The sequence below is a fragment of the Pseudoxanthomonas koreensis genome (genome assembly GCF_041890415.1).
GTDB lineage: Bacteria > Pseudomonadota > Gammaproteobacteria > Xanthomonadales > Xanthomonadaceae > Pseudoxanthomonas > Pseudoxanthomonas koreensis_A.
The window spans coordinates 506,730-617,273 of the sequence record NZ_CP169056.1; the positions used below are offsets into that span (position 1 = coordinate 506,730).

Genomic DNA, 110,544 nt, shown 5'->3' on the forward strand with positions numbered 1-110,544 from the left:
AGCGGTAGGTGTACAGCACCCCCGCCCAGGCCAGGGCCAGCACCGCCAGCAGCAGGCCCAGCACCGTGACCAGGTGGCCGGCCACCGCGGCCACCGCGTCATAGGCCTGGCCCAGGATCCAGCCAGGCATCAGGAACAGCACGCCCCAGGACAGGCAGGCCACGCCACTGGCCAGCATGTAGCGGCGCAGCGGCATGCCGGCCATGCCGGCGATGGCTGGCACGAACGGGCGGATCGCGCCCACGTAGCGGGCCACCAGGATGCTCTTGAAGGCGTTGCGCCGGAACATCAGCTCACCGCGCTCCAGCAGCCGCGGGAAGCGGCGGAACGGCCACACGCCCAGCAACTGCGTGCCCCAGCGCCGCCCGACCCAGAAGCTGGCCGCATCGCCGGCGAACGCGCCCAGCGTGGCGCAGGCCACCGCGTAGGGGCCGGAAATCTCGCCCAGCCCGATCAGCACGCCCACGGCAAACAGCAGTGGCAATGCCGGCACGATGGCCCCGACCACGATCAACGCATCGCAGAAGGCGATGGCGAAGATCACCCCGCCGGCCAGGATCGGGTTTTCGCCGATCCACGCCAGCGTGGTTTCCATCCAGGAGGAGTTCATCGGCCGATTATAGAAGGCGCCACCCTGCAGCCCTGCTTAAGCGCGGTATCGGCGGGGGGGGCATTCGCAGGGCCAGGGGTCAGATCTCGATCATCTCGAAATCGTCCTTGGTCACCCCGCAATCCGGGCAGGTCCAGGTTTCCGGGATGTCTTCCCAGCGCGTGCCCGCGGCGATGCCGTCTTCGGGCATGCCGTCGGCTTCGTGGTAGATGAAGCCGCAGACCACGCACATCCAGCTGCGGTGGGGGGCGGAAACCGGTTCATTCATCGGATAATGCGCGTGACGGTTGGGGGCACGCATTGTCCCACCGCCACGCCGCCCCGGACACCCGCATGATGCTTTCGCGCACGACTTGCCAACGCCGTTCACACTTCGCCGCCACATCCGGCGCGGGTGGTGCCGTCGCCGCAGCATGCGGAGTCTGGCGATGACGGCCAGCATCATCCCCGGATCCGGCGCGCCGTCGCATGTACCGGGTGGTGCGGGTGAATCAGCTTCACACGCAGCGCCACCGCGCGGGTTGTACCTGATCACGCCCGACGAGCCGGATACCGCGCGCCTGCTGGCGCGGGTGGTACCGCTGCTGGACCAGGGCGTGACCTGGCTGCAGTACCGCAACAAGGCCGCCGCTGCGCCGCTGCGCCGCGAACAGGCCGGTGCCCTGCAGGCGGTGTGTGCAAGGGCAGGCGTGCCGCTGCTGATCAACGACGACGTGGCGTTGGCGATGCAGGTCGGTGCTGCCGGCGTGCACCTGGGCGAGGATGACGGCGACATCGCCGCCGCACGCGCGCAGCTCGGGCCGGCGGCGTTGCTGGGGGCCTCCTGCTACGACAGCCTGGCGCTGGCCGAACGGGCGGTGCGCGCCGGTGCCAGTTACGTGGCGTTCGGCGCGTTCTTTGCCAGCACCAGCAAGACCACCACGCGCCGCGCCAGCCCGGCGTTGCTGCGCGCCGCGGCGGGGTTGGACGTGCCGCGGGTGGCCATCGGCGGCATCACCCCGGCCAACGCGGGGCCGCTGGTGGAGGCCGGCGCCGACCTGCTGGCGGTGATCGGCGGCGTGTTCGATGCGCCCGATCCGGTAGCCGCCGTGCACGCGTACCGGCGCTGCTTCCCCCTGTAGGAGCCGGCCTTGCCGGCGACCGCCATGGTGGGAATGCCAGCGTGAAGCCCGGTGTCCGTGATCGGTGCGCCTGCGCGGTCGCCGGCAAGGCCGGCTCCTGCAGGGCGCGGCGCGGATGCCCGGGTGCAAGTGGGCCTCCTACAATGGCTGCTTTCCGCACCGGTACCACGCCATGAACCACGACCGCTCCCATGCCCTGTTCGCCCGCGCACGGCAACTGCTGCCCGGCGGGGTCAATTCGCCGGTGCGCGCGTTCAAGTCGGTCGGTGGCGAGCCGTTCTTCGTGCAGCGCGCCGACGGCGCCTGCCTTTACGACGTCGATGGCAACCGTTACATCGACTACGTCGGTTCCTGGGGGCCGATGATCGTCGGCCACAACCACCCGGCCGTGCGCGAGGCGGTGCAGCAGGCGATCGGCGACGGCCTGTCCTTCGGCGCGCCGTGCGCGGCCGAGGTGGCCATGGCCGAGGCCATCACCGGCCTGGTGCCGTCGTGCGAGATGGTGCGCATGGTCAACTCCGGTACCGAAGCCACCCTGTCGGCGATCCGCCTGGCGCGCGGTGCCACCGGCCGCCAGCGCATCGTCAAGTTCGAGGGCTGCTACCACGGCCATGGCGACTCGTTCCTGGTCAAGGCCGGCAGCGGCATGCTGACCCTGGGCGTGCCGACATCGCCGGGCGTGCCGGCCGGGCTGAGCGAGCTGACCACCACGCTCAGCTACAACGATTTCGAAGGCGCGACCAGGCTGTTCGAGCAGATCGGCGGCGAGATCGCCGCGGTGATTATCGAGCCGGTGGTGGGCAACGCCAACTGCATCCCGCCGCGCGAAGGCTACCTGCAGCACCTGCGGCAACTGTGCACGCAGTACGGCGCCGTGCTGATCTTCGACGAGGTGATGACCGGCTTCCGCGTCGCCCTGGGCGGTGCACAGGCGCTCTACGGGATCACGCCGGACCTGACCACGTTCGGCAAGATTATCGGTGGCGGCATGCCGGTGGGTGCCTATGGCGGCCGCCGCGAACTGATGGAGCAGATCGCGCCTTCCGGGCCGATCTACCAGGCCGGCACGCTGTCCGGCAATCCGGTGGCGATGGCCGCCGGCCTGGCGATGCTGGCGCTGGTCCAGGCACCGGGCTTCCACCAGCGCCTGGCCGATGCCACCGCGCAGTTGTGCGACGGGCTGGAAGCGGCCGCGCGCAAGGCCGGCGTGGCGGTGACCACCAACCGCGTCGGTGCGATGTTCGGCCTGTTCTTCACCGACCAGAAGGTGGAGACCTACGCCCAGGCCACCGCCTGCGACATCCCGGCGTTCAACCGGTTCTTCCACGCCATGCTCGAACGCGGCGTGTTCCTGGCGCCGAGCGCCTACGAGGCCGGCTTCCTGTCCAGCGCGCACGACGCAGCGGTGATTGCCGCCACGCTGGAGGCGGCCGCCGAGGCATTCGAGGTGGTCGCCGCCGGATGAGGCCACGCGTCCGCCGCCTGCTGCTGGATTTCGATGGCGTGCTTGCGCATTACCGGCGCGAGCGGCGGGTGGCGCACCTGGCCGCGCACGCGGGCGCGACGTTCGCGCAGGTGTGGCAGGCGTTGTACGACTCGGGCCTGGAGGCGGGTTACGACGCCGGGCGGATCGACACGGCCGCCTACCTGCAGCAGCTTGGCGATGCCATCGGTGCGCGGGTCGATGCCGAAGCATGGCTGGCTGCACGGGTGGCCGCCAGCACGGCCGAGCCGCGTGCGCTGGCCCGCCTGCTCGCGCTGGACCCGGGCATCGCGATGGCCGTGCTGACCAACAACGGGCTGCTGATGGCGCAGGCGGTGGGGCGGATCGTCGCGCCGTTGTGCGCGCGGCTGGAAGGCCGGGTGCTGTGCAGTGGCCAGTTCGGCGGCCGCAAGCCGGAGCCGCAGGTGTTCGTCCACGCACTGGAGCACCTGGGCTGGAGCGCGGCCGACACGCTGTTCGTCGATGACCTGTTCGTCAACGTGCAGGGCGCGCGCCGCGCCGGGCTGCAAGCCGACAGCGTGCGTGATGCACGCGCGCTGGGGCGGGTCTTGCGCCGCCACGGGCTGGGTTGATCACGGCCGCCACTGCAGCCGGTGCGGCCTGCCCGGGCAGGCGCAGGCCTGGCCTTGCGGCAATGCCCCTGCATCCAGGGGCGCTCCCGGTGCCGATCAGGCGCGGCCGCGGAAATCGGCCACGGCCGCGCGCAGCCGCTTCAGGCCTTCGGCCACATCGGCATCGGTAATGTTCAGTGCCGGGACCAGGCGCAGGACATCGGGGCCGGCCTGCAGTGCCAGCAGGCCATGGGCCGCCGCGTGGTCGAGCAACTCGCCCGCGCGGGCCGCGTGTTCCGGCGCCAGCACCGCACCAAGCATCAGGCCGCGGCCGCGCACCTGGCGGAACACGCCCGATTCGGCGCCGATCATCTCCAGGCCCTGGCGCAACGCATGTGCCTGGCGGCTGACATTGGCGGCCAGTTCCGGCGCCGCCAGCTTGCGCAGGGCCACGCGCGCCACTGCCGCGGCCAGCGGGTTGCCGCCGAACGTGGTGCCGTGCGCGCCGAACTGCATGACCTCGGCCACCTTCGGCCCGGCCAGCATCGCGCCGATCGGGAAGCCGCCGCCCAGCGCCTTGGCCAGGGTGACGATGTCGGGCACCACCTCGTCCTGCCAGTGCGCGAACAGGGTGCCGGTACGGCCCATGCCGCACTGGATCTCGTCCAGCACCAGCAATGCGCCGTAGCGGTCGCAGAGCTGGCGCACGCCACGCAGGAAGCCGGGGGCGGCCGGCATTACCCCGCCTTCGCCCTGCACCGGCTCCAGCATCACCGCGGCCACGTCGCCGGCGGCCATCGCCGTTTCCAGCTGGACCAGGTCGTTGAAATCGATGTAACGGAAGCCGCCGGGCAGGGGCTCGTAGCCCGCCTGGTACTTGGGCTGCGCGGTGGCGGTGACGGCGGCAAGGGTGCGGCCGTGGAAGCTGCCGCGGAAGGTGACGATCACCCGCTCCTGCGGCGGCCGGCCCTGCGCGGTGGCCCACTTGCGCACCAGCTTGATCGTGACCTCGTTGGCTTCGCTGCCGGAGTTGCACAGGAACACGCGCTCGGCGAAGCGGCTGGCCTTGACCAGTTCCTCGGCCAGGCGCAGCGGGGGTTCGCTGTAGAAGATGTTGCTGGTGTGCCACAGCTTGCCCGCCTGCTCGACCAGCGCCGCGTGCAGGTCCGGGTCGTTGTGGCCCAGCCCGCACACCGCGATGCCTGCAGCAAGATCCACGTACTCGCGGCCGGTGCTGTCCCACAGGCGCGAGCCCTGGCCTCGCTCCAGCACCAGCTCGCGCGGGCGGTAGATGGGCAGGTAGTACTGGCGGCCGAGGTCGAGCAGCGCGGCGGTGTCGCCGGCGGGCAACGTGGTGGCGTTCATGGCGTGTGGTGGTATCCGTGGATGGCGCCGGCGAGCGCCGGCCGGCACATTATCGGCACATGCCGGTGCCGCCGCCACGCCGCGGCGGCCATGGCCGGTCGCGCGGCGATGGCCGGTACCGTCGTACGGAGCGAGCGGTCGCGTCGCACGCCGTCGTGCCCGTGCCACGTGCCCGTGCGCAGCGGGTGCGCGGCACGCGGGCGTAAGATCGGAAGCCCGCATCCTGCGCCGCCCGCCAGCAACCACCGGAGGCCACCACCCGCCATGCCCCACATCCACACCCTCGCTGCCCGTGCCGGCAGCACGCCCGATCCGGCCACCGGCGCACTGGCGCCGCCGCTGCAACTGGCCACCACCTTCGAGCACACCGCCGACGTGCAGTTGCCGCACGGCTTCCTGTACCAGCGCTACGGCAATCCCACCCAGCAGGAAACCGAGCGCGTGCTGGCCGCGCTGGATGGCGCGGCGCGCGCGCTGCTGTATCCCACCGGCATGGCCGCCGGCGCCACCGCGCTGCAGGCGCTGCCGGCCGGCAGCCACGTGCTGCTGTGCGATGACAGCTACTTCTCGTTCCGGGTGATCGCACGTGACTGGTTCCCGCGCTGGGGCCTGGAGTGCACCATCGTCGACTTCACCGACCTGGACGCGGTGCGCGCCGCGCTGCGGCCCGACACCCGCCTGCTGTGGGCCGAGACCCCCTCCAACCCGCTGCTCAAGGTCAGCGACATCGCCGCGCTGGCGGACATCGCCCACGCCGGCGGCGCGCGCCTGCTGGTGGACGGCACCTTCGCCCCGCCGACGCTGCAGCAGCCGCTGGCGCTGGGCGCGGACGTGGTGATGCATTCGGCCACCAAGTACCTGGGCGGCCACGGCGACGTGATGGGCGGCGTGCTGTCATTCGCCGAGGATGGCGAGCATGCCGCGGCCTGCCAGGGCCTGCGCGTGCTGGGCGGCGCGACCGCCTCGCCGTTCGCGGCATGGATGATCCTGCGTGGCGTGCGCTCGCTGCCGGCGCGGATGGACTGGCATTGCCGCAATGCGGGCCAGGTTGCGCAGTTCCTGCAGGCGCATGCGCGGGTGGACAAGGTGCATTACCCCGGCCTGGCATCCCATCCCCAGCATGCGGTGGCCGCGCGGCAGATGAGCGGCTTCGGCGGCATGCTCTCGTTCGAGGTGGCGGGCGGACGCGAGGCGGCGCTGGCCGTGGCCGCGCGCCTGCGCCTGTTCACCAATGCCACCTCGCTGGGCTCGACCGAGTCGCTGGTGGAGCACCGCGCCTCGATCGAAGGCCCGTTGTCGACCACGCCGCAGGGCCTGCTGCGCCTGTCGGTCGGGCTGGAATACGGCGACGACCTGGTTGCCGACCTGGAGCAGGCGCTGGCCGGCTGACCAGGAGCGTCGAGCGTGCGGTCGGCGTCTACCAGCTTCCGGTGTTGGGCATGGACACCCACGGTTCGGCTGGCGGCAGCGCACCGCCCTTCTGCAGCAGTTCGATCGAGATCAGGTCCGGGGTGCGCACGAAGGCCATGCGCCCATCGCGCGGTGGGCGGTTGATGGTCACGCCCAGCGACTGCAGGTGCGCACACAGCGCGTAGATATCATCGACCTCGAAGGCCAGGTGGCCGAAGTTGCGCGCGCTGCCGTAATCCTCCGCCGGCGCGCCATCCTGCGGCGGCCAGTTGAAGGTCAGCTCGATCTCGGCCTCGGGATTTTCCGGCGCGCCGAAATACACCAGGGTGAAGCGCCCGGCCTGGTTGTCCATGCGCCGGGTCTGCACCAGGCCCAGGCCCTCGGTGAAGAAACGGCTGGTCGCATCCAGGTCATGGACCCGGACCATCGCGTGCAGGTATTTCATGGCATGCCTCGTCGTGGGATCGCCCCATTGTGTGTCGCCACCGGCGTGGCCTTTCCGGCTGCCCCATTGTAGGAGCCGGCCTTGCCGGCGACCCGACCATCCGGATTGCTTGCCGCGATCCAGCCGCCATCGGGGTCGCCGGCAAGACAGCGCCCGCAGCCAGACGCGTCAATCCAGGAACAGGTCCGGCAGTGGCGCCCTTGCAGGATCCACCGCGTAGGCAGACAGGTCGGTCACGCCGGCTTCGGCCAGCACTTCGTCATCGATCAGGAACCTGCCGCTGAAGCCGGCCGCTGGCCGTACCAGCACCGCGTGCGCGGCGTCGGCCATGATCTCCGGGCGGCGGCCATGGGCCGGTTCGACCCCGGGGATCATGTTCAGCGCATCGGTGGCGATGATGGTGCGCGGCCACAACGCATTGACCGCCACGCCCTGCGGGCCGAACTCGGCGGCCAGGCCCAGGGTGACGAAGCTCATGCCCATCTTGGCCAGGGTGTAGCCGGTATGCGGACCCCACCACTTCGGGTCCAGCGATGGCGGCGGGGCCAAGGTGAGGATGTGCGGGTTGGCCGCCTGCAGCAGGTGCGGCAGGCAGGCCTGTGCGCACAGGAAGCTGCCGCGCGCGTTGACCTGCTGCATCAGGTCGAAACGCTTCATCGGCGTGTCCAGGGTACCGCGCAGCCAGATCGCGCTGGCATTGTTGACCAGGATGTCGATGCCGCCGAATGCGGCCACGGTGGCTTCCACGGCGGCGTGCACCTGCTCCTCCTCGCGGATGTCGCACTTCAGCGCCAAGCCCTGGCCGCCGGCGGCGTTCACCGCCTCGGCCGCGGAGTGGATGGTGCCGGGCAGCTTCGGGTTCGGCACTGCCGACTTGGCGGCGATGGCCACGTTGGCGCCGTCGCGCGCCGCGCGCAGGGCGATGGCCAGGCCGATGCCGCGCGAGGCACCGGTGATGAACAGGGTCTTGCCAGCCAGGGAGGTCATGTCGGGGGTTCCATGCGTGCGGGAAGCGCCGTACGCGACGGCATGGCGCATGGGGATTGTGGACCGGTTGCGCGGCCGGGGCCATCGGCCCGGCCGGATGCAGGCCTCAGTGCAGGACGGTGCGGCTGGCGCTGGCGTGGATCAGCCTTTCGCGGACCTGGTCGACATCACCGGCCTCGGGCGCCAGCTGCAGGTAGTGCGCCAGGTCCTGGCGCGCGCCGGGCAGGTAGCCCAGTTCCAGGTAGGCCATGCCGCGGTCGCGCACGGCATCGGGCTGCTCGGGGGTCAGCGTGAGCACCCGGTCGATGCTGCGTGCGGCGCGATCCCATTCACCCGCCTCGGCGTACAGGCCATGCAGGTTGCGCAGCACGCGCACCAGGATGGCGCGGTTCGGCGCAGGGCTGAGGATCTGCAGCAGGACCTTGTCGTCCGGCGGCTCGCCCAGGTGCGGGCGGGCGCGCTCGCGCAGTTCTTCCACGGCCAGCGGGCGGCCGCCATTGAACGGATCCATCACCAGCAGCCCGCCATCCACCGGCAGGCGCACCAGGAAATGGCCGGGGAAGGACACGCCATCCAGCGGGATGCCCAGCCGTCGCGCCACTTCCATCTGCACCAGCGCCAGCGAGATCGGGTTGCCCAGGCGCCGGTCCAGCACCTGGTTCAGGTAGCTGTTGCGCGGGTCGTAATACTCGTCGTGGTTGCCGCTGTAGCCCAGCTCCACGAACAGGTGGCGATTGATCGCGGCCATCTTCAGCGCGCTGGGCTCGATGGCGGCCACTTCGTCGCGCAGGGCATCGGCATGGGCCTGCACCTGCGCCGCGTACAGCTCGGTGTCCAGGTCGGGGTATTCGTCGCGCGCGATGAGCAGGGCGGCGTCCAGCAGTGGCAGTGCCTCGTCGTCGAGCGAAGCCAGGGCGTTCCAGTTGGTCAGGTACATGCTTCGATCCCCCATGCCAGTACTACTGGGGCCACGCGTCGCCAGGTTCAAGCCCCGCCTGATTCCTGTATCGGCCGCAGCAGGCGGGGGTTGAGCAGGAATTTCAGCCGCCCGGTGCGCGGATTCCCGGGCCGAAGTGCAGTGGCGCGCCGTCCTGCAGCCCCAGCCGGGCGGCCTGGCCGGCATTGAGTTCCAGCACGTAACGGGCCGGGCGCCGGCTGGGGTAGGACGGGCAGTGGCTGCCGGCCGAGCACGGCGGCACGTCGCGCTGCTGCGCCACCAGCCGGCGCTCATCGTCGAAATAGAGGATGTCCAGCGGAATCTTCGTGTTCTTCATCCAGTAGGCCTGCGGCTCCAGGCGGTCGTGGATGAACAGCATGCCGTGGCCTGGCTCGAGCCGGTCGCGGAACATCAGCCCGCGCGCGCGCGCTTCCGGCGTGTCGGCCACTTCGACCTGGAAGCGCTCGCCTCCCAGTTCCACCCATGGCGTGCGCGCGGACGCACAGGCGCAGAGCGCCAGCAGGGACAGCAGGGCCAGGAGTCGTGGCAAGGGAGACATGGCAAGCCGGATCGAAGGTGACGAGCGCACCTTCGGGGATCGGCCGGTGGTGGTCAAGGTGGGGCAGGCATGTGCGCCAGGTTTGCGCGTGGCGGTCGCCGGCAAGGCCGGCTCCTACAGGGGCGCCAACTTGTGGAGGCCCGCGGTGCGGGAAATTACAGCACCACCGGCGGTTCGCTGCCCACGATCACGATGTCGGCCGGGCGGCGGGCGAACAGGCCGACGCTGACCACGCCTGGGATCTGGTTCAGTTCGCTTTCCAGGCGCACCGGGTCGGTGATGGCCAGGTTGTGCACGTCCAGGATCCAGTTGCCGTTGTCGGTGACGGTGCCGTCGCGCCACACCGGCTGGCCGCCGGTGAGCGCCAGGATGCGGCGTGCGGCCAGGCTGCGCGCCATCGGGATCACTTCCACCGGCAACGGGAAGCGGCCCAGTACCGGCACCTGTTTGGCCGGGTCGATGATGCATACGAAGGTTTCGCTGGCCTCGGCGATGATCTTCTCGCGGGTCAGCGCTGCGCCGCCGCCCTTGATCAGGCGTTTGTGCGGGTCGCATTCGTCGGCGCCGTCCACGTACAGCTTGAGCGGGCCGGCGGCGTTGGCGTCCAGCACGTCGATCCCCAGTGCCTTGAGCCGTGCGCTGCTCTGTTCGGAGCTGGACACCGCACCGGCGACGCGGTCACGGATGCGGCCCAGCGCTTCGATGAAGTAGGCCACGGTCGAACCGGTTCCAACGCCGACGATCATGCCGTCCTGGACATACTCGATGGCCTTTTCGCCAGCCAGGCGCTTTGCTTCGGACATGATGGGATTCCGTGGCGGGATCATTCCAGCGACAGCAGCAGCTTCCACTGCGCCGCGGTCACCGGGAACACCGACAGGCGGCTGCCGCGTGCGGTAAGTGGAAAGCCTTCGCCCAGTGCGTCGGCGTGCTGCCTGATCTCCTCCAGCGGGATCGTGCGCGCGAGCTTGCGCTCGAACGCGACGTCCACCAGGTACCAGCGCGGCTGCTCGCGGGTGGCCTTGGGGTCGTGGTAATGGGATCGGGGCTCGAACTGGGTGTCGTCCGGATAGGCGTGGCTGGCCACGCGGGCGATGCCGACGATGCCTGGCACCTTGGTGTTGGAGTGGTAGAACAGCACGCCGTCGCCGACCCTCATCCCGTCGCGCATGAAGTTGCGCGCCTGGTAGTTGCGCACGCCGTTCCAGGGCTCGGTGCCGACCCGTTCCAGGTCATCGATGGAAAACGCATCCGGTTCGGACTTCATCAGCCAGTAGCGTTTGCGGGCGGTCATGCCGGATCGGTCTCGCGGTGTGGCGGGCTGGCGCCGGGGCGCAGCAGGGTCTGGGTTTCGGTGCAGATCGCGTCGGGAATCACGTCCCACTCGGCCCCGGCCAGCGCATCGACCTGCTGCACCGAGAAACCGGCACCCACCAGCCACGGCGGCGCGGCGTGGTCGCGACGGAACGCGAAGCTGCGATCATACCAGCCGCCTCCCATGCCCAGCCGCTGGCCGGCCGCGTCGAAGCCGACCATCGGCATCACCGCCAGCGCCAGTGCCTCGGCCGGCAGGGTGGACGACGGCGCCACGTCCGGCTCGGGGATGCCGAAGCGATTGGTGACCAGCGGGTCGCCGGCGCGCCACGGTGCAAACCGCAGCTGTTGCCCGTCCAGCACCGGCAGGCACCACACCAGCCCGGGAGGCAGCCGCATCTGCAGTACGTGCAGGCCGATCTCCCCGTCCATGGCCCAGTAGCCGGCCAGGTAGCCCTCGCGCGGCAGGAACGTCAGGGCCAGGATGCGCGCGGCCAGCGCCTGCGCCGCGTCGATGCGCGCGGCCGGGGCCAGGGCGCGGCGGCGTTCGCGCAGCGTCCTGCGCAGGGATGGGCGGTCCTGGGTCATGGGCATGGGGCCGGTGCGGGGGCTGCATGATGGCTCCCGCCACCTGCCGCGCCAAGCCTGCCCGCGGCGCGGCGCACAAAAACCGGGGTCTTCTCCCGGTGGCGTGCATCCCCCCTCGCTCGGGAGAAGGCCGAAAAAAACGACGCCTCCCGGAGGAGGCGTCGTCGGAAGAATGTTCTCCACCATGCCGATGCGGCGAAACGACCTTGAACCCGAGGTTCAAGTGGGAACGGTCGGAAACCTTCGGGCTTCCCGCTGCGTGGCGGACTTGCACCCCCGGCGTCGTCGCATCCCCGGTGTCGTTTTAAGGGACAAGGCGAATGTTTTGCCAGCTGTCGAACACGGCAGAGAACACGGGGAGAGTATAGCGCCCGGCGCACCCGTTCCGGGCCTGGTGGCGCCAATGGCGCGGCGGCGGCCATGAGGGATTCAGCCACGGGGTGGCGACGGCGTTTGCCGGCGCCGCATTCAGCCTGGCGCGGAGCCGAGCAGGCCGTCCAGGCGCCGATGCAGCGCGTCGAGCGTGCGTTCCAGTTCGCGCTCGCGCGCGTCGCGTTCATCGCGCGCCTGCTGCAGCTCGTGGGCCAGGTTGAGCGCGGTCAGCACCGCGATGCGGTCCAGCGAGGCGACCCGGTTGCTGCCGCGCAGTTCGCGCATGCGTGCATCCAGCAGGCGGGCGGCGGCCAGCAGGCTGTCGCGTTCGGCGGCGCTGACGCCGACGGTGTAGTCGCGGTCGAGGATCCGCACGTCGACCGGCTGGACATCGCTCACGTGTGCTGCTCCAGCGACTTCAACCGCGCAATCATCGCCTCCACCCGCGAGCGTGCCTGCTCGTTCTTGGTCAGCAACTGCGCCCGGTCGCCCACCAGTTGTTCCTGTTGCTGGCGCAGGCTGCGGTTTTCGTCGGTCAGCCGCTGGCAGCGCTCGGCCAGCGCTTCCACCCGCGCGGCCAGGGCACGGAGCTGGGTGATGGCGTCGGCGTCGGGTTTCATATCCGGCACGATAGGCAGCGTCTGGCGGAGCGGTCAAGCCGCCGCCATGGCCGGTCAGTCCGGCAGCAGGGCCGGCTGGCGCAGGAACGCCAGGCACGCATCCTGTTCCATTGCCGCGGCGATGTAGTGGCCCTGGATCTCGTCGCAGCCGTGTTCGCGCAGGAAGTGCAACTGCGCGGCGGTCTCCACGCCCTCGGCCACCACCAGCAGCGACAGCGAGTGGCCCATGGTGATCACCGTACTGGTGATGGCTTCGTCGTCCGGGTCATGGGCCAGGTCGCCGACGAATTCGTGGTCGATCTTCAACGTGGTCAGCGGCAGGCGCTTGAGGTAGGCCAGCGAGGAATAGCCGGTGCCGAAGTCATCCACCGCAAGGCCCACGCCCAGGGCACGGCAGGCGTGCAGGACCTCGGCGCTGCGGGTGACGTTGTCCATGATCGCGCTCTCGGTCAGTTCCAGCTCGAGCAGGTCGGCGTCCACGCCGGTCTCGGCCAGGATCCGCGCCACGGTGGCGACCAGGTCGCCGCGCAGCAGCTGGATCGCCGACACGTTGACCGACATGCGCAGCCCGTCCATGCCGGCGTCATGCCAGCGGCGCAGGACAGTGCAGGATTCCTTGAGCACCCATTCGCCGATTTCCAGGATCAGGCCGGTGTCCTCGGCCAGCGGGATGAACTGGTCCGGCGGCACCAGCCCGAACTCCGGGTTGCGCCAGCGCAGCAGCGCTTCCACCCCGACCACCCGGCGCTCGTGCAGCGAGTAGCGCGGCTGGTAGACCAGGGCCAACTCGTCGCGCTCGAGCACGCGGCGCAGCAGGCTGGACAGCGTCGCGCGGCGGCGTGCGGATTCATCCATGTGCGCCGAGTACACCTGCCAGGTGCGGCGCCCGGCCGACTTGGCCTGGTACATGGCGGTGTCGGCGTGCTTGATCAGGTCGGTCGGGGTGTTGGCATGCCCGGGGAACAGGCTGATGCCGATCGACGGCGAGATGGTGATCTCGCCGTGCTCGCCAACCACCAGTGGCTCGGCGAATGCCTCCAGTACCCGGCGCGCGCTTTCCTCGGCTTCCTCGGGCGAGGCCAGTGCTTCCAGCACCACGGTGAATTCGTCGCCACCGAGGCGGGCAACGGTGTGCTGGGCGCCTACCGAGCGCTGCACCCGCTCGGCCGCCGCGCGCAGGACCCGGTCGCCCACCGCGTGCCCGAGCGAGTCGTTGACGTGCTTGAACCTGTCCAGGTCCAGGAACAGCACCGCCACGTAGCCGCCCTCGCGGCGCGCACGCACGATCGCCCGGGCAAGGCGGTCGGACAGCAGCGAGCGGTTGGGCAGGCTGGTCAGGGCATCGTAGTTGGCCAGGTAGCGCAGCTCCTGTTCGGCGCGCTTCTGTTCGGTGATGTCGCTGAGCACCACCACGTGGAAGTTGAATTCGCCGGCCAGGTCGCCGATGCCGTTGTGGCGCACCTGGCACAGGATCTCGGCGCCGTCGCGGCGGGTCATCCACACGTTGCCCTGCCACTGCGGGCGGCGCAGCAGTTCCTCGCGCAGGGCGCCGGGGAGGCCGTCGTGGCGGCCGGAGTCGAGCATCGACAACGGCTGTCCCAGCGCCTCCACGTCGCTGTAGCCGGTGATCAGGGTGAAGGCGGGGTTGACCGCGACGAAATACATTTCGTGGTCCAGCACGGCCACCGCTTCGCTCATGCTGCGCAGCACCTCGCTGGCGATGCGGCGCTCGGCATCGGCATGGCGGCTGGCGGTGGTGTCGCGCGCGGTGCCGGCCAGGCGCCGCGGACGCCCGCGCGCGTCGCGCTCGACCGTGCGCCCGCGCACCCGGACCCAGATCCAGTGGGCGTCGCCGTGCAGGTCCACCCGGTGCTCCGAGGTGAACAGCGGCTCACGGCCTTGAAGGTGTGCGCGCAGGCGCCGGAGGACGTGGCGGCGGTCCTGTGGATGGACCGCGGGCAACGCCATCCTGCGGCTGGTCACCGACAGCCCGTCGCCGATGGTCGGGCGTTCGTCCTCGGCGCAATCGAGCACGTGCAGGCCGCGCCTGGCGAGGTCGAAATCCCAGAACCGCTCGCCCGAGCCCCACAGCGCCACCGTCAGGTGCTCTTCGCGTGCACGCAGCACGGCGGCCTGGGCCGCATGGCTGCGGCGCCAGTGCCACAGCAACAGCAGCACGGCCAGCAGCAGGCCGGCCGCCAGCGACATCAGGATCGCCGTCACGCCCGACCCCTCCGGCATGCGGACCCCCACAGTTGGTGAAGCGGGGCGAATCTGGCTTGCATGAATGACCGGCGTGACGGGGCGATCACGCCCAGTGTAGGCACGCGGCGACAAGGCCGACAAGCCGGATCCCCGGGCGATTGCTACACTTTGGCATCGCATCCGCCGCGGCGCACCCGGCCCGGCCATCCGGACCTGGGAGTTCGCCCCGCATGCAGCCACTGCCCACCGCCGACGAAGTTGCCGCCATCAGCCGCGAGTTGGGGCTGGCGGCCACGGCCGCCGAACTGCACGGTTCCCTGTGCGGCTGGCTGGCCGGTGGAGGCGATGACGTGGCCGATTGGCCGGCGCGGGTCATGGCCGACCCGGCACTGCCCACGCCGCTGCGGGGCTCGGCGCTGGACCTGCTGCGCCAGGCCACCGCCGCGCGCCTGGAGGACGGCGAATTCGCCTTCCAGTTGCTGCTGGAGGACGACGACGCGCCGCTGCGGCAACGTGCACAGGCCCTGTTCGACTGGTGCCACGGTTTCCTCGGTGGTTTCGGCCTGGCCGCAGGCGCCAGCCCGCCGCTGTCGGACGAGGGCAACGAGGTCCTGCAGGACCTGGCCAGGCTGGCGGGCGCGCAGGTGCAGGACATCGACGAGGACGACGAGGACGAATCGGCCTTGTCGGAGCTGGAGGAATTCGCGCGGGTGGCCGCCTTGCTGCTGCATGGCGACTGCGTGCTCGGCCCGCGCCACCGGCAACGCCTGAACTGACATGCCGCGCGCCGCGACCGGCATATCGGCTGCCGAATACCTGCGCCGCCGCCGCCAGCTCATGCGCCTTGCCGGCGAGGACGCCATCCTGGTGCTGCCTGCCGCACCGCTGCGCGTGCGCAGCCACGATACCCACTACCCGTACCGGCAGGATTCGGACTTCTGGTACCTGTGCGGATTCCCCGAGCCGGAGGCGGTGCTGGTGCTGGTGCCCGGCCGCCGCCACGGCGAGGCGCTGCTGTTCTGCCGCGAGCGCGACCCGGTGCGCGAAGGTTGGGATGGCCCGCGCGCCGGCCAGGAGGGCGCGGTGCAGGCCTACGCGATGGACGATGCCTATCCCATCGACGACCTCGACGAGATCCTGCCCGGCCTGCTGGAAGGCCGTTCGCGGGTGTACTACCACTTCGGCCGCGACGCCGAGTTCGACCTCAAGCTGATCGGCTGGGTCAACCGCGTGCGCGCGCAGGTGCGGCACGGCGCGCAGCCGCCGCACGAATTCCTGGAGCTGGGCCACCTGCTGCACGAGCAGCGCCTGTTCAAGTCACGCGACGAGCTGCGCCTGATGCGCAAGGCCGCGCAGATCAGCGTGCAGGCGCACCGCGCGGCCATGCACGCCGCGCGTCCGGGCGTGCACGAGTACGAGTTGCAGGCCGAGGTCGAGCGGGTATTCCGCGCCAGTGATGCATGGCCGGCGTATTCGAGCATCGTCGGTGCCGGCGCCAACGCATGCGTGCTGCACTACGTGGCCAACAGCGCCGCGGCCCGCGACGGCGAGCTGGTGCTGGTCGATGCCGGCGCCGAGTACCGCAACTACGCTGCCGACATCACCCGCACGTTTCCGGTCAACGGGCGTTTCTCGCGCGAGCAGCGTGCGCTGCACGACCTGGTCGGCGCTGCGCAGGCGGCGGCGCTGGCGACGGTGCGGCCGGGGGCGCCATGGACGGCGATCCACGACGCCGCCGTGGAAACCCTGACCGAGGGCCTGCTGCGGCTGGGCCTGCTCAAGGGGCGGCTGGAGGAGAACATCGCCGCACAGCGCCACGAGCGCTTCTATCCGCACAAGAGTGGCCACTGGCTGGGCCTGGACGTGCACGACGTGGGCGACTACCGCATCGATGGCGAGCCGCGCGTGCTGGAGCCGGGCATGGTGTTCACCATCGAGCCTGGCCTGTACGTGGGTCCGGGCGAGACTTCGGTGCCGGCGCGCTGGCGCGGCATCGGCATCCGCACCGAGGACAACGTGCTGGTCACCGCCGACGGCTGCCAGGTCCTGACCGACGGGCTGGCGCGCTCGGCCGAGGAGATCGAGGCGTTCATGGCGCAGCGGTAGCCACTGCTGCGGTCGCCGCACGCTGTCGGCGGAAATGCTGTTGGCGGAAACGCAAACGGGCGGCAGTTGTCTGCCGCCCGTGGGGTGCGTCAACGCATGCGCGTTCGCGCGTCGCCGGGCTCAGCCCAGCGAGGCCAGCCACTCGTCGTCGGAGCCTTCGTTCACGCCGTCGAACAGGGCGGTGGACAGGTAGCGCTCGCCGGTGTCGGGCAGCATCGCCAGCAGCACCGAGCCGGGCTTGGCATCGGCCGCGACCTTCAGCGCAACGGCCAGGGTGCCACCGGCGGAAATGCCGGCGAAGATGCCTTCTTCGGTGGCCAGGCGGCGGGAGGTGGTAAACGCCTCCTCATCGGCCACGGTGACGACCTGGTGGGCGACCTTGCGGTTGAGCACGCCCGGCAGGAAGTCGGGGGTCCAGCCCTGCACCTTGTGCGGCTTCCACTCGTTGCCGCCAAGCAGCGAGGCGTTGGCCGGCTCGGCCGCGGTGATCTGCACCTCCGGGCGTGCGGTGCGCAGCACCTCGCCCACGCCGGTGAGGGTGCCGCCGGTGCCCCAGCCGCTGATGAAGTGGTCCAGGCGGCGGCCGCCGAAGTCGCGCAGGATTTCCGCGGCGGTGGTCTGGCGGTGGTAGGCCGGGTTGGCCTGGTTCTCGAACTGGCTGGCCAGGAACCAGCCGTGCTTGCGCGACAGCTCCTCGGCCTTGCGCACCATGCCCACGCCGCGCTCGGCCGCCGTGGTCAGGATCACCTTGCCGCCGTAGGCGCGGATCAGCTTGCGGCGCTCGACCGAGAAGGTCTCGGTCATCACCGCCACGAACTTGTAGCCGCGTGCGGCCGCGACCATGGCCAGCGCCACGCCGGTATTGCCGGAGGTGGCCTCCACGATGGTGTCGCCCGGCTTGAGCACGCCGCGCGCCTCGGCATCGAGCACGATGGCGATGGCCAGGCGGTCCTTGACCGAGCCGCCGGGATTGAAGGACTCGACCTTCGCGTACAGCTCCACGTGGGCGGGAGCGATGCGGTGCAGGCGGACGATCGGGGTGAAGCCGATGGTGTCGAGGATGCTGTTATGGATGGCCATGGTGTCTTCCGTGGGTCGTGTGGATGCGTGGGCGCGGGCCGGCTCAGGCGGCCTGTGCCAGGTCGGATGCGGCCGCCGGCGGCGACAGCGGCGGGGCGCCGAACCAGTGCAGGTGCGCGGCCAGGCCGGCCACCTCCCCCAGGATCAGCAATGCCGGCGAGGCGACCGCATGCGCGCGCGCGGTCTGCGCCAGGTCGTCGAGGGTGCCGGTGATCACCCGTTGCTCGGGGCGCGAGCCGTTCTCGACCAGGGCGAACGGGGTCGATGGCGCGCGCCCGGCGGCGATCAGCCGCTCGCGCAGGCGCTCCAGCCCGGCCACGCCCATGTAGACGGCCAGGGTCTGCTGCTCCTGTGCCAGCGCTTCCCAGTCCAGGGTGTCCACCCCGTCGCGGCAGTGCGCGGTGAGCAGGCGCAGCGACTGGGCATGGTCGCGGTGGGTGAGGGGGATGCCGGCGTAGGCCGCGCAGGCCACGGCCGCGGTGATGCCCGGCACCACCCGGTAGGGAATGCCATGGGCGCGCAGGAACTCGAGCTCCTCGCCGCCGCGGCCGAACACGAACGGGTCACCGCCCTTGAGCCTGACCACGCGCAGGCCGCTGCGCGCATGGCGCAGCATCAGCGCGTGGATGTCTTCCTGCGGCATGCTGTGGTTGCCGGCCGACTTGCCCACTTCCACCATCAGCGCCTGCGGGTTGGCCAGGGCCAGCACGCCGGCACCGACCAGGCGGTCGTGCAGCACCACCTCGGCCGATTCCAGTGCGCGCAGGGCGTGCAGGGTGAGCAGGCCGGGGTCGCCGGGGCCGGCACCGACCAGGGTCACACTGCCGGGCAGCAGGGCGGAGGGCTCGGCAGTGGTCGACGGCTGGGTCACGGATATCAAGGGCGGCACGGGATATCGACCGTAGCGCCGGCCCATATCAAGCGGAAATAACTTGCCGCACAATGCACATGCATCCAGGTTATAAGATGGGGGCCGGAATGGGATTACAGTCGCTCCGCCTCTCGCCGCGTATTCAGGTTCCTGCCCGATGACGCTCACCCAGCTTCGCTATCTCGTGGCCATTGTCGACGCCGGGCTCAACATCACCGTGGCGGCGACCCGCGTGCACGCCACCCAGCCCGGGCTGTCCAAGCAGCTCAAGCAGCTGGAGGACGAGCTGGGGTTCCTGCTGTTCGTGCGCAAGGGCCGCAGCCTGGAGGCGATCACGCCGGGCGGCAACGAGGTCCTGGAGCGCGCCCGGGTGATCCTGGCCGAGACCGCCAACATCCGCGCCTATTCGGCCAACCAGCGCCGCGAGAGCCAGGGCCAGCTGACCATCACCACCACCCACACCCAGGCCCGCTTCGTCCTGCCGCCGACCATCGCCCAGATCAAGCGCAGCTTCCCCCAGGTGACGGTGCACCTGCAGCAGGCCACGGAGGGCGCCGCGCTCGACCTGCTCAGCCAGGGCGACGCCGACATGGCCGTGGTCAGCACCGCAGGCGGCGAGCCGCAGGGCGGGGTGGCCGTACCGCTGTACCGCTGGCGGCGGCTGGCCCTGGTGCCGCGCGGCCATCCGCTGGACCGCGCCGGGCGCGCGCCGGACATCGAAGAACTGGCCCAGCACCCGCTGATCAGCTACGAGTCCTCGGTACGTCCGGAATCCTCCCTGCAGCGCGCCTTCGCCGGCGCCGGCCTGTCGCCGGACCTGACCCTGACCGCGCTGGACGCCGATCTCATCAAGACCTACGTGCGCGCCGGGCTTGGCGTGGGCCTGCTGGCCGAGATGGCGGTCAGCCTGGGCGATACCGACCTGCGCGGCTGGCCGGCACCGAAGGAAATCAGCGAGTGCATCGCATGGGCCGTGCTGCCGCGCGAGCGCGTGCAGCGCGACTACGCCCTGGAACTGGTCCACGTCCTGGCACCGCAGATCGACAAGCGCGACCTGCGCCGGGTCCTGGACGGCAACCAGGAACCCGCCTGGCCCGAGCCGCCGACCTGGGAATCGCTGACCCAGACCATCAGCATGTGAGCCGGCCGGGCAGCGCGGAAAACGCGGGCTGCAGGTGGCACTGCGCAGGATGCGGCGGCGCCTACCGTTGCGGCCGCCGGCGCTGCGCACGCATAGTGCGCACTCCCAAGTTACCGGTCCCAGGAGCTGCAGCATGCAGGGCGAATGCCTCACTTCCGGCGGGGATGCTCCGCGCCACACCGATGTGGCGATCCTCGGTGGCGGGCTTGCCGGGCTGACCCTGGCCCTGCAACTACGGCAGCGCAATCCGCAGCTTTCGGTGACCGTGCTCGAGCGCCGCGCGCACCCGGTACGCGAGGCCGCGCACAAGGTCGGCGAATCGACCGTGGAGATCGGCGCGCACTATTTCGCCGATGTGCTGGGGCTGCGCGAGCACCTGGAAACAGAGCAGGTGCGCAAGTACGGCCTGCGCTACTTCTTCACCGACCGCCAGTACGACGTGCAGCAGTGCAGCGAGATGGGCGTGAGCCGGCTGCTGCCGACCCCGTCATGGCAGCTTGACCGCGGCCGCTTCGAGAACTTCCTCGGCGACCGGGTGCGCGAGGCCGGGGTGGAGTTCCTCGACCAGGCAGTGGTGCGCACGCTGGAATTGTCCGAGACCGACGCCCCGCATGCGGTCCAGTTCGACCATGCCGGCACCCGCCACAGCCTGCAGGCGCGTTTCGTCGTCGATGCCTCCGGGCGCGCCGGGCTGATCAAGCGCAAGCTCGACCTGGCCATGCCCAACGACCACGACGCCAACGCGGTGTGGTGGCGGATCGACGGCCAGACCGACCTGGACCTGTGGTCGGACGACCCGCACTGGCGGCAGCGCTTCGCGCCGGCGCGCCGGGTCGATTCCACCAACCACATGTGCGGTCCGGGCTACTGGTTCTGGCTGATCCCGCTGGCCTCGGGCTCGCATTCGCTGGGCATCGTGTGCGACGCGAAGATGCACCCGCTGGAGACCATGAACACCCACGACAAGGCCATGGAGTGGCTGCGCGTGCACCAGCCGCGCGTGCACGAGGCGCTGTCGCGGCCGGAGTATGCGCTGCAGGATTTCCTGTTCCTGCGCCACTTCTCCTACGGCTGCAAGCAGGTCTATTCCAGCCACCGCTGGGCCCTGACCGGCGAGGCCGGCCTGTTCCTGGATCCGTTCTATTCGCCGGGCAGCGACTTCATCGCCATCAGCAACACCTATGTGTGCGAGCTGGTGGAGAAGGACCAGGCCGGCACCCGCATTGGCCCCTATGCCGAGATCTTCCAGCAGCTGTATTTCTCGTTCTACGAGAGCACGCTGACGCTCTACCAGGACCAGTACCCGATCTTCGGCCACCCGCAGGTGATGCCGGTCAAGGTGTTGTGGGACTACGCCTTCTATTGGGCGCTGCTGGCGCCGCTGTTCTTCAGCAGGCGCCAGGCCGACCTGCCGATGCTGTCCAGGCTCAAGCCCGCCTTCGTCGAGGGTCGCGACCTGAACCTGGCGATGCAGCGGCTGATGCGCGAGTGGGGCACGCGCGACCGGTCCCCGGAGCTGCGCCAGGCGCGGGCCTACGACCAGTTCCAGGTCGACTGGTGCTACGAGATGAACAGGGCGCTGACCGACGAGCTCGATGACGCCGCCTACATCGCGCGCACCCAGCGCGGGGTGGCGGCGATGCGCCAGCTTGCCGCCGAGGTGCTGGCCACGGCGCGCGAGGCGGTGCCCGGCATCGGCGACCAAGGCCTGGATGCGCTGCTGGCTGGACACGACATCCACGCCCATCCGTCGATGCTGCCGGTGCAGTGGTTCGCGCCGGTGGGCGAGCCGGTCGCGGCAGCCTGAGCACCGGCGCGGCCGGCGCACGCGCGCTCAGCGGCGGAACCACCACGGCATGCGGCCGGTCAGCGCCCAGAAGATGCACACGACCCCGAGCACGATCGCGGCGGCGGGCCCGCGCGAGGAGTCGCTGGTCAGGGTTGCGGCGCCGTACAGGCACAGGCCGGCGCCACCAAGCAGTGCGGCCAGCCTGGCCCAGGCGCTCCCGGCCAGGGACGCGGGTGCACTCCTGGCGCTGGCGGGTGATGACGTGGCGGCATCGGCAGGCGGCCCCGCCGCGGCCTTGCGCTGGACCCGGATCACGCCCACGACCAGGCAGATGATCGCCGGCCAGCAGGTGAGGAAGAACAGCAGGCCGGGCCCGATCGGGTTCGGATTGGGGTCAGGCCACAGGCCGAGCGTGGCGAGCACGATGATGGCCAGCAGCGGGCCCCAGCCGAATACCACCAGCACCAGGCCTGCCCTGATCCACCAGTTGGCGAGGTATGCAGCCATGCGGTTCCCGTGCCGTGTGCCAGGGTAACGCCGGTGCGGCGGCAGCCGATCCAGATCCCCGATGCGACGGGCCGCCCGCACTTGCAATATACACCGGGGCTGTGCCGGCACGGCCGGCGCACCACGCGCCGCTGCGGGGACTCAGATGTCCTCGTGGATCCCGCACTCGCGCTTGAGGCCGAAGAAGCGGGTGTCCTCTTCCTTCATGCCCGGTTCCCAGCGGGTGGTGGTATGCACGTCGCCGATGGAGACATAGCCTTCGTGCCACAGCGGGTGGTAGGGCAGATCGTGCTGCTTGAGGTACTGCCACACATCGCGGTCGCTCCAGTCGGCGATCGGATTGACCTTCAGGTACTGGTCGCGGCGCTGCAGGATCGGCGTGTCGGCGCGGCTGGCGGACTGGCTGCGGCGCAGGCCGGTGAACCAGGTACCCACGGCCAGTTCATCCAGGGCGCGGCGCATCGGCTCGACCTTGTGCACCTGGTTGTAGGCGTTCAGGCCTTCCAGGCCCTGTTCCCAGAGCCGGCCGTGGCGGGCCTCGATCCAGGCGCGGCTGAACTGCGGGCGATAGACCTTCAGGTTCAGCCCGAGGCGCTCGGCCAGTTCGTCGGCGAAGCGGTAGGTCTCCGCAAACAGGTAGCCGGTATCGACCAGGATCACCGGGATGTCGGGCCGTTGCCGGGTGACCAGGTGCAGGGCCACCGCCGACTGCGCACCGAAGCTGGACGACAGCGCCGGGTTGCCATGGCCCTGCGCCAGCGCCCAGGCCACGCGGGCTTCGGCATCCATTGCCTCGAGCCTGGCGTTGAGCGCATCCAGGTCCGGCGCGGAGACGGGCTCGGTGCTGGTGGCGGCTTCGACGGTGGCGGTGACGGTCAGGCTCATCGGTGACTCCGGACGCAATGCACGGAAACGGGATTCAGGCGACGACCGTGATGGCCATGGCCTCGGCCGGGTCGACCCGGACGTGGGTGGGGTACGGCGGCAGTTCGACCAGGCCGGCGCGGTGCAGGAAATCGCCGAAGTGCTCGTCCGGCTCGCGCCCGGCGGCGTATTGCCCCAGCAGCGTGTCCAGCGTGGCCAGGATCTCCGGCTCGGTGATGTTTTCGCGGTACAGGGTGTTCATGCGCAGGCCGCGGTGGTCGCCACCCACGAACAGGTTGTAGCGGCCCAGCGCCTTGCCCACCAGGGCGATCTCGGCCAGGTACGGGCGCGAGCAGCCATTGGGGCAGCCGGACACGCGCAGCAGGATCGGCTGCTCGCGCAGGCCGTGCTTGTCCAGCAGCGGTTCCATGTTTGCCAGGAAGGACGGCAGGTAGCGTTCGGCTTCGGCCATGGCCAGGGCGCAGGTCGGCAGCGCCACGCACGAGATGGCGGTGCGGGCCATGGCGGTGGGCGCGTTGTTCTCCGCGTCCAGCCCGTGCGCGGCCACCAGCGCGTCGATGCGCGCGCGCTCGGCGGCCGGCACGCCGGCGATGATCACGTTCTGGTTGCAGGTCATGCGGAACTGGCCGCGGTGGATGCGGGCGATCTCGCGCATGCCGGTCAGCAGCGGGCGGCCGGGCTGGTCGACGATGCGGCCGGAGGGCAGCGACAGCGTGAGGTGCCAGTGGCCGTCCTCGCCCTCGACCCAGCCGAAGCGGTCGCCGTTGTGGTCGAAATGCCACGGGCGTGCCGGCTGCAGCTTGAAGCCGGCGCGCTCCTCCATCATCGCCACGATCTTGTCGCTGCCGTGGTCGTCGATGGTGTACTTGAAGCGCGCGTGCTTGCGGTCCTCGCGGTCGCCCAGGTCGCGCTGCACGGTCACCGCGGCCTCGGCAATGGCAAACACCTGGTCGGGGGTGACGAAGCCGATCACGTTGCCCACCCGCGGATAGTGGGTGGGGATGCCGTGGCTGGAGCCCATGCTGCCGCCAATGGCCACGTTGAACCCGGCCAGGCCGCCGGCTTCGTCGACGATGGCGATCAGGCCCAGGTCGTTGGCAAACACGTCCACGTCGTTGTGCGGCGGCACCGCCACGGCGATCTTGAACTTGCGCGGCAGGTAGGCCTGGCCGTAGATGGGCTCTTCCTCCACGCCGCTCTCGGCCACCTTCTCCTCGTCCAGCCACACCTCGTAGTAGGCGCGGGTGCGCGGCTTGAAGTGCAGCGACAGCCGCTGCGCCCAGTCATGCACCTGCGCGTGCAGGTGCGACTGCAGCGGGTTGCTGGCGCCCAGCACGTTGCGGTTGACGTCGCCGCAGGCGGAGATGGTGTCGAGCAGGCCGGCGTTGATCGCCTGCATGGTCGCCTTGAGGTCGCGCTTGACCACGCCATGGATCTGGAAGGTCTGGCGGGTGGTCACCCGCAGCGAATGATTGGCGTAGGTGGTGGCGATGGCGTCCAGCTTGAGCCACTGCTCGGGGGTGAACACGCCGCCCGGCGCCCGGATGCGGATCATGAACTGGTGCGCCGGCTCCAGCTTCTGCCGGCGGCGCTCGTCGCGCAGGTCGCGGTCGTCCTGCTGGTAGCTGCCGTGGAACTTGACCGTGCGCTGGTCCTCGAAGCTCAGCGAGCCGGTGACGGTGTCGGCCAGGCCATCCTCCATCGTGCCGCGCAGGCGGCGGCTGCTGATCTTGATGTCTTCGACGGAGGGGTGGCTCATGTGGCTTGCATTCCGATGTAGTAGGTCGACTGGGGCCTGTAGGGATGCCCGGGGCCCCGGGTTGCCACCGTCGCCGGGGCGGCGGTGCCTTGCGCTTGCGCTGCCGGACCGGCAGCCGGCGTGTTCAGTACACGTCGCGCCCGTAGCGGCCCTCGACCTGCAGCGCGGTCAGGTACTCGGCGGCGGCTTCGGCGTCGCCGCCGTTGTGCTCGGTCACGATGTCCAGCAGTGCGGCATGCACGTCCTTGCCCATGGCAATGGCGCCGCACACGTACAGGTGCGCACCGCCCTGCAGCCAGTCGTAGACGTCGCGGCCGCGCTCGCGCAGGCGCTGCTGCACGTAGATGCGCTGCTCCTGGTCGCGGGAGAACGCCAGGTCGATGCGGTGCAGCTCGCCGCGCTGCAGCGCGTCCTGCCACTCGGTCTGGTACAGGAAGCCGGTGTTGAAGTGCTGGGCACCGAAGAACAGCCAGTTGCGCCCCGACGCACCGGTCTCGGCGCGCTCCTGGACGAAGGCGCGGAACGGGGCGATGCCGGTGCCCGGGCCGATCATGATGATGTCGCGCGAGGGATCGGCCGGCACCCGGAAGCGCTCGTTGGGTTCGACATACACCGGCACCTGCGCACCTTCTTCCAGCGCGGCAAGGAAGGCGCTGGCGGCACCGAGGTGGTCGTGGCCATGGGCCTGGTAGCGCAGCACGTCCAGGGTCAGGTGCACTTCCTCGCCCACCCGCTTGCGGCTGGAGGCGATGGAATACAGGCGCGCGACCTGCGGGCGCAGCGCGGCCAGCAGGGTGTCCGGGCTCCACGCGGCCGGCCAGCGGCGCAGCACGTCGGCCACCTGGTGGTCGCCCAGCAGTGCGGCCAGGCCGGCGTTGCCCGGCTCGAGCAGCTGCTTCAGGTCGGCGGCACCGGCCAGATCGGCGTGCGCGACCAGGAACGGGCGCGACAGGCGGGTCAGTTCGCGCCCGGTGGCCAGGGCCTCGGCCAGCGGCAGCGCCTGGCCGTCCAGGGTGACGGCCGCATCGGCGTCCAGGCCGGTGGCCTGCAGCACCGCCTCGACCAGCGGCTCGGGATTGCGGTGGCGGATGCCCAGCGCGTCGCCGGGTTCGTAGGCCAGGCCCGAACCTTCCAGCGACAGCTCGATGTGGCGCACGTCCTTGTCGGAGGTGACGTAGGTCTGGAAGCCGGTGGCGCGGAACTCGCGGCCGGTGATGCGCTGGTTGGCCAGCACCTCGGCGGCAAACGGGCGCTCGTGGGTCCAGGCCGCGGCCGGGCGCAACGGGGTGACCGTGGCCACGTGGGCGGCGGCCGGGGCGGCGGCCTTGAGCAGTTCGCTGGCCTTGGCCAGCGCGGCCTCGCGCCAGGGCGTGGCGACGGTATCGATGTCCAGGTCGGCCAGGCCCGGGTCGGCCACGCGCTGGGCACCCAGCTCGGCCAGGCGCGCGTCCAGCTTGCTGGCGATGCCGCAGAAGTCCACATAACTGGAGTCGCCCAGGCCGAGCACGGCGAACTTCAGCTCCGGCAGCTTGGGGGCGCGGCGGCCCAGCAGGAACTCGGTGAAACCGATCGCATCATCCGGCGGGTCGCCCTCGCCCTGGGTGCTGATGACCAGATACAGCAGCCGCTCGCTGGCCAGCTCCCGGGTCTGGTAGGCATCGGTGCGGACCAGGCGCACGGCCAGGCCGGCGGCCTCGGCGGCCTGGGCCACCTTTTCGGCCTCGCGCCGGGCGTTGCCGGTCTGGCTGCCGTACAGCACGGTCAGGCGCTGGCCGGCCTGCGGCGCGGCCGCCGTGGCCGGAGCGCCACCGGGCAGCACGGCCAGGTGTGGCGCGGCGTGGCCCTGGGCCAGGCCGGCGGTATAGCCGGACAGCCACCACAGCGAGGGGCCGTCCAGGCCCTCGACCAGCCGGGCCAGCAGCACCTTGCGGTCCTCGTTGAGCGGGCTGGGGGGCAGGACGGGGGACGCAGCGGTCATTTCGGGCGGGCCTGGCACGGGTCGGCATCGACGGGCCACCGATGTTAGGAAAGTGCGAAGCGCGGCTGAAACGGCTTGTGGTTATTCGCTTATGCCCTGTGCTTATTTCATCGGCAGGGCTGGCGCACGAATACTCGCCATCCCCGATGGCCCGGTCCGGCAGAATGTTTTCCGGACCTGGCGCCTCCGTCCCGGAGGCCGCCGGCCGCCGCCCGCCGACCCGTTCCGAAGCCCCCCATGAGCCTGGACCACCGCCTGTCCCACCTCGACCGCCTGGAAGCGGAGAGCATCCACATCCTGCGCGAGGTCGCCGCCGAGTTCCGCAACCCGGTGATGATGTACTCGGTGGGCAAGGACAGCTCGGTGCTGCTGCATCTGCTGCTCAAGGCCTTTGCCCCGGCCGTGCCGCCGATCCCGCTGCTGCACGTGGATACCCGCTGGAAGTTCGGCGAGATGATCGCCTTCCGCGACCAGCGCGCCGCCGACACCGGCGTGGACCTGCGCGTGCACATCAATCCCGACGGCATCGCCCAGGACATCGGCCCGTTCAGCCACGGCGCCACCGTGCACACCGACGTGATGAAGACCCAGGGCCTGAAGCAGGCGCTGGAGAAGTGGCAGTTCGACGCGGCCATCGGCGGTGCCCGCCGCGACGAGGAGAAGTCGCGGGCCAAGGAGCGCGTGTTCTCGTTCCGCAACGAGCACCACCGCTGGGACCCCAAGCGCCAGCGCCCGGAACTGTGGAACCTGTACAACGCCCGCATCCGCAAGGGCGAGAGCGTGCGCGCGTTCCCGATCTCCAACTGGACCGAGCTGGACGTGTGGCTGTACATCTACCGCGAGAAGATCCCGGTGGTCCCGCTGTATTTCGCTGCGCCGCGGCCGGTGGTCGAGCGCGATGGCGCGCTGATCCTGGTCGATGACGAGCGCCTGCCGCTCAAGCCGGGTGAAACCCCGCAGTTGCGCAAGGTGCGCTTCCGCACCCTGGGCTGCTATCCGCTGACCGGCGCGATCGAATCGGACGCCGACTCGCTGGAAAAGATCATCGCCGAGATGCTGGTGGCCACCAGCTCCGAGCGCCAGGGCCGGGTCATCGACCAGGACCCGACGGCCTCGATGGAGAAGAAGAAGCTGGAAGGATATTTCTGATGGGAAGCCCTGATTCGGGTATCGCCGTGGATCCGGCGCTGGCCAGCCACGATGACATCTCCACCTACCTGCGCCAGCACGAGGACAAGCCGCTGCTGCGCTTCATCACCTGCGGCAGCGTGGACGACGGCAAGAGCACCCTGATCGGGCGCCTGCTGTACGAGAGCAAGCGCCTGTTCGACGACCAGCTTGCCGCGCTGGAGGCCGATTCGCGCCGCCACGGCACCCAGGGCGAGCGCATGGACTATGCGCTGCTGATGGACGGCCTGGCCGCCGAGCGCGAGCAGGGCATCACCATCGACGTGGCCTACCGCTACTTCGATACCGACAAGCGCAAGTTCATCGTCGCCGACTGCCCCGGGCACGAGCAGTACACCCGCAACATGGCCACCGGCGCGTCCACCGCGGACCTGGCGGTGGTGCTGGTGGATGCGCGCAAGGGCCTGCTGCCGCAGACCCGCCGGCATACCTACATCGTTTCGCTGCTGGGCATCTCGCACGTGGTGCTGGCGGTGAACAAGATGGACCTGGTGGGCTACGACCAGGCCACCTTCGACGCCATCGCCTCCGGCTACCGCGAGCTGGCCGCGCAACTGGGCATCGCCGACGTGCAGGTCATCCCGCTGTCGGCGCTGGAAGGCGACAACCTGCTGCAGGGTTCGCCCAACACCCCCTGGTACCAGGGCCCGGCATTGCTGGAGCACCTGGAGACGGTGCAGGTGGAAGGCGGTCAGGACGGCACCGGCCTGCGCCTGCCGGTGCAGTGGGTGAACCGGCCCAATTCCGAGTTCCGCGGGTTCGCCGGCACCATTGCCGCCGGCGCGGTCGCACCCGGCGATGCGGTGGTGGTGCTGCCCTCGGCGCGGCGCTCGACCGTGGCCCAGGTGCTGTCGCCCGACGGCCCGGTGGCGCGCGCCGTCGCCGGGCAGGCGGTGACCCTGACCCTGGCCGACGAGATCGACATCAGCCGGGGCGACGTGATCGCCGCCGCCGACGACCCGCCCGCGGTGGCCGACCAGTTCGCCGCCCACCTGCTGTGGATGAGCGACTCCCCGCTGCTGCCGGGCCGGCCGTACTGGCTGAAGATCGGCCCGCGCACGGTTGCCGCCAGCATCAGCGAGATCAAGCACCGGGTGGACGTGAACACCCAGGAGCACCTGGCCGGCAAGCGGCTGGAGCTCAACGAGGTCGGCTACTGCAACCTCAGCCTGGAAGAGCCGATCGCCTTCACCCCGTATGCGGAAAACCGCGAGCTGGGCGGCTTCATCCTGATCGACCGCCAGAGCAACGACACCGTCGCCGCCGGCACCCTGGACTTCGCCCTGCGCCGCGCCGACAACGTGCACTGGCAGCACATCGACGTGGACAAGGCCGCGCGTGCGCGGATCAAGGGCCAGTCGGCCAAGGTGGTGTGGTTCACCGGCCTGTCGGGTGCGGGCAAGTCCACCGTGGCCAACCTGGTGGACAAGCGCTTGCATGCGCTGGGTTACCACACCTTCGTGCTGGACGGCGACAACGTCCGCCACGGCCTCAACCGCGACCTGGGCTTCACCGACGAGGACCGGGTGGAGAACATCCGCCGGGTCTCGGAGGTGGCACGGCTGATGGCCGATGCCGGCCTGATCGTGCTGGTCAGCTTCATCTCGCCGTTCCGTGCCGAGCGGCGGATGGCGCGCGAGCTGTTCGCGCAGGGCGAGTTCGTGGAAGTGTTCGTCGACGTGCCGCTGGACGTGGCCGAGGAGCGCGACGTCAAGGGCCTGTACCGCAAGGCGCGCGCCGGCCAGATCCCCAACTTCACCGGGATCGATTCGCCCTATGAGGCGCCGGAACGGCCCGAAGTGCACCTGGAAGCCGCGTCCACCCCGCCCGAGGCGCTGGTGGCGCAGGTGCTGGAGGCGCTGGACCTGGACTGGAGCGGCGGTACCTCCGGCCTGTAGCCGTTGCGCCGCATGGGGCGCCCCCGTCCGGGCGCGCGCCCATCGGCGCCGGGTGCGGCCGGCCACGATCAATCGTTACACTCGACGGCTTGTTGAATGATGGCAGGACGGTCGATGGCGTCACGATTCCCGGCGGGCTGCCTGGCCCTGGCCTGCATCCTGGGGGTGGTGGCCTGCCGCCAGCAGGCGGCACCGGCGCCAACGTCGGCGCCGGTCCCGGTCACCACTACCACGGTGCGCGTACTGCCCTGGAGCGACACGGTGCAGGCACTGGCCACCGTGCATGCGCGCGAATCGGTGACCCTGACCGCCAAGGTCAGCGAGATCGTGGAGCAGGTGCATTTCGAAAGCGGCCAGCAGGTTGCCGCCGGGCAGCCGCTGGTGACCTTGCGGGTGGACGCGCAGCAGGCCGCGCTGGCGGAGGCGCAGGCCGCCGCGGCCGAGGCCGGGCAGCAGTTCAGCCGGCTGCAGGGGTTGGCCGCACAGCAACTGGTGTCGCGGGCCACGCTCGATGCCCAGCGCGCCACCCGTGACGCCGCCGCCGCGCGGGTGCGGCAGATGCGTTCGGAGATCTCCGACCGGCAGGTGCGCGCACCGTTCGCCGGGGTGCTCGGCATCCGCCAGGTCAGCCCCGGCGCCCTGCTCACGCCCAACGCGGTGATCGCCACCCTGGACGACATCACCCGGGTGTATGCCGATTTCCAGGTTCCCGAAGCGGCGTTGTCGGCACTGGCGCCGGGGGCGCGGGTCACGGCCCATGGCACCGCCTGGCCCGGGGTGACGTTCGAGGGCGCGGTGGAGACGGTGGCCGCGCGGATCGACCCGGTCACCCGCACGCTCACGGTACGGGCGGCCTTCGACAATCCGAAGCGGCGGCTGCGGCCGGGCATGCTGCTGCAGGCCAGCCTGTTCCTGCCGCAGCGGCAGGCGCTGGTGGTGCCGGAAATCGCGGTGGTGCAGGTGGGCCGCGAGTCGTTCGTGTACCGGGTGGGGGAAGACGGCCGGGTTGCGCGCGCGGCGGTGGACACCGGGGTGCGCCGCGACGGCCTGGCCGAGATCGTGCAGGGCCTGGAGGCCGGCCAGCGCATCGTGGTGGACGGCACCGGCAAGCTGCGCCCGGGCATGGCCGTGGCCGAAGCCGAAGCCGAAGCCGAAGCCGGGACAGTGCCGGCCCGACCAGCACCGCCGGCCGCTGCCGACGCGCAATCCGGCGCTCCCGACCGGGATTGACCGATGAAGCTCTCGGACCTGTCGATCCGGCGCCCGGTGTTCGCCACCGTGGTCAGCCTGCTGCTGGTGGTGCTGGGGGTGATGTCGTTCCTGCGCCTGACCCTGCGCGAGCTGCCCAACATCGACCCGCCGATCGTCTCGGTCGAGGTCCGCTACCCGGGTGCGTCGGCGGCGGTGGTGGAGACCCGCATCACCCAGCTCCTGGAAGATGGCCTGGCCGGCATCGAGGGCATCCGCACCATCCAGTCGTCCAGCCGCAACGGCCGCTCGGACGTGACCATCGAGTTCAACCTCAGCCGCGACATCGAGGCGGCCGCCAACGACGTGCGCGACCGGGTCAGCCGGGTGATGGACCGGATGCCCGACGAAGCCGATCCGCCGGAGATCGCCAAGGTCGAAGCCGACGCGGACGTCATCATCTGGCTCAACATGCGCTCCACCGTCATGGACACCATGGCGTTGACCGATTACGCCGACCGCTACGTGGTCGATCGCCTGTCAGCGCTGGACGGCGTGGCCCAGGTGCGGCTGGGCGGCGGCCAGCGCTATGCGATGCGCATCTGGCTGGACCGCGATGCGATGGCTGCGCGCGGCATCACCGCGGCCGACGTGGAGCGCGCGCTGCGCGCCGAGAACGTGGAACTGCCGGCCGGGCGGATCGAATCGAAGGACCGCGACTTCACCCTGCGGGTGGAGCGCGGCTACCGGCAGCCGGCGCAGTTCGCGCAGTTGCCGCTGGGCAAGGGCGCCGACGGTTACGTGGTGCGCCTGGGCGACGTGGCCACGGTCGAGCTGGGGCCGGAGGAGCGCCGTGCCTACCTGCGCAGCAACGGCGTGCCCAACGTCGGCCTTGGCATCGTGCGTACATCCACCGCCAACGCACTGCAGGTGGCGCGCGCGGCGCGCGCCGAGGCCGAGGTCATCCAGGCCACCCTGCCCGAGGGCACCGACATCTTCGTGGCCTACGACAGCACCACCTTCATCGAGGCTTCGATCGAGCGCGTGTATTGGACCCTGGCCGAGGCGATGCTGCTGGTGTTCGGGGTGATCTGGCTGTTCCTGGGCAGCCTGCGCGCCGCATTGATCCCGGCGGTCACGGTGCCGGTGTGCCTGGTGGCCGCGTTCATCGCGCTGTATGCGTTCGGCTATTCGATCAACCTGCTGACCCTGCTGGCGCTGGTGTTGTGCATCGGGCTGGTGGTGGACGATGCCATCGTGGTGCTGGAGAACGTGCAGCGCCGCGCCGACCTGGGCGAACCGCCGCTGGTGGCCGCACGCCGTGGTACCGCGCAGGTGGCTTTTGCGGTGATCGCCACCACCGCGGTGCTGGTGGCGGTGTTCCTGCCGATCGGCTTCATGGAGGGCAACTCCGGGCGCCTGTTCCGCGAGCTGTCGGTGGCGCTGGCCTCGGCGGTGGCGATCTCGGCCTTCGTCGCGCTCACCCTGACCCCGATGATGTCGTCCAAGCTGGTGCGCCCGCACACCGCCCCGCGCGGCCTCAATGCCTGGACCCAGCGTGGCCTGGACCGCCTGGGGCAGGGGTACGGCCGCCATGTGCAGCGCCTGGTCGCGCTGCCCGGCCGGCGCATCCTGGCCCTGCTGCTGGCGGCGATGGCGCTGTGTGCGCTGCTGGTGCTGCTGCTGGGCATGCGCGTGCCCAGCGAGCTGGCCCCGGCCGAGGATCGTGGCCGCTTCTTCGTGATGGTTGATGGTCCCGAGGGCGCCGGCTTCGACTACACCGTCGGGCAGATGCAGCAGGTCGAAGAGATCGTGCTGGCCCGGGTGGGTGAGGATGGCCCAGTGCAGCGCGCCAACTCGCGCGCGCCGCGTGGCTGGGGCGGTAGCGAGGAAATGCATACCGGCCAGGTGATCGTGTTCCTGCACGACTGGCACCGGCGCGATGAAAGCACCGCCGAGGTGGTGGCGCAGTTGCGCGGCGAGTTTGCCCGCCTGCCGGGTGTGAGCGTGCGCGCCAACGTGCCCGGTGGCCTGGTAGGCAGCCGCGGCCAGCGCTACCAGCTGGTGCTGGGCGGGCCGGACTACGCGGAGCTGGCGCAGTGGCGCGACCGGGTGCTGGAGCGGATGGAATCCAACCCCGGCATCCAGGACCCGGACTCGGACTACAAGGAAACCCGGCCGCAGATGCGGGTGGATATCGACCGCGCCCGTGCCGCCGACCTGGGCGTCTCGGTGCAGGAAGTGGGCGGCACCCTGGAGACGATGATGGGCTCGCGCCGGGTCACCACGTACGTGCAGGACGGCGAGGAGTATTACGTCATGCTCCAGGCCGGGCGCGAGGCGCGCATGGACCCGTCCGACCTGGCGCGCACCCATGTGCGCGGCGGCAGCGGCGAGCTGGTGCCGCTGGCCAACCTGGTGAGCCTGAGCGAAGTCGCCGAGCCCGGCAGCCTCAACCGTTTCAACCGCCTGCGTGCGATCACCATCAGCGCCGGGCTGGCGCCGGGCTATTCGATGGGCGAGGCGCTGGCCTGGACCCGCCAGGTGGTGGCAGAGGAACTGCCCGACTACGCGCAGGTGGACTGGAAGGGCGAGTCGCGCGAGTACCAGGAGGCCGACGGCGCGGTGCTGCTGACCTTCACCCTGGCGCTGCTGATCGTGTACCTGGTGCTGGCGGCCCAGTTCGAGAGCTTCCTGCATCCGTTCACCATCATGCTCACCGTGCCGCTGGCGGTGCTGGGCGCGCTGCTCGGGTTGTGGATCACCGGCGGCACGCTCAACCTGTTCAGCCAGATCGGGGTGGTGATGCTGATCGGCCTGGCGGCCAAGAACGGCATCCTGATCGTGGAGTTCGCCAACCAGTTGCGTGACCAGGGCCGGAGCGTGGCCGAGGCCATCGCCGAGGCCGCCCGGGTGCGGCTGCGCCCGATCCTGATGACCTCGGTGGCCACCGTGGTCGGCGCGGTGCCGCTGGTGGCCGCCGGCGGGCCGGGCTCGGCCAGCCGCGCCACGATCGGCATCGTGATCATCGCCGGGGTGAGTTTCTCCACCCTGCTGTCGCTGTACGTGGTGCCTGCGTTCTATGCGCTGCTGGCGCCGCGCACGCGCTCGCCCGATGCCCTGGCGCGCACCCTGGAGGAACTCGAGGCGCAGACCCCGCCGGCCGGCGGGCACCACTGACGCCGCACCGGACCAGGTGCGATCCGGCGCCGGGCTGGGCATCATTGCGCCTTCGGCAACCGGGGGTCCCATGACGAAGATCGGTTACGTCTCGCGCATGGAAGGGCTGGACGCCCTGCGCGGCTTCGCCCTGTTCGGGCTGTTCATCGTGCACATGCCCGAACTGTTCGAGCTGTACTGGCTCAACCCGGTCACCGACCCGCTGCAGAAGGCCGTGCACGACACGGTATGGCTGCTGCTGGCCGGCAAGGCCTTCGCCCTGATGGCGCTGTGCTTCGGGGTGAGCTTCTTCATCATCATGGATCGCTCCGCCCAGCGCGGGGTGGACTTCACCGGGCGCTTTGTCTGGCGCCTGGCGCTGCTGGCGCTGATGGGCCTGCTGCATGGGCTGTGGTACCGCGGCGACATCCTCGAAGTGCTGGCCTTGATGGGCCTGCTGCTGGTGCCGTTCTACCGGGTGCGCTCGAACCGGGTGCTGCTGTGGCTGGCGGTGGCGTTCATGCTGCAGCCGCTGATGCTGGTGCAGATCGTGGCCGGGCTGCTGGGCGCCGAATGGGCCAACCGCCCGCCCGGCTACTGGAACCTGTCCATGTCCGAGGTCTACCTGCATGGAAGCTTCCTGGACACGGTGCGGATCAACGTGGTCGAGGGGCACGCGCAGAAGTGGAGCTTCATGTACGGCTCCGGGCGCCTGAGCCAGATCATGGGGTTGTCGCTGCTGGGCATGGTCCTGGGCCGGATCGGGTTCTTCGCCCGGCCGGCGCAGTTTGCGCGCGCGCGCCACATCGGCCTGGTGCTCGCGCTGCTGGTGGCGGTGCTGCTCTACTTCGTCCGCGAGCCGCTGGCCCAGCTGGTGCCGGCCAGCGCGACGGTGGTGGTGCCGCGGGCCCTGGCCGGCGCGGTCCTGGCCAGCCTGTTCGACCTGGTGATGATGGCGGTGCTGATGCTGGGCTTCCTGTGGCTCTACCACGGTCCCCTGCACCGCGCGCTGGGGCTGCTGGCCCCGGCCGGGCGCATGACCCTGAGCCTGTACGTGGGCCAGTCGCTGGTATTCGTGCCGGTGTTCTACGGCTACGGGCTGGGCCTGTACGCCAGCATGACCCAGCTGCAGGCCGTGTTGCTGGGCCTGGCCGCGTTCGCGGCGCAGTTGCTGCTGGCCCACCTGTGGTTCCGCCGGTTCTATTACGGTCCGCTGGAGTGGGTGTGGCGCGCAGGCACCTACCTGACCACCGGCGTGCCTTTCGTGCGCCCGCGTGTGCCGGCACCGCCGTTGCGGCCGCTGAGGGAAGGCGAGGGCGGCACCGGCTGAGCGGGCACCGCGCGATGCGTTGCCCGGCGCGGCACGCACCTGCAGCGAGCACCTGCGCTGCGCGCGGCGGCGCTTGCGGTTATCTTTCCATGCCTGCGGGCGGCAACGATGCCGCCCGCGTCCATTCCGCCGCAAGGCCGAGCTCCGGAGACCCGCGCCCGTGGAAGCCCTTCTCAACTGGTTGAACGGCATCATCTGGAGCAATGCGCTGATCGCGCTGTGCCTGGGCGCCGGCCTGTGGTTCTCCTTCCGCACCCGTTTCATGCAGGTGCGCGGTTTTGCCGAGATGTGCCGGCTCACGGTCACCGGGCAGAAGTCCGAGGCGGGCGTGTCCTCGTTCCAGGCGCTGGCCATCTCCATGGCCGGGCGGATGGGTATCGGCAACATCGCCGGGGTGGCCACCGCCGTTGCCTACGGCGGCCCCGGCGCGGTGTTCTGGATGTGGGTGATGGGCTTCCTCGGCGCCTCGACCTCGTACATCGAGTCCTCGCTGGCGCAGATCTACAAGGAGAAGGACGCCGAGGGGCGCTACCGCGGCGGACCGGCGTACTACATCGAGAAGGCGATGGGGCTGAAGTGGTACGCGATGGCGTTCGCCATCACCACCATCGTGGCCACCGGCCTGCTGCTGCCGGGCGTACAGGCCAATGCGATTGCCGACAGCGCAAGCAATGTCCTGTGCGGCGGCGATCCGGGCCTGTGCGCTGCTGCCGGCGGCATGGGCGCGATGAAGCTGTGGATCGGCCTGGGCGTGGCCGCGCTGCTGGCCACCATCATCTTCGGCGGCATCCGCCGCATCGCCACCTTCGCCGAGGTGGTGGTCCCGTTCATGGCCGCCGGCTTCATCCTGATGGCGGTGGTGGTGATGATCCTCAACGCGGACAAGGTGCCGGACATGTTCGCCGACATCTTCAGCAGCGCGTTCGGTGCGCACGCCGCGTTCGGCGCCATCATCGGCCAGGCGGTGGCCTGGGGCGTGAAGCGCGGCATCTATGCCAACGAGGCCGGCCAGGGCACCGGCCCGCACGCGGCTGCGGCGGCCGAGGTCTCGCACCCGGCCAAGCAGGGCTACGTGCAGGCCTTCGCGATCTACTTCGACACCATGCTGGTGTGCACCTCCACCGCCTTCCTGCTGCTGTCCACCGGCATGTACAACACCTTCAAGGTGGCCACCAAAGATGGCGCCGAGGTGCTGGAGGCGGTGTACACCGGCGTGCCGGGCCTGCTGCCGTCGGAGGGCGCGCAGTTCACCCAGGCGGCGGTGGAGTCGGTGCTGCCGGGCTGGGGCGCCGGATTCGTGGCGCTGGCACTGTTCTTCTTCGCCTTCACCACGATCATGGCCTATTACTACATGGCCGAAACCAACCTCACCTACGTTGCCGGCGTGCGCAAGCCGCACCGGCTGGCGATCCTGCTGCTGCGGCTGGGCATCGTCGGCATGGTGGTATTCGGCGCGTACCACAACGCGGCCATCGCCTGGACCCTAGGCGACATCGGCGTGGGCCTGATGGCCTGGTTGAACATCGTCGCCATCCTGATCGTGCAGAAGCCGGCGTTGCTGGCGCTGCGCGACTACGAGCGGCAGAAGAAGCTCGGCGTGGAACCGGTGTTCGACCCTGAAGCACTGGGCATCCGCAACGCCCACTTCTGGAAGCGGCGCTGACGTGGCCGGTCCCTGGGATCGCGGGCCGCGCCCGCCGCGGGATGCAGCACGGCGCCCACCGAGCGGACGGCCGGAGAAAAAATGGCCGGCCGTTGCCTCCCGGCCGCGCGGTGACGACGGCGCCCCTTCCGGCGCCGGGGCAGAGGCCGATCCGGCGCTGCCGCCGGTCGACACCGCACACCATGGCGCCCGCCGCGAGGAGCTGCGGCTGTACGGACTCAACGCGGTCGAGGCGGTGTTCCGGCGCCGGCCGCAGGCGATCCGCAAGCTGTGGCTGGCCGAGGCTCGCCTCGGCGTACTGAAGCCATTGCTTGCGTGGTGCGTGAAGCATCGGGTGGGCTACCGCGTGGTGGACACGGCCGACCTGGACCGCCTGGCCGGCAGCACCCACCACGAAGGCGTGGTGGCCGATGTATTGCGGGTTGCGCCGTTGTCGCTGGATGCGTGGTTGGACGGCCTGCCGACACACGCGCCGACGCTGGCGATCTGGCTGGACGGAGTCGGCAACCCGCACAACTTCGGCGCGATCCTGCGTTCGGCCGCGCACTTCGGCGCCGCCGTGCTGTTGCCGCACCGCTCGCCGCTGGCACTGTCCGGCGCGGCTGCGCGGGTGGCCGAAGGTGCGGCCGAGGCGGTGCCGTTGGTGCGCCTGCCACCGGCAGATGCGGCGATGGCACGCCTGCGCGATACCGGCTTCGCGCTTGCCGCCACCGTGGTGCGCGATGGCGCGGACCTGTTTGCCGCATCCTTGCCGCCGCGGCTGGTGTACGTGATGGGCGCCGAAGGCGAGGGCATGGATGCCGGCCTGGCCGCGGCCTGCGAGCTGCGCCTGTCGATCCCCGGCAGCGGTGCGGTGGAAAGCCTGAACGTGGCCGCGGCCACGGCCGTATTCCTTGCGCAGTGGGTAGCCGCCCGGCGCACGCGCGCATAGCGGGGTGGCACCGCGCGCGCCACAGGCGCGTCGGGCCGGCATGCCCGTGGCGCCCGCGCGGCGGCGCAGGCCTCAGGGCGCGGGCGACGCGGCCTTCGGCGCGCTGCCGAAATCACCCTCGGCATCTGCAGCCAGGTAGGCGAATACCGCATAGGCGGCGACGTTCTGCGCCAGTGCGGCCGGGTCGATCTTGTCCAGGGTGTCGTCGGCGGTGTGGTGCAGGTGGAAGTAGTCGCTGCCATCCTGCGCCAGCCATGCCCAGGTCACGCCCCGCGCCGCCAGCGGGATGATGTCCGGGCCCGGGCCGCCCTTGTCGGGGGCGTAGGCGATGCCCAGTGGCGCCAGCGCTCCCGCGATCTGCGCGGTGGCCGCGCGAGCGTGTGCCGGTGCGCCGGTATTGAACGCATAGATGCGGCCGGCGCCGAAGTCGCTCTCGGCCGCCAGCTGGTGCAGCGCGATGCCGTCGGCGTGCGCCTGCGCATAGGCGCGGCCGCCGAGCAGGCCTTGTTCCTCGTTCGCATAGGCGACCACGCGGATGCTGCGCGCCGGGCGCCGCGGCATCTGCGCGATCAGGCGCGCGGCGGCCATGGTGATGCCGATGCCGGCTGCGTCGTCCACTGCGCCGGTGCCCAGGTCCCAGGAATCCAGGTGCGCGCCGATCAGCACCACCTCCTGCGGGCGGCTGCGCCCGGTGATCTGGCCGATCACGTTGTGCGAGGTGTATTGCCCGTCCCAGCCGCAGTCCAGGGCCAGGCGCACGCTCACCGGGCCGCGCGCGGCCAGGCGCGCGAGCTGGTCGGCGTCGGGGATGCTCAGCGCCGCCGCTGGCACCGGCTCCAGGCCATCGTCGTAGCGGGTGATGCCGGTGTGCGGTACCCGGTGGTTGTCGGTGCCGGCCGAGCGCATCAGGAAGCCGATGGCGCCCTTGCGGATCGCCACCGACGGCCCGCGCGAACGCACCGCGCCACCGGCCCGGTAGCCGCTGCCGTCGCGCGCGGCCTGCATCTGGAAATCGACGAAGGCGATCCTGCCGGCCAGCGAGCCGTCGGCGGCGGCTTCCAGCGCGGCCAGGTCGGGGAAGCGCACCACCTGTGCTTCCACCGTCCCGCCGACACTGCCGCCAAGTGCGGTGATCGCCAGCGGTTGCGCGTGCGCACCCACGACCGCGGCATGTTCGCTGCGGCGCTCCCACTTCGGGAAGGTGACCGGCTCGCTCCAGACCCGGTCGAAACCCAGTGCGTGGAACTTGGCCACGGCCCAGGCTACCGCGCGCGCGTCGGCCTCGCTGCCGGCCAGGCGCGGTCCGATTTCGGTGGTCAGCGATTCGACCACCTTCCAGCCGGTGTCATCGGCCAGCGCACGCGTGCGCAGCTCGCCCATCTGCGCCAGGGCGGCGTCGGGGATGCGGGTTTCGGCGGCGGGCGCGGGCGCGGCGAGGAACGCGGCGGCCAGCGCGGGGGCAAGCAATGCAATGCGCATGCGGCAAGCTCCGGTGCAAACCCCGGAGCCTAGCAAAGCGCCGCCGGCCGGCCCCGTGCACTTGGTCACGGGATGAAGGTGCGGGTGTCGCCGGGGGGCGCTCAGCGCTTGAGCGCGTCGCGGATCTCGCGCAGCAGCAGCACGTCCTCGGCCGGCGGCGGTGCTTCGGCAGGCGCTTCGGCCTGTTTGCGTGCCAGGCGGTTGATCACCCTCACCAGCATGAAGATGGCGAAGGCCACGATCACGAACTGGATGATGGTGTTGAGGAATTCGCCCACGCCGATCGCCACCGCCGGTATCACCTCGCCGGCGGCGTCCACGCCGGCTTCCTTCAGCGTCCATGTCCATTTGGAGAAGTCCACGCCGCCGACCAGCAGGCCGATCGGCGGCATGATGACCTTGTCCACCAGCGCGGTGACGATCTTGCCGAATGCCGCGCCGATGACCACGCCCACGGCCAGGTCGATCACGTTGCCGCGCATCGCGAATTCCTTGAACTCGGCGATCATTCCCATCACTGGCTCTCCTGGTGTTTGTCGGGGTGTCGGTGCGTGTTGCACGGGGGCCAAGCGTAACCCGGTGGCGCCTGCGCGGTCAGGTGCCGGCGTCCGTGCTGCGGACACGCTCCCGGCAACCGGGCCTGGCAGGAGGGAGCGGCGGAGACGGGTGATGGGCGGCGCGCCGTGGCGGCCGGCAGGCCTCAGTGCGAGGGCAGTACCGGCTTGCGCAGGACCCGGTATTCGGCGTCCATGGTCTGCCCGCGCGCCGGCTGGCGGTGGCCGCGCAGCAGCTTCCAGGCCAGGCCCGCGGCAATCATCGCCGCGCCCACGAACACGCTGAAAAACACCAGCAGCGCCAGCAGGCCCAGCCCGACCACGCCCAGCGCCAGCCGCAGCAGCGGCGAGCGCGGCTTGCGCGGCGCAAACAGGGAGCCGAGGACGGCGGTGTCGAAGCGGAAGGGCCTGAATCGCATGGGGGACGCGTGCCAGAATGGCGCTGGACGGGAAGTATCGGCCGGATGTCCGGCGAGGTTGTGATGGGTTCGTTAAACGCAGGGCCGGCGCGCGCCGAGGACGAGGACATGCGTCCCTTGATCGAACTGGCGCAGCTTGACGACGGTGCGCTGGGTGAGGTGCAGGTGCACGTCGAAGGCCATGAGCAGTCGCTGATCCTGCACCGTCGCGGCGATGCGGTGCAGGCCTGGATCAACGTGTGTCCGCATGCGGGCCGGCGCCTTGACTGGGCACCTGGCCAGTTCCTGAAGAGCAGTGAAGGCCACCTGGTGTGCGCCGTGCACGGGGCCGCGTTCGGCTTGGGCGATGGCGTGTGCGTGGCCGGGCCGTGCCGCGGCGATGCGCTGCGCCCGGTTGCCGTGAAGGTCCGCGACGGCAAGGTCTGGCTGGCCGCGGCCGGCTAGGAATTCCAGAACATCAGGTTGACCACGGTCACCGCGATCATGGTGTACAGCAGGCACATCGGTGCGCCCACCCGCCACATCTGGCGCGCGTTGTAGCCGGCCGGGCCGGTGACCATGGAGATGATCGGGTTGGAGGCGGTCATCAGGTTGTTGGACGCCGACAGCGCGGTGATCAACGCGAACGCGGTCGGGTTGCCGCCCACCGCAAGGGCCAGGCTGATGGCGATGGGCACCATCACGATGGTCGCGCCGACGTGGCTGATGACCAGCGAGAACAAGGTGGTCAGCAGCGCCAGCACGATCTGCACCGCCCACGGTGCGGTGCCCTCGGGCAGTACGGCCAGGGTGTTGGCGGCCACCCACGCCGCCGCACCGCTGCTGTCCATGGCCCAGCCCAGCGGAATCAGGCCGGCGGTCAGGAACACCGTCTTCCAGTTGATCGCCGAATAGGCCTCGTCCATCTTCAGCACGCCGGTCAGCAGCATGCCCGCCACCCCGGTCATCAGGGTCAGCGCCACCGGCAGCTTTGCAGTCAGCGCAATGACTATTGTGGCGGCAAAGATCACCATGGCGATCTTGAACTTGTGCGGCCGCTGCTCGCCCTTCGGGTAGTCGGTGACCACGGCGAAATCGCGGCTGCCTGCGGTGCGCGCCAGGTCCTGCCAGAAGCTGTGGAACACCAGCATGTCGCCCGGCCGCAGCGCCACCGAGCGCACGTCCTCGCGGATCACCTTGCGGTCGCGGTTGATCGCCAGCAGGCTGATGCCGGAGGTGTGGCGCAGGCGCAGGTCGCGCGCGCTCTTGCCGATGTAGCTGGAGGTCGGCGGTACCACCGCCTCGGAGATGCCGGCGCGCGACGGGTTGAACAGGTCGCCCAGGTTGCGCAGGCGCGAGGACATGCGCAGGAACTGGTTCTGGGCAAAATCGACCACGCCCTGGCGCCGGCCCATCACGCCCAGCACGCTGCCCACCCAGATGCGCATGTCCGCGGGCGGCGCCAGGCGGGTGTCGTTGCCGGACTTGAGCGCCAGCAGCAGCGGCGCATCGTGCAGCGATTCGGCCTCGCCCACCGACATGCCCACCAGCGGGCTCTCGGCGGTGACGGTGAGTTCGAACACGTCGCCCTCGATGCCGTAGGTGCGGGCGAAGTAGCCCTCGGTGCTGGACGGGGTGACGTTCTCGCCGCTGCCCTTGCCCTGCGCTTCGGCCTCGGCCAGCTTGCGGTTTCCGTAGAAGCGGAAGTACAGCAGCGAGGCCACCAGCAGGGCCAGGCCCACCGGTGCCGGCGCGAACATCGGCAGCGGCTCCAGGGTGGCCATGCCGGAGGGCAGGTGGTTGTTGGCCGACACCAGCAGGTCGTTGAGCAGGATCAACGGCGAGTTGCCCACCATCGTCAGCGCCGCACCCATGACGATGGCCGAGGTGATCGGCAGCACCAGCCGCGACAGCGAGATGCCGGTGCGCGAGGACAAGCGCGCCGCCACCGGCAGGTACAGCGACATCACCGACGGGTTCTGCATGAAGGCCGAGTTCAGGCCGGCCACGGTGCTGGTCATCAGCAGCAGCCGCTGCTCGATGCCGCGACCGCGCCGCAGCAGCCAGCTTGCCAGCCGGTTCAGGGCGCCGGTGCGGTCCAGCCCGGCGCCGAGGATCATCGTGGCCATGATGCTCATGACCGCGTTACTGGAAAAGCCGCTGAAGATTTCCTCGGGTGCCACCAGCCCGGTGATTCCCAGTACCACCAGCACCAGCAGCGCAACCAGGTCGGCGCGGATGCGCTCGAACAGGAACATCGCCATCGTGAACCCGACCAGGCCCAGCACCAGGCGCATTTCGTTGGTCAGGGTGAGGCCGGATTCCATGAGCCGAGTTCGATGATCCGTGGTGGGTGACGGGAAACCCGGGACCGGGTCAGGTGGGTCGGATGAGTGATCCTGCGCGATTGGCCTTCAGGCATCCCCGGTCACCGAGGCGTTCACAGCTTCTCATACACCAGGTCCCACACGCCGTGGCCCAGGCGCACGCCGCGCCGCTCGAAATGGGTCTCCGGGCGCCACGGCGGACGCGGCACATGCCCGCGTGGGCCGGCCTGGTTGCGCAGGCCGGCGGTGGCCTCCAGCACGTCCCACATGTGCTCGGCGTAGGGCGCCCAGTCGGTGGCCAGGTGCAGGCGCCCGCCCGGGCGCAGCTTGCGCACCAGCAGTGCGGCGAATGCCGGCTGCACCAGGCGCCGCTTGTTGTGCTTCTTCTTGTGCCAGGGGTCGGGGAAGTAGATCCGGATCTCGTCCAGCACGCCGTCGCCGATCTCGTTGTCGAGGACCTCGACCGCGTCATGGTGGTAGAGGCGCACGTTGCGTGCGCCATCGCCGGCCAGCGCATTGAGCAGGCGGCCCACGCCGGGGGCGTGGACCTCGATGCCGACATGGTCGCGGTCGGGATCCTGCGCGGCGGCGAAACGCAGCGCCTCGCCGTTGCCGAAGCCGATCTCCAGCACCTTCGGCGCGGACCGGCCGAACACCGCGTCCAGGTCGCGCGCAGTGCCGGTGTAGTCCAGTCCCAGGCGTGGCCAGGCTTCGTCGAACGCGCGCTGCTGGGCCGGGGTGAAGCGGCCCTGGCGCAGGACGAAGCTGCGGATCTCGCGGCGGCCCTCATGGTGGGTGTAGGGCTTGGGCGGGGCCTTGGCGCCCTGGCTGGCAAACGGGTCGGTCATTCAGCCGATCAGTCCGTCCACCGGCGAGGACGCGCTGGCGTAGCGCTTGCGCGGCACCCGCCCGGCGAGGAAGGCCTCGCGTCCTGCCTGCACCGCCTTGCGCATCGCGCTGGCCATCAGCACCGGGTTCTTCGCCCCGGCGATGGCGGTGTTCATCAGCACCCCGTCGCAGCCCAGCTCCATGGCGATGGCGGCATCGGAAGCGGTGCCCACGCCGGCATCCACCAGCACCGGCACCTTCGCGTTCTCCACGATTTCCAGCAGGGTGTAGCGGTTCTGGATGCCCAGGCCCGAGCCAATGGGCGCGGCCAGCGGCATCACCGCGCAGCAGCCGATTTCTTCGAGCTGGCGCGCCAGGATCGGGTCGTCGGAGGTGTACACCATCACGTCGAAACCGTCGGCCACCAGCAGTTCGGCCGCCTTCAGGGTCTGGACCACGTCCGGGTACAGGGTGCGCTGGTCGCCCAGCACTTCCAGCTTGGTCAGGTTGTGGCCGTCCAGCAGCTCGCGCGCCAGGCGGCAGGTGCGCACCGCATCCTCGGCGGTGTAGCAGCCGGCGGTGTTGGGCAGGATGGTGTAGCGATCCGGCGGCAGCACGTCGAGCAGGTTGGGCTCGCCCGGGTTCTGGCCGATGTTGGTGCGACGGATGGCGACGGTGACGATCTGGGCGCCGGCCGCCTCGGTGGCGCGGGCGGTTTCGTCCAGGTCCTTGAACTTGCCGGTGCCGGTGAGCAGGCGCGAGGTGTAGGTCTTGCCGGCGATGACGAGGCCGTCATCAGGGTGCGGGTGCGTGGTCATCGCGCGATTATCGCGCGTAACGGGCCCGGTGGCCTACCCCGCGTGCGGCGGGCGTGCGGGATTCAACCCCTGCGCGGCGTTGTCGTCGGCAGCCGCTTCCAGCCAGGCCAGCAGGCGGTCGCCGTTGATGATGTCGGGGGGCAGCGAGACAGTGGCGTGGCGGAGGCTGCCGTCCTCGTCGCGCCAGCCGATCCGGCGCTGCTGGCCATACTGCGTGGAGAAGACCTGCCTGGGATAGGACGGCCTGGTGATGGTGGCGATCTGCTGCCGCTGCAGCAGCAGGGGGCCGGTCAGGCGATGGATCCGCAGCGCCCCGGGCGTCACCTCCGCGCTGAAGCGCAGTGCATGCAGCGGGGCGCCGAGGTTCTTGATGTTGACGAACAGCATCAGCGTGATCAGCGGCCACATCCAGGCATTGAAGATGCCGGTGGGGTCGGCCCCGAACAGGCCCAGCAGCAGGAACAGCTGCATGGTGCCGAACACGGCGATCAGGATCCAGCACAGGGTGCGGCTGGATGTGCGGTAGGCCACCGTGAATCCGTCCCCGCCCCCGATGGCGGTGGACGGGGTCTTCGATGGTGCCGGCGTGCCGATGGCATAGGCGAAGCTCACGCCCATGGCGAGGCCGAAGAACAGCATGTTCAGCACGAAGACGAGCGCCCGCGCGCCCCATCCCCCGGGCCCGGGCAGGCCCAGCACCTGGGCCAGCAGCATCAGCAGCGCGAATGCGGGGCCGGTCGCCAGCGCGATCTTCAGCAGCATGCCGTGGCGCTCCCGGCGCTGGATGCTGCCGATGTCCGCGGGGCTGCCGAACTCGCGGGTCGCGGCAAGGATGGCGGCGTCGCGGTCCGCGGCATCGGTGCTGGCATCGACGATGAAATCGCGCGCTTCGAGCAGCGTCGCCCTGCGGATGCCGCGGGTGCCGATCAGGTGCGCATCGATCTGCGACAGGTAGCGGTCGATCGCAGGATCGCCGGTGCGGATGTCGGCGGGCAGCGAGGGCGAGGCGGACTTGAGGACGGAATCGTTCATCGCGAGTTCCTCGGTTACGGGGCGGGGGTGAGCAGGGTGCGCTGCAGCAGGGCGCTGACGCGGGCCCATTCGCGGATGCGGCGCTGCAGGAACTCGCGGCCTTCCGGGGTCAGCCGGTAGTACTTGCGAGGGCTGCCGCGCTCGCCGGGCTCGTGGTGCGAGGCCAGCAGGCCGTTGCGCTCCAGCCGATGCAGCAGCGGGTAGAGCGTGGCTTCCTTGAGGATGTCCGCGTCCGGCCCCAGCCGCCGGTGCAATTGCTCGCGGATGCCGAAGCCGTAGTTCGGGCCGGCACGCAGCGCGTCCAGGACCAGGGCATCCAGCAGGCCCTTGAGGATCTGTTCGTCGGCGGGTTGTTTAGCCATATGCCGCATACTTTATTTCATAAACTATGCGATGTAAAGCAAATGGCCAGGCGATATCGGCGCGTTGCATAACCGGCCGGCAGGCCTCCGGCCGATGCGGAATTGCGGTTGGGGGGCGGGGGCCAGTTGCGCGGCGCCCGCGCCTGCGGCGCTGGTTTCAGCCACCGCCCAGCGCGTGCACGATCTCCACCTGGTCGCCCTGGGCCAGCGTGTGCGTGCCGTGGCGGCCGCGGGGGATGATGTGGCCGTTGACCTCCACCGCGACCCGGCGCCCGGTCAGGCCTTCGGCCTCCAGCAGCGCGACCAGCGTGGCATCGGCCGCGATGCTGCGCGGCTCGCCGTTGACGATGATGTCCATGCGCCGGATTGTCGCATTCCCGGGCCGATGCCGCAGCGCAGCGTGAATGCGCGGCAGCATGGGTGAACCATGGACCATTCGCATCCGTACGCGGCGGCGCGGCGCCGCTTCCGCAGCGGACTTGCGGATGCCGGCTTTCCTGCTTACCCCCACAAGGAGTTTTCCATGTCCTCTTCCCGCCCGTTCCGTTCGGCGCTGGCCGCCGCCCTGGCCCTGGCCTGCATGCCGGCACTGGCCGCCGAGTACAGCGGCACCGTGTTCTTCGGCGACAGCCTTACCGACTCGGGTCATTTCCGTGGCGCGTTGCCGCCGGAGCTGCAGCCGCTGGCCGGCAAGTTCACCAGCAATCCCGGCCTGGTCTGGGCCGAGCACCTGGCCGACCGTTACGGCGGCAATGGCCGCACCGACGGCGAGGGCGGTGACAATTACGCCCAGGGTGGCTCAAAGGTGACCGTGCCCAGCGGCCAGGCCGACTCCACCGTGGCGCAGGTCGCCCACTACCTGGGCACCCGCGGCGGCAGTGCCGATCCGGATGCGCTGTACTCGGTGTGGACCGGTGCCAACGACATCTTCGCCGTCGCCCGCGGCGAGGCGCCGGCGCAGGGCCTGGCCGTTTCCGCCGGTGGCGTCGTGCAGATGGTGGGATCGCTGCAGGCGGCGGGTGCGCGCTACATCCTGGTGCCGAACCTGCCCGACATGGGCATCACCCCAGACGCGATCGCCGCCGGGCCGGCGGCGCAGGGTGCGCTGAGCCAGCTGTCGGCCAGCTACAACGACGCCATGTACGGCGCGCTGGCCGCAGCCGGGCACCGGGTCATCCCGCTGGATACCTACAACATGCTGCGCGAAGTGGTCGCCAGCCCGGCCACCTACGGCCTGCGCAACGTCACCGAACCGGGTTGCATGGCACCGGGTGGCAACTCGCTGGCCTGTTACCCGGCGTTGTACGTGACCCCGGACGCGGCCGACAGCTACCTGTTCGCCGATGGCGTGCATCCCTCCGCCGCCGGCCACGCGATCCTGGCCGACTACGCCGTCTCGGTACTGGAAGGCCCGCGCCTGGTGTCGGTGGTGCCGCACTCGGCCACGGTGATCGGCCGCGCGCGCGCCGACCAGGTCGCCTCGCACCTGGCCGCCGGCGCGCCGCCCGAGGGGATGCACTGGTGGGGCGGGCTGCGTGCGGACAACCAGCGCTACGCGCACGCCGACCTGTATGACGGCATCGCCCCGGCCGGCCTGTTCGGCATGGACTGGAGCAATGGCAACGGCCTGGTGTTCGGCACCTTCGCCGGCTACGGCAAGCTGGACGCGGATTTCGGCCAGCGCCGCGGCGGCTTCGAGCAGTCCGACACCACCCTGGGCGGATTCGTGGGCTGGTACGGCCAGCGCGCCTGGGTCAACGCCCAGGCCAGTTGGACCCGGCTGGACATCGAGGTGACCCGCGAGGTGGCCATGGGCCCTGCGGTACGCAGCCATCGCGGTGACAGCGACGGCCGCAACATCGGCGTCGGCGTGAGCGGCGGCTATGCCTTCGGCGAGGGCGCGCTGCGCCACGGCCCGGTGGCCGCGCTGCTGTGGCAGCAGGTGAAGATCGACGGCTGGGACGAGGACAACCTGTCCTCCACCGCGCTGGCCTACCCGGAGCTGGCGCGCGACTCGCTGATCGGCAGCCTGGGCTGGCAGGCCAGCTACGACGCCGGTGCGTTCACCCCGTACCTGCGCGCCACCTGGGACCACGACTTCGAGGATGCGCCAGGCCAGGCCCGTGCCAGCCTGCGCACCGTGGCCGGCATGGAATACGCCGTGCCCGGCGTGGATTTCGACGACGACTACGGCAGCGTGGTGCTGGGTGCACGCTTTGAACTGTTCGGCCTGGCCGCCGACCTGGGTGCGCGGACCACGGTCAACCGCAAGGGCGGCAGCGACAACGGCCTGTTCCTGGGCCTGTCCGGCGGGTTCTGATCCCACCCGGCTGCGGCGCAACCGGTTTTCTCCGTTGCGCCGCAGCCCGGTCGCCGCATAGACTTCAAGCCTGCGCGGGTGTAGTTCAATGGTAGAACTGCAGCTTCCCAAGCTGCTAGCGTGGGTTCGATTCCCATCACCCGCTCCAATTCGACGGCGACACGGGCCTGGCCCTTGTCGCCGTTCTGTTTTCCGGGGGCAGTGATGCTCACGCCGGGGCCACGGCAGGCCCGGTACACCTGCGCGCATGGGCGCGCATGAACCCCTGCAGCGGTTGCACCGCACTCCTGCTCCGGTCGGTCGGCGGGTGCGCGCATGAGCCTGGAGCTGTACCGGCGCAAGCGCAGCTTCGACAAGACCCGCGAGCCCGAGCCAGGCAAGCCGTTGCCGGGCGGCCGGCGCGCGCTGTTCGTGGTCCAGTTGCACCACGCCAGCCGACGCCACTACGACTTCCGCCTGCAGGTGGGTGATGCGCTCAAGAGCTGGGCGGTGCCCAAGGGGCCCAGCTATGACCCGGCGGTCAAGCGCATGGCGGTGGAAGTGGAAGATCACCCGGTGGAGTACGCGGGGTTCGAAGGCCACATCCCCAAGGGCCAGTACGGTGGCGGCCACGTGGCCCGGTTCGATCACGGGGTGTGGTCCACCCATGGCGATCCGGAGGAGCAATTGGCAAAGGGCCACCTGCGCTTCGAGCTGTTCGGCGACAAGCTCAAGGGAGGATGGCACCTGGTGCGCTCGGGCAAGCCGGCGCGGCAGCCGCAATGGCTGCTGTTCAAGGACAAGGATGCCTATGCCGGCACGCTCGAGGCCGACGACCTGCTGGGCGACGTGGCAGCGCCGCCGGCTGCCGATGCCCGCCGCGCAGGCGGCGGCAAGCCTGCACGCAGGAAACTGGCGGCACTGCCGCGGCGCCCCGGCCGCAAGCGCGACTGGGCCAGGCTGGCGGCGGCGTTGCCCGACGCGCGCAAGGCCGCCGCGCCGGACGGCCCGTTCAGGCCGCAACTGGCGCGGCTTGGCCAGGCGCCGCCCGACGGCGGACACTGGCTGCACGAGATCAAGTGGGACGGCTACCGGATCCTGGCGACCGTGCGCGAAGGCCAGGTGCGGCTGTGGTCGCGCAACGCGATCGAATGGACCGGGCGGATCCCCGACATCCGTGCCGCAGTGGAGGCGCTGGGCCTGCGTTCGGCGGCGCTGGATGGCGAGCTGATTGCCGGTGCCGGGACCCGGGATGATTTCAACCTGCTGCAGGCCACCCTGTCCGGCGAGCGCAACGGCACCCTGGCTTACGTGCTGTTCGACCTGCTGCACCTGGATGGCATCGACCTGGCCGGGGCACCGCTGCTGGAGCGCAAGGCGCTGCTGGAACGCCTGCTCGATGCCAACCCGGGCCACCTGGCCTACAGCTCGCACATCCAGGGCGATGGTGATGCGGCGTACCGGATGGCCGGCGAGCAGGATTTCGAGGGCATCATTTCCAAGCGCGCGGACCGGCCGCACGTGGCCGGCCGAAGCGATGACTGGCGCAAGACCAAGCAACTGGCGTCCGACGAGTTCGCGGTGGTGGGTTACACCGCGCCCAAGGGATCGCGCAGCGGCTTCGGCTCGCTGTTGCTGGCCCGTCCCGACCCGGAACACGGCTGGCGCTATGCGGGCCGGGTCGGCAGCGGTTTCAACGATGTGCTCATGGGCGAGGTGACGGCGCGGCTGCAGGGCGGCGTGCGGCAACCCAGCGTCCACGTTGCCGCGACCGACACCGACCTGCGCTCGGCCCGCTGGTTCGCGCCGCGCTTCGTGGTGGAGGTGTTCTACCGCGGCATCGGTGGACAGGGCCTGCTGCGCCAGCCCTCGCTCAAGGCCGTGCGCGGCGACAAGGGCATTCATGCGCTGGCCGATACCGATCAAGCGGAGGCACCCATGCACGCGACACGCGGCGGCAAGAAGGCGACCAAGAAGGTGACCAGATCGGCGGCGCCGGAAAAGACGGCGAAGAAGGCGGTGCGGAAGGCCGCGAAGAAGACTCCGAAGAAGACTCCGAAGAAGACCCCACGTGCGGATGCCACATGCCCGCTGCCAACCCTGAGCAGCCCCTCCAAGGTGCTGTTCCCCGACACCGGCACGACCAAGCAGGACGTGTGGGACTACTACCGCGCCGTAGCCGCGCACCTGCTGCCGGAGATCGCTGGCCGGCCGCTGTCCATCATCCGCTGTCCGTCCGGCACGGCGAAGGCGTGCTTCTTCCAGAAGCACCACACCGCCGGCCTGGAACTGGTTTCGCTGGTGCAGCTGAAGGAAGAAAGCGGCAACAACGCCGACTATCTCGTTGTGGAGGACGAGGCCGGGCTGATGGAACTGGTCCAGTTCAACGCCCTGGAGTTCCATCCCTGGGGCGCGCATGCGCACGCGCCGGACGTGGCCGACCGGGTCGTGTTCGACCTGGACCCCGGGCCCGACGTGCCGTTTGCCGAGGTCAGGAAGGCCGCCGCCGACATCCGCAGGATCCTGGCCGACCTGGAGCTTGAATCGTTCCTGCGCGCGTCCGGTGGCAAGGGCCTGCACGTGGTGGTGCCACTCAATCCCGGATGCGACTGGGGCCTGACCAAACGCTTCGCGCACGGGTTTGCCGATGCACTGGCCGCTTCCGAACCGCACCGGTTCCTGGCCACCGCGTCCAAGCGCCTGCGCAACAAGCGCATCTTCGTGGACTACCTGCGCAACGGACGTGGCGCCACCGCGGTGGCGTCGTACTCGCTGCGCGCCCGTCCCGGTGCACCGGTGGCGATGCCGCTGTCCTGGAGCGAGCTGCCCAGGCTGGCGAAGGCCGGCGCCTTCACCATCGACAGCGCGCTGGCCAGGCTCAAGCGCCGGCGCAAGGATCCGTGGGAGGGGATCGAACGGGTCAGGCAGGACCTCGCCCGCTGGGCGCAGCAGGAGTGAGGCGGCAGGCGCGGCGATCACATCGCGTTGCCGCGGGTTTGCTACACAGGACAGGCCCGGGCAGCGATGGCCGCGCCAGGAAACGGCCCGCGCCGGGGCACCCGGCATCCGCGGCCGGCAACCGGAACCGACATGGCAAACCTTCCATCCTTCTTCGCCCGGCTGTTCCATGCCACCCAGCCCACGCGCGACCTCGACATCGGCCAGCTCAATGGCCTGGAACCAGACGACGAGGCGTTGCTGTGGATCGACCTGTGCGATCCATCCGCCCAACAGGTGGAGCTGGTCTGGGAGCAGTGCCGGCTGCCTGCCGCCGCACGGCGATTCCTGGCCGATGGCAGCACCACGCCGGAGGTCGGCCAGGAAGACCAGTACCTGTGGGTGCGCTGCGTGGTGGTCAATGGCCGCACCCGCCGCGAAGCAATGAGCGGCACCGTGCTGACCTGCGTTGCCGGTCCCAACCGGGTGCTGACGCACCGGCGCGGGGAAGTCCCGTTCATGGAAGAGTTGCGACGGCTCGGCATTGCCCACACCGCCATTGGCGGCCTGAGCGCGGAGAGTTTCGTGGCCACCCTGCTGGACCGGCAACTGGCCACATACTTCGACGCGGTCAGCGACTACGAGGATGCCATCGAGCGGCTGGAGGTGGCGATCCTGGGCAAGAGCGCCGGCGACTCGCTGCCCGAGCTGCAGCGCCTGCGCCGCTGGGCCTCGCGCATGCGGCGCATGCTGGCGCCGCACCGCAACGTGTTCGGCGCGATGTCGCGCCCGGACTTCCGGCCCGACGAAGGCCGCTCGGCCGATCGCCACTTCGTCGCCCTCGATACCCGCTTCGAACGGGCCATGGACATGGTGGAGAACGCCCGCGAGCTGGTAATCGGCAGCTTCGAGCTGTTCAGCAACAAGACCGCGCTGCGCACCAACCACTTCATGCGGGTGTTGACGTTCGTCACCGTCATCACCGGCGTGCTGGCAACCGTGGTCGGTGCGATGGGGATGAATTTCCAGGCCGACCTGTTCGGCAGCGGCGATGCCGGCTTCTGGAGCGTGGTGGCGGTACTTGTGGCGTTTGCCGCCGGCGCGCTGTGGGCCGGGTGGCGCCGCCACTGGTTCTGATACGCCGCCGCGCGCTGCCGCACTTCACGCATGGTTGATCGCCTTGGCGCTGACTGGAGGCCTCGCAAGCAAGCCGAAGGTGCCCGCGCCATGACCAGTCTCTGGATGCCCCACGCCATTCCACCGCCGGCGTCGGTGCCGGTGCGCGGCAGGGCCGGGGCCGACGTTGCGGTGGTCGGTGCCGGCATAACCGGGGTGATGGTCGCGCACCGCCTGCAGCAGGCCGGCCTGAAGGTGGTGCTGCTGGAGGCCGGCAGGGTTGGCGCGCTCAACACCGGTTGCTCCACCGGCAATCTCTACGCGCCGCTGTCGTCGGGCATGTCCGCGTTGCTGCAGCGTTGGGACGCGCAGGTGCTGGGCGACGTGACGCGGATGCGCGCCGCGGCCGTGGATGCGATCGAGGCCTGCGTGCAGCACTACCGGATCGACTGCGGCCTGGTGCGCTGCCCGCTGGTGTGTGCAGTGGAAGCGCCCGACCCCGGGCAGCTGGCGCTGCTGGACGAAGAGATGCAGGCCTTTGCAGTGGCCGGGCTTGAGCCTGTGACCGATGCAGGGGCGCTGCCGTTCGCGACCGCCGGCGCCTTCCGCATCGACGGCCAGGCGCAGTTCAATCCCTACCGGTTCACCCGCGCGATGGCCGATGCGCTGGCGCAGCGCGGGGTTGGCCTGTACGAGCAGTCGCCCGTGCTCGACGTGGACCCATCCCGGGGCGAGGTCATGACCGTGGAAGGCGTGGTGCAGGCCGCCCACATCGTGATGGCCACCCACACGCCACTCGGGTTCAACCTGGTCCAGGCGCAGATGGAGGTGTACCGCGAATACGGCATCGCGCTGCCGGTGGCGCAACCGGCCATGGGCGACGGCATCCACTGGATCCGCGATGCCGGGCGTTCGCTCAGACCGTGGCGCCAGGACGGACAGGAGTGGCTGGTGGTGGTCGGGGAGAAGCACCGCACCGGCGAAAACGAACAGGGCATCGACTACCGCATGCGCCTGGCCGATTACGCACGCGGGCGATTTGCGGCCGGCGAGGTGGCCGCCGAATGGTCAGCCCAGCAGTTCAAGCCGGCCGACGCACTGCCGTACATCGGTCGCAGCGGCCACGACAACGTGTGGCATGCCACCGGCTTCGGTGCAGACGGGCTGACCTGGGGTGCGGTGGCCGCCGGGTTGATCTGCGACGGCATCCAGGGCCGGCAATCCATGGACGCCGGATTGCTTGATCCGCGCCGCTTCACCCCGGCCACGTCGGCCAGGGGCTGGGTCAGCGAAAACGCAACCGTTGCCCGGCTAGGCCGGGCCCTCGATCGCAGCGAAGAGCTGCCACAGGCGGTAGGGTTTGGGCAGGAAGCGGGTGCCGGGGGGCAGGGGCGGCAACTGCGCGCGCTGATAGCCGGAGGCGAGCACCACATTGGCCTGCGGCTGCAGCTGCGCCGCTTCCAGCGCCACCTGCAGCCCGCTCACGCCATCGGGCATGTTCACGTCGGTGACCACGTGCGAGAACTGCACCGGGCCGCGCAGCGCCTCGATCGCATCGCGGCCGTTGCGCGCCAGGGTCACCGCGTAACCGCGCTCGGACAAGGCTTCGAACATGAGCGTGCGCAGGTCCTCCTCGTCCTCCACGAACAGCATGCTGACCGCGTCCATCAGGCCACCTCGCCGGCGGGCAGGTACACGCTGATCGTGGTGCCCTTGCCCGGCGCGCTTTGCAGGCGGACGTGGCCGCCGGACTGTGTGGCGAAGCCGAACACCTGGCTCAGCCCCAGGCCGCTGCCCTTGCCCACGTCCTTGGTGGTGAAGAACGGCTCGAACACGCGGGCCTGGTGTTCCGGTGGAATGCCCTGGCCATCGTCGGCGACCTCCACGCACACCCAGGCCGATTCGCCGGCTTCGTGCAGGGCCGGGTCGCTGGCGTGGCGCAGGCAGGTGCGCACGGCGATGGTGCCGCCATCGGGCATCGCATCGCGGCTGTTGCCCACCAGGTTGAGCAGGGCCGCCTCGAGCTGGGCGCGGTCCACGTCCACCGGCGGCAGGTCCGGCGCCGGTTCCACCCGCAGCGCGACCGACCCACCGACCGAACGGCGCAGCAGCCCGTCAGCCTCCTGCAGCAGGGCATTGACGTCCAGGCGCTCCGGGGCCAGCGGCTGGCCGCGGCCGAAGGTGAGCAACTGGCGGGTCAGCAGCACCCCGCGCTCGGATGCACGCAGGGCGGTATCGACCATCAGGCTCACCTTGCCGTCGCGGACCCGGCTGCCGATCAGGTCCAGGCTGTTGACCACGATCGTCAGCAGGTTGTTGAAGTCGTGCGCCAGGCCGAGGGTGAGCTTGCCGATGGCCTCCATCTTCTGCGCCTGCAGCAGCGCATGCTGGGCCTCGCGCAGGCGCTCTTCGGCGCGGAAGCGCTCGGTGATGTCGCGGGTGACCTTGGCAAATCCCACCAACCGGCCGTCCTCGCGGATCGGGTCGATGACCACGCAGGCGCGGAACCGGGTGCCGTCCTTGCGCACGCGCCAGCCCTCGGCCGAGTAGCGGCCCTCGGTGGCGGCGGTCTTCAGGTTGGTGGCCGGCAGCCCGGCGGCCGCGTCCTCGTCGGTGTAGAAACGCGAGTAGTGGCTGCCGATCACTTCGTTGGCCACATATCCCTTGATCCGCTCGCCGCCCTGGTTCCAGGTGCGGATCCGGCCCTCGGCATCGAGCATGTAGATCGCATAATCCGTGACCGAGTTCAAAAGCAGGGCGAACTGCCGTGAAGCGTCGTCCAGATCGGCCTGTGCGGGCGCTGGTGTCGCAATGTGCATGGATGTCCTCCCCAGCGCTGACGATAGGCAACGAAAAGTTAAGTGGTCGTGGTCGAACCGGGCGTTTGCGTCCATGCGTGCGGGTCCGCTGGGTGCCGCGGCATGCGATCATCGCCGCGCGCCGCGCCAGGCTGCCGGCCGGGCGCGCGCAGTCATCGACCGGAGCGCGGAGAGGCGGATGAGCATGCGTTGCAGGCTGCAGGGGATCGTGGTGGCGGTGGGGCTGGCAGCGGCCGGCGTGGTGCAGGCGCAGGATTTCGCCTGGCCGGGCGGTGCCAGGGCGGCGGTCAGCCTGGGCTACGACGATGCCCTGGATTCGCAGCTCGACAATGCGGTGCCGGCGTTGGACCGGTACGGGTTCAAGGCCACCTTCTACGTCACCCTCGGCCAGGACACGCTGCCGCGGCGCATGGACGAGTGGCGCCAGCTGGCGCGCAACGGCCATGAGCTGGGCAACCACAGCCTGTTCCACCAATGCGACGGCAGCATGCCCGGGCGCAGCTGGGTCGCGCCCCATCGCGACCTGTCCACCACCACCGTGGCCCAGATGCACGACCAGGTGCTGGTCGCCAACGGCTACCTGCAGGCGCTGGACGGGCGCACCGAGCGTACCTTCACCTCTCCCTGCGGCGACCGCCGTGCCAGTGACGGCGAATACGTGGATGGCCTGCGCGAGGTGTTCGTCGGCATGAAGGTCAGCCAGGGGGCCCGCGTGGCGACCAGCATGGCCGACTTCGATCGCCATGCCGTGCCGGTGCTGGCGCCCGAGGGGGTGACAGGCGCACAACTGATCGCCATGGTCGAGCAGGCCGCGCGCACCGGCACGGTGGCCACCTTCACCTTCCACGGCATCGGCGGCGACCACATGAGCGTGGAGCCGCAGGCGCACGAGCAATTGCTGGCCTACCTGGACCGGCATCGCGACGTGTACTGGACCGCGCCGTTCGTGGACATCGCGCGCTGGGTGCGCGACCACCCGCCCGGATCTGCCAGCCCCGCGTCGCCGTAGGCGCGTTCCCCGCATCTGTTGCAGCGGCGGGACTCCGCCCAGAACCCAAACCCAGAACCCAAACCCAGAACCCAAACCCAGAACCCAAACCCAGAACCCAAGGAGCAATCGCAATGGCATCCCCCGAGAAGATCCTCTATACCGCCCAGGCCACGGCCACCGGTGGCCGTGACGGCCGTGCAGTGTCCGCCGACGGCGCGCTGGACGTGGCGTTGTCCGTGCCCGCGGGGCTGGGCGGCGCCGGCGGTCCCGGCACCAATCCCGAGCAGTTGTTTGCCGCCGGCTACGCGGCCTGCTTCCTCGGTGCGCTCAAGCTGGTCGCCGGCAAGGCCAAGGTTGCGCTGCCCGCCGATACGCACGTGACCGCGCAGGTCGGCATCGGTCCGAATGCGACCGGTTTCGGGCTGAAGGTGGAACTGCGGGTGACCGCCCCCGGCGTGGCCCAGGACAAGCTGCGCGAGCTGGTGGAGCAGGCCCACATCGTGTGCCCATACTCCGACGCCACCCGCGGCAACATCGAGGTGGCGCGGGTCGTGGAGTGAGTGCCGGCCCGCGCCGCGGCGCTGCTGCGGCGCGGGCGGGAAAACCCGGGTGCAGCGCCGTGCGCAGCCGTGCCCGGTCAGTGCGCGGCGATGACCCGGTTGCGGCCGGCGTGCTTGGCCTCGTACATCGCCCGGTCCGCGCGGCGCACCAGGTGGTCGCGATCCTCGCCCAGCTGGCGCACCGCCACCCCGGCGCTGAAGGCCACCGTCATCGGCCGGCCTTCGTGCCGTAGCGGCGCCGCAGCCAGCTCGCGCTGCAGCCGGCGCACGGTCGCGGTGGCCTCGTCCAGGCTGGAGCCGGGCAGCAGCAGCACGAATTCCTCGCCACCGTGGCGCGCCACCGCATCACTGCCGCGCAACCCGGCGCGCAGCACTTCCACCAGGTGGCGCAGGGCGGCATCGCCGCCGGCGTGGCCATGCTCGGCGTTGAGCACGCGGAAGGCGTCCAGGTCCAGCACTGCCAGCGACAGCGGGCGGGCTTCGCGCTCGGCGCGCACCACTTCGCGTTCGTACAGTTCGGCAAAACCGCGGCGGTTGAGCGCGCCGGTCAGCGGATCGGTCGTCACCAGGTCGCTGACGTCGCGCAGTTGCGACTCCAGCTCGCGCACCCGCGCCTCGGCCGCTTCCATGTCCTCGCGCGCGGCCTGCATCTGCGCGCGCGCGCGCTGCGCCTGCTCCTGCAGTTGCGCGGTGTCGTCGAGCACTTCCTCCAGGCGCCGGCCCAGTTCGGTGATGCTGCGTGCCTGGCGCACCGCCTGCACGTGGACCTCCATCCGGCTCTGGAACTGGCCGGTATTGGCGGACATGCCGTCCAGCCGCTCGACGAAGGTCGTCATCATCCCGCGCATGGCGTCCTTGGATTCGGTGATCCCGCGCTTGAGCAGGCCCTGCTGGTAGGCCAGCTCGCGCAGGCCCTGGCGGGTGGCTTCCAGGGTCTGCCGGTCGGGGTTGCCGGCCAGCAGCTCGCGCACCACCGCCACCTGGCCCTGCAGCCAGCTGCCGTCCTCCAGCAGTTCGGCCAGGTTCTCCAGCAGCAGGTCGAACAGGCTCAGCATCAGGGCGTGCTGTTCGGACGCATCGCCTGCGTGCACGCCGACCTGATGGCACAGCTCGCGGACGCGCCGGGCCAGAGGTGCCAGCTCCTGGCCCGGCTGCCAGCGCTTGAGTTCGCCGCCCAGCGCGCTGGACTCGTCGGCCAGGGTCGGCAGCGGCTGCAGCAGCGAAGCCAGGGCAACGCCCACGGCCTGGCGCAGCAACTCGCGCAACTGCTCCGATTCGGCCGTGGCCCCGTCCGGCGCGTCCAGGCTGCGTGCAAACCCGCGCAGATACTTGTCCAGGAACTGGCGCAGCACCCGCGCGGCGGTGGCCCAGTCCTGGCCTTGGGAGGCCGACTGCAGGCGCCGGCCCAGGTCGCCCAGTTCGCCGGGCAGGGCGGCCATGTCCTCGGCGAAGGCCGGCAGCAGCGCGCGCGGGTCGTGCGCGGCCGCCTCCAGCGCGGCCGGCACGGAACCGGCGGCGGCAGGGGACGGGGCGGCAGGCGTGCTGCGGATGGCCATGCGGAAGACTCCGGTTCCGCCGGCCGCGCAGCGGCATGCACGGCCGGAAAAAGGACGGGGACACCAGCTTAGCGGCTGGGACAGGCACAGGTGTAGCCGCGACGGTACGCCGCCGGCGCCGTCCGGGGAAGCGGGTCCGGCCACGCATGGGTGGGCACGATGGCCCCGTCCATGCGAGGCTTGCGCCTTCCCGCAAGGTATGGAGGTGGCATGGATATCGGCATGATCGGTCTGGGCAAGATGGGCGCCAACATGGCCCAGCGCCTGCAACGCGGTGGGCATCGGGTGGTCGGGTATGACGCTGGCCCTGCCGCCCGCGAGGGCCTGGCCGGGCGCGGGCTGGAAACGGCCGACTCCCTGCCCGCACTGGTGGCGGCATTGCCCTCGCCGCGCATCCTGTGGCTGATGGTGCCCGCCGGCGAGCCGGTCGATGCCACCCTGGAAGCGCTGCGCCCGTTGCTGCAGGCCGGCGACGTGGTGGTGGACGGCGGCAACTCCAACTACCGCCAGACCCAGCGTCGCGCCGCGACCTGCCGCGAGTGGGGCGTGCACATGCTGGACTGTGGCACCAGCGGCGGCGTGTGGGGCCTGGAGGAGGGCTACAGCCTGATGGTCGGCGGCGATGCGTCGGTCGCCGAGCGCCTGCGCCCGCTGTTCGAGGCACTGGCGCCGGCTCCGGACCTGGGCTGGGGCCGGGTCGGGCCCAGTGGCGCGGGCCACTTCACCAAGATGGTCCACAACGGAATCGAGTACGGAATGATGCAGGCCTTCGCCGAAGGCTTCGCGATCATGCAGCGCAAGGAGTCGCTGGCCCTGGACCTGCCCCAGGTGGCGCAGATCTGGCGCCATGGCAGCGTGGTCCGGTCCTGGCTGCTGGACCTCACCGCCGACGCCCTGTCCGACAACCCCGCGCTGGAAGGCATCGCGCCCTACGTGCCCGACTCGGGCGAGGGCCGCTGGACCGTGGCCGAGGCGATCGACCTGGATGTCTCGGCACCGGTCATCACCATGTCCCTGCTGGAACGCCTGCGCTCGCGCGAGAACGATTCGTTCGCCGACAAGATGCTGGCCGCCTTGCGCGACCGCTTCGGCGGCCACGGCGTGCGCCAGGGCTAGTCGCCACCGGGCAAGCCGACCTCGCGGCGCTGCCCGGCGCTGGCCAGCCCGGCATCGATCACCTGCATCGTCAGCAGTGCGTCGTGTGCGCTGACCGGTGCCGGTGCGCCATCCAGCAACGCATCGCGCAGTTGCGCGTAGTAGGCCGGGTAGTCGCCGTGCGGCGACCCGGCCAGCGCTTCGCGCACGGTGCCTGTGCTGTCCACCTGCACCAGCGTGCCGGGCCACGGGTCTGCGCCCCAATCCGGGCCGCCGGGTACCGCGCCCGCGCGCAGCGCGTCCTCCTGCGGGTCCAGGCCGTACTTGATCCAGCTTCCGCCGGTCCCGTGTGCGGCGAAGCGCAGGCCATGGGCGGGCACCAGCGAGCCGGCGTGCAGCAGTACCCGCAGGCGCCGATAGCGCAGGCATACGTGGAACCAGTCCACCGCGCTGGCGCCCTGGCGCTGCCGGCCCAGGTCGGCATGCACCGCCAGCGGCTGGCCGAACAACTGCAGGGCCTGGTCCACCAGGTGCGGGCCCAGGTCGTACCACAGGCCGCTGCCGGGTCCCTCGCGGTCGCGCCAGCGGTCCGGCACCTGCGGCCGGAACCGGTCGAAGTGCGAATGCAGTTCCACCACCTCGCCCAGCGCGCCTGACTGCACCAGCGCGCGCAGCGCCAGGAAATCCGCATCCCACCGCCGGTTGTGGAACACCGACAGCATCCGCCCGGTGCGCGCCGCCGCCGCGATCATCTCCTGCGCCTGGCCGGCATCCAGCGCGAACGGCTTGTCCACCACCACATGCTTGCCTGCGGCAAGTGCGGCCAGCGCCAGCGGCGCGTGGCTGTGGTTGGGCGTGGCCACCACCACCAGGTCCACCTGCGGATCGGCGAAGGCCGGCTCAGGGTGAGGCAGCACCCGCGCCTGCGGGTGCCGTGCGGACACCGCATCGGGATTGCGCGACACCACCGTGTGCAGGCGCATGCCGGCCGTGGCGCTGACCAGCGGCGCGTGGAAGACCCGCCCCGCCAGGCCATAGCCGAGCAGGGCGACATTGACGGTGGCGGGCATGGTTGTCTCCGGCAAAACCACAGGCCTGGACATTACACGCGCGCCGAGGGGGGCACCGCAATGCCGGCCACGTCGCACGGGCCTGCCGTGTGCGTGAAGCGCGGATCATGCCGCTGAATCGTGCACAACCTTCACGTCGGGGTTCACCGGCGCTGTACGGCGTTGCCGCGACACTGCGCCCACACCACCCGGAATGGAGAACAAGAACATGCGCAAGAATGCACCGATCCTCGCCGCTGCCCTGGCCGCCTTCGTCTTTTCCGGCGCCGCCATGGCCGACGACCACAACAAGCCGGACAAGAAGGCTGCTGCCGAGGCCGATTCGTCCCAGCCGATCAACGACACCTGGATCACCACCAAGGTCAAGTCGAGCCTGCTGGCCGACGAGGACGTGTCCGGCACCAAGCTTGAAGTGGACACCGTCAACGGCGTGGTGTTCCTGACCGGCACCGCCGAGAGCCAGGCCCAGGTGGACGAGGCCAAGCGGATCGCCACGGACATCGACGGCGTTTCGCGGGTCGATACCGCGCGGGTCAAGCTTGCCGCCAGCGGGCGCTGATCCCGCGCACCAGTCATGGCAACCCGGAGTGACGCCGGGTTGCCACGGCGGCGCGGAGCCTGACGGCTCCGCGCCGTTTTCATGCGTGCATGCGGGTCCTTCCGGGTCCGACGCCGGCATCGCCCGGCACGCTTGCCGGTGTGGAGCGGCCGACCTGTCCGGTGCATGAGCGTGATATGGCCACGCCGCAGGCGGACGTCGCGGCTCCGCTAGAATCAGCGGTTGTCTCCCCGACCGCCCCGTGCATGTCCAACGACGCGTTGCCCGTCGATTCGCGAATCCAGTCCCTGCTCGCGCGCATGACCCTGGAAGAGAAGGCCGGCCAGCTCGGCGTGTTCGCCGACATGGTGCGGCCGTTCGCGCCGGACGTGAATCCGGAAACCAACATGCGCAACGCCGCCCAGGTGCTGGACGACGTGCGCGCCGGCCGGGTCGGCACCCTGTTCAACGGCGTGGGTGCCGCCCAGGGCCGCCAGATCCAGCGGGTCGCGGTGGAGGAAAGCCGCCTGGGTATCCCGGTGCTGCTGGCGGCCGACGTGATCCACGGCATGCGCACCGTATTCCCGATCCCGCTGGGCGAGGCCGCCAGCTTCGAGCCGGAGCTGGCCGAGCGCACCGCACGAGCCACCGCGGTGGAAGCCACCGCCGCCGGCCTGCACTGGACCTTCGCGCCGGCGGTGGACGTGGCCCGCGACCAGCGCTGGGGGCGTGGGGCCGAAGGTGCGGGCGAGGACACCCTGCTTGGTTGCGCCTTTGCCGCCGCGCGCGTGCGCGGCTTCCAGGGCGACGACCTGCGCGCAGCGGACGCACTGCTGGCCACGCCCAAGCACTTCGCCGCCTATGGCGCGGTGGCCGGCGGCATGGACTACAACTACGTGGAGATTTCCGACGGCACCTTGCACGACGTGCACCTGCCGCCGTTCAAGGCGGCGCTGGACGCGGGCGCGCTGACGGTGATGACCGCGTTCAACGACATCAACGGGGTGCCGGCCAGCGCCAACCAGGCCCTGCTCACCGGCGTGCTGCGCGGGCAGTGGGGCTTCCCCGGGGTGGTGGTGTCCGACTACACCGCCGACATGGAACTGGTGGCCCACGGTTATGCCGAGGACGACCGCGATGCCACCCTGCGCGCGTTCACCGCCGGCATGGACATGAGCATGCAGAGCGGCTTCTATGCCGCGCACCTGCCGGCGCTGGTCGAGTCAGGCCAGGTGCCGTTGCCGCTGCTGGACGCGGCGGTGGGCCGGGTACTGGCGCTGAAGGCGGCGATCGGCCTGTTCGATGATCCCTACCGCTCGCTGGATCCGGCACGCGAGGCCGATGCTTCGCACCTCGAAGCGCACGAGGCGCTGGCGCGCGAGGCGGCGCGGCGCTCGATCGTGCTGTTGAAGAACGAGGGCGGCGTGCTGCCACTGGCTGGCGGCCAGCGCATCGCCCTGGTCGGCCCGTTCGCCCGCGACCTGGACAACATCGAGGGCTGCTGGACCCTGTTCGGCGACCGCACGCGCTATGTGAGCCTGGAGGCCGGGTTGCGCGCAGGGCTGCCTGCGGAGGCGAGCCTGCAGGTGGTGGATGGCTGCGGCCTGGAAACGGCGCTGGAAGGCGGCATCGAAGCGGCGGTGGCCGCCGCGCGCGCGGCCGACGTGGTGCTGCTGGCCGTCGGCGAGCCGCAGCGTTACAGCGGCGAGGCACAGTCGCGTACCCGGATCGAACTGCCGCCTGCCCAGCAGGCGTTGGCCGAGGCGGTGGCGGCCACCGGCACGCCGGTGGTGGTGCTGCTGCGCAATGGCCGCGCGCTGGCACTGGAGGGCGCGGTGCGCGATGCGCAGGCGATCCTGGTGACCTGGTTCCTGGGCAGCCAGACCGGGCATGCGGTGGCCGACGTGGTGTTCGGCGGGTACAGCCCGTCGGCGCGGTTGCCGGTGAGCTTCCCGCACGCATCCGGGCAGCAGCCGTACTTCTACAACCATCCGCGCACCGGCCGCCCGGAAACGCCGCAGATGTCCGAGTTCAAGGCGCGCTGGCGCGAATATCCGAACACGGCGCTGTATCCGTTCGGCCATGGCCTGGGTTACGGCCGGATCGAGTACGGTCCGGTGCGTGTCGATGCGCCGGTGCTGGAGTGGGACGGTGCCCTGAAGGTGCGCGCCACCGTTCGCAACGTCGGTGCATGCATGGCCGAAGAAGTGGTGCAGCTGTACCTGCACGACCGGGTTGCCAGCCGGGTGCGCCCGGTGCGCGAACTGAAGGGATTCCGCAAGCTCGCGCTGGCGCCCGGGCAGTCCTGCGAGGTGGTGTTCGAACTGGACCGCGGGCAGCTTGCGTTTACCCGCGCCGATGGCAGCTTCGGTGCCGAGCCGGGCAGGTTCGAGGTGTGGATCGCGCCGTCGGCGGCGGCTGGGGAGCCGGCCGGGTTCGAGCTGCTGCAGCCACCTGCGTGAGCTGCGGCGCCAGCGCGCTGCTCACGGGCCGGGCGTGGCGTCGGCGCCGTACATTTCCAGCAATCCGGCGTCCACCAGCCACCACGGGTCGCCCTCGAAGGCCAGCATGCCGCTGGGCGGGCGCGCATCCGGCACAGGCCGGTACGCGAACCAGGTGTTGCGGCCCGATGCCTTGGCCCGGTACAGCGCGCGGTCGGCCAGGCTGACCAGTTGTTCCCAGCCCAGCAGGCGCGGGAATTGCGGGAACACCGGGCATTCGATCAGGCCCGCCGAGGCGGTGAGCCGGTGGACGGTGCCGTGGCCCAGGTCGAAGTCGTGGGCGGCGATCCGGTCGCACACCTGCTGGCCGATCTGCGCCAGCTGGCCGCGCGGGCGCGGGCGGTACACCAGCAGGAATTCCTCGCCGCCCCAGCGCACCACGTAATCGCCCCAGCGCACCAGCCCGTTGAGCAGGTCGGCCAGTTGCTCCAGCACCCGGTCGCCGGCAGCGTGGCCGTGGGTGTCGTTGATCGCCTTGAAGTGGTCCAGGTCCAGCAGGACGAACACCAGCGCATCGGCGCCGTCGCCGTAGTCCGGGTCGCGTTCGTAGAACGAAAGATCGGCCGGCAGCTGGCGCGACAGGTAGCGGCGGTTGTGCAGCCCGGTGAGCGGATCGGTGAAGCTGATCGCTTCCAGGCGCGCATTGGCCGCTTGCAGGTCGCGGGTGCGCTCCTGCACCAGGGTTTCCAGTTCGGCGCGCTGGTGGGCATGGCGCCGCTGCAGCCCCAGGTAGGCCAGGTAGGGGATGCCGCCCAGCATGGCCAGCAGCAACAGGCGGAACGCCAGGGTTTCGTACAGGCGCGGCGGAATGACCAGCTCCAGCCGCGCGACCCCGGCCAGCGGATCGGCGCGGCCGAAGTCGGCCACCTCGAAGGTGTAGCGTCCGGGCGCCAGCTGGGCGTAGCTGGCCGTGCGCAACGCCGGGTTGTCCAGTTCGCGCCAGCTCTTCTCGTGGCCGGCCAGGCGGTAGCGCAACTGCGGGATATGGGTAGGCCGGAACACCGGCACGGTGAACTCGAACCTCAGGTCGCGCGCGTCCACCGGCAATGCCATCGGCACGCCGGCGTCGGGCAGCCGCCACGCGCCCAGCGCCTGCACCCGCTCGATCCGCACTTGCGGGGTCACCGCCGGTCCCGCGGGCGGCGTGGTGTCCACCATCAGCACGCCGGCGCGGGTGGGCAGCCACAGCCGGCCATCGCGCAACAGGCCGCGGCTGTTGCCGGCACCGTTGCAGCACTTGTCCTGCTGGCCGCCGGGGCGGTCGGAGCCGGAGTTGATGACCATGGTCGTGGCCACCCGGTGGCCGGGGTCGGCGATGGCGCGGTCCAGTTCCTCCAGCGGCAGCCGGTAGATGCCGCGCATGCCGGCCACCCACAGCTGGTCCCCGGTCCGGGCCAGGAAGAAGCTGATGTTGCCCGGCAGGTCCTGGGCACGGCCGATGCGATGCCAACGGGTCCCGTCGAACACGCGCAGGTCCTCGCCGGCGGTGCTGCCCACCACCCAGCGCCCATCGTCCAGCTCGACGATGGCGCTGATCATGGTGTCGTCGGTCAGCCCGGTCTGCCTGCCCAGCGGCAGGATGCGGTCGTCGCGCCATTCGTACAGGCCGCGGTAGGTGCCCAGCAGGATGCGGCCGTCCGCGGTCTCGTGGACGACACGCACACGCGTATCGGCCAGGCCGTCGTGGGCCGTGTAGTGCCGGGGCGCGCCGCCGCCGGGAGGCAGCATGAACAGCCCCTGGGTGGTGGCAAACCACAGCCGGCGTGCGCGGTCGCGGACGATGCCGTTGACCTGCGCGCCGCGCAGCGGTGCAAGCGCGGGCGGTACCGTCACCCGGCCGTGGCGCAACACGGCCGCACCGGCGCGGGTGCCGATCCAGGCCTGGTCGCGTTCGACCAGCAGGCTGTATGCGTCCGGGTGCGGCAACTGCGCACCGGTCACGCGGCGCTCGAAGCGTCCGTCGCGCCACGCGGCCACCCCGCCACTGCCGCCTACCCAGACCTCGCCGTCCGGTGCGCTGGCGATCGACCACAGCACCGGATTGGCCAGGCCTTCGGGCGCGCCCAGGCGCCGGGTCCAGCCATCCCACAGGCGGGTGACGCCGCCGATCATGCTGCCCAGCCACAGGTTGCCGTCGCGGTCTTCGAACAGGGCGCGGATGGCGTTGCCGGCGGGCGCATCATCGATGCGTTCGGCGATCCGCCCGTCGCGGATCCGCAGCAGTTGCCCGGCCATCGCCACCCACAGGTTGCCGTCGCCGTCTGCACGAAGCGCGTCGATTGGTGCGACCGCTTCGCGTGCGGCACCGGCTGCGCGTTGCCAGGTGCCATGGCGCAGCTGGAACAGGCCCTGGGCGGTGCCGGCCCAGATGTCGTCGGCCGTTTCCACCAGCGCGGTGACCTGCGTGCTGGCGGCCACGTCCGGCAGCGTCAGCGGGTGCAGGCCATCGGCGGTGGCCTGCACGACGCGGCCGGTGGTGCCGATCCACAATCCGTCCGCGCGCGACAACAGGCTCAGCGCGGGGCCGGGCAGCGGGTGCAGCAGGGTCAGGCGCTCGCCATCGACCTGGTAGACGCCATCGGCGCCGCCCACCAGGACTTGTCCGTCGCCGCCCGGTGCCAGTGCATGCACCGGGAAACTGGCGCCGTTGGCTTGGGCGCCGGTCGGCAGCACGGCGCGGAAGCGCCCCTGTTCCAGCACCAGCAGGCCCTGCGATGTGCCGATCCACAGCCTTCCATCAGCATCGGCATGCAATGCCTGGACGTGGCTGCCCAGTGCGCTGGCATCGATCTGGGTGTAGCGGAAGAAGCGGGTGCCGTCGAAGCGCGCCAGGCCGCCCTGGGTTCCGAACCACAGGTAGCCGGCCGGGTCCTGGGTGATGGACAGCACGCTGATCTGGGGCAGGCCCTGTTCCACGCCCCAGGTGTCGGCGACGTAGTCGCGGAATGGTTTGTCGGCATCCAGTGCGGCGGCGGGGAATGCGGCGAGCATCAGCGACGCGAGCAGCAGCCGGGCCCGGTTGGCTGCAGCCGGGCGCGCGCCGCGCGTTTGCTTCGGCCGGCGTTGCGCGGTGGGCGGTGCGGCGATCGGGATTCCGGTGTTTCCCATGTGGCCAGTCTGGTCCGTTGACGGTAGCGGCGTGCCGGCGGCGGCATTGTATTTGTTTCACGGGCAACGGGCATGGTGCGGTGCGGGGGGCGGCTTCATTTTTGTAGGAGCCGGCCTCGCCGGCGACCGCGGCACGGTGTGATGTGACGCGGTGCGTGGACGTGCTGATGTGACTGGGTTCGACTCCGGACGGGGCCGTCGCCCGACCGGGGGGATGGTGCACCCCTCGGGCGCACATCCATGTGCGCACTCGGGGCCGTGGCACATCCATGTGCCACTTGCCCCATCCCCCCGGCCGGACGACGTCCTTCGGTGTATTGATTACGCAGCTTCGTTTGCGACGGAAACGGCGTACGCGCACCGCGCATCTGTGCGCTGCACTCGTTCGTGTAGGAGCCGGCCTTGCCGGCGACCGCGATGCAGGCTGCGGCATCGCGACACACCACACCGCGCCGCGGTCGCCGGCAAGGCCGGCTCCTACAAGGGAGGGGACATCGACACGCCGAACCCGTGGGTCGCAACACATCACGGCCCACCGACGCCATGTCCCGGACGCACCGAAGACGTGGACGTGCGGGTGTGTCGTGGCAGCGGCCATGGATGGCCGCGGTAGCGAGTGCGCACATGGATGTGCGCCCGAGCGGTCACGCCACACCCGTACGGCCGCGGCTCCCTCCGGAGCCGACCACCACCCCGATCTTGGCCTGTGCGCGGCTGCCCCCGAAGCCGACCACCGTACCGCTCCGGAACAGGGGGCCATCCTTCAACGGTCCACCGTCCACGCGGTGGCGGGTAGCGGGGACGTGGCAGCATAGGCGTGACAGCTTCAGGAACCCTGCATGTCCCGATACGTCCTCTACCAGCGCGACGACTGCCACTTGTGCGACCTGGCGCTGGAGGTGCTGGCGCAGGCACGCGTGCCCGAGCCGGACAGCATGTTCATCGACGACGATGCGGCCCTTGAAGCGCGCTATGGCGTGCGCGTGCCGGTCCTGCACGACCGAATCAGCGGTGCCGAGCTGGACTGGCCGTTCGCCGCCGCCACGGTGCGCCAGTGGCTGCAGGACAGGACGCCGCAGTGAGTCCGCCGCGCCGATCACCGGCGGCCCCGACACGTGGACGGTGCGGCACGCTTACCGCGGTTCGAGGACCACGCGCGTACTGATGTTCACCGCATCCGGGATGGTGTCGGTGTCGGCCCAGTCGCCGCCGCCCACGCCGAAGTCCAGGCGCTTGACCACCGCCCTGCCGGCCAGCACCGGCTGGGCACCGTCGGTCCAGGTGAAGGTCAGCGTCACCGGCTTGCGCACGCCACGCAGCTCCAGGGTGCCGTTTGCCGCGTACTGCCCGTCCTCGAGCCGGCGGAACCCGCTGGCCGTGTAGCGCGCCTCGGCGAAGGTGCCGGTATCGAAGAAATCGGCGGTCTTCAGGGTCGAGTCGCGGTCGGCGTTGCCGGTGCTGGCACTGGTCAGGGCGATGGTCACGTCCAGGCTGCCGGCCTGCGGCTGCGCCGGGTCGAAGCTGACCCTGGTGTCGAAGCGCTCGAAGCGCCCGGTGAACAGCTCGCCGTCGTAGCGGCTGGCGAACGCCAGGGTCGAGCCGCTGGCCTGGACATAGTCGGCGGCCGCGGCCGGCGCGGCGCCGAGCGTTGCCACCAGGGCGGCGGCCACGGCGGCGGGCGTGGTCAGTTTGATCGTCATGGCGAATCCTCGCGGGGGGGAGCGGCGCGCAGGCGCCGCGGAAGCATGCGCGCCAGGGTGGCGTCGCGCTGGATGAAGTGGTGATGGAGCGCGGCGCCTGCATGCGCCAGCACCAGCGCGACCAGCAGCCAGAACAGCCACTCGTGCGCGTCATGGGCGGCGCTGGCAAGAATCTCGTCCGGTGCGGCGAGCCTGGGTACTTCGACCAGGCCGAACCAGCGGAACGGACGCAGGCCGCTGGCCGAGTCGTACAGCCAGCCCGACAGCGGCATGGCCAGGATCAGCAGGTAGAGCGCGCCGTGGGTGGCCGAGGCCAGCCAGGCCTGCCAGCGTGGAATGCCCGGCAACGGCCGCGGCGCGCCGGCGTACAGGCGCCAGCCGATCCGCAGCAGCACCAGCGCCAGCACGGTGATGCCCAGCGACTTGTGCGCGGTGTACACCCAGAAGTACTTCGGCGTGCGCGGCAGTTCGCCCATCACCAGGCCGACCACGCCGATCGTCAGGATCAACAGCGCAATGCTCCAGTGCAGCAACTGGCTGACGCCACCCCAGCGGTCGGCGGGATTCTTCAGGTTCATGGCGCAGCGGGCTCCTCGGATGGGGGCGGGGATGGCGCGGGAGCGTGGGCAGCGGGGCACGGCGCGGAAGGTGTGGCCGCCGTGGTGTCGGGTGCTGCCGGTGCCGGCGCAATGACATCGGGATGTTCCCGCTCGCCGGCTCCGTCGGCATCGGTATCGGCATCGGCGCCGTGCTGTTGGCCGGCGCGCGCACTGCGCACGGCTTCGGCCTCGATGCGCAGTTCGACCGTATCGCCGATCGCCGATGACCATGCATCGATGCCGAAGTCGCTGCGGCTGAGGGTGGCGGTGGCCGAAAACCCGGCCGTGCGCCGGAACGGCGGCAGCGGATGGCGCTTGAGTGCGTTGAAGCGCACCTGCAGCGGCAACTCCCGGGTCACCCCGCGCAGGGTCAGCTGGCCATGGACGATGAAATTCCGTGCGTCCAGCGGTTCGACCCGCGTGGAGACGAAGTGCGCCTGCGGCCAGCGTTGTGCGTCCAGCAGCCTGCCCGCCAGCGTTGCGCGGCGCCACGCGTCATCGCCCAGCTCCAGGCGTTGCAGCGGCACGCTCACCTCCAGGCGTGCGCAGGTCCAGTCGTCCGGGTCGAACTGCAGCGTGCCGGTGCTGCCGGAGATGGTGCCCAGCGCTTGCGAGAACCCCGCGTGCCACACCGCGAACTGCACCCGGGTATGGACCGGGTCCAGGACGTATGTCGCGGGCCTGGCGGCTGCAGGCGGCGGCCAGGCCAGCGCCAGTACCAGTGCCAGCGCGGGGATGGCAGCGAACGGGTGCCAGCGCGCGACGGTGATGGGATGTGGCCTGTGATGGGACATGGACCGCATTCTAGGCACAGTGCCGGCCGGGTCCCGGCTTGCGCCTGCAACGAACCGTTGCGAGGATTCAGGACGACAGGGAAGGGCAGGGGATGTCGATGGGGCGGTGGCTATGCCTGTGGCTCGCGCTGGCGTTGGCCTGGACGGCCCATGCGGCGGTGCCGGAGATGCCCAGGTTCCGCGTGCTCGGCCCCGGCGAGGGCCTGCCGGCGACGACGGTGACCGGGGTCGCGCGTGACCGTGACGGCTACCTGTGGGCGGCCACCTGGGATGGCCTGGCGCGCTATGACGGCATCGGGTTCCGGACCTGGCAGCATGATCCGGACATCCCGTCATCGTCGCCCGCCAATCTGCTGCAGGCACTGTACATCGACCGGCACGACCGGATCTGGGTGGCCGGGGAGGGCGGCGGAGTCAGCGTCATGGACGCCGACCGCACCGGTTTCCGGCATTTCCGCAAGGCCACCCATCCGGTGCTGCGCAGTGACGACGTGTTCGCCATCACCGGCCGTGGCGATGACGTGTGGTTCGGCGCCTATGGCGGCGGCCTCTACCGGGTCGACGCGGACCACCGGCTGGAACAGGTGCGGGCCGGTGAGGCGGCGGTGGATGCGGTGCTGGAAGGGGCGATCATGTCGTTGTCCTTCGACCCCGCCGGCACCCTGCTGGTGGCCACCCTGAGCGGCCTGGTACGGCGCGACACCGAAGGCCGGATGCAGTTGCTGGAATTGCCCGGTACCCACCCGCGTGCACCGGTGGTATCGCTCTGGCGCGATGAAGGGTCCACCTGGGTCGGCTCGGCGCGCGGCCTGCTCCGCCTGCACGACGGCGGGACCTGGGATGCACCGGACTGGGCCGCCGACTTCAAGGGTCCGAAACTGGTCTCGTCCATGACCGACGACGGCCAAGGCGGCTACTGGATCGGCACCCACGAAGGGTTGTGGCACGTTAATGGCAGTGGCCTGTCGATGCCCGTGCTGCACGAATCCAAGTCCACGGGCACGAACGCACAGGTCCAGGCGCTGTTGCGCCAGGACGACGACGGCGGCCTGTGGGTGGGGATACCGTCGCGTGGCCTGGGCTACCTGCGCGGCGACTGGCGACGCACCGCGGTGCTGGGTGGCCCGGAAGGTGGGAACAGCGGCGTTTACCGCGGGATTGCCCCGGCCGCGCAGGGCGGCGTGTGGCTGGCCAACAGCAGTGGCGTGCTGGAGCACCTGGACCCGGCCACGGGCCTCAGGGTGCAGCGCGTGGTCGGGCCGCCGGGCCTGGAGCGCCGCCGCATGCGCGCCGTGCTGGAAGACCGCTACGGGCAGGTCTGGTTGTCCTGGCTTGTTGGCCTGTCGCGGATCGACGTGGACGGCCGGATCCAGGACTGGAGGCCACAGGCACCGTCGGGGGTCCTCCCGGCCGGTAGCGTCAAGTGGCTGCTTGAGTCGCCCGACGGTTCGTTGTGGGCGGGCGCGGCCAGTACCGGCGTGCAGCGCCGCGACCTGCGTACCGGCCAGGTGCTGGAGATGCTGCGTCCTGGCGAGGTGCCGGGCCTGGATACCGCCGATCTCCAGGCCATGGCCATCGGCCCCGATGGCGCGCCCTGGATTTCCGAGGGCCATCGCGTGCTGCGTTGGAATCCGACCACGCGTGCCTTCCTCGCGCTGCCGGGCATGGCGCAGGCCGGAGCACCGGTGCAGGCGTTCGCCCTGGACGGCTCCCGACGCCTGTGGGTGCACAGCCGAGCCGGGCTGGAGCTGTGGGCGCTGGGCGATGACGCCTGGAACCTGGTGGTACGGCTTGGGCCTGACGCCGGGATTCCCGCCACCGAAGCCACCGGGCTGGTGGTCGATGCCCAGCACCGGGCCTGGCTGGCCACCCGTCGCGGCCTGTTCCGGGTAGAGCCGCCTGGCAATGGCCGGGCGGCGGCGGTGCGCACCTTTGGCGTGCGCGAGGGCCTGCCCAACCAGGAGTTCACCGAGCGCGCGCTGGCCCTGGACGCCGATGGGGTGCTGGTGGCCGGCACCGGCGACGGCGCGCTGCTGTTGTTCGATACGCGAGTCCGCGATCCGGACCCGCCGACGCCGCGGCTGGTGGTGGACGCGGTGCGCGTGCGTCGCGGCGAGCACACGCTTGAGTTGCCGATCGCCGGCGGCTTCGACCTGGAGCCGGGCGACCAGGACCTGCACGTGAGTCCGCGCCTGCTGTCCTTTGATGATCCGGAATCACACCGCTACCGGTCGCGGCTGATCGGCTTCGACTCCAACTGGTACGAGGCCGCCGCAGGCGAGCGCGTGTTCTCGCACCTGGCGCCCGGCCAGTACACCTTGCAGATGCAGGCTGCCATTGGCCGGGACGGGCGCTGGTCGCAGGTGCGGGAGCTGAAGTTCCGGGTTGCGCCGCCATGGTGGCTCAGCGGCTGGGGTCTGGTGGCGCTGGCCGCCCTGGTGGCCATGCTGCTGGGCGGCGGCGCCCTGGTCTACCGCGCGCGCCTGCGCCGCCGCAGCCGCTGGCAACTGGCCATGCACAAGCGCGAACTGGCCGAACAGGCCTCGCAGGCCAAGAGCCGGTTCCTGGCCACCCTCGGCCATGAGATCCGCACCCCCATGACCGGCGTGCTGGGCATGAGCGAACTGCTGCTGGACAGCGCGCTGGAGCCGCGCCAGCGCGGCTATGTCCAGTCCATCCGTCGCGCCGGCGAACACCTGCTGCGGCTGGTCAACGACGCCCTGGACATGGCCCGGATCGAAGCCGGCAAGCTGGAGCTGGACGACCAGCCGTTCGAGCTGCGCGCAATGGTGGCCGACGTTGTGGCGATGATGGCGCCCGCCGCCGACCTGCGCGGCCTGGCCTTCGACGTGCGCATCGCCGACGACGCGCCGCAAGGGCTGCGCGGCGACCCGCTGCGGGTGCGCCAGATCCTGCTCAATCTGATCGGCAATGCGATCAAGTTCACAGAGCGCGGCGAGGTCGCGCTGGAGGTGGCCGCGGGCCGCAATGGTGGCGTGGCGTTCGCCGTGCGCGACACCGGGCCGGGCCTGGACGAGGAGCAGAAGGAGCGCCTGTTCCGCCGTTTCGAACAGGCAGACGGTGCGCGCACCACCGCGCGCTATGGCGGCAGTGGCCTGGGCCTGGCGATCTGCCAGGAACTGGCGGTGGCCATGGGCGGCAGCGTGGAAGTGGACAGCGCGCCCGGCCGCGGCACCGTGTTCCGGGTGCAACTGCCGCTGCCGCCGGCCGAGGTCGCCGCGCTCACGGCGCGCGTGGCCAGCCGCGGCGCCCACCAGCTCGACCTGCTGCTGGTGGAGGACGAGCCCGAAGTGGCCGACGTGGTCGCCAGCCTGCTGCGCAACCAGGGCCATCGCGTCGCCCTGGCGGCGCACGGCCTGGATGCACTGGGCAGCGTGGCGGTGGCGCGGTTCGACCTGGCCCTGCTGGACCTGGACCTGCCGGGCATGGATGGCCTGGCCCTGGCCCGGCAACTGCGCGCACAGGGATTCACCCCGCCGTTGCTGGCGGTGACCGCGCGCAGCGATGTCGAAGCCGAGCAACAGGCGCGCGCGGCCGGGTTCGACGGGTTCCTGCGCAAGCCGGTCACCGGGGAGATGCTGGCCGCGGCAATCGACGCGGTGTTGCCGGACACCACAGTGCTGCCGGCAGGCTGAGAGCCGCGCGGCGGCCACGCCCGGCCGATGCAGGCGCGCGCGCCGCCCGGCCCGGCTCAGCGCGCGCTGTGCGTATGCACCGCTTCGACCAGCGCAGCCACGTGCTCGGGGTTCATGTCCGGGGACATGCCGTGGCCGAGGTTGAACACATGGCCCTCGCGCGAACCGCCATTGCCGGCGGCGTAATCGTCCAGCACCCGTGCCGCCTCGCGGGCGATGGCCCCGGGGCTGGCATACAGCGTGGCCGGGTCCAGGTTGCCCTGCAGCGCGACCTTGCCGCCGGTGCGGCGTGCGGCTTCGCCCAGGCTGACCAGCCAGTCCACGCCCAGTGCATCGGCGCCGCTGGCGGCCAGCTCTTCCAGGTAGGGCGCATTGCCCTTGCCGAACAGGATCAGCGGCGCGCGCGCCTCGCCCTGGCCGCGATCCAGCTCACGTGCAATGCGCTGCAGGTAGGGCAGGGAGAACTCGCGGTACAGGCTCGGCGAGAGCACGCTGCCCCAGGTGTCGAACACCTGCAGTGCCTGTGCCCCGGCGGCATGCTGCGCGGCCAGGTAGGCGATCACCGCGTCGGTGATCACCGCCAGCATCCGGTGCAACAGTTCCGGGCGGCTGAAGGCCATTGCCTTGATCGTCGCGTAGTTGGCGCTGCCGCCGCCCTCGACCATGTAGCAGGCCAGGGTCCACGGACTGCCCGAGAAGCCGATCAGCGGCACCGAGCCATCCAATTCGCGACGGATCACGCGCACCGCATCCATCACGTAGCGCAGTTCGGTTTCCATGTCCGGCACGGCCAGGCGCGCGACGTCGGCCTCGTCACGCACCGGGCGCTCGAACCTGGGGCCTTCGCCATCGACGAAATGCAGCCCCAGGCCCATCGCATCGGGCACGGTGAGGATGTCGGAAAACAGGATCGCCGCGTCCAGCGGGAACCGGCGCAGTGGCTGCAGGGTGACCTCGCAGGCGCGCTCGGGATTCTTGGCCATCGCCAGGAAACTGCCGGCCTCGGCGCGGGAGGCGCGGTACTCGGGCAGGTAGCGCCCGGCCTGGCGCATCAGCCACACGGGGGTGCGATCCACGGGCTGCCGGCGCAGGGCGCGCAGCAGGCGATCGTTGTTTGGGGTCTTGGACACGGTATGCCTGTAACGAGGGGGAAAGGGAGCGGTGCTCAGGCCGGCCTGTGCGCGTCGGCGCCGAGCACGAACATCACCTGGAAGCCGCGCTTGAGCTGGGCGTCGCGCGCCTTTTCGAACGCGGCGGTGGCCTCGGCCTGGAGCAGGTACTGCTCGCGGCGCAACTGCGACTTGCCGCCGACCTGGCCGTTTTCGCGCAGCAGTTCCCAGCCGCCGAACAGGTCCGGCTGCAGGGTCAGCTGCAGGTAGCGTGGTGCCTCGCTGGCCGCGGGAGGCTGCTGCAGGAAGATGCGCATGGACCGGGATTGTAGCCGGCGCGCGGTTCAGCCGCGGAAGCTGCGCCGCCAGGCCAGGCCGCAGCCGTCCGGCCCGGGGTCTCAGCCGGCCAGCACCTCGAGCACCCGCGCCTCGTCCACGTCCGGCACCACCTCGGCCTTGCCGATGCCGCGCCACAGCACCAGGCGCAGGCGCCCGGCCAGGTTCTTCTTGTCCAGGCGCATGCGCTCAAGCAAGGCCTGCGGCGCCAGCCCTGCGGGCAGGTCCACCGGAAGTCCGTAGGCCAGCAGCAGCGAGCGCAGGTGCTCGGTGTCGGTGTGCGGGGCCATGCCCAGCATCGCCGACAGCCGTGCGGCCAGGACCATGCCCACCGCCACCGCTTCGCCATGCACCAGCGCGTCGCGGCCGGCGCCCGAATAGCCCTGTTCGGCCTCGATGGCGTGGCCGAAGGTGTGGCCCAGGTTGAGCAGGGCGCGCTCGCCCTTCTCCAGCGGGTCGCGTTCGACGATGGCGGCCTTGTGCTCGCAGCTGCGGGCAATGGCTTCGGCCAGGGCCGCATCGTCGCTCGCCAGCAGCGGCTCGCGCTGCTGCTCCAGCCAGGCGAAGAACTCCGGATCGCCGAGGGCTCCGTACTTGATCACTTCGGCCAGGCCCGCGCGCAGTTCGCGGGCGGGCAGGGTGCGCAGCGTGGCCGTGTCGGCTATTACCGCGCGCGGCGGATGGAACGCGCCGACCAGGTTCTTGCCCTGCGGGATGTCGACCGCGGTCTTGCCGCCGACCGAGGAGTCGACCATCGACAGCAGCGTGGTGGGCAACTGCACGCAGTCCACCCCGCGCATCCAGCAGGCCGCGGCAAAGCCGGCCATGTCGCCGATCACGCCGCCGCCCAGTGCATAGACGGTGGCATCGCGGGTAGCGCCCAGCGTGGCCAGGGCATCGATCACCTCGCCCAGGCTGGCCAGGGTCTTGTGGGCCTCGCCGGCAGCCATGACCAGGGTCGCGACCTGCAGCTCCGGCTGCGCGGCCTGCAGCGCGGCGGCAACCCGCTCGGCATACAGCGGGGCGACGTGGTCGTCGCTGACGAGCAGTGCATGGCGGCCGCGCGCGTGCGCCGCCAGTTGCGCGCTGTCATCCAGCAGCCCGGGGCCGATCCGGATCCGGTACGGCGCCGCGCCGCCCACGTCCACGCTACGAACCTTGGTCATGCCACCTCTCCACTCATGCTCCAGCGCTCGGCCAGCAGGCTGCCCAGGCGCGCGGCCGCCTCGCTGGCGGTCAATTGGTCGGTCTCCATCACCAGGTCGGCCACTTCGCGATACAGCGGTTCGCGCTGCACGGCCATGTCGCGCAACACCTGGTCACGGTCGCCGCGCTGCAGCAGCGGGCGGGTGCGGTCGCGGCCCAGCCGGCGCAGCTGTGCGTCCAGGCCTGCGACCAGGTAGACCACGAAGCCGCGTTCGCACATCAGGCGGCGGTTGCCGGCATCGAGCACCGCGCCGCCGCCGGTGGCGACCAGTTGCCTGTCGCCCGCCAGCACCTCGGCCAGCGCGCCGCGCTCGCGCTCGCGGAAACCGGCTTCGCCCACGTGCTCGAAGATGGCGGCAATGGTCGCACCGGTGCGCTGCTCGACGAACTGGTCGGCATCGACGAACACCAGGCCGAAGCGTTCGGCCAGGCGCCGTCCGATCGAAGTCTTGCCGGCACCCGTCGGGCCGACCAGCACGAGGTTGGGTGCGGGATTCATGGGGGTGGATGCTAGCACCGGGGCCAATGTCACTGCTGCAACGAAGGCCGCCATGCCGCCGCGTTAACAGTGGCAGGTCCAGGCTGCCAGTCCCGGCGCATGTGCGCCACCGGACAGGAGACGGAACATGGCGGTTGCCAAGGTCATCGAAATCAGCAGCTCTTCCAAGACCAGCATCGAGGACGCGGTGAAGAGCGGATTGAAGAAGGTTGCCGGCACGGTGCAGGGCATCCAGGGCGCCTGGATCAACGACACCAAGGTCGAGACCGACGGCGAAGGCAACGTGGTGGAGTGGCGGGTCAACCTGCGGGTGACCTTCCTGGTGCAGTAACGCCGCGCGCTGGCGGCGCCAGGCGTCGCCAGCGCATTCGCCCCCGCACACGGGCGTTGGGCGTGGTCAGCCGCCCCGCGTGCGCGGCTTAGGGATGCTCGCCGGGCACGCCACGTGCCGCATCCAGCGGCACGACCATGTCCGCCAGCGGCGGCAGGGTGCGCAATGCGTGCCTGCTGATGCGCTCGAAATGCTGGATGAAGCGCTCGAACCGTGCCGGAGCCATCCCTTCGCTGCCCGCCCGCGCGTTGCGCAGCGCCTGCTCCTGCTGCCATCGCCAGCGGTGCACGACCTCGAAGCCGGGTGCCTGCAGCAGGCACAGCACGTCCACCGCCGACCACAGGCCGGGATAGTCGCGCCCGAGCGCAGCATTGCAGTAGCGGCGCCAGCGGCCGTCGGCATCCTCGTCGCGCTCCAGCGCGTTGATCGGCGCCTGCAGCGCGGCGTCCGATTCGGGCGGCACACCCAGGCACCACCCTTCCAGCACCAGCAGGTCCAGGGGCCGGGCCGGGCGCGGCCAATGCGCTTCGGGCAGGCGGTCGTCGCCGAGCTTGTCGAAACGCGGCAGCGGCGGCGTGCGACCTGCGCGCAGTGCGTCGATGGTGGCCAGCGCCAGCGCCACGTCGTGGGTGCCCGGCGGGCCGCGCGTGGACAGCAGCGGATGCGCACCCGCGGCCAACGCCCGCCGTTGGGCAGCGGTGAGGTAGACATCGTCCAGCGACAGGCGGGCCGCCGACAATCCGTCCGCCTGCGCCGCAGCGGTCACCTGCGCGGCCAGGGTGCTCTTGCCGCTGCCCTGCAGCCCGGAAATGCCCAGCACCCGCAGGCCACCGCCCGCGCGCGCCGCACCGGCGGCGAGCACGCGCCGCACGAGCGAGGCGGGAAATGCGCTGGGCGGCGATGCGGGCATCGGTCCACAATACGTGCCCCGCTGCCGCACGTGGTGCCGTCCCCATGACCGATCCGCTGTATGCCGAAGCCGTGGACACCTTCGGCCGGCTGTTCGAGCGTGCCCGCACGCTGCCAACCGAGCCCGAACCCAATGCCATGACGGTGGCCACCGCCACCCCGGACGGGCGGCCGTCGGCGCGCACCGTGCTGCTCAAATCCTTCGATGCGCGCGGTTTCGTGTTCTACACCCACTTCGACAGCCAGAAGGGCCGCGAGCTGCAGGCCAACCCGCGTGCCGCACTGCTGCTGCTCTGGCGGAGCATGGACGAAGCGGGAGTGCAGGTGCGGGTGGAGGGCACCGTGGAGCGGGTGGAAGCGAGCGAGGCGGATGCCTATTTCCACAGCCGCCCGCGGATGAGCCAGCTCGGCGCCTGGGCCTCGCGGCAATCGTCGACGCTGGAATCGCGGCAGGCATTCGAGGCCGAACTGGCACGCGTGGACGCGCAGTTCGACGGCCGCCAGATCCCGCGTCCGCCGGGGTGGGGCGGGTTCCGGGTGGTGCCGGAGGCGTTCGAGTTCTGGTACGGCGCCGGGTTCCGCCTGCACGAGCGCTGGCGTTACGAGCGCGCCGCCGCTGGCACCTGGTCAAAGCGCATGCTGCAACCCTGAAGGCCGCCGCGTCAGGCGCCTTCCAGGGCCACGCCGCTGCCAGCCAGCGCTGGGCCCAGCCAGCAATGGGAGCCGGCCGCGGTGAAACCCGCGGCACCCAACCGGCGCCGGTACCAGGCCGCCGCGCGTGGCTGGAAGCCGTCGGTGTCGCCTTCGAAGGCATCTTCGGCGGTGAACGTCTCCAGGAACGCCACCCCGCCACACAGCTCGGCCAGGCCGGGCAGCCCGCGCAGCAGTTCGCGCGAGGGCAGGTAATGCAGCACGTCGGCGCAGACCAGCAGGTCGGCCGGCGCGCACGGCCGCAACCAGGCGAAATCCCCGAAGCGGGCCAGGTGCAGGTTGCGCCGCGCGCCGTGGCGGGCTACCGCGTACTGGCTGGAATCGAAGCCCAGGTAGCGCGCCTTCGGCCGCAGCTTGAGCAGCGGCGCGCGCCACGCGCCCTCGCCGCAGCCGATGTCCAGCACCGTGCGCACCGGGCGCTCCAGGTAGTACTCGGCCACCGCCAGCGCCAGGGCGACCTTGCGCGCCAGGCGCCGGGGATCCTGGATGGTGCGGCCGCGGTACCAGCGCTGGAAGTAGGCGCGGTCGTAGATCTTGGTGTCTGACATGAGGCAAGCGTACCGGAATGGCGGCGCGCTCCGCCGCCGGCACGCGGCGGGGTTCGACAGCCGCGGCACCATCGTCGAGAATCCCCATCCCTATCCTGCCGCGAGCACGCGCATGCCTGCCATCGATCCGGGCCAGACCTATTTCTGGGTGAAGGCGCTGCACCTGTTGTTCGTGATGGCCTGGGTGGCGGCCGGGTTCTACCTGCCGCGGATCCTGGTCAACCTGCGCGAAGCCGGTGCCGAGCCGGCGGTGCAGGCGCGGCTGGTGCTGATGGGGCGCCGGCTGTACCGCTTCGGGCACGTCATGTTCGGCCTGGCGGTGGTGTTGGGCCTGGTGCTGTGGCTGGGCTACCGGGTGGTGGATGGGTTCCCGACGATGGTCGGCTCGCCGGCTGGCTGGCTGCACGCCAAGCTCACCCTGGTGGCCTTGCTGCTGGCGCACTTCATCGTGGCCGGGCGCTGGCTCAAGGGCGCCGCGGCGCGTGGCCTGCCTTCGGTGCGCGCGCTGAAGGTGTTCAACGAAGTGCCGGTGTTGTTGCTGCTGCTGGTGATCTGGCTGGTGCTGGCCAAGCCGTTCTGAGGCGTTGCGCCCGGCCAGCCCGGCGGGGTGCTCAATCGCTGCGCTGGAACCGCACCGGCTCCGGCAATTCCACCGGCACGCCGTTGGCGTCGCAGGTGCCAGCCGCGCACAGGCGTGCGCGCAGCGCCGGGGTGGCCTGCACGATGATGTGGTGGATCACGTTCTGTTCGAGCGTGCCGCGCACCGCGCCGCTGCCCGGGCCGCGCGCCCAGATGCCGACGTCGTCGCCGCCGTGCGATTCGGACGACATCGGTACCAGTGCTTCCTGCAGGTAATCCGGGTGCGTGGTGTCGACATTGCCCAGGTCCGGCCGGCCGTGTGCGGGCTGGATCGACGACGGGGCGTGCGGATGGGTCTTCGGCCCGGCCGGCTGGCGGTTGCTGGCACCGGTGTGGCCGGGGCCGTTGGCATAGCCCAGGGTGGTGTAGGGCAGGCCTGCGGCATCGCGCGCGGAAGGGCCGGGCTGCCCGTCGTCGCCGGCCGCGCCGCGTACCGTGCCCAGGATCGGGTTCCCGCGCGCCGGGTAGCCGGCGAAGGTCAGCGTGTGCGAGTGGTCGGCGGTAACCAGGATCAGGGTGTCCGCGGCCGAGGTCATCTCCACCGCGGTGCGCACCGCATCGGACATGGCCACGGTTTCGTCCAGTGCGCGGTAGGCGTTGCCCTGGTGATGGGCGTGGTCGATGCGTGCGCCCTCCACCATCAACACGTAGCCGCCGGGTTCGCGCGACAGGTGGCGGATCGCCGCAGCGGTCAGCTCGGCAAGTGAGGGCTCGGCGGCCCGGTCGCGCTCGTGCTCGAACTGCATGTGGTCGGGCTCGAACAGGCCCAGCAGCGCCGGTGCGCCGGTGGCCGCCTGCAACTGCGCGCGGTTCCACACATAGGCGCCACCCGGATGGGCATCCTTCCACTCGGCGACAAGATCGCGTCCGTCCTGGCGCAGGCCGCTCCTGTGCGGATACTCCGGGTCGCGCTGGCTGGCCGGCATGAACTGGCCGCGGCCACCGCCGAGCATCACCCGCAGGCCGGGCCCGTAGGGCGTGGCCAGCAGTTGCCTGGCGATATCGATGCAGCCCTGCTTCGCCGCGGCCGCCGGCAGGGTCGTGTCGCTTTCCCAGTTGCGGTCCGGGACATGGGCCCAGGTTGCGGCCGGGGTGGCGTGGGTGAGCCGCGCGGTGCTGACGATGCCGGCGCCCATGCCGGCACTGTCGGCCAGTTGCAGCCAGGTCAGCAGATGCTTGGCGGAGCTGTCGGCGCAGTCGTGGCGGTTGCCGGCCGAGACCCCGATCGCTCCCGCATGGGTCTTCACCCCCGTGGTGATGGCGGTCATGGTGCCGGCCGAGTCGGGGGTCTGCGCATCGGTGTTGTAGGTCTTGCTGAAGCCGGTGTGCGGAAAGTGCTCCCAGCCCAGCAGGTTCTCCTCGCCGCGCCCGCCGGTGCGCTGGCCTTCGAGGATGCGCGCGGCGGCCACGGTGGTCAGGCTCATGCCGTCGCCCAGGAACAGGATCACGTTGCGCGCGTTTCCGGCCATGGCGCCATTGGCCGCAGCGCGCAGGGCGCCGCTGCGGTACCACCCTTGCGGGGTCTCGTCGGCCGGCGCGGTGGTGTGCGCTGCCGCGCCCACGGCCGTTGCGGCGGCTGGCCGGTGGTGGTGGGTGGTGCGGGGAGCGACGCAGGCCGCGAGCAGGACGGTGCACGCCGCGGCGAGCGCAGGTGGGGGCAATCGGGTACGGCAGCGGTGCATTGCAGGCTCCAGCATGGCGCCTGCTGGCTGCTACGCCAGTACGGTGGCGCCACACGCGCAGGCGCGGTCGGGTGGGACGCGGTGATTATGCCGTCACGTGCACGTCGCGCCGATGACACCACGCTGTTGCGGAACCGTCATCGTCAGCGTCGCCGGGGCAAGGTATCGTGCCGGCGTCGCCGTTCCCGGATCGCCCATGCAACTGGTCAAGGCCTGGTTGGCCATCCCTTTCTGGCAGCGTGTGCTGGCCGGGTTCGTGCTTGGCGCGTTGGCGGGCTGGCTGATGGGCCCGGCGGCCAAGACCTGGCTGGAGCCGCTGGGCACCGTCTACGTCACCCTGATCCGGATGATCGCCGTGCCGCTGGTGCTGTTCGCGGTGATCCACGCAGTGGCCTCGCTGCACGGGCAGAAGTCGATGGCCTCGCTGGGCGGGCGCACATTTGCCTGGTTTGCCGCCACCGCCGCGCTGGCAGTGTGCATGGGCCTGGGCGTGGGTCTGGTGCTGCGGCCGGGCGAGGGCCTGGAAGCCCTGGAGATGGCCGCCGGCTACACCGTGCGCGAGGTGCCCACGCCGGTGCAGGTGCTGCTGGACGTGGTGCCCTCCAACCCGTTCATGGCGCTGGCCGAGGGCAGGATCCTGCAGGTGATCTTCTTTGCCGGCCTGCTCGGCTTTGCCCTGGTGAAGCTGGGCGAGCGCACCGCGCGGCTGCGCGCGCTGGCCGGCGAGGCCAGCGAGGCGATGATCCAGGTCACCCGCTTCGTGCTGGAGATGACCCCGCTGGGCACCTTCGGCCTGATCGCCGGGCTGGTCGGCAGCTACGGTTTCCAGAAGCTGCTGCCGCTGGGCAGCTTCGTGTTCGCCCTGTACCTGGCCTGCGCGCTGCACATCGTGCTGACCTACGCCGGGTTGTTGCTGGCGCACGGGCTGAACCCGCTGAAGTTCTTCCGCGGCGCGGCGCCCGGCATGCAGGTGGCCTTCGTCAGCTCGTCGAGCTTTGCCTCGATGCCCGTGGCCCTGCGCAGCGTCACCCACAACCTGGGCGTGGACCGCGACTACGCCGCCTTTGCGGTGCCGCTGGGCGCGAGCATCAAGATGGACGGCTGCGGCGCGATCTACCCGGCGCTGACCAGCGTGTTCGTGGCCCAGTATTTCGGCCTGGACCTGTCGGCCAACCAGTATTTCGTGATCCTGCTGGCCTCGGTGCTGGGCAGCTTCGGCACCGCCGGGGTGCCGGGCACGGCGATCGTGATGGTCACCCTGGTGCTGAGCGCGGCCGGCCTGCCGCTGGAAGGCATCGGCTATCTGGTGGCGATCGACCGGGTGCTGGACATGATGCGCACGATGACCAACGTCACCGGGCAGATGCTGGTGCCGGTGCTGGTGGCCAAGGAAACCGGGCTGCTGGACCAGGAGGTCTACGCCCGCGCCTCCAGCAACGTCGGCCTGGAGGACGTGCCGACCTCGTAGCCGCGGCCTTGCCGGCTACAGCGCGACGCGGCGCGCCTGCATGAAGCGGTTGCCCCAGTAGCCGGTGGCCAGGCTGTCCACGCGCACGTCCTTGCCGCGGCTGGGCGCATGCAGGAACTGGCCGTCACCGACGTAGATGCCGACATGGTTGACCCGGCCGCGCAGGCCGAAGAACACCAGGTCGCCGGGCGTCAGCAGGTCGCGGTCGCGAATCAGCTCGGCGTCGGCCTTGGTGGCCATTTCGCGCGAGACCCGCGGCAGTTCGATTCCCAGCGCGTTGCGGAACACGTAGCCGACCAGGCCGCTGCAGTCGAAGCCGCTGTCCGGCGAGGTGCCGCCCCAGCGGTAGGGCGTGCCCAGCAGCGACATCGCCGCCTTGAGCACCTGTTGCACGCCGCCTTCCGGCGCCGACTGCTGGCTGCGGGCGGGGACGGCCTGGGTCAGGTCATAGGCGGCCAGCAGGCGGCTGATGTCGCCGGCGAACATGGCCGAGCGATCCAGCAGCGGCAGGCTGTCGTTGCCGGCAAGGTGCGGCAGCAGGGCCGCCAGGGTGGCGTTGGCGGCGGCATCGGCCTTCTGTCGCAGGCCACCGGACGCGGCGGCCGGAGCAGCCGGAGCCGCCGGTAATGTGGAGGCTGCGGCAGCGGGCGCGCCTGCATTCGTTGGCACTGCGGCCAGCTGCACGGCCGGGTCCACCAGCAGCGGAGCGGGCATGTGCTGGGTGGCCAGCGGCTCGGGTTCGATCGGGGCCGGCTCCGGCGCAGCCAGCAAGGGCGCGCAGGGCAGGGCCAGCAACAGCGGCAGGGCCACGCGCGCAAACAGGTGCGGGCGGGCGCGGCAGGGAACGGTGGCCGTTGGGTCTCGGAGCGTCACGCGACAGTCACAGGGCGGAAACCGGGCGATCATGCCCACTCGATGGCCGCGGAATGTTCAAACGGTGTTAAATCGCCGCCGATCCGGCGGTCGCACCCAGGTGCCGGTTCAGCGCAGGACCCGGCGGGCGCCGGTGTAGTGGTCGCGCCAGTACGGCCCGTCCAGGCGGTCCAGGCGGACCGTGCCGCCGCTGCTGGGAGCGTGCACGAAGCGGCCCTCGCCGACGTAGATGCCGACGTGGCTGACGTTGCCGCCGCTGCCGAAGAACACCAGGTCGCCGCTGGCCAGCCGTTGCGGCTGCAGGCGCGGCCCCTGCAGGGCCGCCAGTTCGCGCGAGGTGCGCGGCAGCTTCAGGTCGAGCATGTCCCGATAGACGTAATTGACCAGGCCGCTGCAGTCGAAGCCGGATTCGGGGGTATTGCCGCCATAGCGGTAGGGCGTGCCGACCAGGCTCAGCGCGCGCAGGGTCACCGCGTTGGCCGCGGCCGGGTCGCCGGGGGTCACCTGTGGCCAGTGCTGCGTGGCCTCAGGCCCCGGGCGCACCGGCGGGGCGCTCGAACAGCCAGCCAGCAAGCCGCCCGCCAGCAAGGCCGCCAGCGCCAATGCAGCCCACGGCCGCGCCGGAACTGGCACCGCCGGGGAAGGGGCTGGATAATGCGGGACTTTCCTCACGGTGGTCATCATGGCCGCTGTTCCCCGCGGCAGACAAGCCGCCCACCGCCGCCGCCTTGCCGGCAGCCCTTTCCGAGTCACGCATGAAGATCGAGAAAGACCGCGTCGTCCGCTTCCACTACACCGTCTCCGAAGTCGGCCAGGAGCCGCTGGAGTCCTCCCGCGAGAGCGACCCGATCGCAATCCTGATCGGCCACGGCAACATCATCCCCGGGCTGGAGGCGGCATTGCAGGACCGCGCCGCCGGCGACAGCTTCGGCGTGGACGTGCCGGCCGCCGACGCCTACGGCGAGCGCCGCGACGGCCTGGGCCAGCGCATCCCCAAGAAGCATTTCGGCGACACCCGGCTGCAGCCCGGCATGCAGGTGGTGCTGCAGACCAACTTCGGCCCGCGCGCCGTGACCGTGCAGAAGGTCGGGCACAGCGTGGTGGACGTGGACCTCAACCACCCGATGGCCGGCAAGGACCTGCATTTCGACGTGGAGATCGTCGAGGTGCGCGAGGCCAGCGCCGAGGAAATCGAGCACGGCCACGTCCACGGCGACGGCGGCCACCACCACTGAGCCTGCTTTGGCCGGTGCCGCGGTGGTCGGAGGGCGGGCCCGCGATGGCCTGCCCGGTCCCCGGGTGCGGTGTTGCTAGAATCGGTCCGCGACCCCGGTCCGGCCCACGGCCGTGACCCGGACCCCCCATCTCGGAGTCTTCATGGTCTGGAATACCCCCGGCAAGGGCGGCGACAACCCCGGCGGCCCGCGCCGCAACCCCTGGCCACCGCGCCGGCCTTCGGGCGGCGGCCCCGGCGACGTGCTGGCGCGGTTGCGCGACATGTTCGGCGGCGATGGCGGCAGCATCGTCCGCTGGGTGCTGCTCGGCCTTGCCCTGCTGGTGCTGCTGAGCAGTTTCCAGCTGGTCGGCGAGCAGCAGCGCGGCGTGGTCCTGCGCTTCGGCCAGTTCGCCCGGGTGATGCAGCCCGGCCCCAACCTGAAGTGGCCGTGGCCGATCGAGCGCGTGATCAAGGTCAACGCGACCCAGATCAAGACCTTCAGCAATACCGTGCCGGTCCTGACCCGCGACGAGAACATCGTCAACGTGGCCATGAACGTGCAGTACCGGGTGGGCGACCCGCGCCTGTACCTGTTCGGCTCGCGCAATGCCGACCGGGTACTGGAGCAGGTGGCCCAGAGCGTGGTCCGCGAACAGGTGGGCCGCGCCACCCTGGATACCGTGCTGGGTGCACGCGGGCCGCTGTCGGTCAGCGCCTCCGGGCAGTTGCAGGCCTCGCTGGACGCCTACCGCACCGGCCTGGTGGTGACCGAGCTCAACCTGCAGGACGCGCGCCCGCCGGAGGAGGTCAAGCCGGCCTTCGACGAGGTCAACAGCGCCCAGCAGATCAAGGACCAGTTGATCAACGAGGCCCGCGCCTACGCGGCCAAGGTGGTGCCCGAGGCGCGCGGTGAGGCGGCCCGCAGGCGCACCGTGTCCGAGGGTTACAAGGAAGCCAAGATTGCCAAGGCGCAAGGCGACGTGGCCCGGTTCGACCTGCTGCGCGACGAATACCGGCAGGCTCCGGAAGTCACCCGCAAGCGCCTGTGGCTGGAAACCGTGGAGGACGTCCTGGCCCGCAACCGCAAGGTGGTGGGCGGCGATGGCCGCCAGTTGATCTACGTGCCGATGCCCGGCGGTGCCGCGCCTCCGGCCCAGGCCGTGGCCGAGACCCTGCTGCCGGCCATCGAAAGCAGCCCCGAGCCGCTGCGCAGCGGCAACCGTGACCCGCAGCGCGGCGGTCGCGAGGAGGTGAACCGATGAGATACCCACTGTGGATCGCGCTGGCGGTCACCGCCGTGCTGGGCCTGCTCGGCTCGGTGTACGTGGTGCGCGAGGACCAGGTCGGCCTGGTGCTGAACCTGGGCCGCGTGGCCCGCACCGACATCGGCCCCGGCCTGCACATGAAGTGGCCGCTGGTGGAGACGGCGCGGGTGTTCGACCGCCGCTTCAGCCTGGTCGACTTCTCGCCCGAGCGCTACCTGACCTCCGAGCGCAAGGACGTCGCCGTGGATTTCGTGGCGATCGGCTACATCGACGACGTGCGTGCGTTCTATCGCGCCACCGGCGGCGACGAGGGTGCCGCGGCCGACCGCCTGGCCCCGATCATCAAGGATTCGCTGCGCAACGAGATCAACGCCCGCACCCTGACCCAGCTGGTGTCCGGCGACCGCAGCGAGGTGATCGCCAAGCAGCTGGAAGGCATCAATCGCGGCGCGATCACCCTGGGCATGCGGATCGTCGATATCCGCCTCAAGCAGATCGACCTGCCCACCGACAGCGACGTGATCAAGCAGGTCTACGACCGCATGCGCGCCGAGCGCAAGCAGGTGGCCAGCGCGCTGCGCGCCGAGGGCGAGGAACAGGCGCGCACCGTGCGTGCGCAGGCCGACCGCGACCAGGCGGTGATCGTGGCCGAGGCCGAGCGCGACGCACAGCGGCTGCGTGGCGAGGGCGACGCCCAGGCCGCGCGGCTGTACGCGCAGGCGGCCAATGCCGACCCGGCGTTCTACGCGTTCTACCGCAGCCTGGAGGCCTACCGCGCATCCTTTGCCGACGGCCAGGGTGTGGTCGTGCTCGACCAGGATGACCCGTTCCTGCAGTACATGAAGAACGATCGCTGATGCCGCCCGAACTGCTTCCGGCGCTGTGCCTGGTGGTGGTGCTGGAGGGGCTGTTCCTGTTCGTGGCGCCGCAGTTGTGGCGGCGGACCATGGAGCAGCTCCTGGCCCAGCCGCCTTCGATCCTGCGCAAGCTGGGGGCAGGGATGCTGGTGGTCGGGCTGATCGCGCTGTGGTGGTCGCGGGCCGGCTGAGCCAGCGATGCGCCCGTAGTGCAAGTGGTTGATTGACAAGGGCAACCCAGTTGCGGGGCTTGCCTGGTGCCCGCCTGGCCGGGTAAACTCCGCGCCCATTTCCCCCTACATGAGCGGCGACCACAGTCGCCTGGAATCGCTATGGCCCGTATCACCGTCGAAGATTGCCTGGAAGTGGTCGACAACCGCTTCGAACTGGTCATGCTGGCCGCCCGCCGCGCACGCCAGCTCGCCAATGGCGTGCCGGCCACCCTCGAAAACGAGGACAGCGACGACAAGCCGACCGTGCTTGCACTGCGCGAGATCGCCGCGCAGACGGTGGATGCGGCGCTGATCGACGAAGTCGACAAGGCCGAGCGCGAGCGCGCCGAGCGCGAAGCCCTGGAGTGGGCCGCCGCCGAAGTCGTGGCCGACGACGACCTTGCCAAGGGCGACGACTGATCCCACGCCGGCATCCATCGCCCGTGATTGCCGACGGCCCGCTTGCGCGGGCCGTTTGCGTTTGCGCCTGCGGTACCCGATACCCGCACCGGCGTGGGTTGAGCGGCGCCGCAATGGGCCAGGGCGCGCACGCTAAGCTGCGCGCCGTGACCGATTCCAGTCCACTGTTGCCGCATCCACGCCTGCCGGCCGGCACATCGCGGGCGCTGGCATGGTGAGTGCACGGGCACGCGGCGGCCCGGCACATGCGCGCCGCTGGCCGTGGTGGGCGCTGGCCGCACTGCTGTTGCTGGTCGCCGCACTGGTGGCGCTGCGCCAGCCCCTGGCCGAGCGCCTGTTGCCGTCCACCCGCATCGACCGGCTGCTGGCCGAAGGCGGGCAGGCGCTTGCACAGGGCCGCCTGGACCAGGCCGATGGCCAGGGCGCGCGGCAGAAGTTTGAGGCCGCGCTGGCCCTGGACAGCGACCGCGGCGAGGCGCGTGCGGGGTTGGCCAAGGTCGGCCAGGCGGCACTTGTGCAGGCGCGTGGTGCGATCGACGCGGGCGATGCGACCGCGGCGGCGCGCTGGCTGGCACTGGCCGGCGACCTGCAGGTGCCGCGCGCGCAATGGCAGGCCGAGCACGACCGGCTGCAGCGGATGGAGGCCGCCGCGATCGACCTGGAAGGATTGCGTGCCGCTGCGGCAGCACGCCTTGGCGATGGCGACCCGGAGGCGGCGCTGCCGCTGTATGCGCAGGTGCTGGCGCTGCAGCCGGGCGACGTGGCCGCGCTCGAAGGGCGCGAGGACGCGCTGGCGCTGCTGCTGGAACGAGTGCATGGCGCATTGCGCACCCAGGATCTGGCCGCCGCTGCGCGCTGGCTGGGCCAGGTGCGCGGTTACGACCCCGGCCACGTCGACCTGCCCGCCGCGCAGGCGCAGGTGGCTCAGGCGCTGGAGGCACAGCGGCAGCTGGCCCGGCGGCATCTGCGCCAGGGGCGGCTGGAACGCGCGGCCGCAGCGTTTGCGGCCCTCGGCAGCATCGCCGCAGACGACCCCGACGTGGCCGATGGCATCCGGGCGACGGCCGCCGCGCTGGCGTCGCGTGCGCGCCAGTTGTCGGCGGAGTTCCGTTTCGACGCGGCCGAGCGCGACCTGGCGCATGCACGCGAGCTGGCGCCCGACCTGGCCGCCGTGCGCGACGCCACCCGCGCGATAGCCCGTGACCGCGCCATGGCCCGGCGGCGGCTCATGCAACAGGGAGCGCCGGCGCAGGCGCCGCGCGCGGCGTTGCAGGCGTTCGACGCGGCGATGGCCCAGCGCCACTGGATCACGCCGCCCGGCACCAGCGCCTACGACCAGTTGCGCCGCGCCCAGGCCGCCGCGCCGGTCGATCCGGCCGTGCTGGCCGCGGCCGCGCGCCTGCGCGACGCGGTGCAGGGCTGCGTGGAGGTGGCCCTGCGTGGCAACCGCCTGCGCCAGGCCCAGGATTGCCATGATGCCTGGCAGGCGCTGGCCCCTGCCGATCCTGCCCAGGTCGAGGCCCGGCAGCGGCTGGCGCAGCGCTGGCTGGCGGTGGGCGAGGAGCGGCTGCGCGCTGGCGAGCTTGAGGTGGCCGCGCAGGCATTGCGCGCGGTGCGCCGGCTGGAACCCGACGCTCCCGGCGTGGCCGAGTTCAGCGTGCAACTGGAACGCGCCCGCAGTTCCCCGCGTCCGCCATAGGCGCGTCAGTCGAAAAACACCCGTTGCACCACCGCCTGCGCAGCGTCCAGCGAGAAGTGCTCGGCCACGTTCGCCAGCCCCGCCTGGGCCTGGCGCTGCCAGCACCCGCGATCCTGGTACAGCGACACGACCGCGTCGGCGAATGCGCGTGCGTCATCGGCCACCACCACGTCCACGCCGTCGCGCAGGTGCATGCCCTCCACCGCGCAGCCGGTGGCCACCACCGGTTGCCCGTGGGCCATGCTCAGGTTGATCTTGCCCTTCACCCCGGCGCCGAAGCGCAGCGGCGCCACCGCCAGCCGCACCCGGTCCATGTACGGGGCCAGGTCAGGCACGTGGCCATGGACCAGGATTCCCGGCTGCCCTGCCAGCGCCGATACCTGTGGCGGTGGATCGGCACCGATGCAGTGGAAGCGGATCCCGGGCAGGGCGGCGCGCACCTGCGGGAATACCTCGCGTGCAAACCACAGCACCGCATCGACGTTGGGTGGGTGGCGGAAGCCACCGACGAACACCAGGTCGGCGCGCGCGTCGAAATCCGCGCCCGGCCCTGCCACCTCGTGCAGGTTGGACAGCACCTCCACCCTGGCCGCCGGTGCATCCACCGCAAGTTGTGCCTGCTCGTGCGTGCTCACCACCAGGGTCAGGTCCACGGCCGCCATCGCCGCCAGCTCGCGGGTGCGGGTCGCCTCGGCCGCACGCAGGGCCGCGGCGTCGCCAGCCACCTGCGCACCACGGCGCTCGCGCAGGTAGTGCAGGTCGATGGTGTCGAACACCAGGCGCGCTTCCGGCGCATGGCGCCGCAGCAGTGGTGCGTAGGTGCCGGCCAGGTGATGGCGGGTGAGCACGATCACCTCGAAGCGCGCCGCGTTCTCGCGCAGCCAGCGCGCCGCCGAGGATGCGAACGGGGCATGCCAGGTTTCCACTCCCAGCGTCTGCAGTGCGCCGGTGGCCGCGCCGGCATGGGCCAGGCCGGTCGGCAGGAAGGCCACGTGCGCGCCGCGGGCGCACAGCATCCGCAGCAGGTTGAACTGGCGCAGCGAGGCAGAGTCGCGGTCCGGTTGCGGCACCGCTTCGTCCACGACCAGCACGCGGCGCTGGCGGGCGTGCAGCAGTGCCGGCCCGGGCGTGCTGCCCGGGGCCGGGTGGGATCGCAGCACATCGGCCCACTTGGCCGCGAACACTGCGCGGTTGCGTGCTTGCGAGGCCTTGACCCCGCTTCCGGTGTCGGTGCCGGCGGTGGTGCCCTCGGCATGCAGTACGCGGCTGTGCGGCTGCATCCGCACCTGGTGGCCGGCCGCACGCACCGCGAAGGCCAGGTCGGTGTCCTCGTAGTAGGCCGGCGCATAGCGCGGATCGAATCCGCCCAGCGACTGGAACAGCGTGCGCGGGATCGCCAGCGCCGCGCCGGAACAGTAATCGCTCTGGCGAACATGGCTGTAGCGCGGGTCGTCGGCCGACTCGAAGCGGCCATAGCTCCACGCGCTGCCGTCGGCAAACACCACGCCGCCGGCGTCCTGCAGGCGTCCGTCCGGATACAGCAGCTGGCTGCCGGCCAGGCCGGTGTCGGGATGGGTGGCGAAGGTATCCAGCAGCGCATCCAGCCAGCCTGGCTGCGGGATCGTGTCGTTGTTGAGGAACACCAGGTACTGGCCACGCGCCAGCGCCGCACCGTCGTTGCAGGCGGCGATGAAGCCACCGTTGGCTGCTCGCTGGTGGTAGCGCAGGCCCTGCACTTGCGCCATCCACGCGCAGGTCCGGTCGGTGCTGCCGTCGTCCACGACGATCACCTCGCAGGCGCAGGCAGGCGGATGGGCGGCAAGCGCGCGCAGGCAGGCCAGGGTGGCCTCGCACTGGTCGTAGACGGGGATGACGACGCTGGCCAGGGGCGCCGCATCGGCCGCCGTGCACGGCACCGACAAGGGTGCGAACGGAGCCGGGGCAGGACGGTACAGGGCCCGCCGCGGCGGCGCCGGCGGTGGCCGCAGTTGCAGCAGCGCACGTTGCCAGGTCGCGCGCCAGCCACGGCTGCGCAGGCTCGACAGTCCGCGGCGCACCAGGCTGCGCATGCTTGCGAGCCGGAAACGCGCGTGGGCCAGCCAGCTGCGGTCCTGCGGTGGCGATGACATGGCGGTCGACAACTGTGACTGAAGGGCGGCCGGCGCCGATGGGGGCGCTCACGGAAGGCTGCGCTAGACTCGGCCAGAGTCCGTATTCTCGCATTCCAGTGCCCCGACGCCACGTGCCCGAAGACATCGACGACGTCGACCACAACGCCGCGTCCGCCTGGCGCCGCCACCTGTTGACCGCGCTGCTGGCCTGCATCGGCCTGGCCATCGGCTTCCTGGTGCCGTACACGCTGTACCTCAACAGCCAGGTCACCCGGCACTTTGCCGCGCTGCAGTGGCAGATCCCCACCCGGGTGTATGCGCGGCCGCTGCAGTTGCACCGGGGGCTGGCGATGGATGCGCGCACCCTGCGCACCGAGCTGGACGCCGCCGGCTACCAGGAGGACGCCAGCGGCCAGCGCCCGGGCAGCTATCACGTCGATGGCGACCGTTTCGCCATTTCAAGCCGCGGCTATCGGGACATCGATCGCCAGGTGCCGGCGCAGCGGATCGAAGTGGTGCTGGCCGGCGCGCGCGTGGCCCAGGTGCGCGATCCGTCCAGCGAAAAGCTGCTTGAACGCGTGCGCCTGGACCCGGCGCGCGTGGCCACCCTGTATGGCCAGCGCCAGGAAGAGCGCCGCCTGGTGCGCATCGACGAAGTGCCCGAGCTGCTGATCACCGGCCTGCAGGCGGTGGAGGATCGTGACTTCGCCCATCACCACGGCATCGACGTGTCGGGCATGGCGCGCGCGCTGTGGGTCAACCTGCGCTCCGGTGAGAAGAAGCAGGGCGCCTCCACCCTGACCCAGCAGCTGGCGCGCAGCGGCCTGCTGGGCATCGGCAAGGAGCAGACCTGGACGCGCAAGTTCAACGAGATCCTGTACGCAATGATCCTGGAAGCGCGCTACGACAAGCGCACCATCCTGGAGACCTACCTCAACCAGGTTTACCTGGGCCAGCGCGGCGGCCAGGCGATCCACGGCGTGGCGTCGGGCGCGGAGTTCTGGTTCGGCCGCGACCTGGCCGAGCTGACCCCCGAGCAGACCGCGCTGCTGATCGGCCTGGTCAAGGGGCCGTCGTACTACGACCCGCGCCGGCATCCGCAGCGCGCCACCGAGCGCCGCAACCTGGCCTTGTCGATGCTGCACGAGACCGGCCTGATCGACGCCGCCGAATACGCGCGCGCGCGCAATGCGCCGCTGGGCGTCACCAGCCAGCCGGGCGTGGCCGCGGCCAACCGCTTCCCCGCCTACATCGACCTGGTGCGCCGGCAACTGGCCACCGACTATCCCGAGAGTGCACTGCAGGGCGCGGGCCTGACCGTGCACACCGGCATGTCGCCGTCGGCGCAGGCCTATGCCGAGGGGGCGGTGTCGCGTGCGCTGGAGGCGTTGCAGACCGGCAAGCGGCCGCCGCTGGAAGCGGGCGTGGTGGTCACCGACGTGCACGCCGGCGAAGTGCTGGCGGTGGTCGGCGGGCGCCAGTTCGACACCCACGGTTTCAACCGTGCGGTGGAGGCCAAACGTCCGGTCGGGTCGCTGCTCAAGCCCTACGTGTACCTGCTGGCGCTGGCCCAGCCGCAGCGCTGGTCGCTGGCCAGCTTCGTGGAGGACACGCCGGTGACCGTGCAGCTCTCGCGCGGCCGGCGCTGGTCTCCGGACAACTCCGACAACCGCAGCCACGGCACCGTGCGCCTGGTCGATGCACTGGCAAGCTCATACAACCAGGCCACGGTGCGGATCGGCATGCAGGTGGGCCCGGAGCGCCTTGCGCAGCTGCTCAAGGTGCTGGCCGGGATCGAGGCCGAACCCAACCCGGCGCTGATCCTGGGTTCCACCGACCAGAGCCCGTATGCGATGGCTCAGCTTTACCAGTTCCTGGCGTCGGGCGGGCAGATCCAGCCGCTGCGCGCGGTGCGCGGCGTGCTTGATCCGGAAGGCCGCCTGCTCAGCCGCTACGACACCGCCCCGGCACCGGCCCAGGAAGGCGACTCGATCGCCGCCAACCTGGTCACCGTGGCCTTGCAGCAGGCGGTGACCGAAGGCACCGGCCGCCAGTTGCTGCGCGACGGGCTGGGGCGCCTGTCGCCGGCCGGCAAGACCGGCACCAGCAACGATGGCCGCGACAGCTGGTTTGCCGGCTATACCGGCGAGCATCTTGCGGTGGTGTGGATGGGCAACGACCAGAACGAGCAGACCGGCCTGTACGGCGCCACCGGTGCGATGCGGGTGTGGTCGGGGCTGTTTGCACGCCTGCCCAGTTCGCCGCTGCGGGTCGCGGGTACCGGACTGGACTGGCAATGGGTGGAGGCGCAGGGCTCCTACGTGACCGACGCCGACTGTCCCGGCGCGCGCCGCTTCGCGTTCGTGGCCGGTACTGCACCTGCATATGCCTCGTGCGCGCCGGCCTGGCAGGAGGAGCAGGCCATGCCCGGCGTGGAGGGTGGCCAGGCCCAGCAGCAGCGCGGTTTCTGGCAGAGACTGTTCGGGCGTGGCCGCGCCGATGAGCCGCAGGCGCCCCGGGATCCTGCGCCCGCTGGGCCATAATGCCGGCATGAACCGTTTCTCCCCGTGCTTTCCTGCAGGTGCCCTGGCGTGCCTGCTGCTTTCCGCCTGTGGCTCCACCGCACCGGCGCTGCCGGCCCCGCCCGAGGTCACGCCGGCACAGCGGCTGGCCGCGGTGCACCAGGCCGCCGGCGTCGACGACACCGAGCTCAATGTGCAGCCGCTACGCGATCCGCGGGTCGAGGACCTGCGCGCACAGGCCGCGCGCGCACTGGAGACCGGCGCGGCGGCAGCTGCCGGCGACGCCCTGAACCAGGCGCTGCTGATCGTGCCGGACGACCCGGCGGTGCTGCAGGAGCGTGCCGAAGTGGCGCTGCTGCAGGCCCAGTACGACCGTGCCGAGGTGCTGGCGCGGCGGGCCTATGACGTCGGCTCACGGGTGGGGCCACTGTGCCGCCGCCACTGGGCCACGATCGAGCAGTCGCGGCTGGCCCGCCGGCAACCGGTGAACGCCACATCGGCGCAGGCGCAGTTGCGCACCTGCACCGTGCCCGGCGTGATGCGCTACTGACCGCCGGACGCGCACGACGCCTCGTCCACGCCGATCGCATCGCCATGTCCGTGCTTGCCAATGCCAGCCGTGATGCCCTCAGCGACGGGGGCGCACTGGCCAGCCGTGTGCCGGGTTTCGTCGCCCGTCCCGCGCAGCAGCGCCTGACCGCGGCGGTGGCCGAGGCCATCGAACAGCGCCAGGTGCTGCTGGCCGAAGCCGGCACCGGCACCGGCAAGACCTACGCCTACCTGGTGCCGGCACTGCTGTCCGGGCTGAAGACGATCATCTCCACCGGCACCCGCGCGCTGCAGGACCAGCTCTACCACCGCGACCTGCCGCGCGTGCGCGAAGCGCTCGGCGTGGGCGTGCGCAGTGCGTTGCTCAAGGGCCGCGCCAACTACCTGTGCCTGTACCGGATGAACCAGGCCAAGGGCGAGGCGCAGTTCGCCAGCCCTGCGCAGGCCAGCCAGTTCCAGCGCGTCGTCGCCTGGGCCGGGCGCACCCGTGCCGGCGACATGGCCGAACTGGAAGGCCTGCCCGACGATTGGCCGCTGCTGCCGCAGGTGACCTCCACGGTCGACAACTGCCTGGGCAGCGAATGTCCGTTCTGGGACGAGTGCTTCGTGGCCCAGGCGCGGCAACGCGCGCAGACCGCCGACCTGGTGGTGGTCAACCACCACCTGCTGCTGGCCGACCTGGCGCTCAAGCAGGAAGGCTTCGGCGAGATCCTGCCGGGTGCGCAGGCATTCGTGATCGACGAGGCGCACCAGTTGCCGGAGCTGGCCGCCAGCTTCTTCGGCGAGGGCTTCGGCATGCGCCAGGCCCAGGAGCTGGGCCGCGACTGCCTTGCCGAATGCAAGCAGGTCACCGGCGCCACTGCCGTGCTGCAGGAGCCGGTGCGCGCGCTGGAGCACGCGCTGCGCCAGTTGCGCGCAGCCATGGAGGCGCTGCCGCTGCGCGGCACCCGCTACCGCGCGCTGACCCTGCCGGCAGTCGCCGATGGCTTTGACGTGCTGGCCGATGCGCTGTCCGCGCTCGAGCACGCCCTGGAGTCGCTGGCCGAGGCCTCGCCCGGATTCGACGCCTGCATGGTGCGCACCCACGAACTCGGCCAACGCCTGGGCCGCTGGCGTGATGGCGACACCGCATCGGCCGCCTTCGCCGACGGAACAGGCGATGACGATGCATTGGCCGACGCCGTCGCCAGCGGCGGCCAGGGCGATGGCGCCGCGGTACTGGCGGCCGCCGCCGCGCATGGCGGCGAGGTCTACTGGTACGAGCTCACTCCACGCGGTTTCCGCTGCCAGCGCACCCCGCTGGACGTGTCCGCGCCGCTGCGCCAGCACCGCGAGCGTTCGCAGGCGGCGTGGGTGTTCACCTCGGCCACGCTGGCAGTGGGCGGCGGGTTCCATCACATCGGCCACAAGCTGGGGCTGTTCGACCCGGACACGCTGCTGGAGCCCAGCCCGTTCGACTGGCGCCGGCAGGCGTTGTGCTACCTGCCGCCGGAGCTGCCCGAGCCGGGCGTGCGCGGCTACGGCGCGGCGATGCTGGCGGCGGTGCGGCCGGTGCTGGAGGCGTCGGGTGGCCGCGCCTTCCTGCTGTTCGCCTCGCACCGCGCGCTGCGCGAGGCCGCCGCGGCGCTGGAGGGCGGGCCGTGGCCGTTGTTCGTGCAGGGCCAGGCGCCCAAGGCCGAACTGCTGCGCCGCTTCCGTGAATCGGGCAACGGGGTGCTGCTGGGCTCGGCCAGCTTCCGCGAAGGCGTGGACGTGGCCGGCGATGCCTTGAGCGTGGTGGTGATCGACAAGCTGCCGTTCGCCGCGCCGGACGACCCGGTGTTCGAGGCGCGGCTGGAGGCGGTGCGGCGGCGCGGCGGCAATCCGTTCCGCGACGAGCAGTTGCCGCAGGCGGTGATCGCACTCAAGCAGGGCGTGGGGCGGCTGATCCGCAGCGAGTCCGACCGCGGGGTGCTGGTGCTGTGCGATCCGCGCCTGACCGGCAAGCACTACGGGCGGGTGTTCATGCAGTCATTGCCGACCTTCGCCGTGACCCGGCGCATCGAGGACGTACAGGTGTTCTTCGCCTGCTCGTAGGTGGCATCGGCGGCCGTGGTGGCCGCGGCTGCGCGGTGCGTGCTGCGTGCGTGGTGTCTTGTACGGGTGGCAGTGCGCCGCGGCCTCAGGCGGTGGCCGGTGCCCGTTCGCGCATCCGCTCGGCCGCTTCGCGCACCGGGGCGAAACTGCGCCGGTGGTGCGGGCACGGGCCGTGCCGCGCCAGCGCGGCCAGGTGCGCCGGAGTGGAATAGCCCTTGTGCCCGTCGAAGCCGTACAGCGGATGCTGCGCGTGCAGCTCGCCCATCAGGCGGTCGCGCGCGACCTTGGCCAGGATCGACGCGGCCATGATCGCCGGGTCCAGCGCATCGCCGCCGACCAGCGCCTCGGCCATGCATGGCAATGCCCTGGGCACCGTGTTGCCGTCGATCCGCGCAAGCTCCACCTGCGTGCCCAGGGCGAGCACGCAGCGGCGCATGCCCTCCAGGGTGGCGTGCAGGATGTTGAGGCGGTCGATCTCCTCCACCGCCATCATCTCGATGTGCCAGGCCGCCGCGCGCGTGACGATCAGCGGATACAGGGCTTCGCGCCGCGCCGGGGTCAGCTTCTTGGAGTCGTCCAGGCCCTCGATCGGACGCGCCGGGTCCAGGATCACCGCCGCCACCGCAACCGGCCCGGCCAGCGGGCCGCGGCCGGCTTCGTCGATGCCGGCCACGCGCAGGTGCCTGCGGTCCAGCGCGAACATGTCCGCCGCGCCGCTCACGGTGGGCCCGGGCGCCCGCGCGCGGCGGCTCATGCAGCGGACCCCAGGCCGGGCAGGCCGGCGATGGCGTCGGCTGCGGACGCCGAGGCGTCGCGGCGCAGTTGCCGGTGCAGTTCCAGGTACCTGGGCTGCAACGCGGCCACCGCGTCCGCCGAGCCGAACCAGTGCAGCACCGCGGCGGCAAGCCGGTCCGGGGTGCAATCGTCCTGCATCAGTTCCGGGGCCAGGTCCTGGCCGGCCAGCACGTTGGGCAGGGCGTAGCGGTCCACCTTCAGCAGCCCCAGCGCGCGCACGATGCGGTAGGTCAGCGGCGCCACCCTGTAACCGACCACCATCGGCCGCTTGGCCAGCATCGCCTCCAGGGTGGCGGTGCCGGAGGCCAGCAGGACCACATCGGCGGCGGCCATCGCGGTGCTGGCTTGGCCATCGAGCAGGTGCGTGCGTTCCGGCGGCAGCGCCGAGCGCGACATCTGCGCATGCATCAGCGCGCGGCAGGCACCATTGGCGGCCGGGGCGACCACGTGCAGGTCGGGCAGCGCTTCGTTCACCTGCCAGGCCGCCTCGAAGAAGATCTGGCCGAGGCGGTCGATCTCGCCCAGGCGGCTGCCGGGCAGCACCGCTAGCACCGGCACGTTGTCGGGCAGCCCCAGGCGCGCGCGCGCGGCGGCGCGGTCCGATTGCAGTGGCATCGCGTCCGCCATCGGGTGGCCGACGAAGCGCGCGTCCACGCCGTAGCGGGCGTAGATGTCCGGTTCCATCGGGAACAGGCACAGCACCCGGTCGGCGCTGGCGCCGATCTTCTCGGCGCGCTTTTCGCGCCATGCCCACACCGAGGGGCTGACGTAATGCACGGTGGCGATGCCGCGGCGCTTGAACCAGCGCTCCACCGGCAGGTTGAAGTCAGGCGCATCGATGCCGATCACCACGTCCGGCCGCCAGGCCAGCGCGCGTTCGCGGAACTCGCGGCGCAGGCGCAGCAGCCGCGGCAGGTGGCGCAGCACCTCGGCCAGGCCCATCACCGCCAGCTCGCTGGCGTCGTGCCAGGTCTGCATGCCGGCCGCGCGCATCGCATCGCCGCCGATGCCGGCAAAGTGGGCGTCGGGGAAGCGCCGGCGCAGCGCCTGCACCAGATCGGCGCCCAGCGCGTCGCCGGAGGCCTCGCCGGCGACCAGCACGAAGCGCGGCCCCCCGTCGCCGGCCCGCATGCCCTGTTCGTGCTCCCGGATTCGCTCGTTCATCGTTGCGTCCCCGTATCCCTGCGTCAGCGCAAAAGCGGGCGTTCGCCGCTTTCGATGAAGTCCAGCAGCAGGCGCACGTCGTCGCTGCCTTGGGCCTGCGCCGCCAGCTGCTCCCGTGCTTCGGCCAGCGGCAGGCCGGCCACGTACAGGGTGCGGTAGGCGCGCTTGATCGCGGCGATGCGTTCGGCATCGAAGCCGCGGCGCTTGAGGCCTTCGCTGTTGATCCCGCGCGGGCGCCCCAGCGAGTTGCCGCCGACCATGGTGTACGGCGGCACGTCGCCGTTGACCAGTGCGCCCATGCCCAGGAAGGCGTGCGCGCCGATCCGGCAGAACTGGTGGGCGCCGGCGAAGCCGCTGATGATCACCCAGTCGCCCACGGTCACGTGGCCGGCCAGGGTGGTGTTGTTGGAGAACACGCAGTGGTTGCCGACGATGCAGTCGTGGGCGACGTGGGCGTAGGCCAGCATCCAGTTGTCGTCGCCGATGCGGGTGATGCCGCCACCGCCGCCGGTGCCGCGGTTGAGGGTGACGAACTCGCGGAACACGTTGCCCTGGCCGATCACCAGTTCGGTGCGCTCGCCGGCGTACTTCTTGTCCTGCGGCTCGCCGCCGACCGCCACGTGGCCGATGAAGCGGTTGCCGGGGCCGATCCGGGTGGGGCCGGAAAAACTGCAGTGCGGGCCGATCTGGCAGCCGTCGCCGATCTCCACGTCCGCGCCGATCACGGTGAAGGCGCCGATGCTCACGTCCGCGCCCAGGCGCGCGCCCGGGTCGATCGCTGCGGTGGGATGGATGCGGGGGGAATGGCTCATGCTGGGGTTTCCGGAAACGGGCCGGGGTGCGTCAGCCGCGGGTGCCGGCGCACAGGACCTCCGCGCAGGCGGCGATCTCGCCATCCACCTTCGCCTCGCCGTAGTACACGGCCATGTTGCGGATCACCCGCTTGATCTGCACGTGCAGTTCCAGCACGTCGCCGGGCACCACCTGGCGGGTGAAGCGGGCGTTGTCCACCTTGACCATGTAGAACAGCTTGGACTGGGCATCGCGGCCCAGACTCAACTGGGTCAGCACGCCGCCGGCCTGGGCCAGCGCCTCGATGATCAGCACCCCCGGCATGATCGGATGGCTGGGGAAATGGCCCTGGAAGAACGGTTCGTTGACGCTCACCATCTTGCGGCAGACGATGCGCTTGGCCTCGATGTCCAGTTCGTCCACCCGGTCCACCAGCAGGAAGGGATAGCGATGCGGGATCAGCGTCCGGATGGTGGCGACATCGATCGGGAGCTGCACGGGTTCGTTCATTCTGGACTTCCCTGAGTGGCTGCATTGAGGCGACGCGCCAATGCATCCAGTTGCTTGAACCGCGCGGCGTTCTTGCGCCAGGTGCGGTTGTCGGTAAGTGGCGTGCCGGAGGAGTACTCGCCCGGCTCGCGGATGGAATGGGTCACCAGCGACATGGCCGTGACCATCACCTTGTCGGCCACCTCCAGGTGGCCGAGGATGCCTGCGCCACCGCCGACCAGGCAGTAGCGGCCGATCCTGGCGCTGCCGGCCGCGGCCGAGCATCCGGCCATCGCGGTGTGCGCGCCGATGCGCACGTTGTGGCCGATCTGCACCAGGTTGTCCAGGCGCACGTCCTCTTCCAGCACGGTGTCTTCCAGCGCGCCGCGATCGATGCAGGTGTTGGCGCCGATCTCGCAATCGTCGCCCACCACCACGCCGCCCAGTTGCGGCACGTTGACCCAGCGCCCGGCATCCATCGCCAGGCCGAATCCGGCCGCGCCCAGCACCGCGCCGGGCAGCACCCGCACCCGCTTGCCCAATTGCACGCGGGCCACCAGGGTCACCCGCGCCTGCAGTTCGCAGCCGGCATCCAGGCTGCAGTCCTCGCCGATGCTGCAGCCCGGGCCGATGGTGCAGCCGGGCCCCACCTTCGAGCGCGCACCGATGCTGACGAACGGCCCCACTTGCGCATCGGCGGCGACCTCGGCGGTCGGGTCGATGGCTGCACTGGGGTGGATGCCCGGCGCCGGCGCCGGCACCCGTTCGAACAGGGCCGCGATGCGCGCGAAGGCGACGTAGGGGTCGCGCGCCACCAGCGCGGTGCCCGGTGCCGAGGCGACGTCGTCGGCGCGCAGCACCACAACGCCGGCCGTGGTGGTGGCCAGTTGCGCGCGATAGCGGGGGTTGGCAAGGAACGCCAGCCGGTCCGGGCCGGCGTTGGCCAGGGTCGCCACGCCGCGCACCGTCACCGCGCCATCGCCATGCAGTTGCAGGGCGAAACGGTCGGCCAGCGCGGCGGCGGTGAATACGGGGACGCTCATGGCGCGCATTCTAGCCTCCCGCACACCGGACCCGGCCGTACGGACTCAGCGGCGCGCCAGCAGGACCAGCAGTGCCCCGGTCCCGCCCTGGGCCGGCGGCGCCGAGTGGAAGGCCAGCACGTCACCGCGCTGGCGCAGCAGGCGGTCGACCAGGTTCTTCAGCACCGGCACGCCATCGCCGCCACCCTTGCCGTGGATGACCCGCACGCAGCCGTAGCCGGCATCGGCCGAATCGGCCAGGAATCGCGACAGCAGGGTTTCGGCCTGCAGCGCACTGGCGCCATGCAGGTCCAGTTCGTCCTGGGCGGAAAACTGGCCGCGGCGCAGGCGCTGCCAGTCGCGGCCGGTCACCCGCTGGCGGCGGAACGCACTGACGTCGCCACGCAGCAGCACCTCGTCCGGCGTATCGGCCAGGCGCCCGTGCGTGCCTTGCTCCTCGGCGTGGCGGCGCAGCGGAACGCGTGGACGCGGCGGCGCCGGCGGTGCCACCGCCGGCCTGCGCAACGGCGCGACCTTGCCGACCGCGGCGCGGAACAGCTCGGCGTCGTCCTCGTCGTCCTCGTGCATGCGCACAGCCTAGCGCAGCCGTGCGGCGCGGAACCGTGGCGGACGCTTCCGGTATCATTGGGCTGTTTTCGAGGAAGCCCATGCGCGTACTGGTTAGCAACGACGACGGTGTGGACGCCCCCGGCATCCACGTCCTGGCCCAGGGCCTGCGCGAGGCCGGTCACGAGGTCTATGTGGTGGCGCCGGACCGCGACCGTTCCGGTGCCAGCAACTCGCTCACCCTGGACATGCCGATCCGGATCAAGCGCCTGGACCACTACACCTGTTCGGTTGCCGGCACCCCCACCGACTGCGTGCACCTGGCCCTGACCGGCATGTTCGAGTTCGAGCCGGACATCGTGGTGTCGGGAATCAACAACACCGCCAACCTGGGCGACGACGTGATCTATTCGGGCACCGTGTCGGCGGCGATGGAAGGGCGCTTCCTCGGCCTGCCGGCGGTGGCGGTATCGCTGGACACGCGCAACCACGACGCCCGGCACTATCCCACCGCCGCGCGCGCAGCGGTGGAGATCGTCGCGCGCCTGTGCGCCGATCCGCTGCCGGCCGACACCATCCTCAACGTCAACGTGCCCGACCTTGCCTGGCAGGACGTGCGCGGCTTCGAAGTGACCCGGCTGGGCAACCGCCATCGTTCCGAGGCCTGCGTGCCGCAGGCGGACCCGCGCGGCCGCACCGTGTACTGGATCGGGCCGGCCGGGCCGGAGCAGGATGCCGGCCCCGGCACCGACTTCCACGCGGTGCGCAGCAAGCACATTTCGATCACCCCGATCCATGTCGACCTCACCCGCTACCAGGCCCTGGAAAAGGTGGCCGGCTGGGTGGGCGGCTTGACCGCCGCGCTCGCCAGCGACGCGCCCGGAGCCCAGTCATGACGCCGTCGCGGCTGCGCCTGCAATCGGGGGCCATGGGCGTGGGCATGACCTCGCAGCGCGTGCGCGATCGCCTGGTCGAGCGCCTGCGCGACGGCGGCGCCGGTGGCGACGGCATCGCCGACGAGAACGTGCTCAACGCGGTGCGCACCGTGCCGCGCCACCTGTTCGTGGACGAGGCCTTGGCCAGCCGCGCCTACGAGGACACCGCCCTGCCGATCGGCCATGGCCAGACCATCTCCCAGCCATGGGTGGTCGCGCGCATGACCGAGGTCGCGCTGGCCGCGCGGCCGCGGCGGGTACTGGAGATCGGTACCGGTTCCGGCTACCAGGCCGCGATCCTGGCCGCGCTGGGCCTGGAGGTGTACACGGTCGAGCGCATCGGCGAGCTGCTGCGCCAGGCGCGCAAGCGCTTCCGCGCGCTGGGCATGAACGTGCGCAGCCGCCACGACGACGGTCGCATCGGCTGGCCCGAGCATGCCCCCTATGACGCGATCCTGGTCACCGCGGCGGCCCCGGCGCTGGTCGAGGCGCTGATCGAGCAACTGGACGTGGGCGGGGTGCTGGTGGCGCCGGTGGGTGGCGCGTCCTCGCAATCGCTGCTGCGGCTGGTCAAGCGCGCCGATGGTGGCGTGGACGAAGAAGTGCTGGCGCCGGTGGTGTTCGTGCCGCTGCTGGCCGGCACCCTGGACTGAGCGGGACTGCGCCGATGCCGTCTCTTGATCCGGATGCGCCCCTGGGCGAGCAGTTGGCCACGATCATCGAGCAATTGCCCGCGGACCGCCTGACCCTGCGCGAGTTGCTGGCCACCTTCGGCGACGAGGGGCTGCTGCTGCTGGTGATGCTGCTGACCCTGGTCTTCCTGATCCCGGTTTCGGTCCCGGGCGTGAGCACCGTGTTCGGCGGCGCGATCCTGCTGGTGGGCATCAGCCGGCTGTCCCGGCGTCCGCTGTGGCTGCCGCGGCGGCTGCAGGACCGTGTGCTGCCAGCCGAGCGCCTGCGCCCCGGGCTGAGCGCCGGGCTGCGCTGGGTGCGGCGGATGGAGCGGATCAGCCGGCCGCGACGGCTGCGCGCACTGGCCGAAGGACGCGCTGCGCGCATGACCACCGACCTGGCCTTCATCCTGGCCGCGCTGCTGCTGATGGCGCCCTTCAGCTTCGTGCCTTTCAGCAACACCCTCCCGGCGCTGGCGCTGCTGCTGTACGCGATCGGCATGATCCAGCGCGACGGGGGCGCCATACTGCTGGGCCACGCAGCCAATATCGGCACCATGGTCTACTTTGCGGTGCTGGTTGGCGGCGGCGGCGCGGCCGCGCACGGCATCTTCCAGAAGCTGACCGGTTGACCGCATGCCGCGGCACCCAGACGGGCCCATACAGGAGACACGCATCCGCATGAGCAACGCGACCAACCCGGCAAGCATGGTGCTGCGCCTCGCGATCCTGGCCCTGGCCGTGCTGTTGCTGGCCGCCTGCGGCAAGAGCACGGTGGTACGCAGCCCGTCGGCCGCCGGCTCGACGCCGGTGTCCCAGCCGCGGCCGGGCGAGTCGGTGCTGGTCAGGCGTGGCGACACGCTGTATTCGCTGGCCCGCGCGCAGCGCGTGACCGTGGCCGACCTGGCGCGCTGGAACGGCTTGCAGCCGCCGTACACCATCTACCCCGGCCAGCGCCTGCGGCTGGGGCCTGGCAGCGGCACCACGGTGGCCACCGCGCCGCGCCCGAAGCCCGATGCCACCCCGGCCACGCCCGCGCCCCGGCCGCCCGCAACGCCGCCCGCGGCGACGCCGGCACCGGCCAGCAGTGGCTTTGCCTGGCGCTGGCCCGCGCAGGGCGTGCTGCTGGGCACCTACCTGGCGGGCGACAACACCCGCCAGGGCATCGACATCGGTGGCAGCAGCGGTCAGCCGGTGAACGCGGCGGCCGACGGCGTGGTGGTGTACTCCGGCGCCGGCCTGGTCGGCTACGGCGAGCTGATCATCGTCAAGCACAACGAGCAGTGGTTGTCGGCCTACGGGCACAACCGCAAGCGCCTGGTGGCCGAAGGCCAGAACGTGAAGGCCGGCCAGCAGATCGCCGAGATGGGCCGCACCGGCACCGCGCGCGACATGCTGCATTTCGAGATCCGCCACAACGGCAAGCCGGTGGATCCGTTGCGGTACCTGCCCCAGCGCTGACCTGCCCCCGGGATCACCCGCTGCACTCCTCCGCTCCCGGAGTCATCGGCAAGGCCGTTGTAGGAGCCGGTCTTGCCGGCGACCTCACACGCAATCGACCGCCGTGACCGCCCGCCATCGCGCATCGCCCGCAAGACCGGCTCCTGCGGGTCAGCCTGCGTCCAGCAGCAGTGCGGCCACCACGCGCCGGCCTTCGCCGGCCAGCACGTTGTAGGTGCGCGCGGCCGCGGCGTTGTCCATCACCTCCAGGCCCACGCCGCGGGTCAGGCAGGCAGCCATCGCCGCAGCCGGCGGGAACACCTGGCGCTGGCCGGTGCCCAGCACCACCAGTTCCGGTTCAAGCGCCAGCAAGGCCTGCAGGTGGGCCGGCTCCAGCGCGCTGGCTGCGGCCGGCGCGGCCCAATCCTCGAGCAACCGGTCGGGAGCGATCGCGAAACTGCGTTGCAGCACCCGGTCGTTGACCCGCGCGCTGTGGCCGTCGGCCGCGCGCAGGATCCAGGCGTAATCGGGGCGTTCGTGGCTCAGGTGCATGATGGGCTGGCAGGCGCCCGCCGGCTCAGGGCCGGGGCAGGACGATGTTGCGTTTTTCCCTGGCCGGCCGATACAGGGTGGCGGTGTGGCCGACCCGCTGCACGAGGGTCGCGCCACTGCGCGCGGCCAGCTCGCCGATGAGCACGTCGCGCGCTTCGCGATCCTCCGCCGCCACCTTCACCTTGACCAGTTCGTGGTGTTCCAGCACCTGGTCCAGCTCCGCCAGCAGTGGCGGGGTCAACCCTTTGCCGCCAACCTGCATCAGGGCGCGCAGGCCGTGGGCCTGGCCGCGAAGAAAGCGGATCTGGGCGGCGGTCAGGACGAAGGACATCGGTAGGAGGGGTAGCCGGGCGGATCAGGGTATCATGGCCCTCCATACCGCCGCGGGCGCTCGCGCGCCCGGCCCACGACGCATGTCCCGCAGCTCCCGCAGCAAGAGCAGCCATCGTTGGCTCCGCGAGCACTTTTCCGACCCCTACGTGAAAAAGGCCCAGGCGGCCGGCCTGCGTTCGCGCGCCGCGTTCAAGCTGGAAGAGCTGCTCGAACGCGACCGCCTGCTCAAGCCGGGCATGGTGGTGGTGGACCTGGGCGCCGCGCCCGGCGGGTGGTCTCAGTACGTGCGCCAGGCGCTGGGCGACAGTGGCCGGGTGCTGGCACTGGATATCCTGGAGATGCCGCCACTGGCCGGAGTCGAGTTCCTTCATGGGGATTTCAGGGACGATGCCGTCTTATCGGGGCTGGAGCAGTTGCTGGAAGGCCGCCAGGTCGACCTTGTGCTGTCGGACATGGCCCCCAATATGAGTGGCGTGGACGCGGTGGACCAACCGCGGGCCATGCACCTGGCCGAACTGGCGCTGGAGTTTTCCGACCATCACCTGCGCGCGGGCGGCGCCTTCCTGATCAAGCTGTTCCAGGGGGTGGGGTTCGACGACTACGTCCGCCAGCTGCGCCGCCGGTATGACAAGGTTGCCATCCGCAAGCCGGCGGCCTCGCGCAAGCGCTCGCCGGAGGTCTATGCCCTCGGGCAGGGCAAGCTGGCGCGGATGAAGTAAGCTCGAAACCGCTATCAAACCATTGCAGACACGCGCAGGACAGGCACACCGGAGCCGATGAGGATGAACGACTTGACCAAGAATCTGCTGCTTTGGGTGGTCGTCGCCGTCGTGCTGATGGTGGTGTTCCAGAGCTTCTCCCCGCGCGGCGGCACCGCCGTCAGCGGCGGCGAGACGCCCAGCTATACCCGTTTCCTGCAGGACGTGGATGCCGGCCGGATCCGTTCGGTGGTGTTCACCGACGAGAGCACCTTCACCGCCAATGCCATCCGCTACCGTCGCGCCGACGGCACCGAGGGCCAGGTGGTGGGGCCGATGGACGGCAAGCTGATCGACCAGCTGGTCAGCAAGAACGTGGACATCGTGCGCGAGAAGCCGGCCACCGGCCCCAGCTTCTGGAGCATCGTGCTCAACTTCCTGCCGATCCTGCTGCTGATCGGCTTCTGGATCTTCATGATGCGGCAGATGCAGGGCGGCGGTGGCGGTGCCAAGGGCGCGATGTCCTTCGGCAAGTCGCGGGCCAAGCTGCAGGGCGAGGACCAGATCAAGGTCACCTTCGCCGACGTGGCCGGTTGCGACGAGGCCAAGGAAGAAGTCGGCGAGCTGGTCGAGTTCCTGCGCGATCCGTCCAAGTTCCAGAAGCTGGGCGGCAAGATCCCGCGCGGCGTGCTGATGGTGGGCCCGCCGGGCACCGGCAAGACCCTGCTGGCCAAGGCCATCGCCGGCGAGGCCAAGGTGCCGTTCTTCTCGATTTCGGGTTCCGACTTCGTCGAGATGTTCGTCGGCGTCGGCGCCAGCCGCGTGCGCGACATGTTCGAGCAGGCCAAGAAGCACGCCCCGTGCATCATCTTCATCGACGAGATCGATGCGGTCGGCCGCCATCGCGGCGCCGGCCTGGGCGGCGGCCACGACGAGCGCGAGCAGACCCTGAACCAGCTGCTGGTGGAGATGGACGGCTTCGAGGGTGGCGAGGGCGTGATCGTGATCGCCGCCACCAACCGTCCCGACGTGCTCGACCCGGCGCTGCTGCGCCCGGGCCGCTTCGACCGCCAGGTCGTGGTCGGCCTGCCCGACGTCAAGGGCCGCGAGCAGATCCTCAAGGTGCACATGCGCAAGCTGCCGCTGGCCGACGACGTCGAGCCGCTGGTGATCGCGCGCGGGACCCCCGGCTTTTCCGGCGCCGACCTGGCCAACCTGGCCAACGAGGCTGCGCTGTTCGCCGCGCGCAACAACGAGAAGGAAGTGCGCATGGAGCACTTCGACCGCGCGCGCGACAAGATCCTGATGGGTGCCGAGCGCCGCTCGATGGCGATGAGCGAGGAAGAGAAGACGCTCACCGCCTACCACGAGGCCGGCCACGCCATCGTCGGCCGCCTGGTGCCCGAGCATGACCCGGTCTACAAGGTCACCATCATCCCCCGCGGCCGGGCCCTGGGCGTGACCATGTACCTGCCCGAGGGCGACCGCTACTCGATCAACCGGGTGGCGATCCAGTCGCAGCTGTGTTCGCTGTATGGCGGCCGCGTGGCCGAGGAGCTGATCTTCGGTGCCGACAAGGTCACCACCGGCGCATCCAACGACATCGAACGCGCCACCAAGATGGCACGCAACATGGTCACCAAGTGGGGCCTGAGCGACGAGATGGGGCCGATCGCCTACAGCGAGGACGAGGACGAGGTGTTCCTGGGCCGCTCGGTCACCCAGCACAAGAGCGTGTCCGACGACACCGCGCGCCGCATCGACGAGGTCGTGCGCGGCATCCTGGACAAGGCCTACAGCCGCACCACCGAGATCCTGACCGGCAACCTCGACAAGCTGCATGCGATGGCCAAGCTGCTGCTGGAGTACGAGACCATCGACGTGCCGCAGATCGACGCGATCATGGAAGGCCGCGATCCGCCGCCGCCGGCTGGCTGGGGCAAGTCGGGCAAGGGTGGCGACAAGGACGACCCGCGCCCGCTGCCTCCGGTGGGCGGTCCGGCGACCCAGACCTGACGGCATGGGCCGGCACGACGAGGTTGCGCAAGGCCGGGAATCGCCTGCGGTGAGCGGCTCGGAGCCGCCCGCGGGCAGCGAGGCCGCCGGCGCGCCAAGGCCCAGCTATTACATCCGCAATCCGTGGCGCAACTGGGGCGCCGCGGCCTTTGCCGGCGCCTCGTCCATGCTCACCTTCACCACGGTGTTCTACGCGCTGGGCAGGCTGCCACTGATCCTGGTCGGTATCAGCGTGCTGCTGGCGATGGTGGCATTCGGTTTCGGCATGTACGCGCGCCGGCGTGCCGCGCGCTTCGACGCGGACCTGTTCGGCCGCTGACCGCCGAGCAGGTGCTCCTGGCGGAGGATTGTCCCTGGCCGTTGCAAGGGCCAGACTTGTCGACACTTTCCGCCGGGATTCCCGCCGATGTTCGACCTCTCGCCCCGCCTGGATTGCGCCGGCCGGATCCTGGTGCTGGACCGCACCCGGGTCATGGGCATCGTCAACGTGACGCCCGATTCGTTTTCCGACGGCGGCGCGCACGCCACCGTCGATGCGGCGGTGGCGCACGGGTTGAAGCTGGCGGAGGAGGGCGCCGACCTGCTGGACGTGGGTGGCGAGTCCACCCGGCCCGGCGCCGAGGAGGTGCCGCTGGAGGAAGAGTTGCGCCGGGTGCTCCCGGTGGTCGAGCAACTGGCCGCCCGGACCGGATTGCCGATCAGCGTGGATACCTGCAAGCCGGAGGTCATGCGCGCGGCGGCCGCCGCCGGTGCAGGCATGATCAACGATGTCTGCGCATTGCAGCGCGACGGTGCGCTGGAAGCGGCCGCGGCCCTTGGCGTGCCGGTGGTGCTGATGCACATGCAGGGCCAGCCGCGCTCGATGCAGGAAGCGCCGCATTACGACGACGTGGTCGCGCAGGTGCACCGGTTCCTGGCCGAACGCATCTTCGCCGCGGAGCTGGCGGGCATCCCGAAGAAGAACATCGTGATCGATCCGGGCTTCGGTTTCGGCAAGCGCACCGCCCACAACGTGACCTTGCTGGCACAGCTGCAGCGGCTCACGGAGTTGGGCGTGCCGGTGCTGGCCGGGCTGTCGCGCAAGCGCAGCATCGGCGCGCTGACCGGGCGCGACGAACCAACGGCGCGGATGGCAGGATCGGTGTGCGCGCACGTGATCGCGGCCCAGCGCGGCGCGCGCATCGTGCGCGTGCATGACGTGGCCGCCACGGTGGACGCGCTGAAGGTCTGGGAGGCGGTGGCCGCGGTGCCGGAACCGCGCCGGGATGCGGCGCCCTCCGCGATCCAATGGCCGGACGACGTGTAGGCCGGCCCCGCGATGACCGCCAGCACGCCGCTGCTCGTCACCTTCCTGGCCTACCTGCTGCTGATGGTCGGGATCGGCCTGTGGGCCTGGTTCCGCACCCGCAGTTTCGACGACTACATCCTCGGCGGACGCTCGCTCGGCAGCGTGGTCACCGCGCTGTCGGCAGGCGCATCGGACATGAGCGGCTGGCTGCTGATGGGCTTGCCCGGCGCGCTGTACCTGTCCGGGCTGTCCGAGGCGTGGATCGCCGTCGGCCTGACCATCGGCGCGTGGCTCAACTGGCGCTACGTCGCCGGGCCGCTGCGTGTCTACACCGAGACGGCGCGCAACGCGCTGACCCTGCCGGACTACTTCACCCAGCGCTTCGACGACCGCAGCCGGGTGCTGCGGATCCTGTCGGCACTGGTGATCCTGCTGTTCTTCGCCGTCTATTGCGCCTCGGGCATGGTGGCCGGTGCGCGCCTGTTCGAGAGCGTGTTCGGCCTGCCCTATGCGCAGGCGTTGTGGTGGGGCGCGGCGGCGACCATCGGCTACACCTTCATCGGTGGTTTCCTGGCGGTGAGCTGGACCGATACGGTGCAGGCGACGCTGATGATCTTCGCCCTGCTGCTGGTGCCGGTGGTGGTGATCGTCCATGGCGGCGGCATCGCCCCGTCGCTGGCGCTGATCGAGCAGCTCGATCCGGCGCGGCTGCGCTGGGTCGGGGCCGGCGGGCTGCTGGCAGTGGTGTCGGCGATGGCGTGGGGGCTGGGCTACTTCGGCCAGCCGCACATCCTGGCGCGGTTCATGGCTGCCGAAAGCCTGGCAACCATCCCGCGCGCGCGCCGCATCGGCATGGCCTGGATGGTGCTGTGCCTGGGCGGGGCGGTGGCGGTGGGGCTGTTCGGCGTGGCCTATTTCGCCAGGTTCCCGGAGCAGGCCGGCGCGGTGCAGCAGAACCCGGAGCGCGTGTTCGTGGTACTGGCCGGCACGCTGTTCAATCCGTGGGTGGCCGGCGTGCTGCTGTCGGCGATCCTGGCGGCGATCATGAGCACGCTGTCGTGCCAGTTGCTGGTGTGCTCGAGCGCCTTGACCGAGGATTTCTACCGCGGCCTGTTGCGGCCGGCTGCCGGGCAGCGCGAACTGGTCTGGTTCGGGCGCGGCATGGTGCTGGCGGTGGCGGTACTGGCAATCTGGATCGCGCGCGATCCGGACAGTCGCGTGCTGGGGCTGGTCAGCTATGCCTGGGCCGGGTTCGGCGCCGCGTTCGGGCCGGTGGTGCTGCTGTCGTTGACCTGGTCGCGGATGACCCGCAACGGTGCGCTGGCCGGGGTCCTGGCCGGCGCCGC

101 protein-coding genes, 1 tRNA gene, 1 other RNA gene and 2 pseudogenes (2 of these 105 running past the window's edge) are annotated in these 110,544 nt (G+C 70.8%); 50 read left to right on the top strand and 55 right to left on the bottom strand.

What is annotated here, in order from left to right:
* Together ACEJ41_RS02305 and ACEJ41_RS02310 are read right to left on the bottom strand one after the other, a co-directional pair.
* On the bottom strand, nt 1-610 hold the 5' end (the start) of the coding sequence (locus ACEJ41_RS02305; RefSeq protein WP_374013186.1) for a VTT domain-containing protein. The gene continues 1,397 nt to the left of window position 1, outside the view; the window shows 610 of its 2,007 coding nt (coding positions 1-610); it begins with the start codon at nt 608-610; the stop codon falls past the left edge of the window.
* Nucleotides 611-689: 79 nt separating this feature from the next.
* A pseudogene (locus ACEJ41_RS02310) lies at nt 690-945 on the bottom strand (rubredoxin).
* A 93-nt stretch (nt 946-1,038) separates the two neighbouring features.
* Here ACEJ41_RS02310 and thiE point away from each other — a divergent pair.
* The 3 genes from thiE to ACEJ41_RS02325 all read left to right on the top strand — a co-directional run bounded on the left by thiE (nt 1,039) and on the right by ACEJ41_RS02325 (nt 3,807).
* Nucleotides 1,039-1,731, top strand: a complete 693-nt coding sequence (gene thiE, locus ACEJ41_RS02315; RefSeq protein WP_374013188.1) for a thiamine phosphate synthase — start codon at nt 1,039-1,041, stop codon at nt 1,729-1,731.
* 172 nt (nt 1,732-1,903) lie between these two features.
* Nucleotides 1,904-3,196, top strand: a complete 1,293-nt coding sequence (gene hemL / locus ACEJ41_RS02320; RefSeq protein ID WP_374013189.1) for a glutamate-1-semialdehyde 2,1-aminomutase — start codon at nt 1,904-1,906, stop codon at nt 3,194-3,196.
* A complete protein-coding gene (locus ACEJ41_RS02325) occupies nt 3,193-3,807 on the top strand; it encodes an HAD-IA family hydrolase (protein ID WP_374013190.1) in 615 nt (204 codons plus the stop codon). The genes hemL and ACEJ41_RS02325 overlap by 4 nt, the downstream gene beginning before the upstream one ends.
* 96 nt (nt 3,808-3,903) lie before the next feature.
* On the opposite strand, the gene ACEJ41_RS02330 is transcribed toward ACEJ41_RS02325, so the two are convergent.
* A complete protein-coding gene (locus ACEJ41_RS02330; protein WP_374013191.1) occupies nt 3,904-5,151 on the bottom strand; it encodes an acetylornithine transaminase in 1,248 nt (415 codons plus the stop codon).
* A gap of 264 nt (nt 5,152-5,415) precedes the next feature.
* Here ACEJ41_RS02330 and ACEJ41_RS02335 point away from each other — a divergent pair, with 264 nt between their 5' ends.
* Complete coding sequence (locus ACEJ41_RS02335; RefSeq protein WP_374013192.1) at nt 5,416-6,540, top strand: PLP-dependent aspartate aminotransferase family protein; 1,125 nt, start codon at nt 5,416-5,418, stop codon at nt 6,538-6,540.
* 28 nt (nt 6,541-6,568) lie between these two features.
* Here the strand turns inward: ACEJ41_RS02335 and ACEJ41_RS02340 are convergent, their stop codons facing one another.
* The 11 genes from ACEJ41_RS02340 to ACEJ41_RS02390 all read right to left on the bottom strand — a co-directional run bounded on the left by ACEJ41_RS02340 (nt 6,569) and on the right by ACEJ41_RS02390 (nt 14,606).
* Nucleotides 6,569-7,006 carry a VOC family protein gene (locus ACEJ41_RS02340; RefSeq protein WP_374013193.1) on the bottom strand — a complete coding sequence of 146 codons (438 nt, stop codon included), beginning with the start codon at nt 7,004-7,006 and terminating at the stop codon, nt 6,569-6,571.
* Nucleotides 7,007-7,174: 168 nt separating this feature from the next.
* The gene (locus ACEJ41_RS02345) at nt 7,175-7,993 is read right to left on the bottom strand and encodes an SDR family oxidoreductase (protein ID WP_374013194.1); all 819 of its coding nucleotides are present in this window, start codon (nt 7,991-7,993) and stop codon (nt 7,175-7,177) included.
* A gap of 106 nt (nt 7,994-8,099) precedes the next feature.
* A complete protein-coding gene (locus ACEJ41_RS02350; RefSeq protein ID WP_374013195.1) occupies nt 8,100-8,945 on the bottom strand; it encodes a SirB1 family protein in 846 nt (281 codons plus the stop codon).
* 88 nt (nt 8,946-9,033) lie between these two features.
* Nucleotides 9,034-9,489: a DUF192 domain-containing protein gene (locus ACEJ41_RS02355; protein WP_374013197.1), complete on the bottom strand. Its 456-nt coding sequence runs from the start codon at nt 9,487-9,489 to the stop codon at nt 9,034-9,036.
* A 155-nt stretch (nt 9,490-9,644) separates the two neighbouring features.
* Nucleotides 9,645-10,292: a ribose-5-phosphate isomerase RpiA gene (gene rpiA / locus ACEJ41_RS02360; RefSeq protein WP_374013198.1), complete on the bottom strand. Its 648-nt coding sequence runs from the start codon at nt 10,290-10,292 to the stop codon at nt 9,645-9,647.
* Nucleotides 10,293-10,312: 20 nt separating this feature from the next.
* On the bottom strand, nt 10,313-10,783 hold the full coding sequence (locus ACEJ41_RS02365; protein ID WP_374013199.1) for an EVE domain-containing protein: 471 nt from the start codon (nt 10,781-10,783) through the stop codon (nt 10,313-10,315).
* Nucleotides 10,780-11,391 carry a 5-formyltetrahydrofolate cyclo-ligase gene (locus tag ACEJ41_RS02370; protein ID WP_374014045.1) on the bottom strand — a complete coding sequence of 204 codons (612 nt, stop codon included), beginning with the start codon at nt 11,389-11,391 and terminating at the stop codon, nt 10,780-10,782. The genes ACEJ41_RS02365 and ACEJ41_RS02370 overlap by 4 nt, the downstream gene beginning before the upstream one ends.
* 172 nt (nt 11,392-11,563) lie before the next feature.
* Nucleotides 11,564-11,745: non-coding RNA, 6S RNA (gene ssrS, locus ACEJ41_RS02375), on the bottom strand.
* Nucleotides 11,746-11,859: 114 nt separating this feature from the next.
* Nucleotides 11,860-12,162, bottom strand: a complete 303-nt coding sequence (locus tag ACEJ41_RS02380; RefSeq protein ID WP_374013200.1) for a cell division protein ZapA — start codon at nt 12,160-12,162, stop codon at nt 11,860-11,862.
* Nucleotides 12,159-12,383, bottom strand: a complete 225-nt coding sequence (locus ACEJ41_RS02385; RefSeq protein WP_374013201.1) for a TIGR02449 family protein — start codon at nt 12,381-12,383, stop codon at nt 12,159-12,161. The genes ACEJ41_RS02380 and ACEJ41_RS02385 overlap by 4 nt, the downstream gene beginning before the upstream one ends.
* 54 nt (nt 12,384-12,437) lie before the next feature.
* The gene (locus ACEJ41_RS02390) at nt 12,438-14,606 is read right to left on the bottom strand and encodes a putative bifunctional diguanylate cyclase/phosphodiesterase (RefSeq protein WP_374013202.1); all 2,169 of its coding nucleotides are present in this window, start codon (nt 14,604-14,606) and stop codon (nt 12,438-12,440) included.
* 212 nt (nt 14,607-14,818) lie between these two features.
* Between ACEJ41_RS02390 and ACEJ41_RS02395 the strand changes: the two genes are divergently transcribed.
* Nucleotides 14,819-15,364, top strand: coding sequence for a UPF0149 family protein (locus ACEJ41_RS02395; protein ID WP_374013203.1), 546 nt, complete (start codon nt 14,819-14,821; stop codon nt 15,362-15,364).
* A gap of 1 nt (nt 15,365) precedes the next feature.
* The gene (locus ACEJ41_RS02400) at nt 15,366-16,694 is read left to right on the top strand and encodes an aminopeptidase P N-terminal domain-containing protein (protein ID WP_374013204.1); all 1,329 of its coding nucleotides are present in this window, start codon (nt 15,366-15,368) and stop codon (nt 16,692-16,694) included.
* A gap of 120 nt (nt 16,695-16,814) precedes the next feature.
* On the opposite strand, the gene cysK is transcribed toward ACEJ41_RS02400, so the two are convergent.
* Both cysK and cobA read right to left on the bottom strand, forming a co-directional pair.
* Complete coding sequence (gene cysK / locus ACEJ41_RS02405) at nt 16,815-17,774, bottom strand: cysteine synthase A (RefSeq protein WP_374013205.1); 960 nt, start codon at nt 17,772-17,774, stop codon at nt 16,815-16,817.
* Nucleotides 17,775-17,817: 43 nt separating this feature from the next.
* On the bottom strand, nt 17,818-18,645 hold the full coding sequence (cobA, locus tag ACEJ41_RS02410; RefSeq protein ID WP_374013206.1) for a uroporphyrinogen-III C-methyltransferase: 828 nt from the start codon (nt 18,643-18,645) through the stop codon (nt 17,818-17,820).
* Nucleotides 18,646-18,802: 157 nt separating this feature from the next.
* Here cobA and ACEJ41_RS02415 point away from each other — a divergent pair, with 157 nt between their 5' ends.
* On the top strand, nt 18,803-19,786 hold the full coding sequence (locus tag ACEJ41_RS02415) for a LysR family transcriptional regulator (RefSeq protein ID WP_374013207.1): 984 nt from the start codon (nt 18,803-18,805) through the stop codon (nt 19,784-19,786).
* A gap of 133 nt (nt 19,787-19,919) precedes the next feature.
* Complete coding sequence (locus ACEJ41_RS02420) at nt 19,920-21,593, top strand: NAD(P)/FAD-dependent oxidoreductase (RefSeq protein ID WP_374013208.1); 1,674 nt, start codon at nt 19,920-19,922, stop codon at nt 21,591-21,593.
* Between the two features lie 27 nt (nt 21,594-21,620).
* Here ACEJ41_RS02420 and ACEJ41_RS02425 read toward each other — a convergent pair whose 3' ends face one another.
* The 4 genes from ACEJ41_RS02425 to ACEJ41_RS02440 form a co-directional block, all read right to left on the bottom strand.
* On the bottom strand, nt 21,621-22,082 hold the full coding sequence (locus ACEJ41_RS02425) for a hypothetical protein (protein WP_374013209.1): 462 nt from the start codon (nt 22,080-22,082) through the stop codon (nt 21,621-21,623).
* A 141-nt stretch (nt 22,083-22,223) separates the two neighbouring features.
* On the bottom strand, nt 22,224-22,967 hold the full coding sequence (locus ACEJ41_RS02430; protein WP_374013210.1) for a phosphoadenylyl-sulfate reductase: 744 nt from the start codon (nt 22,965-22,967) through the stop codon (nt 22,224-22,226).
* 34 nt (nt 22,968-23,001) lie between these two features.
* The gene (gene cysI, locus ACEJ41_RS02435) at nt 23,002-24,726 is read right to left on the bottom strand and encodes an assimilatory sulfite reductase (NADPH) hemoprotein subunit (RefSeq protein ID WP_374013211.1); all 1,725 of its coding nucleotides are present in this window, start codon (nt 24,724-24,726) and stop codon (nt 23,002-23,004) included.
* A gap of 124 nt (nt 24,727-24,850) precedes the next feature.
* Complete coding sequence (locus ACEJ41_RS02440) at nt 24,851-26,704, bottom strand: assimilatory sulfite reductase (NADPH) flavoprotein subunit (RefSeq protein ID WP_374013212.1); 1,854 nt, start codon at nt 26,702-26,704, stop codon at nt 24,851-24,853.
* A 237-nt stretch (nt 26,705-26,941) separates the two neighbouring features.
* Here ACEJ41_RS02440 and cysD point away from each other — a divergent pair, with 237 nt between their 5' ends.
* The 7 genes from cysD (at nt 26,942) to ACEJ41_RS02475 (ending at nt 38,061) form a co-directional block, all read left to right on the top strand.
* Entirely contained in the window at nt 26,942-27,853 is a 912-nt protein-coding gene (cysD, locus tag ACEJ41_RS02445) for a sulfate adenylyltransferase subunit CysD (RefSeq protein WP_374013213.1), read from the top strand.
* The gene (gene cysN, locus ACEJ41_RS02450) at nt 27,853-29,790 is read left to right on the top strand and encodes a sulfate adenylyltransferase subunit CysN (protein WP_374013214.1); all 1,938 of its coding nucleotides are present in this window, start codon (nt 27,853-27,855) and stop codon (nt 29,788-29,790) included. Before cysD ends, cysN begins: the two co-directional genes overlap by 1 nt.
* Before the next feature lie 114 nt (nt 29,791-29,904).
* The gene (locus ACEJ41_RS02455) at nt 29,905-31,020 is read left to right on the top strand and encodes an efflux RND transporter periplasmic adaptor subunit (protein ID WP_374013215.1); all 1,116 of its coding nucleotides are present in this window, start codon (nt 29,905-29,907) and stop codon (nt 31,018-31,020) included.
* Between the two features lie 3 nt (nt 31,021-31,023).
* Complete coding sequence (locus ACEJ41_RS02460) at nt 31,024-34,158, top strand: efflux RND transporter permease subunit (RefSeq protein ID WP_374013216.1); 3,135 nt, start codon at nt 31,024-31,026, stop codon at nt 34,156-34,158.
* 70 nt (nt 34,159-34,228) lie between these two features.
* Nucleotides 34,229-35,467, top strand: coding sequence for a DUF418 domain-containing protein (locus tag ACEJ41_RS02465; protein ID WP_374013217.1), 1,239 nt, complete (start codon nt 34,229-34,231; stop codon nt 35,465-35,467).
* A 160-nt stretch (nt 35,468-35,627) separates the two neighbouring features.
* Nucleotides 35,628-37,130, top strand: coding sequence for an alanine/glycine:cation symporter family protein (locus tag ACEJ41_RS02470; protein WP_374013218.1), 1,503 nt, complete (start codon nt 35,628-35,630; stop codon nt 37,128-37,130).
* Nucleotide 37,131: 1 nt separating this feature from the next.
* The gene (locus tag ACEJ41_RS02475) at nt 37,132-38,061 is read left to right on the top strand and encodes a TrmH family RNA methyltransferase (protein ID WP_374013219.1); all 930 of its coding nucleotides are present in this window, start codon (nt 37,132-37,134) and stop codon (nt 38,059-38,061) included.
* A 72-nt stretch (nt 38,062-38,133) separates the two neighbouring features.
* Here ACEJ41_RS02475 and ACEJ41_RS02480 read toward each other — a convergent pair whose 3' ends face one another.
* From ACEJ41_RS02480 to ACEJ41_RS02490, 3 genes are all read right to left on the bottom strand, one after another.
* Entirely contained in the window at nt 38,134-39,540 is a 1,407-nt protein-coding gene (locus ACEJ41_RS02480; RefSeq protein WP_374013220.1) for a M28 family peptidase, read from the bottom strand.
* Nucleotides 39,541-39,641: 101 nt separating this feature from the next.
* Complete coding sequence (gene mscL, locus ACEJ41_RS02485) at nt 39,642-40,055, bottom strand: large-conductance mechanosensitive channel protein MscL (protein ID WP_374013221.1); 414 nt, start codon at nt 40,053-40,055, stop codon at nt 39,642-39,644.
* A gap of 185 nt (nt 40,056-40,240) precedes the next feature.
* Nucleotides 40,241-40,513, bottom strand: a complete 273-nt coding sequence (locus ACEJ41_RS02490) for a hypothetical protein (RefSeq protein WP_374013222.1) — start codon at nt 40,511-40,513, stop codon at nt 40,241-40,243.
* Between the two features lie 108 nt (nt 40,514-40,621).
* Between ACEJ41_RS02490 and ACEJ41_RS02495 the strand changes: the two genes are divergently transcribed.
* Nucleotides 40,622-40,957 carry a Rieske (2Fe-2S) protein gene (locus ACEJ41_RS02495; RefSeq protein ID WP_374013223.1) on the top strand — a complete coding sequence of 112 codons (336 nt, stop codon included), beginning with the start codon at nt 40,622-40,624 and terminating at the stop codon, nt 40,955-40,957.
* Here ACEJ41_RS02495 and ACEJ41_RS02500 read toward each other — a convergent pair.
* The 6 genes from ACEJ41_RS02500 to thiS all read right to left on the bottom strand — a co-directional run bounded on the left by ACEJ41_RS02500 (nt 40,954) and on the right by thiS (nt 46,217).
* On the bottom strand, nt 40,954-42,819 hold the full coding sequence (locus ACEJ41_RS02500; RefSeq protein ID WP_374013224.1) for an SLC13 family permease: 1,866 nt from the start codon (nt 42,817-42,819) through the stop codon (nt 40,954-40,956). The two genes, ACEJ41_RS02495 and ACEJ41_RS02500, sit on opposite strands and share 4 nt — an antisense overlap.
* 113 nt (nt 42,820-42,932) lie before the next feature.
* On the bottom strand, nt 42,933-43,667 hold the full coding sequence (gene trmB / locus ACEJ41_RS02505) for a tRNA (guanosine(46)-N7)-methyltransferase TrmB (RefSeq protein WP_374013225.1): 735 nt from the start codon (nt 43,665-43,667) through the stop codon (nt 42,933-42,935).
* Nucleotides 43,668-44,465 (bottom strand): thiazole synthase, encoded by a 798-nt coding sequence (locus ACEJ41_RS02510; protein ID WP_374013226.1) that lies wholly within the window; start codon nt 44,463-44,465, stop codon nt 43,668-43,670.
* 33 nt (nt 44,466-44,498) lie between these two features.
* Nucleotides 44,499-45,497 (bottom strand): hypothetical protein, encoded by a 999-nt coding sequence (locus tag ACEJ41_RS02515; RefSeq protein WP_374013227.1) that lies wholly within the window; start codon nt 45,495-45,497, stop codon nt 44,499-44,501.
* A 14-nt stretch (nt 45,498-45,511) separates the two neighbouring features.
* Nucleotides 45,512-45,859 carry a PadR family transcriptional regulator gene (locus tag ACEJ41_RS02520; RefSeq protein ID WP_374013228.1) on the bottom strand — a complete coding sequence of 116 codons (348 nt, stop codon included), beginning with the start codon at nt 45,857-45,859 and terminating at the stop codon, nt 45,512-45,514.
* A gap of 157 nt (nt 45,860-46,016) precedes the next feature.
* Nucleotides 46,017-46,217, bottom strand: a complete 201-nt coding sequence (gene thiS, locus ACEJ41_RS02525; protein WP_374013230.1) for a sulfur carrier protein ThiS — start codon at nt 46,215-46,217, stop codon at nt 46,017-46,019.
* Nucleotides 46,218-46,382: 165 nt separating this feature from the next.
* On the opposite strand from thiS, the gene ACEJ41_RS02530 reads away from it, so the two are divergent.
* The 5 genes and pseudogenes from ACEJ41_RS02530 to ACEJ41_RS02550 form a co-directional block, all read left to right on the top strand.
* On the top strand, nt 46,383-48,179 hold the full coding sequence (locus ACEJ41_RS02530; RefSeq protein WP_374013231.1) for an autotransporter domain-containing protein: 1,797 nt from the start codon (nt 46,383-46,385) through the stop codon (nt 48,177-48,179).
* 74 nt (nt 48,180-48,253) lie between these two features.
* Nucleotides 48,254-48,327 (top strand) — tRNA-Gly (locus ACEJ41_RS02535).
* A gap of 167 nt (nt 48,328-48,494) precedes the next feature.
* Nucleotides 48,495-51,116 (top strand): DNA ligase D, encoded by a 2,622-nt coding sequence (ligD, locus tag ACEJ41_RS02540; RefSeq protein ID WP_374013232.1) that lies wholly within the window; start codon nt 48,495-48,497, stop codon nt 51,114-51,116.
* Between the two features lie 132 nt (nt 51,117-51,248).
* Nucleotides 51,249-52,232 (top strand): magnesium transporter CorA family protein, encoded by a 984-nt coding sequence (locus ACEJ41_RS02545; protein WP_374013233.1) that lies wholly within the window; start codon nt 51,249-51,251, stop codon nt 52,230-52,232.
* Nucleotides 52,233-52,430: 198 nt separating this feature from the next.
* A pseudogene (locus tag ACEJ41_RS02550) lies at nt 52,431-53,351 on the top strand (NAD(P)/FAD-dependent oxidoreductase); the annotation flags it as partial.
* A 171-nt stretch (nt 53,352-53,522) separates the two neighbouring features.
* Here ACEJ41_RS02550 and ACEJ41_RS02555 read toward each other — a convergent pair.
* Nucleotides 53,523-53,879: a response regulator gene (locus ACEJ41_RS02555; RefSeq protein ID WP_374013234.1), complete on the bottom strand. Its 357-nt coding sequence runs from the start codon at nt 53,877-53,879 to the stop codon at nt 53,523-53,525.
* On the bottom strand, nt 53,879-55,030 hold the full coding sequence (locus tag ACEJ41_RS02560; protein ID WP_374013235.1) for a nitrogen regulation protein NR(II): 1,152 nt from the start codon (nt 55,028-55,030) through the stop codon (nt 53,879-53,881). The genes ACEJ41_RS02555 and ACEJ41_RS02560 overlap by 1 nt, the downstream gene beginning before the upstream one ends.
* Before the next feature lie 178 nt (nt 55,031-55,208).
* Here ACEJ41_RS02560 and ACEJ41_RS02565 point away from each other — a divergent pair, with 178 nt between their 5' ends.
* Together ACEJ41_RS02565 and ACEJ41_RS02570 are read left to right on the top strand one after the other, a co-directional pair.
* Nucleotides 55,209-56,039 carry a polysaccharide deacetylase family protein gene (locus ACEJ41_RS02565; RefSeq protein ID WP_374013236.1) on the top strand — a complete coding sequence of 277 codons (831 nt, stop codon included), beginning with the start codon at nt 55,209-55,211 and terminating at the stop codon, nt 56,037-56,039.
* 113 nt (nt 56,040-56,152) lie between these two features.
* Nucleotides 56,153-56,581 (top strand): organic hydroperoxide resistance protein, encoded by a 429-nt coding sequence (locus ACEJ41_RS02570; RefSeq protein ID WP_374013237.1) that lies wholly within the window; start codon nt 56,153-56,155, stop codon nt 56,579-56,581.
* 77 nt (nt 56,582-56,658) lie between these two features.
* Here the strand turns inward: ACEJ41_RS02570 and ACEJ41_RS02575 are convergent, their stop codons facing one another.
* Nucleotides 56,659-58,137 (bottom strand): GGDEF domain-containing protein, encoded by a 1,479-nt coding sequence (locus ACEJ41_RS02575; RefSeq protein WP_374013238.1) that lies wholly within the window; start codon nt 58,135-58,137, stop codon nt 56,659-56,661.
* 210 nt (nt 58,138-58,347) lie between these two features.
* Between ACEJ41_RS02575 and gnd the strand changes: the two genes are divergently transcribed.
* Entirely contained in the window at nt 58,348-59,253 is a 906-nt protein-coding gene (gene gnd / locus ACEJ41_RS02580; protein WP_374013239.1) for a phosphogluconate dehydrogenase (NAD(+)-dependent, decarboxylating), read from the top strand.
* Here the strand turns inward: gnd and ACEJ41_RS02585 are convergent.
* Nucleotides 59,250-60,302 (bottom strand): oxidoreductase, encoded by a 1,053-nt coding sequence (locus tag ACEJ41_RS02585; RefSeq protein WP_374013241.1) that lies wholly within the window; start codon nt 60,300-60,302, stop codon nt 59,250-59,252. The two genes, gnd and ACEJ41_RS02585, sit on opposite strands and share 4 nt — an antisense overlap.
* Nucleotides 60,303-60,510: 208 nt before the next feature.
* Here ACEJ41_RS02585 and ACEJ41_RS02590 point away from each other — a divergent pair, with 208 nt between their 5' ends.
* Both ACEJ41_RS02590 and ACEJ41_RS02595 read left to right on the top strand, forming a co-directional pair.
* Nucleotides 60,511-60,861: a BON domain-containing protein gene (locus ACEJ41_RS02590; RefSeq protein WP_374013242.1), complete on the top strand. Its 351-nt coding sequence runs from the start codon at nt 60,511-60,513 to the stop codon at nt 60,859-60,861.
* 245 nt (nt 60,862-61,106) lie between these two features.
* Entirely contained in the window at nt 61,107-63,302 is a 2,196-nt protein-coding gene (locus ACEJ41_RS02595) for a glycoside hydrolase family 3 N-terminal domain-containing protein (RefSeq protein WP_374013243.1), read from the top strand.
* Nucleotides 63,303-63,323: 21 nt separating this feature from the next.
* On the opposite strand, the gene ACEJ41_RS02600 is transcribed toward ACEJ41_RS02595, so the two are convergent.
* Nucleotides 63,324-66,449, bottom strand: a complete 3,126-nt coding sequence (locus ACEJ41_RS02600) for a diguanylate cyclase (RefSeq protein ID WP_374013244.1) — start codon at nt 66,447-66,449, stop codon at nt 63,324-63,326.
* An 839-nt stretch (nt 66,450-67,288) separates the two neighbouring features.
* On the opposite strand from ACEJ41_RS02600, the gene ACEJ41_RS02605 reads away from it, so the two are divergent.
* Nucleotides 67,289-67,531: a glutaredoxin family protein gene (locus tag ACEJ41_RS02605; protein ID WP_374013245.1), complete on the top strand. Its 243-nt coding sequence runs from the start codon at nt 67,289-67,291 to the stop codon at nt 67,529-67,531.
* 51 nt (nt 67,532-67,582) lie between these two features.
* Here ACEJ41_RS02605 and ACEJ41_RS02610 read toward each other — a convergent pair whose 3' ends face one another.
* Genes ACEJ41_RS02610 through ACEJ41_RS02620 form a run of 3 tightly spaced genes read right to left on the bottom strand, consistent with a single transcriptional unit; the run spans nt 67,583 to nt 69,542 of the window.
* Entirely contained in the window at nt 67,583-68,149 is a 567-nt protein-coding gene (locus ACEJ41_RS02610) for a YceI family protein (protein WP_374013246.1), read from the bottom strand.
* Nucleotides 68,146-68,727: a cytochrome b gene (locus ACEJ41_RS02615; protein WP_374013247.1), complete on the bottom strand. Its 582-nt coding sequence runs from the start codon at nt 68,725-68,727 to the stop codon at nt 68,146-68,148. The genes ACEJ41_RS02610 and ACEJ41_RS02615 overlap by 4 nt, the downstream gene beginning before the upstream one ends.
* Complete coding sequence (locus ACEJ41_RS02620; protein WP_374013248.1) at nt 68,724-69,542, bottom strand: YceI family protein; 819 nt, start codon at nt 69,540-69,542, stop codon at nt 68,724-68,726. Before ACEJ41_RS02620 ends, ACEJ41_RS02615 begins: the two co-directional genes overlap by 4 nt.
* Before the next feature lie 167 nt (nt 69,543-69,709).
* Between ACEJ41_RS02620 and ACEJ41_RS02625 the strand changes: the two genes are divergently transcribed.
* Nucleotides 69,710-73,198, top strand: a complete 3,489-nt coding sequence (locus tag ACEJ41_RS02625) for an ATP-binding protein (protein ID WP_374013249.1) — start codon at nt 69,710-69,712, stop codon at nt 73,196-73,198.
* Between the two features lie 56 nt (nt 73,199-73,254).
* Here the strand turns inward: ACEJ41_RS02625 and hemE are convergent, their stop codons facing one another.
* From hemE to ACEJ41_RS02645, 4 genes are all read right to left on the bottom strand, one after another.
* Nucleotides 73,255-74,328, bottom strand: a complete 1,074-nt coding sequence (gene hemE, locus ACEJ41_RS02630) for a uroporphyrinogen decarboxylase (protein WP_374013250.1) — start codon at nt 74,326-74,328, stop codon at nt 73,255-73,257.
* A 35-nt stretch (nt 74,329-74,363) separates the two neighbouring features.
* Nucleotides 74,364-74,624 carry a WGR domain-containing protein gene (locus ACEJ41_RS02635; protein WP_374013251.1) on the bottom strand — a complete coding sequence of 87 codons (261 nt, stop codon included), beginning with the start codon at nt 74,622-74,624 and terminating at the stop codon, nt 74,364-74,366.
* Between the two features lie 81 nt (nt 74,625-74,705).
* Nucleotides 74,706-75,809: a 3-dehydroquinate synthase gene (gene aroB / locus ACEJ41_RS02640; RefSeq protein WP_374013252.1), complete on the bottom strand. Its 1,104-nt coding sequence runs from the start codon at nt 75,807-75,809 to the stop codon at nt 74,706-74,708.
* Nucleotides 75,806-76,348 carry a shikimate kinase gene (locus ACEJ41_RS02645; protein WP_374013253.1) on the bottom strand — a complete coding sequence of 181 codons (543 nt, stop codon included), beginning with the start codon at nt 76,346-76,348 and terminating at the stop codon, nt 75,806-75,808. Before ACEJ41_RS02645 ends, aroB begins: the two co-directional genes overlap by 4 nt.
* Nucleotides 76,349-76,475: 127 nt before the next feature.
* On the opposite strand from ACEJ41_RS02645, the gene ACEJ41_RS02650 reads away from it, so the two are divergent.
* Nucleotides 76,476-76,679: a dodecin family protein gene (locus ACEJ41_RS02650; protein ID WP_374013254.1), complete on the top strand. Its 204-nt coding sequence runs from the start codon at nt 76,476-76,478 to the stop codon at nt 76,677-76,679.
* Nucleotides 76,680-76,767: 88 nt separating this feature from the next.
* Here the strand turns inward: ACEJ41_RS02650 and ACEJ41_RS02655 are convergent, their stop codons facing one another.
* The gene (locus ACEJ41_RS02655; RefSeq protein ID WP_374013255.1) at nt 76,768-77,589 is read right to left on the bottom strand and encodes a kinase; all 822 of its coding nucleotides are present in this window, start codon (nt 77,587-77,589) and stop codon (nt 76,768-76,770) included.
* A 44-nt stretch (nt 77,590-77,633) separates the two neighbouring features.
* Here ACEJ41_RS02655 and pdxH point away from each other — a divergent pair, with 44 nt between their 5' ends.
* Nucleotides 77,634-78,239, top strand: a complete 606-nt coding sequence (pdxH, locus tag ACEJ41_RS02660) for a pyridoxamine 5'-phosphate oxidase (protein WP_374013256.1) — start codon at nt 77,634-77,636, stop codon at nt 78,237-78,239.
* An 11-nt stretch (nt 78,240-78,250) separates the two neighbouring features.
* Here pdxH and ACEJ41_RS02665 read toward each other — a convergent pair whose 3' ends face one another.
* Complete coding sequence (locus ACEJ41_RS02665) at nt 78,251-78,847, bottom strand: class I SAM-dependent methyltransferase (protein ID WP_374013257.1); 597 nt, start codon at nt 78,845-78,847, stop codon at nt 78,251-78,253.
* Between the two features lie 112 nt (nt 78,848-78,959).
* Here ACEJ41_RS02665 and ACEJ41_RS02670 point away from each other — a divergent pair, with 112 nt between their 5' ends.
* The gene (locus ACEJ41_RS02670; protein ID WP_374013258.1) at nt 78,960-79,427 is read left to right on the top strand and encodes a CopD family protein; all 468 of its coding nucleotides are present in this window, start codon (nt 78,960-78,962) and stop codon (nt 79,425-79,427) included.
* Between the two features lie 31 nt (nt 79,428-79,458).
* Here the strand turns inward: ACEJ41_RS02670 and ACEJ41_RS02675 are convergent, their stop codons facing one another.
* On the bottom strand, nt 79,459-81,168 hold the full coding sequence (locus tag ACEJ41_RS02675) for an alkaline phosphatase (protein ID WP_374013259.1): 1,710 nt from the start codon (nt 81,166-81,168) through the stop codon (nt 79,459-79,461).
* Between the two features lie 196 nt (nt 81,169-81,364).
* On the opposite strand from ACEJ41_RS02675, the gene ACEJ41_RS02680 reads away from it, so the two are divergent.
* A complete protein-coding gene (locus tag ACEJ41_RS02680; RefSeq protein WP_374013260.1) occupies nt 81,365-82,636 on the top strand; it encodes a dicarboxylate/amino acid:cation symporter in 1,272 nt (423 codons plus the stop codon).
* Between the two features lie 15 nt (nt 82,637-82,651).
* Here the strand turns inward: ACEJ41_RS02680 and ACEJ41_RS02685 are convergent, their stop codons facing one another.
* Both ACEJ41_RS02685 and ACEJ41_RS02690 read right to left on the bottom strand, forming a co-directional pair.
* Nucleotides 82,652-83,350 carry a C40 family peptidase gene (locus ACEJ41_RS02685; protein ID WP_374014046.1) on the bottom strand — a complete coding sequence of 233 codons (699 nt, stop codon included), beginning with the start codon at nt 83,348-83,350 and terminating at the stop codon, nt 82,652-82,654.
* Nucleotides 83,351-83,617: 267 nt separating this feature from the next.
* Nucleotides 83,618-84,190: a C40 family peptidase gene (locus ACEJ41_RS02690; RefSeq protein ID WP_374014047.1), complete on the bottom strand. Its 573-nt coding sequence runs from the start codon at nt 84,188-84,190 to the stop codon at nt 83,618-83,620.
* A 74-nt stretch (nt 84,191-84,264) separates the two neighbouring features.
* On the opposite strand from ACEJ41_RS02690, the gene ACEJ41_RS02695 reads away from it, so the two are divergent.
* The 6 genes from ACEJ41_RS02695 (at nt 84,265) to ACEJ41_RS02720 (ending at nt 89,178) form a co-directional block, all read left to right on the top strand.
* The gene (locus ACEJ41_RS02695; RefSeq protein WP_374013261.1) at nt 84,265-84,744 is read left to right on the top strand and encodes a peptidylprolyl isomerase; all 480 of its coding nucleotides are present in this window, start codon (nt 84,265-84,267) and stop codon (nt 84,742-84,744) included.
* A gap of 142 nt (nt 84,745-84,886) precedes the next feature.
* A complete protein-coding gene (gene hflK / locus ACEJ41_RS02700) occupies nt 84,887-85,987 on the top strand; it encodes an FtsH protease activity modulator HflK (protein ID WP_374013262.1) in 1,101 nt (366 codons plus the stop codon).
* A complete protein-coding gene (hflC, locus tag ACEJ41_RS02705) occupies nt 85,984-86,847 on the top strand; it encodes a protease modulator HflC (protein ID WP_374013263.1) in 864 nt (287 codons plus the stop codon). The genes hflK and hflC overlap by 4 nt, the downstream gene beginning before the upstream one ends.
* A complete protein-coding gene (locus tag ACEJ41_RS02710) occupies nt 86,847-87,038 on the top strand; it encodes a DUF2065 domain-containing protein (RefSeq protein WP_374013264.1) in 192 nt (63 codons plus the stop codon). The genes hflC and ACEJ41_RS02710 overlap by 1 nt, the downstream gene beginning before the upstream one ends.
* 141 nt (nt 87,039-87,179) lie before the next feature.
* On the top strand, nt 87,180-87,479 hold the full coding sequence (gene rpoZ, locus ACEJ41_RS02715; RefSeq protein WP_374013265.1) for a DNA-directed RNA polymerase subunit omega: 300 nt from the start codon (nt 87,180-87,182) through the stop codon (nt 87,477-87,479).
* Between the two features lie 211 nt (nt 87,480-87,690).
* Nucleotides 87,691-89,178 (top strand): hypothetical protein, encoded by a 1,488-nt coding sequence (locus ACEJ41_RS02720; protein ID WP_374013266.1) that lies wholly within the window; start codon nt 87,691-87,693, stop codon nt 89,176-89,178.
* Nucleotides 89,179-89,183: 5 nt separating this feature from the next.
* On the opposite strand, the gene ACEJ41_RS02725 is transcribed toward ACEJ41_RS02720, so the two are convergent.
* Nucleotides 89,184-91,307, bottom strand: a complete 2,124-nt coding sequence (locus ACEJ41_RS02725) for a glycosyltransferase (RefSeq protein ID WP_374013267.1) — start codon at nt 91,305-91,307, stop codon at nt 89,184-89,186.
* Between the two features lie 98 nt (nt 91,308-91,405).
* Here ACEJ41_RS02725 and mrcB point away from each other — a divergent pair, with 98 nt between their 5' ends.
* From mrcB to ACEJ41_RS02740, 3 genes are read left to right on the top strand one after another with little or no spacing between them, the layout of a single operon-like run.
* Nucleotides 91,406-93,832 (top strand): penicillin-binding protein 1B, encoded by a 2,427-nt coding sequence (gene mrcB / locus ACEJ41_RS02730; protein WP_374013268.1) that lies wholly within the window; start codon nt 91,406-91,408, stop codon nt 93,830-93,832.
* A gap of 7 nt (nt 93,833-93,839) precedes the next feature.
* A complete protein-coding gene (locus ACEJ41_RS02735; protein WP_374013269.1) occupies nt 93,840-94,361 on the top strand; it encodes a hypothetical protein in 522 nt (173 codons plus the stop codon).
* Between the two features lie 44 nt (nt 94,362-94,405).
* On the top strand, nt 94,406-96,436 hold the full coding sequence (locus ACEJ41_RS02740; RefSeq protein ID WP_374013270.1) for an ATP-dependent DNA helicase: 2,031 nt from the start codon (nt 94,406-94,408) through the stop codon (nt 96,434-96,436).
* Between the two features lie 85 nt (nt 96,437-96,521).
* On the opposite strand, the gene ACEJ41_RS02745 is transcribed toward ACEJ41_RS02740, so the two are convergent.
* From ACEJ41_RS02745 to ACEJ41_RS02770, 6 genes are read right to left on the bottom strand one after another with little or no spacing between them, the layout of a single operon-like run.
* Entirely contained in the window at nt 96,522-97,139 is a 618-nt protein-coding gene (locus tag ACEJ41_RS02745; protein ID WP_374014048.1) for a ribonuclease HII, read from the bottom strand.
* A gap of 47 nt (nt 97,140-97,186) precedes the next feature.
* Nucleotides 97,187-98,395: a lipid-A-disaccharide synthase gene (gene lpxB, locus ACEJ41_RS02750; RefSeq protein WP_374013271.1), complete on the bottom strand. Its 1,209-nt coding sequence runs from the start codon at nt 98,393-98,395 to the stop codon at nt 97,187-97,189.
* A gap of 23 nt (nt 98,396-98,418) precedes the next feature.
* On the bottom strand, nt 98,419-99,207 hold the full coding sequence (gene lpxA / locus ACEJ41_RS02755) for an acyl-ACP--UDP-N-acetylglucosamine O-acyltransferase (protein WP_374013272.1): 789 nt from the start codon (nt 99,205-99,207) through the stop codon (nt 98,419-98,421).
* 31 nt (nt 99,208-99,238) lie between these two features.
* Nucleotides 99,239-99,697: a 3-hydroxyacyl-ACP dehydratase FabZ gene (gene fabZ, locus ACEJ41_RS02760; RefSeq protein ID WP_374013273.1), complete on the bottom strand. Its 459-nt coding sequence runs from the start codon at nt 99,695-99,697 to the stop codon at nt 99,239-99,241.
* Nucleotides 99,694-100,719, bottom strand: a complete 1,026-nt coding sequence (gene lpxD / locus ACEJ41_RS02765) for a UDP-3-O-(3-hydroxymyristoyl)glucosamine N-acyltransferase (protein WP_374013274.1) — start codon at nt 100,717-100,719, stop codon at nt 99,694-99,696. The genes fabZ and lpxD overlap by 4 nt, the downstream gene beginning before the upstream one ends.
* Before the next feature lie 45 nt (nt 100,720-100,764).
* Nucleotides 100,765-101,286 (bottom strand): Smr/MutS family protein, encoded by a 522-nt coding sequence (locus tag ACEJ41_RS02770; RefSeq protein WP_374013275.1) that lies wholly within the window; start codon nt 101,284-101,286, stop codon nt 100,765-100,767.
* Nucleotides 101,287-101,366: 80 nt separating this feature from the next.
* Here ACEJ41_RS02770 and surE point away from each other — a divergent pair, with 80 nt between their 5' ends.
* Genes surE through ACEJ41_RS02790 form a run of 4 tightly spaced genes read left to right on the top strand, consistent with a single transcriptional unit; the run spans nt 101,367 to nt 104,332 of the window.
* Nucleotides 101,367-102,161 (top strand): 5'/3'-nucleotidase SurE, encoded by a 795-nt coding sequence (surE, locus tag ACEJ41_RS02775; RefSeq protein ID WP_374013276.1) that lies wholly within the window; start codon nt 101,367-101,369, stop codon nt 102,159-102,161.
* Nucleotides 102,158-102,853 (top strand): protein-L-isoaspartate(D-aspartate) O-methyltransferase, encoded by a 696-nt coding sequence (locus ACEJ41_RS02780; RefSeq protein ID WP_374013277.1) that lies wholly within the window; start codon nt 102,158-102,160, stop codon nt 102,851-102,853. The genes surE and ACEJ41_RS02780 overlap by 4 nt, the downstream gene beginning before the upstream one ends.
* A 14-nt stretch (nt 102,854-102,867) precedes the next feature.
* Nucleotides 102,868-103,503 carry an exopolysaccharide biosynthesis protein gene (locus tag ACEJ41_RS02785; RefSeq protein WP_374013278.1) on the top strand — a complete coding sequence of 212 codons (636 nt, stop codon included), beginning with the start codon at nt 102,868-102,870 and terminating at the stop codon, nt 103,501-103,503.
* Between the two features lie 49 nt (nt 103,504-103,552).
* Complete coding sequence (locus ACEJ41_RS02790; protein ID WP_374013279.1) at nt 103,553-104,332, top strand: peptidoglycan DD-metalloendopeptidase family protein; 780 nt, start codon at nt 103,553-103,555, stop codon at nt 104,330-104,332.
* Nucleotides 104,333-104,482: 150 nt separating this feature from the next.
* On the opposite strand, the gene ACEJ41_RS02795 is transcribed toward ACEJ41_RS02790, so the two are convergent.
* On the bottom strand, nt 104,483-104,863 hold the full coding sequence (locus ACEJ41_RS02795) for an Mth938-like domain-containing protein (protein ID WP_374013280.1): 381 nt from the start codon (nt 104,861-104,863) through the stop codon (nt 104,483-104,485).
* Nucleotides 104,864-104,888: 25 nt separating this feature from the next.
* Complete coding sequence (gene yhbY, locus ACEJ41_RS02800; RefSeq protein ID WP_374013281.1) at nt 104,889-105,194, bottom strand: ribosome assembly RNA-binding protein YhbY; 306 nt, start codon at nt 105,192-105,194, stop codon at nt 104,889-104,891.
* Between the two features lie 82 nt (nt 105,195-105,276).
* On the opposite strand from yhbY, the gene rlmE reads away from it, so the two are divergent.
* The 5 genes from rlmE to putP all read left to right on the top strand — a co-directional run.
* On the top strand, nt 105,277-105,915 hold the full coding sequence (gene rlmE, locus ACEJ41_RS02805; protein ID WP_374013282.1) for a 23S rRNA (uridine(2552)-2'-O)-methyltransferase RlmE: 639 nt from the start codon (nt 105,277-105,279) through the stop codon (nt 105,913-105,915).
* 63 nt (nt 105,916-105,978) lie between these two features.
* Nucleotides 105,979-107,910, top strand: a complete 1,932-nt coding sequence (gene ftsH / locus ACEJ41_RS02810) for an ATP-dependent zinc metalloprotease FtsH (RefSeq protein ID WP_374013283.1) — start codon at nt 105,979-105,981, stop codon at nt 107,908-107,910.
* Between the two features lie 4 nt (nt 107,911-107,914).
* Complete coding sequence (locus ACEJ41_RS02815; protein WP_374013284.1) at nt 107,915-108,229, top strand: hypothetical protein; 315 nt, start codon at nt 107,915-107,917, stop codon at nt 108,227-108,229.
* An 87-nt stretch (nt 108,230-108,316) separates the two neighbouring features.
* On the top strand, nt 108,317-109,216 hold the full coding sequence (folP, locus tag ACEJ41_RS02820) for a dihydropteroate synthase (protein WP_374013285.1): 900 nt from the start codon (nt 108,317-108,319) through the stop codon (nt 109,214-109,216).
* Nucleotides 109,217-109,228: 12 nt separating this feature from the next.
* Nucleotides 109,229-110,544: the 5' portion of a sodium/proline symporter PutP gene (putP, locus tag ACEJ41_RS02825; protein WP_374013286.1), read on the top strand. 172 nt of this gene lie beyond the right edge of the window; only the first 1,316 of its 1,488 coding nucleotides appear in the window; the start codon lies at nt 109,229-109,231; its stop codon lies off the right edge, out of view.

What these genes read in the sequence shown, in the direction of transcription:
- ACEJ41_RS02670 (WP_374013258.1), top strand. Translation starts at nt 78,960, where the DNA reads ATGCCTGCCATCGATCCGGGCCAGACCTATTTCTGGGTGAAGGCGCTG.
- ACEJ41_RS02520 (WP_374013228.1), bottom strand. Translation starts at nt 45,859, where the DNA reads ATGGCTAAACAACCCGCCGACGAACAGATCCTCAAGGGCCTGCTGGAT.
- ACEJ41_RS02680 (WP_374013260.1), top strand. Translation starts at nt 81,365, where the DNA reads ATGCAACTGGTCAAGGCCTGGTTGGCCATCCCTTTCTGGCAGCGTGTG.
- ACEJ41_RS02385 (WP_374013201.1), bottom strand. Translation starts at nt 12,383, where the DNA reads ATGAAACCCGACGCCGACGCCATCACCCAGCTCCGTGCCCTGGCCGCG.
- hemL (WP_374013189.1), top strand. Translation starts at nt 1,904, where the DNA reads ATGAACCACGACCGCTCCCATGCCCTGTTCGCCCGCGCACGGCAACTG.
- hflC (WP_374013263.1), top strand. Translation starts at nt 85,984, where the DNA reads ATGAGATACCCACTGTGGATCGCGCTGGCGGTCACCGCCGTGCTGGGC.
- ACEJ41_RS02395 (WP_374013203.1), top strand. Translation starts at nt 14,819, where the DNA reads ATGCAGCCACTGCCCACCGCCGACGAAGTTGCCGCCATCAGCCGCGAG.
- gnd (WP_374013239.1), top strand. Translation starts at nt 58,348, where the DNA reads ATGGATATCGGCATGATCGGTCTGGGCAAGATGGGCGCCAACATGGCC.
- ACEJ41_RS02420 (WP_374013208.1), top strand. Translation starts at nt 19,920, where the DNA reads ATGCAGGGCGAATGCCTCACTTCCGGCGGGGATGCTCCGCGCCACACC.
- ACEJ41_RS02545 (WP_374013233.1), top strand. Translation starts at nt 51,249, where the DNA reads ATGGCAAACCTTCCATCCTTCTTCGCCCGGCTGTTCCATGCCACCCAG.
- hflK (WP_374013262.1), top strand. Translation starts at nt 84,887, where the DNA reads ATGGTCTGGAATACCCCCGGCAAGGGCGGCGACAACCCCGGCGGCCCG.
- ACEJ41_RS02465 (WP_374013217.1), top strand. Translation starts at nt 34,229, where the DNA reads ATGACGAAGATCGGTTACGTCTCGCGCATGGAAGGGCTGGACGCCCTG.
- ACEJ41_RS02510 (WP_374013226.1), bottom strand. Translation starts at nt 44,465, where the DNA reads ATGACCACGCACCCGCACCCTGATGACGGCCTCGTCATCGCCGGCAAG.
- rpiA (WP_374013198.1), bottom strand. Translation starts at nt 10,292, where the DNA reads ATGTCCGAAGCAAAGCGCCTGGCTGGCGAAAAGGCCATCGAGTATGTC.
- thiE (WP_374013188.1), top strand. Translation starts at nt 1,039, where the DNA reads ATGACGGCCAGCATCATCCCCGGATCCGGCGCGCCGTCGCATGTACCG.
- ACEJ41_RS02695 (WP_374013261.1), top strand. Translation starts at nt 84,265, where the DNA reads ATGAAGATCGAGAAAGACCGCGTCGTCCGCTTCCACTACACCGTCTCC.
- surE (WP_374013276.1), top strand. Translation starts at nt 101,367, where the DNA reads ATGCGCGTACTGGTTAGCAACGACGACGGTGTGGACGCCCCCGGCATC.
- ACEJ41_RS02635 (WP_374013251.1), bottom strand. Translation starts at nt 74,624, where the DNA reads ATGCGCATCTTCCTGCAGCAGCCTCCCGCGGCCAGCGAGGCACCACGC.
- rpoZ (WP_374013265.1), top strand. Translation starts at nt 87,180, where the DNA reads ATGGCCCGTATCACCGTCGAAGATTGCCTGGAAGTGGTCGACAACCGC.
- ACEJ41_RS02490 (WP_374013222.1), bottom strand. Translation starts at nt 40,513, where the DNA reads ATGCGATTCAGGCCCTTCCGCTTCGACACCGCCGTCCTCGGCTCCCTG.
- ACEJ41_RS02685 (WP_374014046.1), bottom strand. Translation starts at nt 83,350, where the DNA reads ATGCCCGCTCCGCTGCTGGTGGACCCGGCCGTGCAGCTGGCCGCAGTG.
- ACEJ41_RS02565 (WP_374013236.1), top strand. Translation starts at nt 55,209, where the DNA reads ATGAGCATGCGTTGCAGGCTGCAGGGGATCGTGGTGGCGGTGGGGCTG.
- ACEJ41_RS02455 (WP_374013215.1), top strand. Translation starts at nt 29,905, where the DNA reads ATGGCGTCACGATTCCCGGCGGGCTGCCTGGCCCTGGCCTGCATCCTG.
- ligD (WP_374013232.1), top strand. Translation starts at nt 48,495, where the DNA reads ATGAGCCTGGAGCTGTACCGGCGCAAGCGCAGCTTCGACAAGACCCGC.
- ACEJ41_RS02425 (WP_374013209.1), bottom strand. Translation starts at nt 22,082, where the DNA reads ATGGCTGCATACCTCGCCAACTGGTGGATCAGGGCAGGCCTGGTGCTG.
- ACEJ41_RS02370 (WP_374014045.1), bottom strand. Translation starts at nt 11,391, where the DNA reads ATGACCCAGGACCGCCCATCCCTGCGCAGGACGCTGCGCGAACGCCGC.
- ACEJ41_RS02770 (WP_374013275.1), bottom strand. Translation starts at nt 101,286, where the DNA reads ATGCACGAGGACGACGAGGACGACGCCGAGCTGTTCCGCGCCGCGGTC.
- ACEJ41_RS02460 (WP_374013216.1), top strand. Translation starts at nt 31,024, where the DNA reads ATGAAGCTCTCGGACCTGTCGATCCGGCGCCCGGTGTTCGCCACCGTG.
- ACEJ41_RS02735 (WP_374013269.1), top strand. Translation starts at nt 93,840, where the DNA reads ATGAACCGTTTCTCCCCGTGCTTTCCTGCAGGTGCCCTGGCGTGCCTG.
- ACEJ41_RS02615 (WP_374013247.1), bottom strand. Translation starts at nt 68,727, where the DNA reads ATGAACCTGAAGAATCCCGCCGACCGCTGGGGTGGCGTCAGCCAGTTG.
- ACEJ41_RS02595 (WP_374013243.1), top strand. Translation starts at nt 61,107, where the DNA reads ATGTCCAACGACGCGTTGCCCGTCGATTCGCGAATCCAGTCCCTGCTC.
- ACEJ41_RS02400 (WP_374013204.1), top strand. Translation starts at nt 15,366, where the DNA reads ATGCCGCGCGCCGCGACCGGCATATCGGCTGCCGAATACCTGCGCCGC.
- ftsH (WP_374013283.1), top strand. Translation starts at nt 105,979, where the DNA reads ATGAACGACTTGACCAAGAATCTGCTGCTTTGGGTGGTCGTCGCCGTC.
- ACEJ41_RS02780 (WP_374013277.1), top strand. Translation starts at nt 102,158, where the DNA reads ATGACGCCGTCGCGGCTGCGCCTGCAATCGGGGGCCATGGGCGTGGGC.
- ACEJ41_RS02350 (WP_374013195.1), bottom strand. Translation starts at nt 8,945, where the DNA reads ATGGGGGATCGAAGCATGTACCTGACCAACTGGAACGCCCTGGCTTCG.
- ACEJ41_RS02570 (WP_374013237.1), top strand. Translation starts at nt 56,153, where the DNA reads ATGGCATCCCCCGAGAAGATCCTCTATACCGCCCAGGCCACGGCCACC.
- ACEJ41_RS02605 (WP_374013245.1), top strand. Translation starts at nt 67,289, where the DNA reads ATGTCCCGATACGTCCTCTACCAGCGCGACGACTGCCACTTGTGCGAC.
- ACEJ41_RS02665 (WP_374013257.1), bottom strand. Translation starts at nt 78,847, where the DNA reads ATGTCAGACACCAAGATCTACGACCGCGCCTACTTCCAGCGCTGGTAC.
- cysK (WP_374013205.1), bottom strand. Translation starts at nt 17,774, where the DNA reads ATGGCCATCCATAACAGCATCCTCGACACCATCGGCTTCACCCCGATC.
- ACEJ41_RS02515 (WP_374013227.1), bottom strand. Translation starts at nt 45,497, where the DNA reads ATGAACGATTCCGTCCTCAAGTCCGCCTCGCCCTCGCTGCCCGCCGAC.
- ACEJ41_RS02620 (WP_374013248.1), bottom strand. Translation starts at nt 69,542, where the DNA reads ATGTCCCATCACAGGCCACATCCCATCACCGTCGCGCGCTGGCACCCG.
- ACEJ41_RS02335 (WP_374013192.1), top strand. Translation starts at nt 5,416, where the DNA reads ATGCCCCACATCCACACCCTCGCTGCCCGTGCCGGCAGCACGCCCGAT.
- ACEJ41_RS02745 (WP_374014048.1), bottom strand. Translation starts at nt 97,139, where the DNA reads ATGTTCGCGCTGGACCGCAGGCACCTGCGCGTGGCCGGCATCGACGAA.
- ACEJ41_RS02480 (WP_374013220.1), bottom strand. Translation starts at nt 39,540, where the DNA reads ATGCGCATTGCATTGCTTGCCCCCGCGCTGGCCGCCGCGTTCCTCGCC.
- ACEJ41_RS02795 (WP_374013280.1), bottom strand. Translation starts at nt 104,863, where the DNA reads ATGCACCTGAGCCACGAACGCCCCGATTACGCCTGGATCCTGCGCGCG.
- ACEJ41_RS02500 (WP_374013224.1), bottom strand. Translation starts at nt 42,819, where the DNA reads ATGGAATCCGGCCTCACCCTGACCAACGAAATGCGCCTGGTGCTGGGC.
- pdxH (WP_374013256.1), top strand. Translation starts at nt 77,634, where the DNA reads ATGACCGATCCGCTGTATGCCGAAGCCGTGGACACCTTCGGCCGGCTG.
- ACEJ41_RS02655 (WP_374013255.1), bottom strand. Translation starts at nt 77,589, where the DNA reads ATGCCCGCATCGCCGCCCAGCGCATTTCCCGCCTCGCTCGTGCGGCGC.
- ACEJ41_RS02555 (WP_374013234.1), bottom strand. Translation starts at nt 53,879, where the DNA reads ATGGACGCGGTCAGCATGCTGTTCGTGGAGGACGAGGAGGACCTGCGC.
- ACEJ41_RS02530 (WP_374013231.1), top strand. Translation starts at nt 46,383, where the DNA reads ATGTCCTCTTCCCGCCCGTTCCGTTCGGCGCTGGCCGCCGCCCTGGCC.
- mscL (WP_374013221.1), bottom strand. Translation starts at nt 40,055, where the DNA reads ATGGGAATGATCGCCGAGTTCAAGGAATTCGCGATGCGCGGCAACGTG.
- lpxB (WP_374013271.1), bottom strand. Translation starts at nt 98,395, where the DNA reads ATGAACGAGCGAATCCGGGAGCACGAACAGGGCATGCGGGCCGGCGAC.
- ACEJ41_RS02675 (WP_374013259.1), bottom strand. Translation starts at nt 81,168, where the DNA reads ATGCACCGCTGCCGTACCCGATTGCCCCCACCTGCGCTCGCCGCGGCG.
- ACEJ41_RS02710 (WP_374013264.1), top strand. Translation starts at nt 86,847, where the DNA reads ATGCCGCCCGAACTGCTTCCGGCGCTGTGCCTGGTGGTGGTGCTGGAG.
- fabZ (WP_374013273.1), bottom strand. Translation starts at nt 99,697, where the DNA reads ATGAACGAACCCGTGCAGCTCCCGATCGATGTCGCCACCATCCGGACG.
- cysN (WP_374013214.1), top strand. Translation starts at nt 27,853, where the DNA reads ATGGGAAGCCCTGATTCGGGTATCGCCGTGGATCCGGCGCTGGCCAGC.
- ACEJ41_RS02720 (WP_374013266.1), top strand. Translation starts at nt 87,691, where the DNA reads ATGGTGAGTGCACGGGCACGCGGCGGCCCGGCACATGCGCGCCGCTGG.
- ACEJ41_RS02650 (WP_374013254.1), top strand. Translation starts at nt 76,476, where the DNA reads ATGGCGGTTGCCAAGGTCATCGAAATCAGCAGCTCTTCCAAGACCAGC.
- ACEJ41_RS02365 (WP_374013199.1), bottom strand. Translation starts at nt 10,783, where the DNA reads ATGACCGCCCGCAAACGCTACTGGCTGATGAAGTCCGAACCGGATGCG.
- ACEJ41_RS02740 (WP_374013270.1), top strand. Translation starts at nt 94,406, where the DNA reads ATGTCCGTGCTTGCCAATGCCAGCCGTGATGCCCTCAGCGACGGGGGC.
- yhbY (WP_374013281.1), bottom strand. Translation starts at nt 105,194, where the DNA reads ATGTCCTTCGTCCTGACCGCCGCCCAGATCCGCTTTCTTCGCGGCCAG.
- ACEJ41_RS02355 (WP_374013197.1), bottom strand. Translation starts at nt 9,489, where the DNA reads ATGTCTCCCTTGCCACGACTCCTGGCCCTGCTGTCCCTGCTGGCGCTC.
- ACEJ41_RS02440 (WP_374013212.1), bottom strand. Translation starts at nt 26,704, where the DNA reads ATGACCGCTGCGTCCCCCGTCCTGCCCCCCAGCCCGCTCAACGAGGAC.
- ACEJ41_RS02725 (WP_374013267.1), bottom strand. Translation starts at nt 91,307, where the DNA reads ATGTCATCGCCACCGCAGGACCGCAGCTGGCTGGCCCACGCGCGTTTC.
- cysD (WP_374013213.1), top strand. Translation starts at nt 26,942, where the DNA reads ATGAGCCTGGACCACCGCCTGTCCCACCTCGACCGCCTGGAAGCGGAG.
- ACEJ41_RS02495 (WP_374013223.1), top strand. Translation starts at nt 40,622, where the DNA reads ATGCGTCCCTTGATCGAACTGGCGCAGCTTGACGACGGTGCGCTGGGT.
- ACEJ41_RS02645 (WP_374013253.1), bottom strand. Translation starts at nt 76,348, where the DNA reads ATGAATCCCGCACCCAACCTCGTGCTGGTCGGCCCGACGGGTGCCGGC.
- lpxD (WP_374013274.1), bottom strand. Translation starts at nt 100,719, where the DNA reads ATGAGCGTCCCCGTATTCACCGCCGCCGCGCTGGCCGACCGTTTCGCC.
- ACEJ41_RS02590 (WP_374013242.1), top strand. Translation starts at nt 60,511, where the DNA reads ATGCGCAAGAATGCACCGATCCTCGCCGCTGCCCTGGCCGCCTTCGTC.
- ACEJ41_RS02560 (WP_374013235.1), bottom strand. Translation starts at nt 55,030, where the DNA reads ATGCACATTGCGACACCAGCGCCCGCACAGGCCGATCTGGACGACGCT.
- ACEJ41_RS02330 (WP_374013191.1), bottom strand. Translation starts at nt 5,151, where the DNA reads ATGAACGCCACCACGTTGCCCGCCGGCGACACCGCCGCGCTGCTCGAC.
- ACEJ41_RS02785 (WP_374013278.1), top strand. Translation starts at nt 102,868, where the DNA reads ATGCCGTCTCTTGATCCGGATGCGCCCCTGGGCGAGCAGTTGGCCACG.
- ACEJ41_RS02815 (WP_374013284.1), top strand. Translation starts at nt 107,915, where the DNA reads ATGGGCCGGCACGACGAGGTTGCGCAAGGCCGGGAATCGCCTGCGGTG.
- trmB (WP_374013225.1), bottom strand. Translation starts at nt 43,667, where the DNA reads ATGACCGACCCGTTTGCCAGCCAGGGCGCCAAGGCCCCGCCCAAGCCC.
- ACEJ41_RS02340 (WP_374013193.1), bottom strand. Translation starts at nt 7,006, where the DNA reads ATGAAATACCTGCACGCGATGGTCCGGGTCCATGACCTGGATGCGACC.
- cysI (WP_374013211.1), bottom strand. Translation starts at nt 24,726, where the DNA reads ATGAGCCACCCCTCCGTCGAAGACATCAAGATCAGCAGCCGCCGCCTG.
- ACEJ41_RS02625 (WP_374013249.1), top strand. Translation starts at nt 69,710, where the DNA reads ATGCCCAGGTTCCGCGTGCTCGGCCCCGGCGAGGGCCTGCCGGCGACG.
- ACEJ41_RS02600 (WP_374013244.1), bottom strand. Translation starts at nt 66,449, where the DNA reads ATGGGAAACACCGGAATCCCGATCGCCGCACCGCCCACCGCGCAACGC.
- thiS (WP_374013230.1), bottom strand. Translation starts at nt 46,217, where the DNA reads ATGGACATCATCGTCAACGGCGAGCCGCGCAGCATCGCGGCCGATGCC.
- aroB (WP_374013252.1), bottom strand. Translation starts at nt 75,809, where the DNA reads ATGACCAAGGTTCGTAGCGTGGACGTGGGCGGCGCGGCGCCGTACCGG.
- rlmE (WP_374013282.1), top strand. Translation starts at nt 105,277, where the DNA reads ATGTCCCGCAGCTCCCGCAGCAAGAGCAGCCATCGTTGGCTCCGCGAG.
- ACEJ41_RS02585 (WP_374013241.1), bottom strand. Translation starts at nt 60,302, where the DNA reads ATGCCCGCCACCGTCAATGTCGCCCTGCTCGGCTATGGCCTGGCGGGG.
- ACEJ41_RS02430 (WP_374013210.1), bottom strand. Translation starts at nt 22,967, where the DNA reads ATGAGCCTGACCGTCACCGCCACCGTCGAAGCCGCCACCAGCACCGAG.
- ACEJ41_RS02575 (WP_374013238.1), bottom strand. Translation starts at nt 58,137, where the DNA reads ATGGCCATCCGCAGCACGCCTGCCGCCCCGTCCCCTGCCGCCGCCGGT.
- lpxA (WP_374013272.1), bottom strand. Translation starts at nt 99,207, where the DNA reads ATGAGCCATTCCCCCCGCATCCATCCCACCGCAGCGATCGACCCGGGC.
- ACEJ41_RS02325 (WP_374013190.1), top strand. Translation starts at nt 3,193, where the DNA reads ATGAGGCCACGCGTCCGCCGCCTGCTGCTGGATTTCGATGGCGTGCTT.
- ACEJ41_RS02610 (WP_374013246.1), bottom strand. Translation starts at nt 68,149, where the DNA reads ATGACGATCAAACTGACCACGCCCGCCGCCGTGGCCGCCGCCCTGGTG.
- ACEJ41_RS02345 (WP_374013194.1), bottom strand. Translation starts at nt 7,993, where the DNA reads ATGACCTCCCTGGCTGGCAAGACCCTGTTCATCACCGGTGCCTCGCGC.
- ACEJ41_RS02690 (WP_374014047.1), bottom strand. Translation starts at nt 84,190, where the DNA reads ATGACCACCGTGAGGAAAGTCCCGCATTATCCAGCCCCTTCCCCGGCG.
- ACEJ41_RS02415 (WP_374013207.1), top strand. Translation starts at nt 18,803, where the DNA reads ATGACGCTCACCCAGCTTCGCTATCTCGTGGCCATTGTCGACGCCGGG.
- folP (WP_374013285.1), top strand. Translation starts at nt 108,317, where the DNA reads ATGTTCGACCTCTCGCCCCGCCTGGATTGCGCCGGCCGGATCCTGGTG.
- ACEJ41_RS02790 (WP_374013279.1), top strand. Translation starts at nt 103,553, where the DNA reads ATGAGCAACGCGACCAACCCGGCAAGCATGGTGCTGCGCCTCGCGATC.